Source organism: Porphyromonadaceae bacterium W3.11 (assembly GCA_030434245.1).
Taxonomy (GTDB): Bacteria; Bacteroidota; Bacteroidia; order Bacteroidales; family Porphyromonadaceae; genus Porphyromonas_A.
The window spans coordinates 140,001-255,343 of the sequence record JAUISX010000003.1 but is presented as its reverse complement, the minus strand read 5'-3'; the positions used below and the strand labels follow the sequence as shown (position 1 = coordinate 255,343).

Below are 115,343 nucleotides of genomic sequence, written 5' to 3'. Positions count from 1 at the left end.
TAGTTTCACGGATCAAGAACTCTAAGGCTCTTTTTTGTTCCTCTTTTGGTACGAATGAATAGGTAGGGGTATTTGGCATACTCCTATCAGTTAATTCAATATTTAATCCACCAATTAAACCAAGAGGATGGTAAATAAACGTATTCCATTGATTAATGAGCGTGTTAAGCATAACTCCAAGCTCATCATATCCTTGATAAGGATCTCCATTGGCCGTGATTTGCTCTAGCTTTGGTAATATCCTTTTAAGATTTTTAATTCCTAGCTCAGAGGCAAGTACAGGGTCATTTGTTAGATCTTCCGTTTGTGCCCTCGGGTCTATTACTGCTCTTGAGTCTTGTGCTTCGCTATATCTGTATAATTTACCAGTATGCTTATTTAGTAATGCTTGCAACTTTGAATTTTCCTGTTTTTTAGTCACATTATCTCCATACCATCTATACCCATACTCAATAGCAAGTAAGTCGTATGGTCCTATCTGAGGAGAGAAGTGCTTTACCCCATCACCTGGTTGAGCAACGTAGTTAAAGCGTGCATAATCCATTATACTTGCAGAGGTCCCATTCTTAGCCGTGAAAGCTGGGTCGCGTAAATCTTGGACATTGTATGCAGATGAAGCAATCATATTATGTCTAAGCCCTAGCGAGTGACCTACCTCATGGCATGCCACAAATCGCATAGCATCACCCAGAAGCTCCTCAGGTATATTCCATTGAGCAGCTCCATCTTGTGTGGCACCTGTCTGAAGTACAATCCAATTACGTAGCATAGTGAGTACATTATGCCACCAAATAATATCTGCTTGGATGATCTCTCCACTTCTAGGGTCGAAGACAGATGGTCCCATGGCATTCATTTTATCACTAGCGATGTAGTTGATACTTGAGATAGAGAGGTCATCATGGTTTATCTCTTCATCTACCTCTCTGGCTATGATGGCATTTTTAAAACCAGCTTTCTCAAATGCTACTTGCCAGTCTTCTATGCCTTCCTTCATGTATTTTCGCCACTTTTTAGGAGTACTACTATCTATATAAAAAATGATAGGGGTAATGGGCTCCACAAGCTCACCACGTAAATATGCTTCAGGATCTGAAGGCTCAAGTCTCCATCGAGTAATGTATTGTTCTTTTTTTACTGATACTTGGTTGTCTGAGTAAAAAGTTTGTGGCACGGTGAAAAAACCGATGCGTGGGCTTAATGCACGACCTCTCATAGGGTGTTCAGGAAGGAGAACAAAGGATGAACTTGTACGTACAGTTAGATATACATTCCCTCTACCCTCACTAACTTTTGTCCCAAAGTCAGATACAACGGTTAAGTTGTTTGGAAATGCTGACACTCTCACTATCGATGATAGCTCTTTCTCAGGATTTCCTCCAATACTAATCATATCAAAGAGGTGGTTAAGTAGAGATGAAGAACCATCAAAGAACTTTGTCATCTCCACTATTACTGATGTCGAATCAGATGAGAATGCATGTACTGGAAGTTTCGCCATTAGAGGGGATCGGAAATTCTCATCAATAGAGATACCTATTAAATCACCTTCAGGGAATTCTGGCTTAGGTTTCACGTTGGTTATTAATAGTTTTTTCTTGTCATGCGATAGAGAGAATGAAATTAAGGTATTCTCATAATTGATACCTTTATTAATTCCTGCTTCATTGAGCTCTGGCGGAACCTGTAGGATTCTATTGACCACAAGTAGATCTCTACCCAGATATGAAGTGGGAATGTCAAAATAATATTTGTCGCCACTTTGATATACGTTGAATAGCCCTTTTGCTACCTCTGTACTATCGGCTACAACTTTTTCATAATCGGATAAATTCACTTCTTTTGCGTTCTTGTTGCTTTTTGCATCAGACTTGAGCTTGATAACAGAGCAGCTATTGAGTGAAAATATCATTGTCAAACTTAAAAAAAACAGCCATGTGCTTTTTCCCTTTCTTGCTTTGCGTGTGATAGATTGCATAGAATACAATTAAATATGTTACTAAATAGAAATTTTTTTACTCAAAATTAGCGCAAATATACTGATTATACTTTGCTCTTTCAATGATTTGTATAGAAAGGATCAGCTGTCTCTTTTTTGTCACAATTTAAAGTATAAAGCACATCAGTTTTTAATTAATTTCTGTGCACTTTTTTCAGGAATAGCATAAACCTCTCAAAAAATTAGTTATATGAAAGAGAAACGCTTCTCATAGGGAAAAATATTTTTCCCTATGAGAAGAAGAAATGTTTCCTATAGGAAGAATTTTCGCCCTTCTTGAGCGTGTCTTCTTCTGAAAATCCTAAAAGTAAGTAATGTGTCCGCTAAAAGTGTTCGCTAGCGGACAGTAAACTGTTCGGAAATGAACACTTTACTTTTTACACCTGCTGATTATCAGGTAGTTATATGTTTTGGCACAGAGCTTGCCCTTTTAATGACGTAAGAAAAAGATTTACTATTAAGTATCGTTATCATAATGGATAGAAATATACCTAAAGAGGTGCTTCGCAAGGAGAAAAACAAGAAGCTAATTAAGTTTGGTGCCATAGCATTGGTAGGCATTGGTTTATTAGCGGTTATATTGATATTTCTTCGGCCTTCAATTTCGGCTATGAATTTGAAGATCTCGACCGTTATAAGGGGGACTATAGAGGTGTCGGTGAGTGCCTCGGGGCAGGTGAAGCCTAGTTTTGAGGAGATTGTGATTGCTCCTATCAATAGCCGTATAGAGGAGGTGCTAAAGCGTCCGGGTGATACAGTGGAGGTGGGGACTCCTATCCTTAAGCTGGACTTGCAGAGTATTCAGACGGATTATAATAAGAAGTTGGATGAGCTGCAGATGCGTCAATATAAGTTGGAGCAACTTAGGATCAAGAGTGAGAGCCAATTGAGCGACAGTAAGATGCAGCTAGAGGTCAATGAACTACAGCTGGATAAGATGAAGGTGGAGGTACGTAATGAGCGTTATCTGGATAGTATCGGTGCCGGGACTACGGATAAGGTACGTGAGACGGAGCTTAAGTACAATGTGGCTCAGCTAGAGCAGGAACAGGCGACGAAGAAGTATCACAACGACCGTGCTGTAGCGGATGCGGAGATTAAGGTACAGGAGCTAGACCTCGCAATCTTCCAAAAGACATTATCGGAGGTGAGACGTACGCTGGAGGATGCGGCTATTCGTGCTCCGCGAGCTGGTGTCCTGACCTTTGTCAGTAATGAGATTGGGTCACAGGCCGCACAGGGTTCACAAGTGGCGATAATATCCGATCTATCTCACTTCAGGGTAGAGGGGCAGATAGCGGATAGTTATGCAGATAGACTCTATCCGGGTGCTCGTACATTGGTGCGAATAGGTCGGGATGAACTGAAGGGGGTGGTCTCCAATATCACTCCATTATCTAAGGGTGGTGTCATTCAGTTTACGGTTCAGTTAGAGGAGGATGACCATGAGAAACTTCGTTCTGGATTAAAGACTGATGTCTATGTGATGACTGCTATTCAGGAGGATGTGATGATGATAGATAAGGGCTCGTACTATAGTGGGCCTGGGAAGTATGAGCTTTTTGTGAAAAATGGAGAGGAGTTGTTCAAGCGGGAGGTGCAGCTAGGGGACTCCAACCATAAGTATGTAGAGGTGGTATCAGGACTAAAAGAGGGTGATCTGGTCGTTGTCTCCGATATGAGTTCCTTTAAAAACCGTAGTAAACTGAAGATTAGCAAGTAATAGGAGAGGGGTACATGATGGTAACCTATGGCGTACCCTTGGGCATTCGAGTTAGGTTTCATACTAAAAGTGCTTTTTTCGCCTTCAGAGCGTTGTCTCTTACCCATGGTACAGCCTTTTAATAAAGAACAATAAATGTATATAATGGTCAAGAAAAAATTATGATTAAGAAGTATTTCAAGCAAGCGTGGTGGTTGCTGAAGGAGAATAAGCTCTATAGCACCATCTATATCATAGGTACAGCATTAGCTATCTGTATGGTGATGGCTATATCCGTATTTATCCACATAAAGTGTGGAAATATAGAACCAGAAGTCAATCGCTCTAGATCACTATATACACAGGGTGTAACTATTATTTCGAAAGACGGAGCTGATAAGGGGACTTCATCAGCATTCTCTTCACTTCAGACTGTTAGAGAGATTTTTTATCCATTGCAGTCAGCTGAGGTGGTTACGGCTTATCTTGTCCCTTTTGGAGAAGATTATACTGTTTCGAGGGTAGGCGATACAAAGAAAAGACCCTTGGTCATAAAGTTTACTGATGCAAACTATTGGAAGGCTTTTCGCTTTGATTTTATCGAAGGTGTCCCTTATGATGATGCCGTTTTTTCTGCTGGAGACAAGAAGATTGTAATTGATGAAATGACTAGTCGTAGGCTTTTCAATGGTGCTTCAGCTATTGGTGAGTCACTTATACTTAATGGTGAGCTATACAAGGTGACAGGGGTTGTTAGAAATAGATCCTACCTATTGAATGATACTTTTGCTAATGCATGGGTACCATATACGACGAATGGAAAATATGAGGATCCTTTTGACCGAGAGGGTATATTGGGTTTTTATAATGTCATTGTAGTAGCACCATCTGCTGCTCATTTTGCTGAAGTACGCAAGGAGGTGGAGGATAATCTTCGGAGGTATGAAGAAGGGCTGTCCTATAATATTGACTTAAAAGGTCAGCCAGATGACGCATTTACTACTGCTTTTCGTATAGGTAATTATGCTTTAAATATAAATAAGGTTAAATGGACATTTGCCATAATGCTGTTGATATTTGCATTAGTGCCACTATTAAATCTTTCTGGACTAAATAGTAGTCGTATGGAGAAGAGGGCATCTGAGTTTGGAGTACGTAAGGCCTTTGGCGGAACACGAGGACAGCTAACGGTGCAGTTGATTACTGAGAACTTACTATTGACAGTATTAGGAGGGTTACTCGGTTTTATAATATCATATTTTTTACTTCAGTATATCTCTACAACGTTGGTCTCTCCTCTCATTATGGTGAGTAGCTCAGATGTATATAGTACGTTTAGCGACAATGCAGGGATTACATCTGGAATGATGCTGAATCTTGAGGTGTTCTTAGTCGCATTGGTTGCGGTTTTCGTTATCAATATGCTCTCTACCTTAATCCCATCGTACAGATACGCTAAGAGAAATATAGTGGATTCACTTTCAGAACATAAACATTAATAAGTAGAAGATTATGATTAAGCAGGTGTTAAAGCAAATATGGAAACAGCGTGGCGAGAACGGCTGGATTTATTTAGAGCTACTTATTGTATTTATCCTCTTTTGGTATGTTGTTGACTATAGTTTTATGATGGTCCATAATCGTTTGTTGCCGAGAGGGTTCAATATTGAAAATACTTACAGAGTCTATCATGATGACATAAATAGTGAGGAGAAAAAAGACGAATTCGAAAAATTTGTGCGAAAGGTAAAGCAGTATCCTGGAGTTGAGAAGGTCACACTATCTAATAAATTTGAAGGAACGACTCCCTTTAGCTCCTCATATTCTTCCAGAGTACTAAAGAGAGATACAAATAGTGATGCTATTTCTATGAGCGCTGAAATAAAGAGAGTTACCTCCCCCGATTATTTTTCTATTTTTGAGATTCGATCGGTGACACATTCTGATAGGACCGGAGCTCTTGATTTCTCCAACTCATCATCAATTGTTTTAAGTGAGGACTTGGCTAAAGGTTTATTCGCCGATGAAGATCCCATAGGTAAAGCTGTCTATATGGGGCAGGATGATATTTACATAGTTACCGATGTGGTAGGGAATCAGAAGAAGTATGACTATGAAACATATACACCAACCTTTTTTATTTCAGCCAAAGAGGAGTCTGTAACGATGCCTGAGCTGTCATTACGAGTCAATGATCACTTCTCAATAGATAAATTTAGAGAAGATGTCTCCTATAGTATTCTTAGTTATCATAACGTTAAAAAGACGCTAGAGATGATAAATGGCACTACGATGGAGGTACAGTTAAGAATGATTATGATGCTATTCTTTGTCTTGAGTACCGCCCTTGGGGTGATAGGTACATTTTGGTTTAGAAATCAAGCGAGACGTAATGAGATAGGCGTGCGGATGTCAATGGGTAGTTCTCGGAAAGAGGTGCTACGTCAGTTTGTCACGGAGGCGATCCTACTGCTCACTCTTGCAGCTATCCCTGCGATGGTGGTTATAGCAGTTATTCTTCATCTGGATATTATTGAGGTAATAGGTCTTTCGAACATAGATAATGGACATTATATAATAGAAAAGGTATGGCTGAGGGGACTAATAACGGTAGTTATAACCTATATATTGATGGCTGTAATCGTGGGCGTGAGTGCTTGGATACCTGCGAGGAGAGCTGCAAGAGTTAATCCTGTAGAGGCACTAAGAGATGAGTAAACATATAAGATTATAAACAATATAAAAGTACATGATTATGAAAAAGATGATTGAACTACAGGAGGTGTATAAGATTTACCGTACTGAAGAGATTGAAACTGTAGCACTAGAAAACGTAAATCTAGAGGTCATGGAGGGTGAATTTATGTCTGTGATGGGACCTTCTGGTTGTGGAAAGTCCACCCTCCTAAATGTGATGGGGCTATTAGATCAGCCCACCAAGGGTCAAATACTCATTGATGGACTTGATACCAATGGGATGAAGGATAAGGAATTGGCTCGCTTTAGAAATGAAAATCTGGGCTTTGTCTTCCAGAGCTTCCACCTCATCAATTCACTTAACGTACTGGATAATGTAGAGCTTCCATTGCTGTACCGCAAGGTGGGTGAGAGCGAGCGTCGCAAACTGGCTAAGGAAGTACTAGAGCGCGTGGGGCTATCTCATCGTATGAAGCACTTCCCAGCTCAGCTATCAGGAGGACAGTGCCAGAGAGTAGCTATCGCTAGAGCAGTAATTGGTAATCCATCTATCATCCTTGCGGACGAGCCTACTGGTAATCTAGACTCAACGATGGGTGCTGAGATTATGCAATTGCTTCACCAGCTCAATCAAGAGGATGGACGGACCATCGTCATGGTTACACACGACGAAGACAAGGCTGCTGAAACACAGAGAACTGTACGCTTCTTAGACGGCCGACAGATATCTTAATCATAGAGCGATTGAAGTTATGATTAAGCAATATTTCAAACAAGCGTGGCGGATCCTGCGGGAGAATCCTGTGCTGAGTATCATCACGATACTCGGTACAGCCCTCTCCATCTGTATGATCATGATGCGCGTGATGGCGGATGAGGTCAAGTTTGGCAACCTCGCCCCCGAGACCAAACGTGATCGCATGCTCTCCGTAAGGAGTGTCAGGATGGGGGAGAAGAAGGGAGGTAATGCGAATTATAGCATGTTGGGACTAAAGCTCATCAATGAACTCATTTTACCACTTCAGACTCCCGAAAAGACTGCATTCTACTCCACAGGTAATTTCTCAGCAAGAAAACCAGGAGTGATCGAAGGGAAGGATTTATTCTGCAAAATGACCAATGAGGATTATTGGGATTGCTTTGAGCATGAATTTCTCTTTGGCTCTCCTTTTACAGAAGCGGATGTGAAAGCGGGAAGCAAGAAGGTGGTGATCAGAGATAAATGGGCCAAAGAAATCTTCGAAACTGCAGATGTTGTGGGTAAGAGTATCTTACTTGATGATGTAGAGTATATCATCTGTGGGGTCGTAAAGACCATGAGCTCTTTGGCTCATCACGCCAATAGTAATCTCTGGATTCCCTATACTGCACATTTGCAAGATGACGGGATGAGCTATCCAGGCGGATTCCGTTCAATACTTTTGGCAAAGAATCCTAAGGACTTTAAGAAAATCATTGAGGAATTTAATGAAAAGGTAGATGCCAGAAATGCCAATGACCCGACTTGGGATGTTACTTTCATGGGACAGCCAGATACCTTTTATGTCTCCTATTATAGATTCTCTGATAATACTGTACCAGATATGAAGGCGGTGCGAACCAGAAAACTCAAGGATTACGCCCTCTATCTGCTTATTCCTGCCATCAACTTGGCATTGATGACTTCTTCGAGGATGCTACAGCGACGCCATGAGTTGGGAGTGCGAAGAGCGTATGGAGCAAGAAACGCACAAGTTTTCCAACAAGTGATATGGGAGAGCCTGCTCTTTACGATTATCGGGGCTGTGCTGGGCTTTTTCCTCTCTTTAGGGGGAATGTTTGGTTTGTCTGAAATCTTATTTAATGGATTGAATGTTGCTTCACTAAATTTGTCCGTTTGGAATTATCTGCAACCAAGGGTCTTTCTTTACGCCATAGGCTTTTGCCTGCTACTCAATTTGGTATCGGCAATTATTCCAGCAGTTAAGTTTTCGAGAAGCAATATTGTAAATAATCTGAAGTAAGGAGGGTAAGAGTTATGATTAAGCATATTTTTAAGATTCTTTGGAACGAACGCAAGCACAATATCGTGATTCTTCTGGAGCTCACCGTGATCTCTCTCATCCTCTGGAGTGTAGTGGATCAGATGTATTGCCGCACAAGGAACTACCTGAGCCCTACAGGCTTTGATATTGAGAATACCTTTTTGGTGCAGTTGAAGGAGCTACCATTGATATCTCCTAACTATCAAGAGGATTTTGATGCGGATAAGAAGGTAGAGGCGGTTAAGGAAATATATGGGCGAATTCAGAATTTCCCAGGGGTTGAAGCAGCGTCTATCTCCTTAGCTTCCCGACCAGGCTCACCGGGTAATATCACTCCTTCAGCCCATTCCTATAGATTTGAAGAGACAGTTAATTATCTATTAAAGTACGTATCACCAAGTTTCGTGAACGTGTATAGGTATGAGCCTATTTCGATGACCAGAGATGAGATGGTGAAAGCTCTCGAGGAAGATAATATATTGGTGAGTACTGAATTTGAGGAGCTGGCAAAAAAGAATAATAACACCATACTGGGCGACACCTTATACTACGATAGTAAACGAGAATATCGCATAGGAGTAGTAAAGGGACTCATCAAACCCGTGCGATATTCTAAGTACCAAACAGCTTGGATGGGTGTGTTGGTTAAGAAAGTGCCAGACGGTGATTTAGGGGGTTATGTACAGAGTTGGTTAAGCGGGTTAGAATTCAGTATTCGGGTACGCCCCGAAGCAATGGAGGGCTTTGCGGAGCGATTTGAAAAAGAAATGGCTCCGATGATGGAGATTGGAAACTTCAGATTTCAGCATATTCTCTACAATCCCGACCAATTTGAGTGGGAAGAAAAGAATATGAAAAATCAATTTCTCTCCGAAGGGTTAATGCTCCTATTCCTAGTGGCAAATATCCTATTGGGGGTGGCTGGAGTATTCTGGTACCGAACCGTGTACCGTAGGAGCCAGATCGGATTGCGTATCTCATTTGGGTCCAGCCCAAGAGGAGCACAAGGGGTTTTCCTGCTTGAGGGAGTACTGATTCAGAGCATCGCCATGGTATTAGCTGCCCTCCTCATGATTGTAGCATTTGTGCAGGAGATACCATCTGTAAATATTATCCCTCTGGATATTCGTCGCTATTTTGGAGGCCTTATTATTACGGCCATCATCATGTACATTGCAGTGCTCTTGGCGGTGTGGATGCCTACCCGCAAGACCAAGCGAATACCACCTGCAGTAGCACTTAGAGAAGAATAAAAACAAGGATATGATAAAGCAATACTTTAAACAAGCGTGGCGGATCCTGCGGGAGAATCCTGTGCTGAGTATCATCACGATACTCGGTACAGCCCTCTCCATCTGCATGATCATGGTGCAGGTGATGACAGAAAATGTGAAGTATGGGCACCTACCACCCGAAACCAAAAGAGACCGTATGCTAATCATAAAAAGAGCATCGGTTAAGACCACGACACAAAGTACTTCGGAGCCTGATCAAGATGGGTCCACTAAGACTATAACCACAACTAATACAAACACTGGACCATTGGGATACCAATTGATTTCTAAAGTTTTTGTTCCAATGAAAACACCTGAAGCCATTGGATTCTTTCAATACGAATATAGTGAAGCTAAACTTACTGATTCGGACGAGGCACTCGATGTTTTAGCTTTTTTGTGTAATTCAGAATATTGGAAGTGCTTTGAATTTAGATTCTTAACAGGGTCTGCATTTACCAATAGTGATGTGGAGTCTATGGCAAAGAAAGCTGTGTTGTCTAAAGCATTTGCTTTGAAACTCTTTGGATCAGCAGATGTGTTGGGGCGTAGGTTTTACATTCATAAAGGAGAGGAATTTGAAGTCTGCGGAGTAGTAGAGACACCTTCAAGCCTAGCCACTTATGCACAAGCCTCGATGTGGATTCCACATACTTCAACTTCACTTATTTCACAAGAAGATCGAGATGAGATATCTGGAGGATTTAGTGTGATATTATTAGCAAAAAGTAAACGTAACTTCAAAGATATCCGTAATGAAGTCAAAGAAAAACTTGATGAATTTTTATCACATACTCCTAATACAGAAGTGAATATATATTCACAGCCTGATACATATCGGGAATCAAAATTAAGAAGGAGCGATCAAGAGCCAAAAACAAAAGCAATGTATCGCAGAATTTTTGCTCTACTTCTTTTGTTTTTGGTTGTTCCAGCTATAAATCTAAGCTTGATGACCAATTCGAGAATGAATCGGCGTGCCCATGAGATCGGGGTAAGGAGAGCTTATGGAGCTACCACCCATAATATTTTATGGCAAGTTATTTGGGAGAGTTTGCTCTTTACGATTATTGGCTCAATCTTTGGCTTCCTATTGTCTATATGGGGGGTATTCGGGCTTAGCAAGATATTATTCAAAGGATACAATTTTGGAGAGCTAAATATTTCCCTCTGGAATCTTTTGCAGCCAAGAGTTTTGATTTTAGCAATCCTCTTCTGCTTGCTTCTTAACTTAATTTCTGCCATTGTTCCTGCTATCAGGTATGCAAGGAGTAATATAATACAAAACCTTTATGATGAATAGTACCAGATGATTAAGCATATATTTAAGATAGTTTGGAAAGAGCGTAAGCAAAATGCAATTATCGTCATTGAGCTCTTTATTATTGCTACCGTATTGTGGTACATCGCTGATATGCTTTATTGTAGGGGCCGCCTCTATAGTAGCCCTAAAGGCTATGATATCACAAATACATACAATGTGGAGTTGGATGAGTTACAGCCTGATCATATAGAATTCATTGAAGGGGTAACTTCAGATCAGAGAGCTGATAACTTATTAGAAATTAAGAAAAGGATTGAGGAGTTTTCAGGTGTTGAGTACGTATCTCTTTCTATCGCTGCGAGACCCCACAGCAGATCAATGATGGGGATGAATATTTTTGCTCGAAACTTCATCAGTAAAGATTTCGCCCCATTCAAAAAGATTACCCCAGATTTTCTTCAGGTATATAGATACGAACCCGTAAGTGATTCTATTGAGAATTTGAAAAAGATTTTGGAAAATGGCCAATTGATTATCACGCAAGATTATCAAGAACGTGGCATTCAATTGGGAGATACGCTCTTTCAGGATGAAGAGTTTAAAACCCCTGATCAAATCATTCAAGGGGCTGTGAAGCCTATTCGACAATCAAAATTTCAATGCAGCGTGCCAGTATTCATCACTAATATCAAACCTCTGGACCTATCAATTAATAGTGTATTTGCTATAGAGGTAGGAATAAGAGTGAAGCCAGAATGTACTCCTCAATTCAAAGAACGATTCAAAAAAGAAATGGCTCCAAAACTGGTGCTGAATAACTTTAGGTTTAAGTCAATCGAATACAATCCTGATGCTGAACAGGTGGAGTGGGAGCAAGCAAGATTAGAGGCTTTTTCGGAGCTCTTTGTACTCCTATTCCTTCTGGCGAATATCCTATTGGGTGTTGCGGGGGTCTTTTGGTACCGTACAGTGAAGCGTAGGAGTCAGATTGGCCTTAGGATTTCCTATGGTTCTACTCCTAGTGGTACCCAGAGGCTCTTTATGCTTGAGGCGACGATGATGATGGTGATAGGGGTGTTTTTAGCCGCTATCGTGATGTGGCTTCTCTTCCATTACGAAATTCCATCCGTGGAGTTGATTCCATTGGACCTTAAGAGATACGTTGGAGGGTTAGTCATTACAATATTTACGATGCTTGGCACAGTGCTCTTGGCGGTATGGCTACCGACCCGTAAGACGAAGCGTATCCCACCTGCTGAAGCACTGCGGGAAGAATAAGTGAGCGTGGCACTTCGTGCCTGCGACACCATAATATAAAAAATGAAGATGAAGCGATTAATACTTTTTTCTATGATGCTCGTCGTAGTGAGTTCAACCTCTGCCTTTGGGCAGCAGGTGGTCTCACTAGACGAAGCCATCAGCAGAGCACATAGAAATTCGGTGGAGGCTCAAGTAGCATCCAATCAACTTAAAAAAGCCTATTGGACCCATAGGACCTACAAGGCTAACCTACTGCCAGAGGTCAGTTTTGCAGCCACTCTACCCGACTTCCGAAGGAGCTACAATCCTTATCAAGAGTCGGATGGCTCCTATAAGTTTGTCCGGACTAACTCCCTGCAGTTGTCAGGTGAGATGTCTGTCGAGCAGAATATATGGCTCACAGGTGGTAAAGTACGTCTTAGTTCGTCCTTACAGTATCTTGACCCCTTGACGAAGAGCCTAAATCGTCAGTTCCTCAGTGTCCCTGTTGGGATTACTCTAGAGCAACCACTTTTTGGGGTCAATCATATCAAGTGGGATCGGAAGATAGAACCCGTGAAGTACAAGGAAGCACAGGCTCAATATCTCAATGATGTAGAGAATGTGACACTACGTGCCATCCAGTTATACTTCTCGCTGCTTCTCTCGCAAGAGAACCTCAAGATAGCGGAGCAAAACCTCAAGAACGCACAGCGTATCCACGAGGTTGCTAAGGCACGCCGAGAGATGGGGCAGATCTCACAGAATGAGTTGCTCCAACTAGAGCTTTCGGCTCTTCAAGCGGAGAGCCGCTTTACCTCGGCTCAGTCTGAGCATAAGGCATCGATGTTTGCACTCACTAGCTTTTTAGGAATGAACGAGCAGGAGCAAGTGATGGTGGATGTCCCTTCCGATGTGGGCTATCCTAGTATCAGTTATGATGATGTTCTGAATAAAGCACACGCCAATAATCCGCTCCTACATAGCATCCGCCGAAGGCAGCTGGAGGCCGACTATCAGGTGGCACAAGCGAAAGGTAACCTTAGACAAATCTCGCTCTATGCTTCAGTTGGCTATACTGGACAAGACTTGCAGTTCCGTCCAGCATATCAAAATCTCATTGACTACCAAGTGGTACAGGTGGGGGTTAAGATACCCCTGCTAGATTGGGGAAAGAGAAAAGGGCAGGTAAGAGTGGCTGAGTCCAATAGAGAGGTGATGTCAGCTCAGTTAAAGAAAGAGCAAATCGACTTCAATCAAGACCTCTTCTTACTCGTAGAGAAGTACAATAACCAAGCGGAGCAATTAGCTATCGCTAAGACCTCTGACGAAATCGCCCAGAAGAGATACAGCACCTCCGTAGAGAGCTTCTTGATAGGGAAGATAAATACCCTAGACCTAGCCGATGCCCAACTCTCAAAGGATAATGCACGTGCGAAGTACATCAATGAGCTTTTCCTATACTGGTATTACTTCCATCAGATTCGTAGTCTGACCCTCTATGATTACCAAAATGATCGTGACCTAGAGAGGGACTTCAATCGTATGATTCATGAGTAAATCACATAAATATTTTCAAATGTAGTTCTTTGTTTATTTTGTAGTCCTAATTTGGAGCTCATACCACTTCAGTTAGGTCGATGGTATGCCAGGGTCATCAGATACTGGCATACCTTTTCTAATTTAGAGATCGTTTAGGTCGTAGTCCTCCACTAGTTCGCTTTGGTCAGAGTCTATTGTTGATACTAACTCGTCCTTTACTATACTCTCTAATTCTTTCCAATTCTCAAAGTATTGGAAAGAATTAGAGACTGGGAGTAAGTTTGTTTTTGATGATGTCGTCAAATTCTACGCTTTTTCGGTAGCCCTTTTTTACTTTATTGAAAGAAAATTCTGTCAGGAGCCCTAAGTCTAGTAACCCATTTATGTCTGACTTTGCTGTTGTCGGACTGATAGAAAATTTTATTTCTAAATCCTTGACCGTAAGCAAGAGTTTAGGATCATCTGCATACATCTTTAATAATTGAGCTTGACGTTCATTGATGTTGCCAATGGTTAAAAAATCGTAGGCTGCATTTTTCTCTTCAATTTTTCTCTCGATGTATTTTTTTAATTCTTCAAAAGCAGTCTCTATAATTGATAAATTGTAGGTAATAAAGTACCCAATATCCAAGTTGTCTGCTTCTGAGTACAGAAAAGTTTTTTCGTATTTCTTTTTACGCCTTGAAATAATTCTGGATATAGAGAGGTATTCCGTTAGCGAATACTCTTCTTTCAGCATATACCAATAAAACATGGCTCTCGCTGTTCGCCCATTACCATCAACAAAAGGATGCATATAGGCAATCATAAAATGAATAATAATTCCTTTAATGACTGGATGAATAAAAAAAGTAGGGTTCTTGTTATTAAAGAAATCACATAGATCTTCGATAAACTGAGGAATGTCTTTATATGATGGTGGCGTATGCACGACTTCATGTGTTATCCCATTTTCTACTACGACATTGTCATCCTCTCGAAATCGCCCGGTGTCACTTTCGTCCAATGTATTATCTGTTATTAAACGATGTATCTTGAGCAGCCTTTCACTAGTCAATGGTTCACTTTTATTATCAACGATATATTGTATTGTCTGATAATTGTTATGAATCATTTGTTGTGATTTATCTTTGGGAGTTCTTTTCTTCCTAAGCATCTCCTTTGCGACCTTTCTCGTGGTAGAGGCACCTTCCATCTGACTTGATGAGATAGCTTCCTCCATTAATGAGCTGATAAGATATCTTTCTTCTTTAGTTTCTTTGATTAAAGAATTAGAATCTAACGAAGGACCAAAATTCATATCAAACTGGTGACAAAACTCCTGCATCCTATTCGTTAGACTGAAGTGGATGCCATATTTTTTCCATACTTTCTGATCGTGCATCATTCTTGATGCTTTTATAGAAAACCATAAGTCCTTAGCAGTATATCCATTAGGAGTTTTTTTATACTTCACGGTGTCCCAATACTCATAGTTATTGTTTGCTGCAGTGATTAGGTCCTCTAACAAAGGTTCCTTCACCAGTGCACGTTTAATAATCTCTTCATCTGAAAACTTTGGTGCTTCCTCAATCATTTTTACCTTTTTCTCAAATTAATATATGTCTCAAAGGTATTCAATTCTTTCCAATTCTCAAAGGATTGGAAAGAATTGGAGTGTAGTAGATGTATTCTGATGGTAAAAATGTATGATGATTTAAGTCATTCTTGTGCCATTTAACTATATGACACACACGTTTTGTCCGCCCGATGAATGATTTTAGGCAGGCTTGTGTGGAACGTCTGTGATGAATGACAATAGTCGTAATCCCTTCTAGGGATAATATCTCCATCGTATAATGAATATCAGTTATTAATTAATACCTGTGAAATTTTTGAGGAATAGCATACCGGTAGAATAATTTGAAAGTAACGGTACAATATTTCAGCGGTATGGGTAGAAGAGATTAAAGAACTTTATGCTATTTATGAAGAAAAAGTCTACCCTTTGAATAATTTGGTAAAATGTATTTATCTTTACACTAAAATAAAACGACCAAACTACTAGAACTAATTTTTATGAAACGAATTTATTATTTGCCACTCTTTGTGGTGGCATTACTTGTTTTTGCATCCTGCAATACAGGTAAGTCAAAAGATGAAAAAGTTACTATTTTGAAACAATCAGATTTCCATGCGGCCCCTCTGGCAGAGGTTATTCCAGATACCATGACAGAGTTTGGGCATAATCGTATCGATAATTACTTTTGGATGAAAGATAAGAGTAATCCTAAGGTTATCGACTATATCAAAGCTGAGAATGCTTACACCCAAGAGGTTATGGCCTCAACAGAGGCACTTCAGCAGACCATTTATAATGAGATATTAGGGCGAATGAAGGAGGATGATGAAAGCTATCCATCATATCGAAATGGCTACTACTATTACAGTCGTTCAGAGAAGGGTAAGCAATATCGTACTTATCTACGTCGTAAGGGATCCATGGAGGCTCCTGAAGAGGTAGTGTTGGATATCAATCAACTAGCTGAGGGAAAACCCGCTTTTATCTTTAGTGGATATAATATAAGTCCTGATAATAGCAAGGTGGCATACTTCTATAACGAGACAGGCTCTTATGCTGAATTTACACTTAAGGTGGTCGATTTAGCATCTCGTGAGGAGGTGGGCTTTACTGTAGATGGAGCTACTTCCGTAGCTTGGGCTAATGATAGTAAGACTCTCTTCTATGCTACTATTGATCACACCTTAAGACCATCTAAGATATATCGACAGGCCCTAGACGAATCATCAGCTACGTTGGTTTATGAGGAGAAGGATCCCAAGTTTGTTACTGGTGTAGGCGGTGATAAGAATAATCAGTATATCTATATCTATAGCGGTAGCTCTACAACTTCGGATGAGCAGTTAATCTCTGCCGACCGTCCTAACGATACCTTTAAGGTCTTTATTCCCCGTGAGCAGGGCGTTGAGTACTCAGTTTATGCACATAAGGATAAGTTCTTCGTACGCTATAAGGACAAAGAGAACCTCAATGGGAAAATCTATGAGATGCCTCTCCAAGGATATGAGGATAGGAGCACTTGGAAGGAATTTGTGCCTCACGATAGCGAGGTACGCATAGAGGGGATAGATATTCTAAAGGATTATGTCGCTCTTGAGTACCGAAAGAATGGGCTTTCTGAGATTGAATTAAAGCCTATCAATGGTGGTGAGAGTAAGAAAATATCATTCCCAGAGCCTGTGTACACGGCTTCCCTAAGCGGTAACCCTGAGTATGATGTGACTACTATACGCTATTCATACACTTCACTCAATCGCCCTACCACCTTATATGAGTATGATATTACGAATGGAGAGAGTGTGGTGCTGAAGACGCAGGAGGTCCCATCTGGCTTTAATCCTGATGACTACGAGGTGGAGCGTCTGTGGGCAACTGCGAAGGATGGAGTTAAGATCCCTATGGCCGTGGTGTATAAGAAGGGATTGAAGAAGGATGGAACTCATCCAGCACTCATTTACTCATACGGAAGCTATGGTGTGAGCTCAGATGTGTACTTCAGCATCAGCAACTTTAGTTTGATTGATAGAGGGTTTGTCTATTGCTTAGCACAGATTCGCGGAGGTAGTGATATGGGTGAGCAGTGGTATGAGGATGGTAAGCTACTGAAGAAGAAGAATACCTTCACGGACTTTATCGCATGTAGCGAGCTGTTGATTAATGAGAAGTACACCTCCGCTAATAAATTGGCAGCAATGGGTGGTAGTGCTGGAGGATTACTGATGGGTGCAGTAGCCAATATGCGCCCCGATCTATATCAGACCATTGTGGCACAGGTGCCTTTTGTTGATGTGGTCAGCACAATGCTAGATGATACTCTACCACTGACTACTGGTGAATATGAGGAGTGGGGAAATCCTAATGAGGAGGAGTACTATGATTATATGCTTTCGTACTCCCCATATGATAATGTCAAGGCACAGGATTACCCCAACATGCTAATTACTGGTGGTATTAACGACTCGCAAGTCCTTTTCCATGAGCCAACAAAGTGGATTGCTAAGTTACGTTCATTGAAGACGGATGATAATATTGTCCTTCTTCACATGAATATGGATAGTGGTCACGGTGGAGCTACAGGACGGTATGACGGTATTAAGGATACCGCCTTTGAGTTCGCCTTTATCCTTAATCGTGTAGGTATCGATAAGTAAGAGAGGAGAGTCCTTTGGTCATTATGAAGTGATGGGCTGGTATCAGGAGGTATCAGCCCATCACTATTGTGTTGATATGGTGTGATCCGTGGTTATTTATAGAGTGACAGAATGAAAGGTGTTGACACAAAAAAACATCCAAGGAGGTGCGAAAATTCTTCCTATATGAAACCGTTCTCCTTCTCATAGGAAAAATTTTTCCTTCCTATAGGAAGCCTTTCTCTTTCATATAACTAAAATTTCACCTGCTACTTATGCCTAAAAAATGAACTCGAGGTTGCGATTTAATGTCGTGTATTCATTGCTGTTTATCAGCATGTTATGCCTCTTGCGATGATGACTAGATGAAGTTTTAATCTATCTTTTCTAACCTCCCCTACGAATTGACAGAAAGGTAACTTTAGGCAACGTGTGATTAAATAGTCCGATATGATGATTCAGATAGTCATCAGACGTTTTTTTAGTACTATGATTGCAGAAAAGATATAAGTATATTTGTAGCTATATGGAAAAGGGGTATAAAATATTGGTGGTAGATGACGATGCCACCGTGAGGACATCTCTTACGCTTTTGCTAAAGCGTAAGGGGTATGACGTGCAATGTGCCGAAGGGCCTGACCAAGCCTTGGCTCATGTCCAGAAGGAGCAACCTTCCGTGGTAATCATGGATATGAATTTTACTTTGACCACTACAGGTAGAGAGGGTCTGGAGTTATTACAGCGGATGAGTATATATGCCCCTGGTGTTCCTGTGATTCTGATGACGGCGTGGGGCAGTATCGAACTGGCGGTAAAAGGTATGAAGCTAGGTGCTTTCGACTTCATTACGAAGCCGTGGAATAACCTACAGCTACTTAAGACTATTGAGAATGCTATAGAAATAACCCGACAGAATAATGCCGATATTAAGTGTCATCCCGACTTCCCTAAGATCATAGGTCGCTCTAAGCCGATGCAGGAGTTACTAGCGACCGTAGCTCGAGTGGCGACGACGACTGCACCTATCCTCATCACGGGAGAGAGCGGCACAGGAAAAGAACTAATCGCGGAGGCTATCCACGAGCATAGCAAGCGGGTGGATGAGCCTTTCGTGAAAGTTAATTTGGGTGGCATCTCTCAAAGCCTATTTGAGAGTGAGATGTTTGGACATAAGAAGGGGGCTTTTACTGATGCGTATGCTGATCGAAAAGGACGCTTCACGATGGCAGATAAGGGGACTATTTTCCTAGATGAGATAGGGGAGTTAGACCTTTCTTGTCAAGTGAAACTGCTGAGGGTGCTCCAAGATCAAACCTTCGAAGTACTGGGGGATAGTAAACCTAAAAAGGTGGATGTACGTGTTATCTCCGCTACGAATGCTGATCTGAGAGCGATGGTACAGGATGGGACCTTTAGGGAAGATCTCTTCTATCGAATCAATTTAATTCACCTTCATATCCCAGCCCTAAGAGAGAGACCTGATGATATCCCATTGCTGGTAAGGCATTTTGCTGGGCTCTCCGAAAATTGTGAGCATGTCACATTCACTGATGAGGCGATGCAGTTCCTTATGAGTCACCCATTTCCGGGAAACATTCGTGAACTAAAGAACTTGGTAGAGCGGTCGATATTAGTATCTCCAACTGATGAGATTGGGGTGGAGCAGTTGAAGCAACACATCGAGACGGACGCCCAACTGACAAGCGGAGGTAAAGCGATGACCCTAGATGAGATAGAGAAGATGGAGATACAGAGACAGATTGCCCTCCATAATGGCAATCTAAGTCGGGTAGCAAAGTCGCTTGGACTTTCGAGAGCTGCCTTGTATCGTAGATTGGATAAGTACGGATTATGAATCTTGATTATATCCTCATAGGGCTAATATTGCTCTTGATTGTCTTGCTCTTCTTTTTTTATAGTAGGGCTATTAAGCCATTGAGGATTATCTCCAATGGGATGGGATTACTTAAGGGTCAAGACTTCAGCAGCCGACTGAAGAAAACCGGTCAGAAAGATGCTGATGAAGTGGTGGACCTCTTCAATAGCCTCATGGATCAGCTGAAGGAAGAGCGTCTCAGGCTTCGGGAGAAAAATGAGTTTTTGGACTTGTTGATTAACGCTTCACCTATGGGTGTTGTGGTCCTAGACTATGATAATTATATCACCGAAATAAACCCCTCTGGACGTAAAATCTTACTGCATAAGCATGATGATGACTACGAAGGTATTCCACTGAATGTTTTTGCCAAGAAAGCTACTCTGGACTTGACAGAGGTACCTACGAGGGGTACTTACACCTTCAATCGTGCTGATGGTAGTATCTATAAGTGTACTCACTCTTATTTTGTGGATCGCGGGTTTAAGCGCTCTTTCTTTCTTATTGAGCGTTTGACAGATGAAGTGAGGAGAGCCGAGAAGGAGACCTACGAGCAGGTGATTAGAATGCTGGCACACGAGGTTAATAACTCTACAGCTGGGATTACATCTATCTTAGATACAACCTCTTCAGAACTTAGTGAAGAAGGTTATCAGGAGCTGGCTGATGCTCTCTCCATCTGTATGTCTCGCTGTTATGCCATGAGTGACTTCGTGTCGCGTTTTGCAGCAGTAGTGAAGCTTCCTAAGGCCGTATTGAAGAGTAGTGATCTGAATGCTTTGATCCGAAATCAGATGCCTATCATAGAGAGCCTTACAAGTGCTAAGCCTATTCAGATAAAGTTGAACTTAGATGACGATCTTCCTAACTTGATGATGGATATTCCTTTGATGGAGCAGGTCTTTATCAATGTTGTGAAGAATGCCATTGAGAGTATTCCTATGTCAGGCGGGCAAATTAATATCCGTACATCGGCCTCCGAAGGGATGTTAGAGATTGAGGATAATGGTAGCGGGATTCCTCCGGAGGTTGAGGCTAAGCTCTTTAGCCCATTCTTTAGTACTAAGCCGCAGGGACAAGGGATTGGATTGCTTTTTACACAAGAAGTCCTCAAGCAGCATAACTTTCGCTACTCTCTACACACTGATAGAGATGCTAATCTGACCTATTTTAGGATTTATTTTCATTGAATAGGTGGTGGTAGGGTATTAACCCCTGAAAGTTGATATATTTAGTGGTATCTTTGTGGAAATGAATGATAACAGTTTGTTTTATACTAACTCATAATGACGAATAGTACAGCGGATATTTACTGTGTGATTATGGCGGGAGGAATCGGTTCACGCTTTTGGCCTCTGAGCCGTATTGATAGACCAAAACAATTCCTTGATATAACTGGGTCTGGACGTACGATGATTCAGGAGACATTTGACCGTTTCGAATCCCTATTGCCAGCCACCAATTTCTTAGTGATGACTGGCGAGAAGTTTGAGCCAGAGGTCTTACGTCAGTTGCCTGCCTTACAGCCCACACAGGTGTTGACAGAGCCTATTCGCCGAAATACAGCCCCTGCGATTGCTTATGCCGCCTATAAGATAGCGTGGGATAATCCTGATGCTTTGATGATCGTGACTCCGTCAGATCATAATATATTAGGGATTGCGTCCTTTCGTAAGAAAGTGCAGGAGGCTATCCGTTATGTCAAAAAGCATAATGTGCTGATGACTATTGGTGTCAAACCCACCTTTCCAGCTACAGGCTACGGTTATATAGAAATGACACCTGATACTAAGGCTAATGGGATTGGTCCAATAAAGCGATTCAAAGAAAAACCCAACGAAGAAGAGGCTAAGAAGCTATTAGAGTCTGGTGACTATCTGTGGAACTCCGGAATGTTTATTTGGAGGGTTCGGGATATTATCGATGCGATGGAGGAGTATCTTCCTGAGGTTGCGGTACATTTTGCTGAGATTGAGTCCTATGGTCAGTTGAGTGAACGGTCATCGGTAAATGAAGCTTTTATGGCGAGTCCATCAATCTCTATCGACTATGGCGTAATGGAGCGTGCAGATAATGTATGTACTGCAGTAGGAGACTTTGGTTGGGATGACTTGGGGACATGGAACAGTCTGCAAAAATATTCAGAATCACTACCTGAGGGATTACGCCCCATTAATACTAATATAATCTTAGAAGACAGTGCCGGTACGCTAGTGAGAGAGTCTGATCCAAAGAAGAGGGTTGTGGCTGTTGGCCTAGAGGATTATTTGATCGTCGATATGGATGACATGCTTTTTCTCGCTCCGAAGAAGGATGAAAAAATGCTTCACGAACTGCTGGATAAGTACTCCAAAATAATTTGTTGTGAGAAAGGGGATAACTGTCTGTAATAGGGGATGCGGTATTGTTACAGAATAGTTATATTTGCATAAAATAGAAAACAACCTTATTTATTATATAATAGATATAAACATGGCACTAAAGTTTATGACCGCTCAAGAAGCAGCGGATTTTGTGAGACATAATGATAATGTCGGGTTCAGTGGCTTTACGCCAGCTGGATGTCCTAAAGTAGTTCCTCATGCGATTGCTGAAAAGGCAAGAGTAGAGCATGAGGCTGGACGAGAATTCAAGATAGGCGTCTTCACTGGAGCATCTACAGGAGATAGATTGGATGGTGAATTAGCTAGAGCAAATGCTGTGAGATGGAGAGCCCCATATCAGTCTAATAAGGATCTACGTCAACTGATTAATTCAGGACAGACCTCTTACTGTGACCTTCACTTGAGTATGTTTGCACAGGAAATACGTTATGGCTTTTTTGGTAAAATAGATGTAGCAGTTGTTGAGGCATCTGATGTTACAGAGGATGGTGAAATAGTACCTACAACAGGGGTGGGGATCTTACCTACCATCTGCCGTCTAGCAGATAAAATTATCGTGGAGCTCAATGATCGTCATCCAAAGGCTATACGAGGAATGCACGACATTGTGGAGATGCAAGACCCTCCTCATCGTGATGAGATTAAGATCCGTAATGTGAATGATAGGATCGGATCTGATTGTGTCAAGGTGGATCCTAGCAAGATCGTGGCTGTTGTTAAGACTAGCGAGCCTAATGATGATTCAGGTTTTGCACCACTTGATGACGTTACTAAGAAAATTGGAGCGAATGTAGCCAACTTCTTTGTATCAGAGATGAGAGCAGGACGTATTCCTGAGAGTTTCCTCCCAATACAGAGTGGTGTGGGTAACGTGGCTAATGCGGTGCTTGGATCAATGGGAGACAATCCTGAAATTCCTGCTTTTGAGGTCTATACTGAAGTGATCCAAGACGCAGTCATTGAACTGATGCGTAAGGGGAAAGTGAAATTTGCGAGTGGATGTTCATTGTCTGTATCTAGGGAAACAATTCTGGAGGTTTATAAGGATCTTGATTTCTTTAAGGATAAGGTCTTGTTGAGACCTCTAGAGTACTCTAATAATCCAGAGGTAGTTCGTCGCTTGGGTATTATCTCTATTAATACTGCACTCGAAGCTGATATTTATGGTAATATAAACTCTACTCACGTACTGGGTACCAAAATGATGAATGGTATTGGTGGCTCAGGTGACTTTACTCGTGGGGCATATATCTCAATCTTCACCACCCCATCTACTGCTAAGGGTGGAGATATCAGCTGTTTTGTTCCGATGGTATCTCACCAAGATCACTCAGAGCACTCTGTTAATGTCATCATCAGTGAGTATGGAGTGGCTGACCTACGCGGTAAGTGTCCACGTGAAAGAGCAGAAGAGATCATTAATAATGTGGTCCACCCAGATTATCGTGATAACCTTCGCGAGTATCTGAAAATATCTCCTGAAGGACAGACTCGCCATAATCTAGAAGCTTGTTTTGAGTACCACAGACAGTTTAAGGAAAAGGGTACGATGAAAAATGTAGATTGGAGTAAATTTGCTAAGTAATTAACAAATGAATTTTGTATATATAATGAGGAAGAGTGGTAAGCATCTTTGTATGCTTACGGCTCTTCTTTTGCTTGTGGCATGTTCTGGAAAGAGAGGTGACTCGCATGAGCAGCTCGTGAAGCCAGAGTTTCCAGTTCCTCCTGAGATGATTACTGAGCCAGAAGCAAGGGCTAATTATATTGTAGATCAAGTATGGAAGGATATTGACCTCTTAGACAGTGCTAACTATCCTTCTGCTCAAGAGATGGAGCGTTTTCTAGTCGATTACTTTGCGATTGGAGATATAGCTAGTGATGAAAAATTTGAGGCCTCATTAAATACCCTCTTCACCATCGCAACACCAGCGATGGACTCGATAGTGTTAGCTTTTAATGATAGTTATCTTAGCCATCCTAACTCCCCTATCTATAATCTCGAGCAGTACTATCAAGTGCTGGCTGTGGCCGATCAAGAGAGCTTGCTAGATCCTGCTGCAAAGCTACGCTACGAAGAAGGCTATAAGCTCTTTCTCAAAAATAGAGTAGGGACGAGAGCAGAGGACTTTACGTATGTGACTCCTGATGGAAAGAGTCATACCCTCCATTCCACCGCTCATGAGGGAGATCTCTTAGTGGTCTTTTATAATCCAGATTGCCATACCTGTAAGGAGGTCTTAAAGTACTTATCCCAGAGTGAAAGGGTCTTGGAGGCAGTGAAGAGTAAAAAGCTTAGTGTGCTATGTATCTATCCTGATGGCGATGAGAGCTTATGGAGAGAAAATCTAGATGAAATCCCTGACTATGCAACTGCAGGGATGGACCAAAATAAGATGATCGTAGAGAAAAGTCTCTATGATCTCAAAGCATCTCCAACGCTTTATTTGCTAGATTCTGAGAAAAATGTGATCCTAAAAGATCTTTTCCCAGACCAATTAGAAGATTACCTAAATACAGAAACAGTGTAATTAAATGAAAGGAATTGTTCTTGCAGGTGGATCGGGTACACGATTGTATCCCTCAACGATTGCTTTTTCTAAGCAACTGCTACCAGTTTATGGTAAGCCGTTGGTGTATTATCCCATATCTGTCCTTATGCTTGCCGGTATTCGTGATATTTGTATTATTACGACACCTGACGATCAGCCACTTTTTAAGAAGTTGCTTAGTGATGGCTCTCGCTTTGGAGTGAGAATTTCATATATAGCCCAGCCTCGTCCAGAAGGTATCGCACAGGCTTTTATCTTAGCCGAAGACTTTATAGGTCATGATGATGTAGCATTAGTCCTAGGTGACAATATTTTCTATGGACAGTCGTTCACTCAGATTTTACAGCAAGCGATTAAAAAGGTGGAGATTCAAAAGAAAGCTGTGGTCTTTTCATATTATGTTAAAGATCCAGAACGATATGGAGTGGTAGAGTTTGACCATAACAAGAAGGCTCTATCTATAGAGGAGAAGCCTGCAAACCCGCGAAGTAATTACGCTGTAGTTGGGCTGTACTTCTACCCTAATGACGTTATAAATGTAGCTAAGGGGCTGACTCCATCGCCGAGAGGTGAGCTTGAGATCACGTCTGTCAATCAACATTATCTATCGGCTGATCGCTTAAGCGTAGAGCCTCTGGGTCGAGGATTTGCATGGTTGGATACAGGGACACATGAGTCACTGTATGAGGCAGGTGATTTTATTAGGACTATAGAGAAAAGACAGGGCTTGCAAGTGGCCTGTTTGGAGGAAATAGCGTATAAGCAAGGCTGGATCACTTTTGATGAAATCGAAGCCTTACTTCAGACATACAGAGGCAGTGAATATATGCAGATGTTACAAGAGTCCATAAAATACAAAGATAATTAGAGGTAAATGTTATCAATAATAGGACCTTTTAACCTTAAATCAGTTATTTTTTTTTAAAAAGCAGGGAGGTAAGTGATTTATTGCTATATTTGCCATGTGGTTTGATGAGGAGTACTAATTATGTTGTATTTCTCAAATTACCGGCGAAACAGAAAATTTGGATCGTGAAATATAGAATGTTGAATTAAAAAGATTTTAATTATGAAAGTAAAAGCATTAGCACTAGCACTAGCAGGTGCGCTAGCACTCTCAGCATCAGCACAAGAGGTTGTCAATAATAATGTTGATAACATGGCTGGTAAGAATGTTAGTTTTAAACCAAACAAGGCTTCAGATAACTGGTTCATCTCTCTTCAGGGTGGTGCAAGTATTATCGAAAGCTTTAGCAGCGCTTCAATTCAGAAGGATGTAGAATTTAAGGATCGTATTGGTTACACTGGTGCAATCGGTATTGGTAAGTGGCACAACCCTTACTTCGGTACTCGTTTGTCAATTGACTATAACTATTTCAAAGATGGTTATGCAGGTCTAGATGGTGATAAGCCACAATATGGTCACGCTATCAACCCACACTTTGACTTTATGTTCAATATGAACAACTACTTTGGTACTTACCGTCCAGGTCGTGTGTTCAGCTTTGTTCCTTTCGTAGGTGTTGGTTATATGCTTAACCAGATCATTTTGAACACTCCTGATGCTACTCAAAAGTACTGGGATGATAAGAACTTCAACCACTCTGTATCAGGTAACGCTGGTATCGAAATGCAGTTCCGTCTTGGTCGTCGTGTTAGCCTAGTACTTGCTCCACAAGTAACATTTGCTAACATGCTAAGAGTACCTGAAGCAATGAACCACAGAACAAATGACCTAGTTGGTCAAGTTCGTCTAGGTCTTACATTTGACGCTGGTCGTCCAGACTGGGAAGCTGTTGTTCCTATGGACGAAGCTCTTATCAACGACCTTCAGAGCCAAGTTAACAGACTTAAGGCTGAAAACATGGAACTTGCTAAGCGTCCAAAAGAGTGCCCAACATGTGACACAACTCCAGTTGTTAAGGAAGTTGCTGTTAAGGAAATGGAAAGACACGTATTCTTCCGTATCGATAGCTCTAACGTAGATAAGAACCAAATGGCTAACATCTTTACAGTTGCAGAATTTGCAAAGGCTAATAACCTTCCTGTAGTTGTTGTTGGTTATGCTGACGCTAAGACTGGTTCTGCTGACTATAACATGAATATCTCTGAGAGACGTGCACGTGAAGTAGCTCGTATTCTTACAGATGAGTACGGTGTTCCTTCTAACCTTGTATCTATCGAGTACAATGGTGATAGCGAGCAACCATTCGAAAATAACGCATGGAACCGTGTTGTTATCATGACAGCTAAGTAATCTTGATTAAGTAAGATTATTTAAAATAGTATTGAGTGCCTGTGGTTTTTCCACGGGCACTCTTTTTTTATACGTTTCCGAACGGTTGAGGTTAGTGTAATATTCTCAATGTTACACATTTATAAAATGCTGTCAGTATAACACTCCTCAAAATTGCCTATTATATTGGTAATTATTGGTGTTTGATAAAAACTTTTACCGGACACCAAAAAATATGTAGGTTGACTATTAAAAGACGTATTCTGGCGTACACACATGTCATGGGATACTACCCAAAATATGTACATTTGTCCATAGTTAGTTTGTTTTTTTAGCGAATTACAAAACTAAACATATAGGGCTGATTCCATTACTAGGATCAGCCCTTTTCTTCTTCGCATTTAACACTTTTATTGGACACCAATAATATTTAAGCTGGCATAATAAAAGAGCTGGCGTGTAAACAGAAACAGTTGTGCACACCAGCTCTTTTATTAATTAGATCGATTCGTTATGCTTATAGCGAAAACGTTAAACGAATGGCATCTACATTACTTTTCACTGATTTTCTTATTGATCTCTTCTTCAGAGAGCTTCTTAGTGCAGAGGTACCAGTCATGACAGTGTATATCGCTGTCCTTTGATTCCATTCTTTCCTTAGCACTGCCACATGATCCAGCAGGAGGCACGATAACGTCCTTACCTGGCTTCCAATCGGCAGGTAGGGCCACTTCAAACTCAGCAGCAACCTGAAGACCTTTCAATATACGTACAATCTCATCAAAGTTACGACCTAGTGAAGCTGGATAATAGAGGATTGTGCGGATAATATCATCTGGGTCAATAAAGAATACAGCACGTACAGCTGCAGTGCTATTTTCATTTGGATGAACCATTCCGTACTTATTAGCGACATCCATAGTAATGTCCTCAATAAGTGGGAACTTCACCTCTACGTCCTTCATGCCATTGAAGTCAAGATGCTGTATATTCCGCAGCCAAGCTATATGGCTGAAAAGCCCATCTATAGAAAGACCTACTAACTGGCAATTAAGGTCGTCAAACTCCTTTTGACGTGATGCAAAAGTCATGAACTCGGTAGTACACACTGGTGTAAAGTCTGCTGGGTGACTAAATAAGATTTTCCACTTTCCAGTATAATCTTCAGGGAAGTTAATCGTTCCTTGAGTCGTTTTTGCAGTAAATGATGGTGCCTTCTCACCAATTCTTGGCATTGGGTACTCTGTTCTGTCTTGTTCCATAAAAAATGTCCTTTAATCTGTTTTATAAATATTTATTCACTCTTTATTGTAGAACAAGCATGATGAATTATTGTTTCGTTAACTCACTTGAAGTATCTCATGATCAATTGTGTTTCAATTGATACATTATTGAGGATTAGAGGCAATGATAGCTAGAGCGATCATTGTGTGTTCAATAACTAGCTTGTATCCTTTTCTTTTCGGCATTGCTTCCTTGTCTATTGAAACAATAAAATCGATATGATGTTTTTTTATAAGCCCGTTTATGAGTTCGTTGGCAAGAGTTATGAGCACGTCATCACTTAGGATATTCCATCTGTTTTGATCACACAGGTGAGTGATGGCTGCGACGTAAGCCAAAATATATTCATCCGTATCTATTTTGTCAATTCGTCTCCTGATGCGTTCAATATCGTATTGTTGTTTAGAGATGTCGCAAAAGTGGTTTAGGATATTATCCTTTGTGATACCATATCGTTTGGACTGCCATTCAATAGACGCTTGGCGACGCGGATTCATCCCCGTTTGCTTATCCAGAGCCTTTGACACCGCCTCCTTTACGCTTTCGCCAATCATCTGTCCAAGTAGAACGTGCTTGCCTGAGCTGTAGAGGGGTGTGTTGGAGTCCTTATTAGCTACAATGACGATAGAGTCGGTGCCAGAGCCAGTAGCAATCCCTTCCGAGAACATACTATTGGCCATTAATTCTTGCAAAGCAGCAGATTTAGCTTCCGTCGCTGTGACGATTGCACGAGTTAGTACCCCAGCGTTAAGATTTGCATCAATGAAGAGGAGGATATTTATGGTTCCAGACTTAATGGGAAGCCCCTCTTTTGCGAACTCATCGTAAGTGGCTTTATCCCCAGCTCTACCACCATTGACATCAATCCCAGCTGTAGCAACCGCCATCACCTTCACCCCATGCACTTGACGGGTAGAAATCGCGAGATTTTCAATCTTTGCCGCGGTATCCATGCCCGTCGTAGAATCCACTGGTAGCCCAATATGAAGGGCTAGCTCCTCGAAGTATTCATCGAGCGTGCTTTCTTGTATTTCCGTCTCTTTCTTAGCTAAGACAAACGGATTTTTCGCACAGCTATGATTGTATATATACTTCACGTCCTCACGGTATCCACCATTGAGGTTGGAGCTGCTGACGATCCCTCTATGCCCCATGAGTCGGACAATGAGACTATCGTGTTCGACGTACATCTCATCCCCCATGGGGCTAATGTATTTAAGGTTCTCTTTTGCAAACATTGTCCGTATTCTGTCGAATTACATATCAATGACGAAATGGAAGTTGATGATACCGATTTTACTCCCTCCTTAATTCCATCCAGTAGGTTGTTTCATAATCTAGTAACAATTCTGGACGTGTGATCTTGATCAAGTCTTTTAGTAAGAGATCGGGACGATAAGGTCCACTTTCCCAGTAATCATTTCCACCAAATCCATTGACTCTCTTACGGTCAGAGATGACTTTCCCCTTTTTTACGGCATCAAAATTTCTATAACGTTCGTTTATTGTTGCAAAATCGGCTACCGTTTCGCAGTCTGCATAGAACGATGAGAACCAATATAAAGCGTGACGATTTTTTGCAAAAATCTCCTCTATGCTCCTAGGTTGGCTATCCGTCTCACCAGCAATGAAGTCAAAGCTCAGCTTTGCATCATTAAACATATTCGCAGGATAACTTAGTTCGCCAGGTACATACCATGTCCCCTTATAGTCCTGTCCATACATGATAGGGATCCACTCGTCATCCTCAGATAAAAGATTCTTTGCTGCCATATAGTTGGTTGCAACCTCTTGGAATGCATCATCCGCTTTTTCATTCTTTCCCAAGAGCAATCCAATCACCTTAAGCCATTCAGCACGGCCAAGCAAGCTTTGATCTTTCCACGAATTAAAAATCATCAATGCGAGTCCAGACGCTTTGTATTTTTCAGCTTCCTCTGGTGAGCCAACGTAATCAAGGAGAAGGACTTCCGGCTCTAGAGAGAGTATCAATTCAAAGTTATTGGACATCCCCATGCCGACCTCTTTTATCAATCCATCCTCTGCACGCTGGCGAATAGTCTCATTGCTAATGTACTGAAATGAAGTAGAGCCTATGATGCTCTCTTCGCCCTCGAGTATTGGAAAGGCTCCGATCTGTACACTAGAGGTGGTAATGATTTTAGACACTGGGATGGGGATATAGTTAGTGACCATGCCATCATATTCAGGACGCTCCTCGCCTTTTAAGTATAGGACGAAAGTATCTTCTGAGTCTTTTTGGTCTGCATTTTTTATATGCAAAACCTTGTAGGTTTCATGATTTTCAACAGTGAAGCCCTTTGCATACTTAACCTTCACAGGAAAGTCAAAGTCCTCAATTGCTTCTGGTGAAGCCTTGCCCTCTTTTTGTTGTTGGCTACTTTCACCACTACATCCGATTAAGAATGGTAGCAGAGTGGTGAGAAAAATGAAAAGTAATTTTTTTGACATGGTGGTTAATTCTTTATTTGTTATCAATAGATGATATATTAATTATTTAATGTGCTTTATTCAAATGATGTTGGCTTCTAATGGAGAATCATACTTTATACAAGTAACAAGACTCTCCTTTCGTATATCTAATGTTATACTATGATAGATATAAAAAACTATATCCTAAGGTCTATCGAGACCTTCTCTACAATATTAATAATTAGCTTGAATAATAGACAAATTTACCCAATATTTCGAACATCATTGAGCTGTCTTGCCTACAATAATGCTCTGTAAATCTTCGCTCTAATTATTAGGTCAATTTCGATGAAAGTTTTGATACCAAAGTTGCATTGATACATTTTATTACCCTTCATTTGGTATATTCTATAAAGATACTCATAGGATGTTTTTGAAGACACAAGTGCGAGATGTATTAACCCCCAAATAATCTAGGTTATCTAAGATCATTTGGGGGTGAAAATGTAGTGCCTTAGTGGTTACGAGTTTTTCTTTCTTCCTTTGAACTGGCGGCGAAGCACATTCCAAGCAAGTACAATTCCCGTAATACTCACAAGAGTACCACCTGATAGTAGTATCAGCATAAGAGCCATCCATAGGGCTGGATGGTGGTATGCCCATAGGAACTTAAAGGCATGAAGCTTTTGATATGCCCAAGAGTTGAGTACGGTTGCTTTGTTCGTTACTTGTACTCTGGGTTCTGTCGAAGCCATGTATAAGGTTGTACCGTCATCTGTTTTGACTTCGAATACAGGTAGTGGAGGCTTGTGACGCCCTTTTGGATGAGGGAGATAATTAGCCGTGTAGTCTGTCAACGTCCTACAGCTCTCAATTTTTACCTGTGGAAGTTCTGCAGTCAGATACGTTTTGGCCTGCTCCTCTGAAACCTTTAGCGGCTGGACAATTCCGTCTTCGATCTGTACATACTCTTTACTAGTCCCATCTTCTATCACGTAATAACCCTGGCCTAAATAACTACCGTATGTTATTCTCTTAGCATTTGGGTATATTTCTATCGCTTTATCGAAGTCTAGGTTAATGCCCGAAGTTATAGGCAAACTTCTAGATAGTGTATAATACTCTTTATCCGGTGTTGGTCCAGTCATCCAGCTCGGTAACTTATCAAGAGACATCCATCCACTGAACATCCAAGTGAGGACAAAAATACCAAAGATTAATCCTGTAATGTGGTGCCAGTAATACCACCGTTTCTTGTACGGACTCCACTTTTTGCCCTTCCCTTTTCGGGCTTGTGAGGTTCGGAATATCCCCATTACTAGCCCCGATATAATCATCAGACATCCTACAATACCTAGGACAATGAAAATATTTATCCACAAGTCTATGTTCTGTCTGATAGGCCAGAAATAAAGCCAATGGGGGATAGCTCCAAAGCATGCCAGTAAGCGATTGTTGCTATTTGTCTGTTGGAGCAATCTTCCGCTCTGTCCTGAGAAATACAGATGAGTATCGTGACCATCGTTTACAGCTACTTTGTATATTGGAAATTCAGCTCTCTGTGCTGAGAACGGGATCCATTGTTCAAGATTATTGAGCGTATCGATACGCATAGGGGATTGCTGAGTGATCCTATAGGTCATCTCCTCGATATCCTCAATGCTAGGCTTTATAACCTTTGCTACCTCTCCATTGGAGGCCTCAATCATTACGTTGCCCTCAGTACCAGATAGGTTTAGAAAGAGTCCTCTTGGACTCTTTTCTATACCTATTTCAGTCAGTTCCGCTCCACTCTTAGTCTTTTGGATATACCAGGACCTAAGTTGTGAGGCATGTGGTAAAGAGTCAGTAGAGGACAGCGTGTCCAGCAAGCTGAATCTACTGCTATTCTCTACTCTAGGAAATCCACTGAATATCATGAAGAACCCAGAGATGAACCACATGACCATCAGTGGAGCCATGATGACTCCTAGCCATTTATGGATGACTTTGAAAACCTTCATAGAGAATTACCAAATCTTATAATTGATCATCAACTTGAAGTTACGAGGCATCGCTGGTACTTCTTGGTTGCCCAGTGACTGAGCCACATAGTGCTTGTCTAAGACGTTATTTACCTGCAGACCTATAGACACACCTGAATTGGCAATCGTATAGCGAGCACCGAGATTAAGTAGCATGTATGGGTCGTAATAGATATTTCTACCAAAGTTTCGGTAAATCTTATCTGTATAAGTGACGCTATAGTTAAGGTCAAGCCCACTTAAGAGTCCTTTATTGAAGGTGTAGTTACCAAAGCTGAAGAATGTGTTTCTTGGGATATAATTTAGTCTATCTCCCTTGTCAACCCCCTTCAGGTCATATTCATTCTTTGCGATCTCTCCGTAGCGTGCATGAGTAAGCCCGTAACCGATGCTGAAGAATAAGTTCTCTAGCGGGCTATAATTGATTTCAGACTCTACCCCAGTAGATAATACTGTGCCAACTTGAGCTACTACTGATTTGTCTATAGGCTTTCCATCAATGACACCAGGGATGGTACCAATGGTACGTACGAGGTTTTCTTGCTTGATGTGGTAAACTGATAGACTACCATTAAGTTTAGATGAGATATTAAATGTAGTTCCAATCTCAGCTTGGTATCCAGTAGTTGGATCAAAAATAGCTTTGCTAAAATCTAATTTACTTTGGTCTATAGTGTTTCCCTTCTTATCCACTAAGATTTGTTTTTCACTAAAGGACCTTGCACGACGGTCAGGAACGAAGAAGTTAGAATAGCTAGTGTATATTGATAGATCTTCAATGGGTTGGTAAACCAGTCCAAATCTATAAGTGAGCGAATTATAAATCAAGTTGGCTGTTTGCTCACCACGCTCATATTTCGCTTTTCTATCAATAGCATCAGACTTTGTGAAGTGCTTGATACCATAGTTATTGTATCTCAGTGCCACAAAACCCTTAAGGTGTTTGGAAAAGTCCATCATGTCTTGGAAGAAAACACCGATAACCTGTGTTTCCGATGGAGATGCTTTACTAAATCTTTCAAACATCGGAGCTGAATTATCAGGGTTGTATGATGAAATGACAGAGTTTACACCTGGTCCCCATACATCGATGTCATCTGCAGGGTTGTGAGCGGACTGAGGTTCGCCAGCTACGCCATAACCAGAGAAGGATACCCGATCCATTATGGTGTATGAGCCGCCAAGCAGAATGCTATTTTTGATGGTTCCTATATTGAAATTTCCAGTGATGTCTAAATGGTCTTGAAAAGTCTTAGCCACGTGTTGGAATCGTAGAGGGAATGTCAGCTGTACATGATCGAGGTCTATATACTTCTTCTTGTCACCTCTCATATAAAAGTATGGATAGATAGGATCCGAACTTTCAGGATAGCTTAGAGACTCAGTAGAGAAGTAATCAATAACGTCGTAGCTATACATAGCTTTGTTAGATAACTTCCAATCCTCGTTCATGTAGAAGGTGTATCTCAATAGAGCATTAGCACTTTCATTGAACATGAAGTCGCTATTGTTATTATATCTCTGAGCTCTATTGAGTCCTCTAAGCCTATCGCCTTCTTTGTATATAACCTTGCCTGTTTTTTCCACTGTGATGTCTCCCGGCATTGTTGCTGGTAGTCCTGCCTCTGTACCATAGAAGTCTTTATTATAGCTAAGACGTAGGTCTAAGATATGCTTAGGAGCGAGTCTGAAGTTTGTATTGTTATACACCGAGAAGCGTCTGTTCCCAAGGTCTCTCCATTGGTCACCACCAGATCTATTGAAGTTAAATAAGGTGTTAATGCCATCAACGAGTTTTCCACCAATAGTACCGCTGACTTGGTAGGTGTTCCAAGAGCCATTCATCAGTAGAAGCTCTAGTTGTGGTACGTTCGTAGCAGATTTTCTAACAATATTGATCGATCCACCAACAGAGGAGTGTCCACTAAGGACTGAAGCTGGACCCTTGCTGACTTCGATACTCTCTACCATTGTAAGGTCAGGGAGAGGATATGAATTGAACGTCGTACGCTCATCACGTACACCATCAATTTCTACAGGAGAGTAGTCAAATCCCCTCACACTCACTTGCTGAAACGCTCCATATGTGGTCCTGGTATTAACAGATGGGGCAAAGCGTGTTGCTTCTTGGAAGTCAAATATACCTCTAAGTTTAAGAGGCTGTAGTGAGATGTTATTAACGGTTAGAGGTAGGTCTTTTAGCTCTACATCTAGCTTAGACATCTTCACCCTCCGTTTAGCTGAGACATCAACATTAGTTAGGTAGTAAGTTGTGTCAGGTTCATTAGTGGTGGGTTGGCTGATGTTATTAGACTTATCGTCTTTCGCACTTGCTGTAAGTGGCATAGCCATGACTAGTAACGGGATGATTGCCCAAAAAAGTTTTCGCCTCATTCTTAAATTTTTAAATGATAAGTGATAAAATAGTTTCTGCAGTTGAAGTTAGGACTGATCCCAACAACTCTTCAAGGCGATGACTTAGGAGAAAGAAACACTACATCATGATACAACGCGTCCCTAAATGGGGCATTTTGTGACAAGACTAAGTATTATGGGCTCTTTTTCCCGAAAGCCTAGGTAGAGTGAAGTTGGTAGTGATCAAGTTCACTTCAATACTATTTGCAAGGTAGGTCTTCCGGCTCATCCCCTCTCATTCTTACCTTCCCACTCCGTAATGGAGCAGTGGTATGGAGCTCTATGAGCTCCAGTAGATGGAGTTATGTTATAGGACTTACGGCTGCGGGTACAGCTTTGGCTTCAAAATATATTAGCCTATGGGCTCTTTTTTATACCAAATTCCAATGTGCCTTGCAAATCGCTGCAAAGGTAACTCTTTTTATTAAATAAAATATAAATTGGTCTTTGCTTTATGATTTTTCTAGTTAATGGGGCTATGTCTGATGTCGGTACAAAAAGGAAGCCTATATCTTTGAGAGTGCTTCACGGTCGAAATTTACTTCGTTCAGCTTTCGATATTCGCGTGTGTTCTCTTCTTGTAATTTACCTTCTATATAGACGGCGTCTTAGTATCTCATTTATCAAGGAAAGTCATACTGATTTGCTTACACTACTGCGAGAACCATCATTGTGAGTGAGACAATAGTTGGAGAATCCTTGACTTGACGATTTGTAAGAGCTTTCGGATATTACAGGACCTACAGCAACTAAGAGTAGCAGGAGATAGTGTCTAATATGCTGATTTATAATGAAAAATAGGAGGTGACAAAACGTAATACATAATTGCCACTTTGTGACCCCAACCCAGACGAAATTTTAGTTAACGTGAGTTCGGGATAAGAAACAGGAGTAAAAACACTAGGAAAAGTGGTGAATTATTTGTATCTTAGTAATTGATTACCAGCTAATTACAAGAAAATAAAACACCACTTTTATGACAACAAATATACTAGAATCATTTTGTATTATCGACGATTTCTCTATTCAGTTTGATCGTGTTGTTGCTGAGAATGCTATAGAACAAGGAGGTAAGAAGAGAAGAAATAGAAAATCACGTCTTTCTGACAGTGAGGTCATGACAATACTCATACTTTTTCATATGTCAAGATATAGAGACCTCAAGTCCTTCTATCTCAAATATGTTCAGGTTCATCTTAAAAGTGAATTTCCTCAAACAGTCTCCTATAATCGTTTTGTGGAACTTCAAACTAAAGTGGGGCTAAAGCTTGTTATGTTTCTCAATATGTGCTGCTTAGGAAAGTGTACAGGTGTTTCTTTTATTGACTCTACTCCTCTAAGATCTTGTCATATCAAACGGGAAAGAACCCATAAGACTATGAAAGGTTGGGCACAGAAAGGTCGCTCCACAATGGGTTGGTTCTATGGCTTTAAACTGCATCTTGTTATCAATGACAAAGGAGAGATTATCACCTATCAGATCACGCCTGGTAATACAGATGACAGAGCTCCACTAAAGGATGACTCTTTCTCTAAGAAACTCTTTGGTAAGCTCATTGCGGATAGAGGATATATCTCAAAGAGTCTATTTGACAAGCTCTTTATTGATGATATACACTTGATTACAAAACTTAAGAAGAATATGAAGAATGCTCTAATGCATATTCATGATAAAATTCTCCTTCGAAAAAGAGCCATCATAGAAACCGTCAATGATCTCTTAAAGAATGTATGCCAAATAGAACATACGAGACATCGCAGTGTCAATAATTTCGTAGTCAATCTGGTTTCAGGATTACTTGCGTACAACTTGATGCCTAAAAAGCCTTCCTTAAATCTTGAAATTATTGATAAAGAGGCTCTTGCTATAGTTTCTTAAATCGAACTCGCGTTAGTTATATGAAAGAAAAATGTTTCCTATAGGATGCATGATTTTTTCCTATAGGAAGAAGTTCTTCTTCCTATAGGACGATTTTACTGCCCCTACAGGGGCTATTTTTTAAAACGCCACTTTCATTTCGTTGCTTTTCGTTTTTCTATTATTCAAAAGCATATCCTCCACGGTCATGACATTAGAGAAGATACTTTAGTGTCGTGAGTAAGGGTTTTGGTAGACCTACTATTCTAGTCTAGGAGCAAGGTTAGAGCCTTTATTTTTAGTAACTTTGCCCTAGGATGTTATACAATATTGGTGAATTTACCAAAGACTAAATATAGATGGCTGAGTTAATAGAGTTTCATAGAGTAACCCTTGACGATAGGACTAGGGTGGAAGAATATAGAAAGTTGAATCCATATTGTAATTGCGATTACTCCTTCGGGAATCTGTACAATTGGGGCTTTTTTTATAAGACAGAGATTGCTTTTCATAAAGATATGATGGTGGTTCGTTTTCGATATGAAGATGATACACGGACTGCCTATTTGATGCCTATTGGGGATGGCGACTTTGCCGATGTCCTAATGGATATGGAATATACAATGGAACAGACAGAGGGAGGTCCTTTGGTCCTTATGTCTGTTATAGAGAAAGGGGTTGAGTTACTTCAAATGACACGCCCAGAGAACCTACACATCATAGAGAATCGTGATTATGCAGATTATATCTATCTAAGAGAGAAGCTCGCTACGCTCTCTGGTAAGAAATTACAGAGTAAGCGAAATCATGTGAATAAATTCAAGCGGATGTATCCTGACTACCAATATGAAGAGATTAACCAAGAAAATGCTAAGGAGTGCTTGGCTGTTGAGGATGCTTGGTATGCTGTCTCTGATCGTACCGAGGATATCCAAGAGGAGCGTAGAATGGTTCGTACTGCCTTGAGTGAGTTTGAGGAGATTGGGTTGAGTGGAGGTTGCATCCGAGTGGATGGTAAGATAATTGCTTTTACCTTAGGAATGCCTATTAGTAACTGTTGCTTTGGTGTTCATGTGGAGAAAGCTGACATCAATTATGAGGGCTCTTTTGCTATCATTAATCAAGAGTTTGCGAAGAGAATCCCTGAGGAGTTTGAATCGGTCAATCGAGAAGAGGACTTGGGGATAGAGGGACTTCGGAAGGCAAAGCTATCTTATAAGCCTAAATTAATCATGGAAAAATTCACCGTAGCTCTAAGATATCCTGAAGAGTGAAAATGAGTTTATTATAATGATGGAGAGAGTTCTTTTTTCTCGAAGTGATAAAGAGCAACATCGCTCAATTCTTCGCTTGCTCTGTGAGGCTTTTGGTCATCAGTATCTGCATTATTACGAACTACATCTTGAGGCCTTAGCCTCAGCTGATAGTACCATACTATTAGCGGATAAGGGAGAGATCGTAGCTCATATTCAGGTGGTCTCATACGATGCTAAGTTGTCGTCATCGCTAGGGCTTCGAAGGTGTGCATATCTCTATGCTATCTGTACTGCAGAGAGTCACCGAGGTACAGGGATTATGACTAAACTCATGCGGGATTTATTTAATGGAGAGCTAAGAGCGAAAGGGTATGACTTTGCTATTTTAGTCCCTGCGGATACTGATCTGATTGCCTATTACGAGCGATTGGATATGAGGTTGATGTCGGGCTCTATCTTTATGAAGGCACCTAAAGAGGCATATCCCGTCATTCGCCCGGGATTAGATGCTGAATGCTATATGGATAGTGCTGCAGAGCTGGATGCACAGTTTGAGGAACTTACGTATAGCAAGGGGAGCTCCTGTCGCTTCCCTCAGAAATGGGTGCCGTTTACGCCTAAGCAGGTGGGATGGATGAGTTATCCGCTTGCTGAGGATATTTTGCCTGAAGATACCATGCTGGTTAATCCATTGACCTAATACCCCATTAGGCCTCTACTCTATAGACTCAATCGGATGTGAAATGGTCCTATTTGGGGTATCTTATTTTTGAGTAACTTTGTGCGTAAAGCAATAAAATTGAGTAAGATGAAGATTTGTATAATAGGATATGGTAAGATGGGGCACGAGGTGGAGCGAATCGCTCTAAGTCGTGGTCATGAAGTGGTCGGAAAGTTGGATGCCCAGTGGGATACACTCCCTGAATGTGATGTGGCTATCGAATTTACGACGCCAGAAACAGCATTTGAGAATATAAGTAAGGCTATAAAGCAAGGGGTACCGATCGTATCAGGAACTACAGGTTGGCTTAAAAAGTATGATGATATCCTCACTGAGGTTGATCGTCATGAGGGGAGTTTCTTTTATGCCTCTAATTTTAGCATCGGAATTTACCTGTTCCGTCAGCTTAATAAGCATTTGGCGAAGATGATGAACTTCTTTCCTGAATATGATGCGTCTATGGAGGAGATCCACCATATTCATAAATTGGACTATCCTAGTGGGACGGCTTTGACTCTAGCTGATGAGGTCATTGAACAGCTCGCTGTAAAGACAGAGTCTAAGCCCTACCTAGCAACCGATGCAAAACCTGATGCTACACCAGAGCAATTATTGATACGTTCTGTTCGAGAGGGCGAGGTTCCCGGGACACATACGATTCGTTATGAGAGTGAAGAGGATGTGATAGAGATAAAGCATGAGGCGAAGGGACGTGCAGGTTTGGCTCGTGGGGCTGTCCTGGCTGCAGAGTTTATTCAAGGTAAAAAAGGTGTCTTTGGGATGGAAGACCTTGTAAATATCAAGTAAGGCGGTTTCATGAAAAAAATTAACTTTGACTATAAGAAGGTACCCCTTCACAGCTGGATTTGGGTCACAATCTATGCGATCCTGACCATAGGCATGGCGATATGGACTCGTAATGTATGGGTCTTTATTATCGTATTCCCATTTCTTTTCGACATCTGTATTACGCACATTATACCGTGGCGTTGGTGGGAAAAGTCCAATAGTAAGGCCTTAAAAAGCTTTATGAAGTTGATTGAAGACTTAGTCGTGGTGCTTATTGTGGTGCACATGCTGAATCTTTTTATTTTTCAGAACTTCAAGATCCCAAGTTCTTCACTCGAGAAGACTTACTTAGTCGGAGACTATCTATATGTTAGTAAGCTGTCATACGGACCGAGGGTACCTATGACTCCGCTGGCTTTCCCACTTTTTCATAATCAGTTCCCTTGGGGCGGCAAGACCTATTCTGAGAAGCCACAGTGGGAGTACAAGAGATTGAAAGGACTGCGAGAGATAAAGCTGTATGATATCGTCGTCTTTAATTTTCCTGCTGGTGATACGATTTGTACAAAAAAGTTGAATCCAGACTATTATACCACCGTACACATGGATGGTAGGGACAGGGTTTGGAACGATAAGCAGACCTATGGTGAGATACAGTATCGTCCAGTGGACATGAGGGACCATTATGTGAAGCGCCTGGCAGGTATGCCTGGAGATTCTCTTGCCGTTATTGACAATGACCTCTATCTGAATGGGGTTAAGCAAGAAAGACCCAAAGAGATGCAGCTTAATTATTACGTTCAGACCAATGGTGCCTTTTTCACTAACGAGGAGTTGCAGCAATTGGGCGTGAGTAATGATGATGTGTTGTTTTTCTCGGGTCAAGATCCACGATTCTCATATTTGTATCAGAGTTATCTGAAGTTAGATAGTGTGAATAATAGTGGATATGGTGCTGTATATCACATGCCTTTGACGGAGGAGATGAAGACAGAATTGAGCAAACATAGTGCCGTTAAGAAGATCGTCATAGAGCCGACTCCTGATGTTAAATCTTTCCCTACCTACCCATTGAACTTAGATACTGGGTGGACTCGTGATAATTATGGACCTATATGGATACCTAAGAAGGGCGCGACGATTACGCTTACTCCTGAAAATCTGGAGATCTATGACAGATGTATTCGTAACTTCGAAAGGCATAATTTAGAGATCAAGGATGGTAAAGTATTTATCGATGGGGTACAGAGTGATACCTATACCTTTGCCATGGACTATTATTTCATGCTAGGTGATAACCGTCATCGCTCAGCCGACTCTAGAGCTTGGGGATTTGTACCTGAGGATCATATTGTTGGGACACCTCTATTTGTATGGCTCTCATGGGATAAGGATAAGCAAGGCGTCCGATGGAATCGTTTCTTTAAGCTGCCAAAGTAATCCTAAGATGAGTCGGGAGAAAGGTAATAGCAAAGGAGTAATCCGCCTATTGGGTGGGGGTGCTCTTTTGCTATTATTTATCATCTTATTTAGGATGTTCGTCATCAATACTTACTATGTAGGTATGCATGGAGAACTTCCTGATGGGGTTCGTCATAAGAGCCTTCTCTTGGTGGCTTTACAGAACGAGCCGGCGGCGAGTAATGACTTACTAGTGGTAACACTCTATGATGATGAGGGGAACCGACAACTACTCCCAGCACGGCTCATTCAGAGTAGCTCGGTCCATCCAAGACAAGAGCTCTTAGTAGATATAGGCACTTCTGATATCTGGATTCTTAGAGAGCAAGTTCACGGAACGGTAGTAGGGCAGATTAAGCTGCCTTAGATGACAGAAAAATATGAGACTTTTACCGACAGCCTTTTTGCCTGACTATCATTATCTCTCTATGCTCATGCATGGCGAGTGTGCTATATATGTGGGGGAGATGTATCAAAAGCAGAGCTATCGAAATCGTACCGATTTCCTCTCATCTAATGGTGTGGTGAGTTTTTCTATACCGGTGCAGAAGATCGGCTACCCTTCACCACCGACATCACAGGTGATGATATCACCTCATGGTCATTGGCAACACCAATTAGGACATTTACTGATTAGCAACTACACGAATAGCCCATACTGGTTTCATTATGGGCCTATGGTGCTGGAGCTTGTCACAGATGAGAGGATTATCTCTCTTGTGGAATTCAATCAAAGGTGGCTAGAGCTACTCTGTAAGTCTTGGGAATTAGAAATGCCCAAAGTGGTAGATGAAATTAGCCCGAACGATACGTCTTACCCAGAAGTGATCACGCCACAATATAAAAAGAACCTGCCAATCCCTTCACGGTACTGGCAGGTCTTTGAACATAAATTTGGCTTCACTCCCTATCTGTCCTCATTGGATCTCTTGCTGAACCTAGGTCCAGAGGGACGTCTCTATCTCAGGAAGTTATAGCCTTAGGGTTTTTCCCACATCCTCACTCTTGAGGCGGGTACCACGAAGCATACATCTGGTAATTGTCGGAGATTCGTTTGTTAATCGTTTGCGATTGTTCGGGATCAACCATCTTAACAAACTTGGCTGGTACTCCAGCATATAGAGCTCCTGGCTCTATGATGGTGTTACTCAGCACCACAGCACCGCCAGCAATGATAGCTCCTTTGCCGACAACGGCATTGTCCATAACAATAGCACCCATGCCAACTAAAGCTCCTTCTTCGACTTTAGCTCCATGAATGATGGCATTGTGCCCGATGGATACATTATCCTCAAGGATGGTAACAGACTTCTGGTAAAGCGTATGAAGGACAGCTCCATCCTGTACATTCACATTCTTTCCGATGCGGATGCTATTAACATCACCACGGACTACAGCATTGAACCAGATGCTTGAGCCTTCTCCAATCTCTACATCTCCTACCACTACACAGTTAGCAGCGAGGAAGACATTATCTTCAATCTTTGGGGTAAAGCCCCTTACGCTTTGAATGATTGCCATAAATTCTTTTCTTTAATTAAATAGTAGAGACAAAGGCATGCCTCTGTCTCTACCCATTAATAATCTTACTTTATACTCATTACTTCTTAAGAGGAGCTGTCTTAGCTTTAAGCCAAGCAGCCTCTTCCTTACTGAGCAATGGAGATATTCTCTCATAAACGGTTGCTTGGTAGTCGTTGTACCACTTGATTTCGTTAGGCTCCATCAGATCTACATTGACTAAGCTATTATCCATATAGCAGACCGTTAAGGTCTCAAAGGCATAGAAAGCCCCATCTACTGACTTCTTAAATGGTATGGTGCGGATAAGGTTCTCGATACGGATACCATATTCGCCTGTGATGTAAATGCCAGGTTCGTTAGAGGTAACCATACCAGGTACTAGCTCTGTAGGATTCTCATTCATACGAATGTTTTGAGGACCTTCGTGGACATTTAGGAAATGACCTACACCATGACCTGTACCGTGACCATAGTTCTGACAGTTGTCCCAAAGAGCCTTACGAGCAAGGATATCTAATTGAGAGCCACGAGTTCCTTGAGGGAAGATAGCTGTCGCTAACTGAATATGCCCCTTTAGTACACGTGTGTAGTCATCTTTCTGCTTTTGGCTAGGTTTACCATCTAGTGAAATAGTACGAGTGATGTCGGTGGTACCATCATAGTACTGACCCCCTGAATCTAAAAGCAACATCCCCTTAGGCTCCAGCTTATAGGCACTTTCAGGGGTAGCACTATAGTGAACAATCGCACCGTGATCGTTATATCCAGCGATGGTCCCAAAGCTATCACTCACATACTTCTCATCCTGAGCACGGAAGCCAGAGAGTTTCTCTCCAATTTCATACTCAGTTGGGTTATTGCCCTCAGCTAGAGTCTTTTCTAACCACATGAAGAAACGAGTTAGAGCAGCTCCGTCACGATTCATTACGGTGTAATATCCCTTATATTCAGCTTCATTCTTCACGGCCTTATGGAATGTGATAGGACTAAGCTGCTGTATCTTAGTTACGTGGCTAGGTACAGCACGGTAGAAGGCGTAGTTGGTCCGGATGGGATCAAGGCAGAGTACATCGCTATCCTTTAGGTTAGCTACATCTGTATATACTTCGTTGTATTCTTTTATCGTAACGCCATTTTCCTTTAGATGCTCTTTGACTTCCGTAGGAAGCTTTTCGGGGAAAGTATAAAGGATAACCTCACGAGGCGTGATGAGTCCGTATGCGATGCCTACGGGATTGTAAGCTACGTCATTGCTACGGATATTGAAGAACCAAGCAATCTCGTCAAGCATGGTTATGATATAGGTATTTGCACCCATATCCTCTAGGGAGGATCTCACTTGCTTAATTTTATCAGCTGTAGATACACCAGCATACTGAATGGGTTGTACGAAGAACGGGTTGCGAGGAATTTCAGGCATGTCCTCACGAGCCATACCGATGAGGTCTTTGTCGGAGACAATTTCGATACCAGCGATGTCCATCGCTTTCTTATATCCCAGTGCTTCTGTAGTGCTGATGGCTTTATCCAAGAATCCGATTCTCTTAACACCAGGTTTCTTCCTAAGATAGTCTGCTATACTAGGTGTCTCTGGTAGTCCCTCCTTGCGAAGAGTGATCGTGGTTCCCTCTAGTTGCTCAGCACCTTGGAGGAAGTAGCGTGAATCTGTCCATAATCCCGCTTCGTCTAGTGCAACTACTGCAGTACCCGCAGATCCATTAAATCCACTTATCCACTCTCTATTCTTCCAGCACTCAGGGGTGTATTCGCTCAGGTGATGATCGGAGCTAGGTATGATATATGCATCAATATTTTCTTGCTTCATCACCTTACGAAGTGCCTGAAGTCTGTTCTTAATTACGTCTTTCATTTGTAAATGTTATTATTTGATTTAAAAATTTATTTTTGTTGTATGTATAGGTCTCAGAAGATCATTCACGATCTTCACGGGATTAAATGTAGTGGCCGGAACTTCTACAAAAGCTGTGTTCCAGTTACTCATGGCACCATTCCATAGTCCTGGTAGCTCAAGAGCCTTCAGCTCTACGCCCTTCTGACTCTTTTTGCTGATGAATCCTGTGGACTCATCAACGAAGGAGAGAAGGTCAAACTTATGTCCTCGATAGTCCTTAACCCCACAAACTAAATCCACAGGATTAAAGAATCGACTCTTTCGAAACTCTTCTAGGTCCTCTTCGTTCTCCTTATCTATCTGGCTACTTTCTAAGATCTGTAATCCTGTAGATCCATCTTCAGACCTTACGATATAGGGCCCACCTCCAGGTTCCCCCTCATTACGTACCATTCCGCAAACACGGGTAGGGCGATTGAGAAGCCTGCGAAGTTCGATGATTTGCTCTTCCAAGTTTGTATCTTCCAAGTAACTTGTGTCAATACAGAAAGACTCCTCAAGGAACTCTCGGATCTCAGAGATAAGTCCTGTATTGGCTTTCTTTTCTGAAGATAACTGTGACATATACTTGAATACCTTATCCTGAAGCTTGATGAGATAACCCCCAATTATCTTCTTGTGGATAATCGTGTCACATGATAGCAATTCAGGCACTACATTATCAATGTTTTTGATAAAGATGATGTCAGCGTCTATTTCATTTAGGTTCCAAATTAGAGCCCCATGTCCCCCAGGACGGAAGAGCAGGCTACCGTCTTCATTACGTATGGGGTTATTCTGCATATCTACAGCAATGGTATCTGTTTCGCCCTTTTGGATGCTGTGAGAGATATCATAGACGACAGAATATCTATCCTCAAGTTCAGCTTTACGCTTCTGCATTAGATTCTCAAAGGGCTCAATATGTTCAGGGGAAAGAGTGAAATGTATCTTTACCGTCCCGTCACTGTTTCGAGCATATTTAGCACCTTCCGTCAAGTGCTCCTCTGCAGCTGTTCGAGAGCCATCTGAGTATCTGTGGAATAGTAAAAGTGCTTTGGGGAGCTTTCCATAATTGAGCCCCTTAGGTTCTAAGAGGTACTCTATGACTGTTTTCTCAGCTCCCATTTGAATCAATTTTTCACAGCCTTTACCACCCTCTCCAAGCATACACGCTCTATTCAGGGCATCGAAGAATGCAAAATCCTTAATGTGTGCCAGTACTTCCTTGACGGACTCATTCATTTTCCCCTCATTGAGGAAAGAGTAGAGATCCTTAAACATCCTAGAGGCTGCTCCAGAGGCAGGGACGAACTTCACAACTTCACTTGAGGGAGATAGAAGTTTGTCTTCCCATAGCTTCAGTACTTCCTCTATTTCCTCCTCTGTCATGGAGATAATGCCATGTTCTTCATCCGCAGATCGGACGATAGATAGGTAAGGATATCCCTTCTCAAATCGTCTTATTTGCGACTCTAATTCTTGCTTGGAAATGCCTTTCTGTTCCAGTTGCTCTAGGTCAGCATCCGTCAAATGTAGTTCTGCCATAAATGTACTTTTTTATCGTGGTTCTTTTTTAAAGTGTTTTGTCATTATCATCTAAAGGGAGTTGAAGACTTCTATATAGCCCCAAATCAGTGGCCTCTACAGTTGATGACTTAGAAGAAATCATGTCAAGCAAATCCCAAAAGTAAAGGTCTCACAGCATTATGCTTTATTTCGCGGAGGCCATAAAGCAGATGAATCTCCTTTGATTGGGATTTTTTTTATCTTATCAACCCTTACAAATGTAATATTTTATTTGCACTTAGCCCTTACTTTTTTGTTAACTAATCTTACTTGTTGTAAGTGAGAAGTGGGTGTGTAAGTTACTTCCTTACACCTTGAAATTAAGCATAAAAATTATAGTGCTAATGATATTAAGATAACCTGATGCAATGAAAAAGCCTTTAGGAATTCTTGATGTAGGCATTGTGTAATGTGCTTATTGAGAATAGGACCTTTTTCGTGCTTAATTTTTTAGGGTGACCTGTTCTTCGTGGGTTAGTGTTTATATGCAAATGACAGCCTGCTGTTGTTTGCGATTTGAAAATAGATTAACTTTGAGGGTGGGTAGAGGGATAAGTGTCATTATATCAATTTACAATGAAAGACTTTATCGCTATTGACTTTGAGACGGCTAATTACTGCCGCAGTAGTGTGTGCAGTGTGGGTATTGTAACTGTACAAGAGGGGGAAATTACTGATCAATTGTATGAACTCATACATCCGTCCCCCAATTACTATTTACCGGCATGTACTTCTATACACGGACTGACTGCTATGGATACCGATGAGGCACCATATTTTCCTGAGGTTTGGGAGAAAATCACTGCTCGCCTGCCTATAGGACTTCCATTTGTCGCTCATAATTCGGCTTTTGATCAGAGCTGTCTCAAAGCAGTCTTTCACAAGTATAAGATGAACTATCCGCTAGAGTATCGCTTTTTCTGTACCTATCAAGCTGCTCGACGCTATTTTGGGAAACAGCTTCCTAATCATCAACTTCATACGGTATCAGCTCAATGTGGATACGATCTTAGAGATCATCACCATGCGTTGGCAGATGCTATAGCCTGTGCACACATAGCACTTAATATCCTCTGAGGTAGCTCTAACCTCTTTCGAATCATGGTGGTGTGACTAAATTGTTTTCATTTGGAGCACAAAGAGAAATATCCCTATAATATGTTAGTGGAGAAATGCTGAAATTGAGGTACTTTTGTTGGTAAATGAAAAAACTATGTCGTAGTAATGATGAGTAATCCTATATATATTAATCAGGAAACATTGTACAAGTCTTTTTTAGAGCATCCCTCAGTTTGTACAGATAGCAGAAAGCTAAAGCGAGGAGATCTGTTTGTTGCTCTAAAGGGCCCTTCATTTGATGGAAATGACTTTGCCCTAAAGTCATTAGAGCTCGGTGCTGCCTATGCAGTGGTCTCTCGTCCCGATTTAGCAGAGGCAGATCCCAGATGTCTATTAGTAAAAGATACTCTTGAGGCACTACAAGACCTCGCACGCTCGCACAGAGCATCATTGAATATACCGGTAATTTGTATTACAGGAACCAATGGGAAAACAACGACTAAGGAACTAACATGTGCAGTTCTTAGTCGAAAATATAGAGTCCTAGCGACAGAGGGTAATCTCAATAATCACATAGGGGTGCCTTTGACCATCCTAAAGATAACTTCTGAACATGAGGTAGCCATTATTGAGATGGGAGCCAGTGCAGAGGGAGAGATAAGACTACTTTCGGATATCGCTCAGCCTACTATAGGGGTTATTACTAATATAGGAAAAGCTCATCTACAAGGCTTTGGCTCTCAAAAAGGCATTTTGCGTGCTAAGAGCGAACTATTTGAATATTTAGAGCATTCGAATGGAGTTTATCTCCTGAATGGTGATGACCCATTGCTTCGTGAGCACTGGTATCACTCTGAAGCATTGACTTATGGGGTCGGATTAATAGAGGGCCACGATCACTTTGTAAGAGGGATTCACTTAGAGGAGGATCCTTATTTGTCGCTTGAAGTGATAGCCAAAGGTGAACATCAAAAAATTGGTACCAATTTGATAGGAAAGTATAACGCTAGCAACGTATTAGCTGCTGTGGCCGTAGGAATTAAACTTGGTATCACGATGGGGGATATTGCTTTAGCGATGAAAGATTATGTTCCATCAAATAATAGGTCTCAATTGGTGAAAATGAACCGTGGCATTGACATCATATTGGACTGTTACAATGCTAATCCGTCTAGTATGATGGCTGCACTCCAAAATATCGAAGGGACTAGGAAAATTCATAAAATGGTTGTGCTTGGGGATATGCTGGAGTTGGGCGAAGATAGTGAGAAAGAGCATGCACAGGTCATTAATTGGTTAAGACAGCATCCCGAAATAGTTCCTATTCTCGTGGGTCATGAATTTGGAAAAGCTCTGAACTATGATCCAGCGGTTGAAGGTGAGCGAAATACGACTCTTTATTTTGATCAAAGTGACTTGTTACAAGAGTTTCTAAAGAATTTAGAAATACCAGATGAATCCATTATTCTAATAAAAGGTTCACGAGGAATGGCTCTCGAGAGATGCGAGCCCTTGATAGAGGCATCAGCATGTAGAAGTGGAAAGGGTGGGGCTTCATTTTGGTATAATCAATCTAAATAGAAAAATAGGATAACGTAATGTCAGAGAATGTACTATTTGCTTTAGTGATAACGCTTTTTGCAGGGCTCTCTACTGGTATCGGTAGTGCGATTGCATTTTTCACAAAGAAAACTAATACAAAGTTTCTTTCGGTAGCTCTTGGTTTGTCTGCTGGAGTGATGATTTACATCTCATTTGTGGAGCTATTAAGTGGTTCTATTGATATGATGTCAGAGATGTATGGTGAGAAAAATGGTCAGTTATATTCTATACTGTCATTCTTTGGTGGTGTCTTTCTGATCATGATGATTGATTTCTTAATTCCAGAGGATCTCAATCCACATGAAATTATGGAGATGAAGGACATTAAGGGGGAGATGACGGAAGAACTTAGGAATGAGATTGATCAGAAGAAAAAGACCTCTGCACTGATGCGAGCTGGTCTAGTCTCGGCGTTAGTTATGGCTATTCATAACTTTCCAGAAGGTATGGTGACCTTTCTCTCGGCTCTCGAAAATCCTACCTTGGCTCTGCCTATTGCCATTGCCATCGCGATTCACAATATACCCGAGGGAATTTCTGTCTCTGTTCCTATTTATTATGCAACAGGGAATAGGAAGAAAGCCTTTTGGATATCTTTTTCGAGCGGCTTAGCTGAGCCAGTGGGTGCACTTATAGGGTATTTAATTTTGGCCCCGTTCCTAAATGATACTTTGTTTGGAGTGATTAATGCGGCCATAGCAGGCGTCATGGTTTATATCTCATTAGATGAGTTGTTACCAACAGCTCAAAAGTATGGGCATCACCACCATTCCATTGTGGGACTTATTATTGGAATGATCATAATGGCTGTATCACTTGTCTATATTTAAGTGGTACTGAGTTTTGGATGGACTACCTTTATTTTCGAATGGGGGAATTTAGGTAAATGGTCATTTATCTTTTTCCTCACGTTTTTTCTAATTAGCAAGTCGTTGTGCGTAAATTGAATAAGAGTGGACGATATTATTCATTGAATCTCTGTTGGGTATAGGTAGGAGATCAATCCTTGTGTTAATAAAAATTATTCACGATTATTTGACTCAATAAGATTAATATATGCAAAATAATAGGTAAGTTTGTCCGCAAGTATCATAAAATAAATATTTCTTAATTGAAAGATTATGGCTAATGTTATTAAAACAAAGAAAGGACTGGATATCAATCTTGTAGGTGAAGCTCCTAAAGTGGAGGTCCTTGCTAGTCCAGTACGTTCTTATGGAGTGGTTCCTGATCATTTTTCAGGGATCATACCGCGTCTTTCCGTAAAGGAGGGTGACCATGTGCAGGCTGGGGATGCGGTAATTTATCATAAAAATGAGCCAATGCTAAAGCTGACCGCTCCGGTTAGTGGGGAGATCGTAGAGGTGAAACGTGGTGCTAAGCGAAAGATTCTTTATGTGCAAATTAAGCCAGAGTCAACTATTGATTATAAGGAGTTCGATGTCGCTAATGCTAAAATGAAAAGCAGAGAAGATATACTGAACCTTCTAGGGGAGAGTGGTTTATTAGCTCTTTTCCGTAATCGTCCTTATGATATGATCGTGGATCCTAAAGTGACTCCTCGTGATATTTATGTGACTGGTTACTTGAGTGCTCCTCTGATGCCAGACGTGATCTCCCTAGTGAAAGATGATCTTAAGTATCTTCAAAATGCTATTGATGTTATTGGTAAGCTCACGAAGGGGGATGTCTATATGGGCGTTAAGAAGGGAACTCCACTAGAGGTTAAGAACTGCAAGGTATACGAAATTGATGGTCCCCATCCAGCTGGTAATGCTAGTGTCTTCATTAATCACACAAAACCGTTAAATAGAGGCGAAAATGTGTGGGCTATAGGCTTGACAGAGTTGGCTCTTATAGGTCGCTTCTTAGCTACAGGCCGTGTGGATATGAGTCGCAAAGTCGTGTTTGCTGGTAGTTGCTTCGAGAGTGCAGGATATGCTACCGTAAGGAGTGGCTCAGAAGTCAATGACCTGACAGCTGGGAAAATTGAGGATGGAAAGAGGTCAGTCCGGATTATTGATGGTGATGTCCTTACCGGGACTAAATTAACGGAGGATTATAGGTATATGAGCCCATTCTCTAACATCATTTCTGCTATTCCTGAGGGTGATGATGTGAATGAGTTATTTGGGTGGGCTGCCTTAGGTATGAAAAAATACAGTGTGAACCGATCATACCCAACATTCTTATTCGGAAAGAGTAGAAAATATGATATTGATGCTCGACTGAAAGGTGGAACTCGTGCTATTATCGTTAGTAACGAGTATGATAAGGTGTTCCCTCTTGATATTTATCCTGAGCAACTGGTGAAAGCCACTATTGCATTCAATATAGATAAGATGGAAGAGCTTGGGATCTATGAGGTAGCACCTGAGGACTTTGCTCTCTGTGAGTTTGTGGACACTTCCAAACTAGAGCTTCAGTATATTATTCGTAAAGGGCTTGATGAGCTCTATAAAGAGATGAATTAATTATTGATTCATCAAAAGGATTGATTATTTACAGATATAATAGATACTTACTACTTTGAAATCTTTAAGAAAACATATAGACAAGATCAAACCGAATTTCATGCCGGGAGGTAAGTTCTCCAAGCTACAATCGGTTTTTGAAGGTTTTGAAACCTTCCTCTTTGTCCCAAATGAGACTAGTAAGCGTGGGGTGCATATTCATGATGCCATGGATTCTAAACGCACCATGACTGTGGTTATTTTTGCCCTACTTCCAGCACTTCTATTCGGTATGTATAATATCGGATACCAACACTATCTAGTGAATGGAGTAGATGCAGGCTTTTGGGCGACATTCTTCTACGGATTTTTAGCAATGCTCCCAAAGATCATTGTGAGTTATTTGATTGGTTTGGGAATCGAGTTTGCCGTGGCACAAGCAAAAGGTGAGGAAATCGCAGAGGGATACTTGGTATCTGGTTTGCTGATTCCTATGATATTACCTATTGAGACTCCTTTATGGCAAGTCATTGTGGCGGTCGCATTTGCTGTGATCTTCGCAAAAGAGGTCTTTGGTGGTACAGGGTATAATATTTTCAACGTCGCTCTTGTGACTCGTGCTTTCCTATTCTTCTCTTACCCAGGTCAGATGTCTGGAGACGCTGTCTTTATTCGTACCGGTAAGCACTGGGGATTAGGTGCTGAGAGCTTGGTCGATACATACACTGGAGCAACCCCTCTAGGTCAGGTGGGTTTGGTTGACTCAAGTGTTCCTACTATCACTGACGCTGTAGGCAATCCACTTAATACCATGGACTTCTTTCTGGGTTTGATCCCTGGATCCATTGGGGAGACCTCTACATTGGCTATACTGATAGGTGCCTTAATCCTTATTGTTACAGGAATTGGTAGCTGGAAAATAATGCTTTCCGTCTTTACTGGAGGTTTCTTAACAGCAGCCCTTTTTAATGCGATAGGTACTACAGGAGCGATGATGCTTCCAGCAATTGATCATATATTACTAGGAGGTTTTGCTTTCGGTGCTGTGTTTATGGCAACAGACCCTGTCACTGCTTCTCGTACAGAGAAAGGTAAGTGGATTTACGGATTTTTGATAGGTTTCTTTGCTATCGCCATCCGTACACTCAACCCTGGTTATCCAGAGGGTATGATGTTGGCGATTTTATTGATGAATGCCTTTGCTCCGCTAATTGACTTCTACGTCTTGGATGCTAACATCCAGAAACGTGTGAAGCGTGCGAAAGCTATAGTAGCAAATAATAAATGAGAGAGGAAAGCTTAATATTGGACAATAAAGAGACAGTATAAAGATGAATAAGAATAGTAATACTTATGTGATCCTCTACTCTGTAGTGATGGTAGTAATTGTGGCTATAGGGCTTGCATTTACTTCGGAGCTGCTGAAGGATCGTCAGAAATCTAATGCCAACATTGATACAATGAGGCAGATATTAAGTTCGCTACATATTACGACCGATGAGAGTAATACTGAGAGCGTATATGCAAATACTATCCAAGAAGCATTTGTAGTGGATGCTGAAGGTAATGTGATTCCAGGATCAGAGGGGGTGACCGTAAATGATCAAGCATTTACGACTCGTCTTCAAGACCTCTATTCTGCACCTAAATATCCTGTGTTTGTTGCAGAGATAGATGGTGAGAAGAAGTACGTCCTAGGAATGTATGGTGCAGGTCTATGGGGACCAATTTGGGGCTACCTTGCTATGGACGCTGATGCAGATACAGTGTATGGGACTACTATGAGCCATGAAGGTGAGACTCCAGGACTGGGAGCTGAAATCACTTCGGATAAATTCTTGAAGCAGTTCCCTGGCAAACATATCTTTGTCGAGGGAGAGTTTAAGAGTATTGCAGTCGTTAAACCGGGAAAAAGCGTTAGTGGGAAAGATTATGTTGATGGCATTTCTGGAGGTACTCTTACTTCTCAAGGTGTTGATCAAATGCTTTACAACTCACTGAAGCTTTATGAACCTTATTTAAATAAACTGAAGAAGTAATAGAGATGGCACTATTTGATAAGAAAAATAAAGAGACCTTTTTAGATCCGATTAGTAAGAATAACCCTGTAGTGGTACAGGTGCTAGGTATCTGTTCAGCTCTTGCGGTTACTTCTAAGTTGGAACCTTCTATTGTGATGGCACTTTCAGTGACCGTTGTGATCGCATTTGCCAACGTTATTATTTCACTTTTGAGGAAAACCATTCCTAATAATATTCGTGTTATTGTGCAGTTGGTTGTTACCGCTACCCTAGTGACTCTTGTGAGCGAGTTTCTGGAAGCTTTTGCTTTTGATTTGAATAAGCAGTTGAGCGTCTTCGTTGGACTGATCATTACTAACTGTATTGTGATGGGACGTCTTGAAGCATTCGCGATGACTAACAAGCCTTGGCCTTCTTTTCTTGATGGTCTTGGTAATGGATTGGGTTACGGGTTGATCCTTGTAATTGTTGGCTTCTTTCGTGAACTCTTTGGCTCTGGAACATTATTGGGTTATCAGGTAATTCCAGATAGTCTATATGAGGCGGGATATGTTAATAATGGATTGTTTATCCTTCCTCCTATGGCTTTGATTATTGTAGCTGTGATTATATGGGTACATCGTTCTTGGAAGCCAGAGCTACAAGAAGAGGCCTGATGTAGGTGAATGATTATTAGACAAGAAAAGAAATTTAAAGACAATAAAATATTATGCAAGAATATCTAAGTCTATTCGTCAAGTCCATCTTTGTGGACAATATGGTCTTCGCTTACTTCTTGGGAATGTGTTCATTCCTAGCTATTTCGAAGAACGTAAAGACTTCATTAGGATTAGGAATTGCTGTAGTAGTGGTCCTAACCTTAACTCTACCTCTCAACTACCTACTCGAGAATTATGTATTATCGGAAGGTGCTTTAGCATGGATTCATCCCAGTTTTGCTTCGATCGACTTGAGTTTCCTAAGCTTACTAATCTTTATCTCTGTTATTGCTGCATTTGTGCAAATTCTAGAGATGGTAATTGAGCGCTTTAGTCCATCTTTATATAACTCATTGGGTATATTTCTACCTTTGATTGCTGTGAACTGTTCAATCCTTGGTGGTTCTCTATTTATGCAGCAGAAAGCATTTGAAAATATTGGCCTTGCAGCCACTTATGCTTTTGGGTCTGGTATTGGTTGGTTATTAGCGATTATAGGTTTGGCTGCTATTCGTGAGCGTTTGATGTATCACGATATTCCAAAACCACTTCGTGGTCTAGGGATGGCTTTTATATTAACTGCTCTTATGGGACTAGCATTTCAATGCTTCTCTGGACTTAATATTTAATGCCGAGAGTGATCATATAGATTAAGAGACTTTATAGAATAAAGATAAGATGTTTATTAACGCAATATCAATGACAACCATTTGGGGAAGTACAGTGGTCTTTTCGCTGATTATTTTGCTACTTGTGATCGTACTACTTTTGGCAAAGAAGAAGCTTGTCCCATCTGGAAATGTGAATATTAATCTTAACGATGAAAAAGATTTAGAGGTAGGTCAAGGAGACTCACTTTTAACAACACTACAAAACTCAGGTGTATTCCTAAGTAGTGCATGCGGTGGACAAGGAACTTGTGGACAGTGTAGATGTAGGGTCGTTGACGGAGGAGGTGAGATTCTTTCTACAGAGAAACCTCATTTTTCACGCAAAGAAGTTAACGCTAATTATCGACTTTCCTGTCAAGTGAAAGTAAAAGAAGATCTGAAGGTTATTGTTCCTGAGGATGTCTTTGGTGTAAAGGAATGGGAGTGTACCGTAGTATCTAATAAAAACGTGGCATCCTTCATTAAGGAGTTTGTAGTAAGACTACCTGAGGGTGAAAACCTAGATTTCAAGGCAGGATCTTATGCTCAGATTAAGATCCCTAAGTATGAAATTAAGTATAAGGATATGGAAGTGCAAGCTCCTTTTGATAAGGAGTGGGATAAGTTCAAGCTTTGGGGTCTCGTCGGTAAGAATACAGAGGAGACTGTAAGAGCATACTCTATGGCGAACTATCCAGCTGAAGGTAATATCATCACACTGAATGTTCGTATTGCTACTCCTCCATTTGATCCAAAGACTGGAACATGGAAGGCTGGTGTCAATCCTGGTATAGCATCTACTTATATCTTCAATCTCAAACCTGGAGATAAAGTAACTATGAGTGGACCTTATGGAGACTTCCATATTCAGGATACCGATGCAGAGATGCTATATATTGGTGGTGGTGCGGGTATGGCACCTCTTCGTGCACAGATTTTGCACCTATTTAATACGCTTAAGACTGGCAGAAAGGTATCTTACTGGTATGGAGCTAGGTCTAGGGTAGAGATTTTCTATGAGGAAGATTTCCGAAAGTTAGAGAGGGAGTTCCCTAACTTCCAATTTAATATTGCTCTATCAGCTGCTCTTCCAGAAGATAATTGGACAGGGTACACTGGATTTATCCACCAAGTTATATTTGATCATTATCTTAAGGATCATCCAGCTCCGGAAGATATAGAGTACTATATGTGTGGTCCTGGCCCTATGGCTTCAGCTGTATTGAGTATGCTAGATAACTTGGGTGTAAGTAAGGATAATATATTCTTCGATGACTTCGGTTGATATGGAGAGTATTTTATGAGTTCAGAAGGCTCGATCATAAGGTGTCGAGCCTTCTTCATATTCTATGTAACGGTGTCTTTTGTAATTATGATGATGACACATACGTTCTTGAAATGTAATTCATTTATTCTAAAAAATAAAATCTAGAGTTATGAGAAATCTTTTGCTGAAAAGCCCCCTCTGGGGATTAATGCTATTAGCTGCAATGCTAATGTATTCTTCTTGTGATAAATCGAGTGAAAACGATATGAGACAATCGGAGCAGTTAGAAGTGTCAAATATTTCTGATACTGTACAAAAGGAGACTGTAAGTGAGATTCAGAGTGAAGCGTACAGTGCGGAACAGGTGGATTTATTGCAAAGAGGAGTTGCTCAGGTAGCTAACTTATGGAGAGAAAGTGACGGAGATGTCGAAGCCTTCAAGAGCTTTTGCAAGACACATTATGAATCAGATCCTATTGCTCGCCGTCAATTGTTTAATAAGTTGGAACGTGCTTTTGAGGTGCTATTAGGTCATTATAATAAGATGGATCTAAAGCTAAAAGAACCATTGCATTTACGAGGGGATGCCTTAACGGACGTGGATCAGATGATAGGAGGATATGATGTGTCTGCTCACTTTTCAGATGATATGTATTCGAGTAAGTTAGCATTTGTAACCGCCTTAAACTTTCCACCATATACATTGTCTGAAAAAACTACTAAGGGAGAATCTTGGAGTCGTGAAGAGTGGGCTTATGCTCGTATGGGAGATATGTTTGTTGCGAGAGTCCCAGCGGCATTAAATCTAGAAGTCTCTAAGATTTTGACCAAAGCTGATTCTTACATCGCTGAATATAATATCTGTATGGATCAGTTGCGTAACGAGGCTGGCGAACAGCTTTTCCCTGACGGCATGCGTCTGATTAGTCACTGGGGTTTACGCGATGAAATAAAGTCTAATTATGGAGATCCTGAGCGTGGACTTGAAAAGCAACGTACGGTTTATGAGGTGATTAAGCATATTGTAAAGCAGGATATACCCGCAGAGGTGATTAATAACGATCAAGTAACTTGGAATCCATATTCTAATGTTCTGTATAAAGATGGTCAAGTGGTCGAGAACGCACCACGTGAAGAGGATGTAAGATATACCATTTTATCATCATTGTACAAAACATATAGTAAGCTTGACCCTTATTATCCACAGATGCCAACGCAGTTGGACAGGACTTTTGAAGGGACCATGGAAATACCTCAGGAGGATGTAGTTAAATTATTTGACGAGTTACTTTCATCTCCACAGTTAAAGGAGGTGGCCTCTATTATTTCCCAACGATTGGGTCGTTCTCTTGAACCGTTTGATATATGGTATAATGGCTTTTCCGCTGGAGAGTCTATTCCAGAATCACAACTTGATAAGATGACCATGACTAAGTATCCTAATCCTGAAGCCGTCTGGGAAGATCTTCCAAACATTCTAGTGAAGTTGGGATGGTCGCGTGAGAAAGCCGATGAAATTTGCTCTCTTGTAGCAGTTGATCCAGCTCGTGGTGCAGGTCATGCTTGGGGAGCCTCTATGAGAGGAGAGAAAGCACACCTTCGTACCCGCATCAAACCAGAAGGAATGGATTATAAAGGATATAATATCGCCGTTCATGAATTTGGTCATAATGTTGAGCAAACTATATCTATGAATGATGTGGACTATTATATATTGAATGGTGTTCCTAATACTTCTTTTACTGAGGGAGCTGCCTTTCTATTCCAAAATAGAGACCTAGAGCTATTGGGGGTATCGAAGGAGTCCGATGAGGACGTTCATTGGGAAGCCCTTTCAATGTTCTGGAATACATGCGAGATTATGGGAGTTTCCCTCGTAGATATTGCTGTATGGGAGTGGATGTATGACCATCCAAATGCCACTTCAGCTGATTTGAGAGAAGCAGTTCTTGAAATAGCAAAAGAGGTCTGGAATAAATACTTTGCGGAGGTGTTAGGCGGTAAGGATGAACCCTTATTGGCTGTCTATTCTCACATGGTCAATTATCCACTGTATCTCCCTAATTATCCATTTGGACATCTTATTAGCTTCCAGATAGAGGAGGCGGTTCGTGGTAACAATCTGGCAGATGAATTTACTCGAATGTACACATATGGTAAGATTATTCCTCAGCTATGGATGAAGCATGCTGTAGGAAGTTCTATATCAATACAACCTCTTCTCCATAAGACATCTGAGGCAATTGAGTGGGTAAGCAGTAAGTGAACCTTTGTGTTTCAGGGAAAAATGGGTAACTTTGCATCGCTTTTTCAATGAAAAGCCTATCCGTCGTGTGATGGGGAATTAGTGAAGAGGCTAATTTTGAGTAACACAATTAAGACATTAAAAAATGAAAACATTCAAACTTAACGCTGAAGTTCGTACAGTGTCAGGCAAAAAGGCCGTGAAGGGACTTCGTAAAGAAGGCTTGGTACCTGGAGTAATTTATGGTGGTGAAAAGAATATTTCTATCACCGTTATAGACAAAGACCTTAGGGATCTTATCTATACCCCAGATATTTTCCTTGTAGAGATGAATCTAGGAGGCGAAGAGAAACGTTGTATCGTACAGGAGATGCAGTTTCACCCTGTAACAGACAAGCTTCTACATATTGATTTCTTGGAAGTATTCCCAGACAAACCAATGGTTATTGAAGTACCTGTTCAGCTTGACGGATTCCCTGTAGGTGTTCGTGCTGGTGGTAAGCTTACCATGGATATGCGTAAGATTCGCGTGAAGGGTCTTTATAAAGATATTCCTGAGCGCCTGAAGATAGATGTGAATAAGCTACAACTTGGTAAGACTATCCAAATTGGAGCCCTATCTTTTGAAAACCTTGAGATCCTTAACGCTAAGAACGCTGTTGTTGCAGCTGTTAGAGCTACTCGTGCTGCAATCGGTGCAGTTGGTAGTGTTGATGAGGAAGAGGAAACTGAAGGCGAAGAAGAGAAGACTGAAGAGTAATCGACTTGTCACATTCGCAGATAAAGCGATTGAGAATTTGACTTACATCAGTGGGCAGTCGCTAAGGCGTCTTGCCCACTGTTTTTATATTATAGAGAATAGATGATAATAATAGATGACGTAATCGTTAGTACTGATGTACTAGAGACTTACTTTGAGTGTGACCTCGAGGCTTGCAAAGGTGCTTGTTGTGTTGAGGGAGAGTCAGGGGCTCCTATACTAGAGGTGGAGGAGCAGCTTATTTGCAAAGCTTATCCTAGTATTGAATCCTATCTTTCCCAGAAGAATAAATCCTATATAGAAGATAGAGGCTTGATGTACACTGACCTTGATGGAGATATGGTTACCAATATCATTGAGGGCAAAGAGTGCGTCTTTACTACTTTCGAGAAAGATGGAAGTGCTAGATGTGCTTTTGAAAAAGCTTGTAGTGAAGGACGGAATGATACGCTATATAAGCCTATATCCTGTCATCTATTTCCTGTTAGAGTACAGCAGTTGCATACAGGTCAGGCACTTAATTATGTCCGTTGGCGGCCCATTTGCGAGCCTGCTAGAGAGAACGGGAAACGCAACGGCATCCGATTGTATCGTTTTTTAGAAGCTCCATTAATCAGAGCGTATGGAGAGGAATGGTATGGCAAACTTTTGGAAGAGGCTGAAGAGTACTTTAGGAATAAGGAAAAAGGAGATGAACGAAAATAAATTTTTGATTGTCGGCTTAGGTAATATAGGTCCAGAGTACGAGGGTACCAGACATAATGCTGGCTTTATGGTGGTTGATGAATTAGTGGGCGATCGTGCAATGTTCGAGCCAAAGAGATACGCTTCCGTAGCCCGTATTCGTCTTAAAAATAAAGAGCTCGTAGTGGTCAAACCCTCTACCTTTATGAACCTTAGTGGTAATGCCGTGCGTTATTGGATGAAGGAAGAGAATATACCTCTCGAGAATCTCCTTGTGATTGTGGACGAGCTGGCTTTGCCTTTTGGCCAATTACGTCTGAAAGGCAAAGGAAGTGATGGCGGGCATAATGGGCTGAAACATATTCAAACCACTCTAGGTACACAAGCATATGCACGACTTCGAGTTGGGATCGGTAATGATTTTCCTAAGGGAGCTCAGGTAGCTTATGTCTTAGAGCCGTTCGATCAGGAGGAGATGGAAGCATTACCTGAATTGTGCAAGACAGGTGCAAAGATTATCGAAACTTTTTGTCTGGCTGGCATCAATATCGCTATGAACCAATTTAATAAGACTGCACCGAAGAAAAAGACAAAACCTATCGAGATTAAAAGAGAAGATGGCGAATCAACAAAGGATTGATAAGTGGCTCTGGGCTACTAGAGTATTTAAGACTCGCTCTATTGCAGCTGATGCTTGTAAGAAAGGACGGGTTATGAAAGGTGATCGTACGCTCAAACCCTCCTCAATGGTGGAGGTTGGAGACGTGATACGAGTGCGTAAACCACCAATTACTTTTTCTTTTGAGATTATTGATTTGGTTAATAATAGAGTAGGGGCTAAGCTGGTGGAGAAATATCTCAAGAATGTTACTCCTGCTAGTGAATATGAGATCCTTGAACTCCAAAAATTATCTGGCTATCAAGGTCGTCCTAAAGGGTTAGGGAGACCTACCAAAAAAGATCGTCGTGACTTAGAGCAGTTCATCCATTCCAAACAATCTGCGGATTGGTGGGAGGAGAGTTATTTGGATGAGCCTGAGGATGAGGATAGCTGGGATTTCGATGACTTCTGGGACGAATGAATGGATGAACGCTTAGCTAGTTTCTGGCTAAGGACCAGTAACACCACCGCATTAATCACCAGAAAAATCCCTATAATACTAGTTTTTGTCAGCGGTTCTCCAAATGCAATAACACCTACGACCACTGCTGTAAGTGGTTCTAATGCGCCCATGATAGAGGTAGGTGTAGAGCCTATGATAGGGATGGCTTTGACTAGAAAAAGGTTGGATAAGACCGTTGGAATAGCTGCGAGAAGTATCGCATTAGTCCATTCATAAGCGTTGTAAGGCAGTCTAAAACCTCCGGAGGCTGAAGCATATCCGACATAGCAAAGTGCTGCAACGGTGAGAACATAAAAGTTCAAGACCAATGGCGGTACCTCTCCAACGCTACTCTTATTGACTACCACTATATATACTGCATAGCCTAAGGCACTCAGAAGGACGATGAGGACTCCATTAAAGGAGTTCACGCTGGCATTGTTAAGTCCTGACATCAAGCCTACACCTAAAATGGCCATTATGATAGCTATCTGTCCTAGGTAGCCTAGTCTCTGTTTGAAGAAGATAAACATTAAGAGAGCCGTGAATATGGGGTACATGAAGTGTAATACGGTAGCGGCTCCTGTGGTCATATACTTATAGCCTATTTGTAATAGGAAAGCAGTGCAGAAGTACTGTATTCCAAGAACCATTACCCATTTAATGTTCTTGCGAGCTATTTTAAAGCTCTGCCCACGCATTTTAAGAACTATAGCCACCAATATCGATGCTAGACCAAATCGGTATAACAGCACGGTAGGCGTTGTCATCCCTCCTATTAGAAGAGGAACGGTAAATAGCGGTATTAAGCCAAACGAACTAGAAGAAAGAAGCCCATAGAGGTATCCTTTCGCCTTGTTATTCATAATAGTAAATAAAAAAACGTGGGGCTGTCCCCACCTATGATTTATAACTCTACAAAGTTAAATCATTTATCTTAATTCTCCTCGCTTTCCTCTCAGTTTTCGTCTTGCTGCTCCTCTCTTTTGAATACAATACATACAACCTGTTATTTATACTCATTAAATTCATGATTACTCCATTCATTTGATTCTGTTGATGCTGTGAATCCAGAAGAAAGTGAAGAGTAGGTTAAAAAGATATCGCGTATTTCTTACTGAGAGGTCATAAATCTATTGAAAATTCTTTTGAATGTTAAAAAAATAAAAAGCAAGAGGCTTTTTTTTTGTTAATATTTATATTTTGTATATATTTCATAGCGTAATTTGATACGAAATGCACTTTTTATGAGGTTAAAAGCTAATCTATGAAAATATGTGTGAATACAAAAATAGCAGAGAAAAAGAGCTGTGTTTCGGTAGGGTTCTGATAGATAAAAAACTCCTATCCATATCTTTTTTTGCTCTAGACTGTATCTTGAAGGCTTGTTTCGTACAATTAGCCTTGTTATGCTGTGTTTTTAATACTGCTTTAGCACAAAGTAATGAGTCTCATACAATTTCTGGACGTATTGTGTCAGCATCTGGAGAAGGTATTTCTGATGTAAATGTTTTTGCATCACATACAAATAATAAGTATAAAGTAATCTCACATAGTCTTTCGGATTTAGATGGCTCTTTTGTGCTGACATTTGCTGTTGAATCCGATAGTATTCTTATTAATCTTACCGGTATTGGCATTACACCCAAGTCTATCGTTTTTCCTAATCGTTCAATGAATCAAGATATTGTTGTTGAAGAGAAAGCACAGGAGTTACCAGAGGTAGTCATTAGGGCTGATAAGATATACTCTCGTGGTGATACAATTAATTACAGTGTACCTGCATTTCAGAATAAAACCGACATCTCTATTGGACAAGTGTTAGGCCGTATTCCTGGGATCTCTGTTTCTGAGTTAGGGCAAATTTTTTATAAGGGATTACCTATTAAGAATTTCTATATTGAGGGATTGGATTTGATGAAAGGGAGATATGGGATAGCTACTAATAGCATAGATCCTAATAGTATTGCTTCTATTCAATTGCTTGAAAATCATCAAGATGTCGAGGCCTTAAAAGACCTACTTCCAGAGGAACGGGCTTCTATTAATTTAAAATTGAAAAGTGGAGTGAAAGGGGTTTTTAATCTAATAGGAACCTTAGGAGTAGGATATGATAAAAAAGCGTTATGGGAGAATGAGTTAATTGCGACTTCCTTTAATCGTAATAGTCAATTACTCGCCACGTATAAGGGAAATAACTCTGGAGTTGATTTGATGCAAGAACTTCGATCATTTGATGGTTATGATTTATCAAAAACACCAATACTTACACAGATCGAAATGCCTGGTCCTCCAAATATTAAGAAGAAATATCATTATATGAATAGGTCACATTCAGGGACATATAATAATATTTTTAGGGTTGGACAGAAGGGTGAACTGGGATTCAACTTAGCATATCTAAATAATTTCTATAATAGAGAGCGTCATTCAAAAGTCCTCAATCAGCTCCCAGATAAGAGTGTCGTACAATTAGAAGAGCTTTTTAGTGGAGAGAGCCGAAGTAATATGCTTTATGGCATTGCTACATATCTCTTAAATGAAAAGACAACTTATATTAAAGAGCAGCTAAGGTTTGATTACAATAAGGAGGAAGCTAAGAGCAGTATTTTCGCAGGTCAGAATATTCATCAACAAAGTAACAACGAGAATTATCGATTAAGTAACTATTTTCATCTTGTTAAGCGTACAACGTCTGATAAAGGTATAGACTTTATATCAAAAGCCAACTTTGAAAAGCGACCTCATCAATTGACCGTGAGACCCAATTTATTTCCTAATGCACTTTCAGGACAAACAATACTTCAGGAGGTGTGGCGAAATAATATTTCCCTTGAAAATCGACTCAATTTTCTCGCTGCAATTGTCTGGGGACGGCTTCAAATTCATCCTGCTATTTATGCGAATTACAACAAAAATAGTCTTCAAACGTTGTTAGAAACTTATCAGAATGATTTAACTCTTAGTGAATTCAATGGAGGAGTGGACTTAAATTTTAGTGCTAGTATCAGAAGATTTTACGCTCGATTATCTCTTTCTTGTGATTATAGATATTTCTCTTTGGATAATATAAGGGAAAAAACCGAGGTGAAGCACAGGGTTATATTGGAGCCTACATTGTTTCTTAAGTATGACATTGGAGGAACTGACGAATTGAGATTTAATGGCTATTGGGGATATTCTAAGCCAGCTATGGAGAACTTGTACAGCGAGTCTGTACTGACCTCTTATCGCCAACTTACAGCCTATGATCATATTACATTGAATCAATCTCGATTAGAAAGCTATTCTCTTTCTTATGATCACAAAAATATTGCCTCTATGTTATTTCTAGGAGGAGATATTAAGTGGACTCGAGAGTATCCAGAGGTACTTTATGGGAGTGTTTTTGATGGAATTCTAGAGCGTATAAATAGTCAGGAGACTGATGAACGACTGGATATTTTTTCAGTCTCATTGCGTGCGAGTCAAAGTTATTATTGGAAGCGTTTAAAACTTGAAGTGCTCGCGAGATATAGCTATATCAGTAATCCGATATTGAGGCAGGAGGAGGTAATGAGATATTTTGGAAAGTCTCTTCTGTTGGATTGGGATATTAGCTTAGCTCCAGTTCCTTGGCTCTTTGTGAGCTATGATGGTAGTTATTTCCAATCTTCAGGGAAAGTGAACAACGGTATCTCCATGCCTGCTCTACATACTATGAAAAACTCCTTAGCTATTGACCTCTCGTTGCCACTTGATATTTCATTAGGAGTATCATTTTCTCACTTTTATAATAGCTTCAACACCGCTAATCGAAATTTTTTATTAGGTGAGGTTTATGCCAAATATAATTATGAGAAGTGGATGTTTACTTTATCTCTTGATAATCTTTTTAATCAGAAAAGTTATCTATATGGAGCAAGCACGGCATTGACAGAAAGTAGATATGACTATCGAATACGCCCACGAAGCCTTATGGTAAAGGTAAGGTATAGAATCATTTAAGTGTAATTATTATTTGTTTTATAAGAGAACAATATTATGATGGAAAATATTTTTTATTGTTTGAAGAGAGGAATGGGCATATGTCTCTTATTCTTCGTTTTTAGTATTACTTCCACTGCTCAATTAGCATCGGGCTTTTCCCCAGCTCCTCAGAGTCTGTTGGATAAAGAGAAATTGGATACTTCAACGTATAAGGCTACTTATACATTTAAGTATAAGAGACATTATAAGCAACAGGAGTATCAAGAGGATATTCGAGTAGTACAGATAGGTAGAAAGGTGGTTAAAGATTTCAGTGAGTCTATTTACCACTATGATTCAATTGCCACCGTTAACTATGAAAAAGGATTAGCAACATCTAGTAATACAGAAACTCCTTATCCATTTGAGATTTTCAATAACTATGTAACTAAAAAGTGTGATATACAGTATAGGCTTTTTCTTAATGCAGGCACGCTTTGCTATTCATCTGATATACCTCGTTTAAAGTGGGAGTTTTCGACAGATGACGAAGAGAATATGTATGGTTATATGTGTAATAAAGCGACGACAAGGTTTGGAGGACGAGAATATACTGCTTGGTATACGCTAGATATTCCTCTTCAATATGGACCATATAAGTTTAGCGGAGGACTCCCTGGCTTAATTCTCAAGATTGAGGATGCCGATAAAATGTTTATTTGGGAGTTAGCAAGCTTTACTGCGTCTAAGTCGGGCATTTATAGGTATAAATATGATAAAGAGCAAAAGTGTACTCCTAAAGAAGCCGACAAAGTAATTAAAAGGATGATGACCACTCCCTATTCTTTTTTACATTCAGCAGGTACTAGAGTGAACGTGCGTGGTGCTGATGGTGTTTTTAGACCAAGGTCTAATGACGATCAAGTATATGAATTCGACCCGATAGAAATATTATAGCCCTTCTTACTTATAATGAATGGTGTGTGAATTTAGTAATATGTATATCTAATATAAGGAAAGCAGAAATTTATGCTCTCTTATTAGAATTTTATAATAGAGGAGTAGTGATGAGTAATATTGTCAAGAATGCGAATTGTTTTAGTAATAAGATGTTGAGATTATGAGCAAAAATACTTTTTTTAGATTTCTTTTGATACCAATATTGGGGTCTATATTGGGGTTAAGCTGTTGTCAGAAATCAGATCCCCAGCATGTAGTGCTTATACCGCTCAGTGTAGATTCTATCCCTAATATAGGATTCTTAGATGCTTTCCATATCAATTCGGGGAAACTTTATATGTCTTATAGCTACTCAGGTAGTGTTGGCACTAAGGAATTTCGTAGATATGGTATAGATACAAGTACTCATCAATTAACATATGAAAAGAGCTACTTTATAAAGGATGATAATTACCGTTATTTGTATGACCCAATAGCCTTTTGGGATGATGAGGATAATATGTTCGCATACGAACGGAGCAATCCATATATATACAGAATTGTTGAGGATTCGCTTATTAAAACAAATGATGCCTTGATCTCTTTAAGTGCAAAAGTTCCCCGTGAGATGGTTCAAGAAGCAAAGCAAGCATTTTATAAATCTCCACGACAGTATTATTTTATAGGTCGAGGACCCAAAGACAGCTATCAAGGTATATACTTATCAAATAACGAAGGGGACTCTACTGTAATAACAGAGGTACAGAGGATTATTTACGATAGTAAATATCCATTTTGGGCAATAAACCATGGTCGTTTGGTCTATAATCCTGAACGAAACAAAGCGGCATTTGGATTTCAGTTATTCCCTACAATACACATATATGATCTTGAAAAACAAGAATGTAAGGCCGTGACTATAACTAAATCTAATATTGACACTACTACATTTGAAGAAGCAGATATATGGAGTTTGAATCCAACCCAATTCCAGTTTTTCACTTCTAACAAAGACTACATTTACGCTTTGCATTGGGGAATTAAATATAATGAAATGGTGGCGGCTGTAAATGATCAGAGAGCAAAGTGCCGAATATATAAGTTAGACTGGAAGGGAAATGTGGTTTGCTCATATGACTTAGAAAAAGGGCTAGATGCTATTGCTGTTTCTTATGATGATCAATATATTATAGGGCATGAAAAGGGTGGTGAATTCTTTCTTTTAAGGTTTGGAGATGAATAAAAAATCATCCCTCTTCTATACGCAATAAGTGGATATGATTTTTTCAAACTTTTTGTATCCATACCCCAAAAAGTGTGTAAGTCCCACGAGTGTTATCTTCGATAGTCAAACAAACGAAAGATAGACAAACGTGAGACTTACATAAATGTATGTTGAAAAAATCTTACAAACGCGGTGACAGACGTGATGGAGAGCTGAGTGAAAATAGAGGTCTTATTGGCTATTTATAGCATTGCTTTTAAATAAATAGCCAATAAGACCTATCAGAAAACGGAGGTCCTTACTGTGTGGTGCTGCTTACATGTTCTCGTTCATCCACTTCAGCATGTCATTCATGACCTCATCACGATTGACCTCGTTTAGTATTTCATGACGTACCCCCTCATAAAGTTTGAATGTGACATTTTTCAGCCCCACTTCTTTGAACTTATTATATAGAGCTATCACCTGGTCACCATCTTTACCTCCTACAGGGTCTTTTTGCCCAGAAGCAATTAGTATAGGTAAGTCCTTAGGTATCTTATTGATAGTATTATTGTCACTAGCAATAAGTAGCCCTTTCCCCATCTCATGTGCATAACCTAGCGATATACCTGCACCTGACAGCTCATCATCCATGTATTTTTGAACTTCCTCCTTATCTGTAGATATGAAGTCAACAGGCGTTTGGGGGGTTTCCACAGACTTAGTAAGATTGCCATATACTTGATTATGAATAAACTTACTCTTATAGGTTTGTTTGTGGAATATATTCATAAATTCTGTCAGCTTTACGAGCATTTTAGTGGTACCTATAGCCCCAAGAGTTGTGCCACTTAATATCAACCCGTTAAAGTCTGAAGAGTAGTTAGAAATATAATCCCTAACCACAAAGGACCCCATACTATGACCGAATAAAAACCTGGGTTTGTCTGGATAGTCACTCTTAACTTTATCATGAACTGTTCCTACGTCTTGTAGTATTTGTTCCCATCCAGTCTTGTAGGCTATATGAGCAAATTCGGGACTATTTACATCTGTTGTTTTACCATGTCCACGTAAATCAAATGCATATACGCCAATTCCATTTTTAGTTAAAAACTTAGCAAATCGCTCATATCTCTTAGCATGTTCTACGGAACCATGTACTATCAAGAGCATGGCCCTAAGATCAGTTTCATTATCAGGCATCCATATATAGGTGTGTAATGGTAAGCCATCATTGGCATGAATATTAATAGTTGTATTTTTCATCTTCTTGTTGTGTTTCTTAATGTGCATGTTTATTACAATCAAATATAGTGAAAACAATTCATATTTGAAGTGAATATGTCTCTTTTTATTCCCATTCAATAAATGCTTTTTGTGACCATATACATATAATAACGTGAGTTTGACGTATGAACTAGAGGAAAATGTATTATGGAAAGGGGTGAATTATTTATGTCTTATAGATGATTTCTCTATTTGATTTGATCGTGTTTTTTTTTGCAGATAATGTTATGGAATAAGGAGATTATAAGAGGAGAAATAAAAAAATCACGTCTTTTGACAGTGAAATCATGACGATACTTATACTTTTTCACATGTCATATAGAACACACGAGACATCGCAGTCTCAATAACTTCGTAGTCAATCTAATCTTTGGGTTACGTGCGTACAACTTGATGCTTAAAAAGCCTATCTTTACCCTTGAAATTATAGATAAAGAGGCTCTTGCTACAGTTGCTTAAATGGAGTTCACGTTAATATATGAAATGTATAATGAGATGATAGTATAGGGGCTAGGCTGTTTTTTTTGAATATCCGAACATGAAGTTCAGTTGCTTTAAGTTTTATGAGGTGAAAGGTTCGTGACACTTTAAAAATACCATATTTTGGGTATGTTCTCATTCTTTTATTTCTTATATCTTTGAGGCTGAAAACTTAAGTCTAAAAACATATTTTATGAAATCCTTCGATAAGTTAAGAACAAATCTATTATGTGCTATTTTTGCGTTTTTAAGTTCGTCTGCTTTCGCTCAAAAAACAACTGAACTAAAAGGTGTAATTACTTCCAATGATGGTGATACTATCTCTCATGCCTATGTACGAGTAAAAGATTCTTCTATAGGTACGGTGTCAGGGGATGATGGCTGCTACGTATTGTCATTGGTGCCCAGGCAGAAGTATAATGTTTGCTATAGTTTTATTGGATATAAGACGGTTAGTAAGAGTGTACAGCTTTCTGATGGTGAAACTAAGATACTGAATATTAGGTTAGAACCTAGTGAGGAGATGCTTGATGAACTCACAGTGGTTGGTAAGAGCGAGGAACGACAGCTTAAGGAGAGTGCGATGCCTATCTCAGTATTATCTAGTCATCAGTTACAGGGAACGGCATCAAGTATTGATCAGGTAATAGAGCGTACTGCGGGGATTACGGTGCGAAAAACGGGTGGATTAGGAAGCCCTTCAAGGTATTCCGTTCGGGGACTAGAGGGCAAACGTGTATCTCTATACATAGATGAGACTCCTATGGGGGGAAGTACTGATTTTTTCAACTTAGATGATGTACCAGTGGATATGATAGAGCGAGTGGAAATATACAAGGGTATTGTTCCACAGAAGCTAGGAGGAAATGCTCTAGGAGGGGCTATAAATATCGTCACTAAGGAGTATCCACCAAAATATTTTGATGTCTCGATTGAGGGTGGCTCCTTTGGTACTACGCAGAGTAGTATTGTGTATAAGTATACAGATAAAGAGAGTGGCTTACAATTTGGGCTAGGAGGGGGGCATACATATTCCAAGAATGATTACCTAATGCAACTGCCGAGTTATAGGGAGAAGATGTTGGTACGCAGAAATCACGATCGCTTTGGGAAAGTAATGTTGGGGGGAAGTATAGAAGCTCTGAAGTGGTGGTTTGACTCTATTAAGGTAGAGTTATTTTGGAATAATATTGATAAGCAGATCCAAGGATTAGATGTAGATGTGCGTGAGGCGAGGAATTATAATAAGGGCTATGCTGGGGGAATTAGATTTAAGAAGCAAGAATTCTTTGTTGAGGGCTTGGACTTTGATTATACTTTAGCATTAATGTTTTCCCACTATGGTATGGAGGACAAGGCCAAGCATAGGTATGGCTGGGATGGAGCAATTCTACCTCCTACTTCTCCAATGGGAGGTGAGACTGGACTATTTCCCGCTGATGGTGATAATCGTTCGCTGAATCTTGATAATAAGTTGAACCTAAACTACGTGATAGACCGCCATCAGAGTGTTAATCTTAATGTCTATTCTAGCTATAATGACTTTAACCCGAAGGATGAATTGATGGATAAGGCGATTGGGCGTAAGGCCTCCTTCCCTGGAGAAATGCATAGCCTGACGTTAGGGCTAGCGTATGACCTGACGCTTCTTGATGAAAAACTACAAGCCTCGGTCGTGGGTAAGTACTTTCATTATTCGGCTGATACAAAAGCACTACCTAATGCGTGGATTAATGAACCCATTGAGCAATCTGTCCGCAAGAATTATTGGGGTGGAAGTGTGGCATTACGCTATAGTTTCACACCAGAATTTTTAGTGAAAATGGCACTAGCGAATGAGGTCAGGATGCCTAATAAGGAGGAGCTACTTGGTAACGGTTACTCAGTTGTTGCTTCTCCATTCCTCAATCCTGAGCATAGTAAGAATGCTAATCTCGGCTTTTTATATAGGCTGGAGAAAGGCAATGGGAATGTTTTAGAGATCGAACTGAGTACTTATATGGCTCAGATTAATGATATGATACGCTTTCAGCCTGGTATGCTTCCTACTCAAGCCATTTACATGAACTTTGGTAAAATGAGAACAATAGGTGTGGAGGCTGAGGTAAAGTGGGATATATTGCCAGAGCTGTACACGTACCTTAATGTCACATGGCAGGACTTACGTGATAGAAGGAAGAAAGAATTTAACTCGGATAATCCTAACCCTACCTTCGGAAGCCGTATGCCTAATGTCCCATACTTAATGGGTAATGGTGGGGTGGAATTTCATAAGGAGAACCTGTTTGGTGGAGAAGGACAAAATACTAGAGTGATACTGGATTTATCATATATTCATCAGTACTACTATGACTTCTATGTAAGTAAATACCAAGATAGAGTGATACCCACCTCATTTACACAAGATTTAGCCTTTGAACATAGTTTCCAGCATGATAAGTGGACTCTATCACTTAAGATTAATAATCTATCCAACAGAAGGTTGATATCCGAGCTGAATAATCCTCTTCCTGGGCGTGCATACTACGTAAAGCTAAGATATGTATTAAAATAAAAAGATATTGTATTTGTTATGAAAATGGAACGAATTAAATTGAATGTAATGTTAAGCATAGTCCTATTATTATTGACTGCTACTAGCTGCGATAACAAAGGAAAAGAAGCTCCTACTCCTAATGATAAGCTAGAGCATGCTTTGCTGGTAGGGGTAACTGTAGTTAATGAGCAAGGGAATAATGGTCGTGCTTATGCTCAGATGATAGACCCTGAGCAGACGAAAAGCATAGATAATAAAAATGGGGTGCCGTATGGATTTGGGACAGTTCCTACCATGTTTGGTAGGGAAGTATATGTGATGCCTGACTTCAATAGTACTGGTGTAAGTGAGGTGAATAGATACACTATTAAGGATGATGGAAGCCTTCAGCACTTTGCTAGCAGATTGCCTTTCCCCACTGGATCAAATGGTGCCAGTATGGTTATCGCGTCTAAAGACAAAGGATATATTTCCCTTATGGGTCATGGGAAGGTGTTGATATTTAATCCTACCACGCTTCAGAAGATTGGCGAAATAGATCTTAACACCTATGCACATTCTGATAATGTAAAAGTGTCACCTGGGGCTATGGTCATAAGAGATGGCAAGTTATACATAGGCTTAGGTCAGTATAATGCTCAATTTATGCCTACTAAGCATTCTGTGGAATTAGCTGTAATTGATATTAAAAGTGACAAAGTGCTTAAGAAAATTGTTTCAGAAGATACAAAGCTTAGTGCAGCTACACGTCCAATCGAACCGAATAGTATCTTTGTAGATGAAAAAGGTGATATATATGTGGTGTGCATGGGATCGTTTGGCTTTATTCCAGACTATCCTTCTGGTATTCTACGTATCAAGAAGGGTGCTGATACCTTTGATCCAAACTGGAGTATTTCTTTGGCTGACACAGATATTAAGGGTGTACCAGCAAAGGGTAATTATTTTGCAAGCTCAGTATATTATGGACACGGCAAGCTCTATTCGTACATTTCCGTAGCTGCTCTTGCACCTAATGGGGAAAATCCATATTTGGATAGGACCCTTATAGCTACGGAAATAGATTTGTCAGCAAAGACAATAACAAGGATAAATGGAATACTTCCTACTAACCCCCACGCTATAGCGATATGTACCTATCAAAATAAAATTGCATGGGGTAGTAATAATAAGAAGGAGAGTGGTGTCTATCTATATGATCCAGTGACCAAGAAGGTGGACGGTCCGATTCTAACCGTTCAGGGGTCTGTGACTGCTCTAAAAGAGATATGGTAAGTGATTTTGATACTTACTAGCTGTAGTAAAGGCTATGATGACTATTTTAAGTTAGAAGTGTTTTTAAAGAACCAGTTGTGTGAGAATATTGCACGAGGGATGAGATACAAGGTGCTAGGGCTGATGCCGAAGGGAGAATTCAATGTATATAGACCTAGTCAGAACGTCGAAATCAACGTAGTAGATGACCATTCTGTAGCACTTTAATATAGGCAGGGGGTCGTAAACAAATAAATGGTTCAAGACCCTATGTCTTTTAATATACTTACCAGAATATTTGTGTTATGGTAACGTGAGTCCGATGTGAGAAATCAAGGGAAAGATATTAGGAAAAGTGGTGAGTTATTTGTGTCTTAGTAATTGACTATCTATTAATTACAAGCAAATAAAACACCACTTTTATGATGAAAATATACTAGAATTATTTTATATTATCTATGATTTCTCTATTCAGTTTGATCGTGTCGTTGCTAAGAATGCTATAGAACAGGTAGTATTCCAAATAGTGTGTACGCGAGAATGCGTGTTTTAATTACAAACCTACCTATTTTTTACTTTGTTTTCCATAGACTTTAATGATCGAACAATATGGAATTTAGTTAGGACTATCGTAGTGGTTTTAAGACATATTGATAATTATGAATGATTAGTAGCAAGTGTTGGGTACAAAAACAGCTCTAACTTCGATTGAAAGTTAGAGCTGTCCTTATATTGGAGATAGGAGCGTGCTATTACTCCCACTCAATAGTTGCTGGTGGTTTTGAGGAGATGTCGTACACGACACGATTCACCCCAGGGACTTTGTTGATGATGTCGTTGGAGACCTTGGCCAGGAAGTCGTGAGGAAGTCTGCTCCAGTCTGCTGTCATCGCATCAATAGAGGTTACCGCACGCAATGCCACCACGTTCTCATAGGTACGTTCATCACCCATAACACCCACTGAACGTATCGGGAGTAGGATAGCCCCAGCTTGCCATACCTTGTCGTACAAGCCCCACTCACGAAGCATTGAGGTGTAGATGTGGTCAGCATCCTGTAGAATACGTACTTTCTCTGGAGTGATGTCGCCAAGGATGCGGATGCCTAACCCTGGTCCTGGGAATGGATGGCGGAATATCATCTCCTTAGCCATCCCTAGCTCTAGGCCTACCTTACGAACTTCATCCTTGAAGAGTAGGCGAAGAGGTTCTACAAGTTTGAGGTTCATTTTCTCAGGTAGTCCACCCACGTTATGGTGACTCTTAATGACCTGTCCTGTAATAGAGATAGACTCGATTACATCGGGGTAGATGGTCCCCTGGCCAAGCCATTTTACATCTGTTACCTTAGCCGCCTCTTCATCAAAGACATCTATAAAACCAGAACCGATTATCTTACGTTTCTTCTCAGGGTCATCTACGCCAGCAAGCTTCTCATAGAAATATGCACTCGCATCGACCCCCTTGACATTCAAGCCCAATCCCTCGTACATTCTCAGGACATCCTCAAACTCATTCTTGCGTAACAAGCCATGGTTGACGAAGATACAGTATAGGTTCTTGCCAATCGCTTTATTCAATAGCACGGCAGCAACACTAGAGTCCACCCCACCACTAAGAGCGAGTAACACTTTATCATCCCCTAATTGTTCTTTCAGACTATTTACTGTGCTGGAGACGAAAGAGGCTGGAGACCAATCTTTCTTAGCCTTGCAGATATCTAGGAAGTTTTCTAAAAGCTTGGTGCCCTCCTCAGTGTGAGCCACCTCTGGGTGAAACTGCACCCCCCATATCTCCCTATCAATGATGCGATAAGCCGCATTCGTGATGTTCTCAGTTGAGGCCAAGAGCTTACCACCCATGGGAAGCTCAGAAATAGTATCACTATGTGACATCCAGATAGTGCTGGATTTGGAAAATCCTTTGAACAAAGGGTCATCACTTACCACATTCAGTTCCGCTCTACCATATTCGCGAGTCGCAGATGGACTTACTTTACCTCCGAATACAGTGGCAGTAAATTGTGCTCCGTAGCAAATACCAAGTACAGGGACATCTGGTAATTTGGAATAGTCAATCTTAAAGGCTTCGGGCTGAGAGACGGAGTAGGGACTTCCCGAGAGGATAATACCCTTTAGAGAAGGCTCTGCTTCGGGTAGTGTATGGTAAGGGTGAACCTCACAATAGACACCGAGGTCTCTTATACGACGAGCTATTAACTGGGTCGTCTGTGATCCGAAGTCGAGGATTATTATTTTATCTAGCATGGTTAATATCTATAATGATTTATCAATTGTCTTTATTCTTAAGTAGATCTGGGCGTAGCTGCTTGGTGCGTTCTAAGGCTTGGTCCATCTTCCATGCTTCAATTTTAGCTTGGTGTCCCGATAGAAGAATATCTGGTACCTTCCAGCCTTTATAGTCCGAGGGGCGTGTGTATATGGGTGGAGCCAAAAGATTGTCCTGGAATGAATCGGATAGGGCACTCTGCTCATCACCGAGCACACCAGGGATGAGGCGGACTATAGCATCCGTGATTACTGCAGCTGGTAGCTCTCCACCGGTCAGCACATAATCACCTATTGAGATTTCCCGTGTGATTAAGTGTTCACGGATACGCTGATCAATGCCCTTATAGTGTCCGCAGAGGATGATAATATTATTGTATAGCGACATCCCATTAGCCACTGATTGAGAAAGCAATTCTCCGTCGGGCGATGTATATATGACTTCGTCATAATCCCGTTCAGCCTTTAGAGCAGAGATTGCATTATCCACAGGCTCTATCTGCATCACCATACCAGCATCACCCCCAAAGGGGTAATCATCTACACGTCTCCATTTGTCCTTAGTATAATCTCTGAGATTATGCACATGAATCTCAGCAAGCCCCTTATCTTGAGCCCGTTTGAGGATAGAGGTTTGGACAAAAGAGTCCAGCATCTCAGGTATGACACTTAGTATATCAATTCTCATCGTTCTGCAAATTTACCCAAAAAGCAGATAATGCTAGCCATCCTTTGACACTTGTTTGATAAGTTCAGATGATAACGATGAATGAAAAGGGGGTCTCTAATGGACTTGGTACGAAAAGCAACGTTTAAATATGGGCCAGATTATTCTAGATTTTCTTAATGATTGCCCTTTACTTCTTAAGAAGCATTGTTCATAACTGCTCTGCCATAGATATGAGATTTTCCAGAGCATTTACCTTTATTGCGTAGGTGGTATTCACTTATGGGATAGGAATAATTTGTTTTTCTAAAGATATTTTTTCCTGCGATATAGCCTTGCTTTAGAGGCTGACTTTATGACTCGTTAGAGCATCTATGAAGTACTCCTGAATGTCTGTTGTGTATTCAATAATTTAGACCACTATCTTTGTGGCAGCTATTACATAAAATAGTCTGTGACAAATTTCTGACAGTAGTTTTTAATCAGCTCTCTCACGTGACGAAATTGAGCCATCATTTCTTCTTCAGTGCCAGTAGCTTTTGCAGGGTCAGGAAAATTGTGGTGCAAAAGCTTGGCTTTAGTTGGGAAGTATGGGCAATGCTCTCTAGCATGGTCACAGACAGTTATGACGTAATCAAAGTTAAGGGCTGTATATTCATCTATATGATTAGAGGTGTGTGACGAGAGGTCAATGCCATCCTCCCTCATAATCTTAACGGCACGAGGATTGACCCCATGTATCTCAATTCCAGCACTATATACTTCGGCTTTATCGCCGACCATCTCCCGAAGGTATCCCTCAGCCATTTGGCTACGACAGCTATTCCCAGTACACAGTATCAATATCTTTTTCTCCATACGACACTCATAAATCTGTTACTACACGAAGGTAAGAAAAAAGCCATAATCACACAAATCAGCAACTACGAACGCATTTTAGGATTGAGTAAGAATATTTTGAGAGTGCCGTATGCTATTCCTGAAAAAAGTGCACAGAAATTAATTAAAAACTGATGTGCTTTACACTGTAGATATTTTATCTCTAGGTGGGTATACAAATAAATTTATATATCATGGGTAACCCACATAAGCATGCACTCGTTCTTAGAGCTAGTTGATCTGGGCTGGGAACTTCCTACCAATCGTAAGTCATTCTTCAAAGTAATATTAGAATCTTTTTCTGAAAAATATATGAGAGGTCGTAATGTATTGAATTAAAAGGGGGTATCGTACAGGTAAAAGTTTTATTGTTAGTGCTTTTTGTTAATTAAGGAGAGACGAAATTTTAGTTATATAAAATAGAAATCTTTTATATATCAAAAAAATATTTTTCTTATGATAAGAAAATATGTTTCCTGTATCAAGGATTTATGGGAGTAATGTGTACGAAACATATTTGACAGCATACGCATAAAAAGCGAGGGGACGGCTCCTACACCATCCCCTCTAAGGGTTACTTACCTACATTTACGTAAAAACGAAAACATGTCCCGTTCTTTGGATAAATCCTTTTACCGTTCTTTGTTATGTATCTACAGTAAACAAGTTTTTTGCCCTTCGAATTTTTGAAATCGCTATCCTGCATAATAACCTCCTTTCTCCTACTATTAGAGGCTATCTCCTCTGGTTCTATTTTGCTTACGGCGTTTCCGTATGCAAAAGCCCCCACCTGTAGGAGGGCGGGGGTTTTACTTTCTACATTCTTTCTGTTTTTCGAACCAGAGGAACGCAGGATTGCGATTTCATTGCAAATGTAAGTAAATAAATCATTCTCGCAAACAAACACGCACGCACAATGTATATGCTAAATTAGATCAAAACACAATATATTCGATTGATAGTCAATATATAATGTAAGATATTCCACGATTTTAAGCCTGCTATTTTAACCATTAGTGGTGCTTGTATAACATGCTTTAACAATTAAAGAGCCTATTTTTGACACATTATGATATATTTTACGACATTATTTACCCTGTCTTTCACTTCTTGAGCAATCTCACATTATATATAACACAATGAAATGTTAAAAGGCGATAGAAATCATGTCTCTATTGATGAATTATAACCTCCTTTGATAAGACGAAAGAAAGCGAATTTACAAGCACGCTTTAAGTTCAATTAACATGGACTTCATTATAGAAGTAGCTGAAAGATGACAAGAGATCAGATCATAGAAAAGATTAAGCGGTAAATGGATGATAAGGGTATTACTGTGTACCGCTTAGCTAAGACAACAAACCTACTTTTCGGTGATTTAGTGTACTTTATGTTGTCACAACGATTGTGAATTGCTTTCAAACCACTGAAGCGGAGACGCTTATTATTTACGTGTAGATCTTCTTTCTTTAGAAGAGTACATGTTTTTGTCGGAAGGGAGGTGCATGGCACCTTCCTTCTTTTTTTTGCCATTTGCCGTGCGTGCAGGCCAATCAAGAGAGCCATTTCGTTTTTTTACTCCACCCATTCAATCAATAAAGAAAAAAGCTATTTCGTTTCCACTTCGGGAGCCGTTTTGTTTCGGGGGTTATACCTATCATTTTGTTATCTGTTATCTTATAGGCCAAAAAATTATCTGTTGAGTGAAAGCCAGAGAGATTTATTGGATACATTTTGTCAGAAACATGTGTTGAAGACTGATAGTAGTGCTTTCGTTGTTAGGAGATGGCTAACAATATTGACTTATTACCTGCATTTTCATTCTTTTCGACTTTCAACTTACTGTTTTTTTTAATCCGATCCAGATTTTCAAGAGGATTGTAAGAATAAAGCTTTGTAAGTCCTATCTGTAATATGTGTATCATTTGTTGGGTACTTATGGCGATTATAATTATCTTTGGGTTGATGAAAAGACTGAAACGATACTTATATATTGCTGCCTTATTTGTGATGGGGCTTATGGCTTCTTATGGTGATGCCTTTGCTCAGAGCAAAGAGCAACTTGAGGAGCTGGAATGGCTTGCTCTATACGGAGCTAAGCAAGACCTTATTGATTCATTGGATATGGCCTACAGCTCTGGTGCTGATAGTACTCATCTGGTGAGGATAGAGGCTTTATTGGCTGTGAGAGATGGTCGTCATAATGTTGCAGATGAATGGTTTAGTGAGTTGTCATCACGGGATCAGAGACGATTCGAAAATCTCCTATGGGGGACATTGATTTCGATTAGTGAATATCAGTTGGATGAGGCGGATAAACGTCTAAAGCAATTGTCTAGGATTCGTTTGAAGGATGAGAGGAGTCAAGACAGTAGAGAAGCGGTGGGGAACCTATATGCTCAGGTCGAACGACTACTGAAGAATGTCCGAGCAATTGAGGTCCTTGATACAGTCAGTGGGTCTCTGGATATGATAATGGACAAGGTCCAATCTACTACTGCTCATTTGGGGAGTGTGAGAGAGAAGGAGTATGTGACTCCTGATGGTTTGACTAAGTGGATGGTCTCATCAACAGATGATGGGGTACCTGCTTTTTCAGTTGTACACCAATTGGGTGATGGTACTTGGGATTATGATCATGCTGATATGGTGGAAGTTCGAGGACTTCACGAGGATTCGAAGATTTATTATCCACGCTTAATGTCTGATGGTAATACTCTTTATTTTGCTGTAGAAGAGCAGGGATTTATCGCTGAGGATGGATTGGGCGGTAAGGATATCTATGTGAGTAGGTATGATAGAGATGCGGGGGTATTATTGGTCCCGCAATTACTGCCTATGCCTTTTAATAGCATGTCCGATGACTTGATCTATCTTACAGATGAAGCTAGTGATATAGGTTGGCTGGTTACTTCAAGAGGGCTGAAAGGGAATAGAGCTTGGCTTTATACGTTTAAGTTGAGTAGCGTGAAGCGATATGAAGGAGACGAGATAGGGGATATAGCTTTATTAAAAAATCCAGAGGTTAGCTCTAGTGGTATGAATCTCAAAGGTATGGCTAATCAAGCGGTTACGCCAGCTGATGACAAGGTCTATTTTTGGATTCAAAACCGCCCTATTCGTGGGAAAGATGATCTAAAGAATCCGAATGCTAAGAATATATTTTCCCAATATCTTCAAAGTGCAGAATCACTGCTACAACTGAAGGATAAGCTGGGAGTTCTTAGACGTCAAATGTCCGAAAATCCAAAGATTATGAACCAATGGAGGAGTGAGGTCAAAGCTCTTGAGGAGCGAGTTGAAGTGCTTAGAGCACAGTCCAAAGCTCTATGTAATGAGGTGATTAAGTTAGAGGGGCAGACTAGATAAGGTATTATAAAAAACAATAAGTAATATGGAAACACTTGAAATAATTTTAATGATCTTGGGGGCAATTGTGATTGTAGGGCTTTTGCTTGGCGAGATTTTTTTTATCCCCGGTATTGGCCTCTTAGGGATTGTTGGTGTACTGGGTTTTCTAGGTGTAGGGGCTTACCTTATTTCTTTAGGCGAGTACACTATTGCAATTATATTCGGAGCGGTCTGTGTACTTCTGTTCGTATTGGGTTTCGTACTGCTTAGTCGTAACAAATTCATCAAAAAAGTAGCACTCACTGACTCTGTCAATGAAGTAGCGGTTAAGCTACCTGAAGAGTGGCGTGAAGGAGCGAGGGGGGTGACCGTTAGTCGTCTAACGCTTTCGGGAGAAGTTCAGATTGATGGAAAGAGGTATGAGGCAGAGTCCGAGAGTGGATTTATTAATGAGGGGGAACCAGTGTATATTTCACGGATTCGTAAGGATAGAATTTTTGTGAAGCGAGTAGAAGAATGAATGAGAATAATTAAAGATAAATAACATGTATGATTTTATGATTTGGTGGGGCGTGCTCGCTGTAGTAGCGATAATCTTAATCGCCCTCTTTTTACTTTATTTTCCTATCCTATTATGGATTTCGGTAAGAGCATCTGGAGTGAAGATTTCACTCATACAGCTCTTCCTGATGCGTATCCGTAATGTACCCCCTAATGTTATAGCGAAGGCTATGGTAGAGGCACAGAAAGCTGACCTCGCTTTGACTAGAGATGAATTGGAGGCTCACTACTTGGCTGGTGGACATGTGGAGCAGGTGGTGCATGCTCTTGTATCTGCAAATAAAGCCAATATAGATCTTACCTTCAAGATGGCTGCCGCTATAGACCTTGCTGGTCGTGATGTGTTCCAAGCTGTTCAGATGTCTGTCAATCCGAGGGTGATTGATACTCCTCCTGTTACGGCCGTGGCTAAGGATGGTATTCAGTTGATTGCAAAGGCTCGTGTGACTGTACGTGCTAATATACAGAGATTGGTAGGGGGTGCTGGTGAAGAGACTATCTTAGCTCGTGTTGGCGAAGGGATTGTGAGTTCTATCGGTTCTTCTGAAAGGCACTCTGTGGTTTTGGAGAATCCTGACTCTATCTCTAAGTTGGTCTTAAAGAAAGGCTTGGATGCAGGGACTGCATTTGAGATCCTTTCGATTGATATTGCAGATATTGACATAGGTCGTAACATCGGTGCTGTTCTTCAGATGGATCAAGCTCAAGCAGATAAGAATATCGCTCAGGCTAAGGCTGAGGAACGCCGTGCAATGGCAGTGGCTCAAGAACAAGAGATGCGTGCTCTTGCTCAGCAAGCTCGTGCTAAGGTTATTGAGGCTGAGGCTGAGGTACCATTGGCTATGGCAGAGGCATTCCGTAGTGGCAACTTAGGTGTGATGGATTATTTTCAGATGAAGAATATCCAAGCTGACACTGCTATGAGAGACTCTATCTCCAAGCCGGTGCGTGATGACTCTTTAAACTCAAATAAAGATTCGAGAGATAAACATTCTAAGAAATAATATATATAATTGATTTTGTAATATGAGTAAATTTATTATCCCATCATCCGAATTGATCATTAATGAGGATGGTTCTATTTTTCACTTACATATAAAACCTGAAGATATAGCTGATAAGATCATTGTGTGTGGTGACCCTTCACGCGTTGATATGATTGCTTCACATTTTGATACCCAAGAGGTCAATGTCACCAGTCGAGAGTTTCATACCATCACTGGTCAGTATAAGGGTGAGCGTATTACTGCACTCTCTCATGGTATCGGTAGTGATAATATTGATATTGTGATGAATGAGCTGGATGCTTTGGCTAATATTGACTTCGAGACTCGTACAGCTAAGGATGAGCATCGTGAGCTAACCATTATACGGGTGGGGACTTCAGGAGGCTTGCAGGAGCATACTCCTATAGGATCGTACGTTGCTGCAAATTATGCTATTGGCTTTGATGGTGTGCTATACTTCTATGATGATCATAAAAAAGTTTGTGACCATGAGTTTGAAGCCGAGTTGATGAAACAGTTGGACTGGAAGATAGATGGACTTAAGCCGTATGTGGTCAAAGCTCCTGATGACCTTGTGAACCGTATCATGGAGGGTGGTCATGTCATTAAGGGTGCTACGATTGCTTGTAATGGATTTTATGGAGTACAAGGGCGTCGCTTGCGTGGTAAGTTGGCAGACCCTGAGTTAAATGCAAAGATTCAGAAGTTTGAGTACAAGGGTGAGACCTTGACTAACTTCGAGATGGAGAGCTCGGCTTTGGCTGGGTTGGGTGCTATCTTGGGTCATAAGACACTGACCGTCTGCATGATTATAGCCGGTCGCAAGAGTGAGACTATGAATACAGATTATAAGGGTAGTATAGATGGACTTATCAAGCTAGTGCTTGATCGCATTTGATCCTTATCTATAGGTAGTGACGAGCAGGAGTCCAGTAGGTGTACTTCTGCTCGTCTTTTATACAGAAGTCATCTAGAGATATTGAGTAGGACTCATGAGTAGATGAAGTGATATTATAGAGTGTTGCGATTCGACTAAGAGTTTGAACAATTTGGTTTGATTAATAATGATGAGAATGAGTGTTATGGAAGAGGGTAAAAGAACGATTGACAATTATTTGGATAATCATTATATTCACAGAAGTAATTGGCTGCGAGCTGCAGTACTGGGTGCTAATGATGGAATCTTATCTACAGCAAGTATAGCTATTGGAGTGGCTGCCGCAAGTAATACTAAGGAGCCTATTATATTAGCTACTTTGGCGGGGTTAGTGGCAGGAGCACTCTCTATGGCAGCAGGTGAATATGTCTCGGTGAGTTCTCAGACCGATGTGGAGAAGGCGGACATCGAAAGGGAGAGGATAGAGTTAGAAACAATGCCTGAAAATGAGCTAGAACTTTTGAGTGAAATTTATGTACGAAAGGGGCTCAAAAAGGAAACTGCTATGATTGTAGCTAAGGAGCTGACCGAGAATGACGCATTAGCAGCTCATGTTAGAGACGAATTAGGTATTAATGAGATCAATAAGGCTAATCCTATCCAGGCCGCTTTAGCGTCGTGTGCTGCATTTATGGTCGGAGGGTTATTACCTTTTGTCGTCATTTTATTGACCCCTGTACCTATGATGGAATATTCACTGTATGGTTGCTCTATGTGTTTCTTAATTCTTCTAGGAGCATTAGCGGCTAAAGCAGGTGGGTCTAATGTAACTAAGGCCATCCTGAGGATCACTTTTTGGGGAACCATTGCTATGGGCATTACGGCACTCGTTGGATATCTTTTTAATACACACATCGCTTGATGTGAGGAAGGTGTGGTACTAAGAGAGTAACGGCTCTTTGATTCAACAAAGCCCCTTAGATTTACTTTAATCTAGGGGGCTTTATTATGAGGGATTGTCCACTTATTTACTCTCGTTAAGAATGATGCGAGCAATATCTGGATTACGCCAGAACTCCCCTTCTGGAGCTGTGATGGACTCATATCCAATCTCTTTTAGGGCCTTATAGGTGGTCTTTCCGTAGGTAAGCAGGGTGGCTCCGTCAAGCATCTCATGTAGCTGGTGCTTCTCTAGTAACTTTCCGAATTGTTCTATAGACCTAGTACTACTGAATACGATATGAGTGAATTGTATTGCTTTTAGGAAAGAAATATCATCCTCTGAATAATGCTTCTGCAGCTCATGGTATAGGACCATCTTCTCAGGTTTCCACCCTTTATTACTCAATGACTGACTCCATGAATTGGCTGAATCAAGATCAGCACAGAGGAGGAGGACTTCGTGCTCTTCACTTTCTATTGGAGCTTGCAAATGGCTAAGGGAAAGTACTTTGTCAGAAAGTAATCCATAACTCATTAGTTTCTTAGTGGTCGTATGTCCACCTGATAGGATGCTACCCTTGATGGCACGTGTATCCAGTCCCTTTTTATTCAATATTTGGATGGTGGCATCTACTGCTGAAGGGGTGATGAATAATAGATTCTGAGCATTAATAATCTTCTCGACGTTAATCGTATCATGATCATCTAAGGGCTGACGGTCAACCATGTTCATGGTATGCACATACGCAACCTTCCCTTCTAATAAATCTGTGAGGTTGGAGCGTTCTCTATCTGTGGTAACACATAATACTCTGCGTTGGCTCACCTCTGAGGTGAAGAAGAAATCAAACTCATCGTGGAAACGAACAACCTCCCCCACTATATAAAGCCCCGGAGACCAACTGGCATAGTCTGTATAGCCTGGTTGGAAGGTGGATAATGTCGCAATCATCTTGCGTTGATGTGGGAGCGTTCCATTGGAGATAATTGCTGCAGGGGTATCGGGTGACATACCAGCTTTGATAAGGTTTTTAGAGATTTCTGGAATCAGTCGGCAACCCATATAAAACGCAATAGAGCCATTAAGGTTAGCCAATGCCTCCCATGGTAAGTGGTAGTCACTAGAGGCTTTACTGGATGCAGTTATTAAAGTTACACTCCGAGATACACCTCTGTGCGTCATTGGAATACCAGCATAAGTGGGGACGGTAATCCCTGCAGATAGTCCTGGAATGACCTCAAAGGGGATGTTATGTTCATTGAGAGCTTGGATCTCCTCGCCCCCTCTGCCAAAGATGAATGGGTCGCCTCCCTTTAGTCTTACGATGTGTCCTCCCTTAAGGGCTCTTTGGACTAATAAGTCATTGATGGAATCCTGTTCATGAGAGTGCCGTCCTGCTCGCTTTCCTACTGGGATACGCTCGATCCCTTCACGACAGTAACTAAGGATAATAGGATTGACTAGAGCATCATAAAAGATGGCATCGGCTTTTTTAAGACACTCTTTCGCCTTTATGGTAAGTAGTTGTGGGTCGCCTGGTCCCGCTCCAACGATGGAGACTAACGTGTTCCCCTTCTCTTCTTGCGCTTTCATATTTCTGTTTTTAATCTTTCGTATTTCTCTTTTAGTTCCTCGTAATCAATGCTCCCCAATCTTCTAGCGGTCACCATCTGACGTCTAGCTTCTGCTAATTGTATTAGCTTTTCCTCATCAAGAGGGTGGATAACATTATTAAGTGTTCGTTTACGAAGTATTTGTGCTAAGTGTGGAATCTTATATTGTGTGTGGATAGAGACCTCAATCCCTTTATCTACACCAGTAGCACCAAATTGGAAGGTGCTTAAGGCTGGGTCTGTGATACAATTATAATGTACTCTGTAGCGTTCGCACTCGTCCATCATCACCTGCTCTTGCTCCAGGTCTCCAGTAGCGAGGATGGCTATGGTGTATGATTTCAGGTCTCCACATTCATAAGTTTTGATTAAGTGTGTGTGACGGTTATCCTTCTGGATGAGTGCTTCTAAATCAGGATTGATGTCAGGTGATATTATATCAAATGAGACGCCAAGCTTTTGGAGCAAGACAGCTTTGCGATATGCACCCAATCCTCCACCTACGATTACACCGCGTATCTTTTTTGCCGGCAGGAATAAAGGTAAGAAATTCTGACTATCAGCAGTCCCCTTCTGTGTTAGATTATTGAGCGGTATAGAGATGTGAGCCTTGGATAAAATATCCGTGTGATCAAAGAATGCGTTCGGTGTATCATCAATCATGATCTTTTTCTCATCTAGCAAAAGAATCCTGCTACACCACTGTCTTGCGAAGTCGCTATTGTGTATGCTTATGAGTAAGGTTTTACCTTGTGCACTCCAGCAGTCTAAAAGTTGTTTGAGACGCTCTATGTAATATCCATCTAGTCCTGTAAAGGGTTCGTCTAGTAGTATCACCAATGGAGACATCGCATCGACGGCAGCAAGGGTCACCCATCTTTTTTGTCCACCACTCAAGTGATGAGGTGGAAACTCAGCCACATCCTTTAGTCCAAAGTCCTCAAGAGTTTGTTCGACCTTTGTATTCAGTTCATCCCCCGTATATCCTAAATTTCTAAGTCCAAAAGCAATCTCTTCCCACACCGTAGGGCAAAATAGCTGTAGATCTGCATTTTGGAAAAGGATGCCGATACTTTGTCTTAGTTGCTTCATCCCTTTTTTCGAAAAATCGACTTGATTCCCAGAGAGATGAAGTGTCCCACTTTGTGGCTTTGCTAGCCCCGATAAAATCCTCATCAAGGTCGATTTACCTGAACCATTAGCTCCCATTAAGGCTATCCTTTCGCCTTTATTTATCTCAAGATTCAGGTTCTGAAGGATAAGCCGGCAGTTTTCCTCGTATTTGAAATTAAGATTATCTACTTTAAGTAGAGGCACTCCCTCTCCTTCAACCACGATGGGTCTAGATATTATTCTCTCCTCTTCAGGCTCACCCTCTTCAAGACCCTTTGCGAGCATACTATCGTATAGAGTATCGCTATCTTGAGCAGCCAACACGAGGGTCCGAGAGAGAAGCATTCCGCTATGAGCTAGTCTTTGATTGTATTTGAGGTATCCCAATCTGCTTTTTTGAGCTGTAAGGACCTGCTCTGCTTTTTCAATCAGAATGTAAACAAATCGGTAGATCATCTCTATTAGCTCAGTAATCACCATTGGGAGCCTTGACTCTCTAAGCTCAATTACCAATTTATAGAGCGGAGTGAGGCTAGTGAATAGCAGAATGGAGAGATATCCATTAAGACATCGTAAGAAAATTAATAGGAATAAGCGAAGCGAATCTGATGTGATCGCCCATGAGTGGCTAATCTGGAGAATAATTCGGCTCTCCCCTTCAATTTGAGAGATTAAAAGTGGAAATGTCCCTAGTGCAATAAAGCCTAGGATACTGAAGAAAGCTATACGTCGCTTCCTGGTAAAGTACTTTTTCCTATTGGTCCACAATAATATGGTAACAAGGAGTACAAATAGGACTCCTTGCTGCCAGATTGACGTGATGACTAGGCCAAGAATTAGTAATAATAATGGATAGTATCGTGCTCGCATAGTCTAGTTTATGCGTTCTTCTCCTCAAGTTTGTTTAGAGCTATGTAAGCGATAACGAATATCCCAATTCCTATCGCTATTTGGAGTACGAACAGCCACGGCTCAGTAGCTTCTGATGGTTCGTATCCTATTTGCGGAACGTCAAGCACCTGTTCCTGTCCAGTAATAGACTGTACTACACCCGATGCAGCATCGTCAGTACCACCACCGAAGTCAAAGAATATCCCAATGACGGGAACAGCTATGCAGAGCATAAGGATAATCGCAAGAATGATATTTTTAGTACGTTTTTTCATGCTTTTATGTCTTGAATAGGTTTTTTTGTGATTAGATGGAAGGCTTTATATCCTGATAAGAGTCTGATGACCAAAACGGTCAGTACTCCTTCTATGATAGATAGAGGTACCTGAGTGATGGCGAATATGGATAGAAACTTAGTCACGGAAGCGAAGAAGCCACCTACTGGGTCAGGGAAAGCGATAGCCAGCTGTATGCTCGTACAGACATAGGTGCTTAATGATCCTAAAAAAGTAGCGGTGAAGATACTCACGGTATCTGATGCCTTCATCTTCTTTAATAACATAAAGATCCAATAAGCAATCCATGGCCCTACAATCGCCATTGAGAAAATATTGGCTCCGAGCGTGGTGATACCTCCATGAGCCAATAAGAGGGCTTGGAATAGTAAAACGATCGCTCCTAGTAGGGGGATGGAACGGGGACCAAAGGTTAAGGCTCCAAACGAAGTCCCTGTCAGGTGTGAGCTACTTCCTGTAACGGATGGGAGCTTTAGAGCTGATAAAATAAATATATAGGCTGCGGAGAAGGCAAGTTTGATCCTACTCTTTGGGTCCTTTTTGATGCTTTTCGAGATAAATCGAAAGCTCATGAATACGAATGGCAAGGCAGCTAGATACCAGATAACGCACCATTGAGCAGGCAAAAAGCCTTCCATGATGTGCATAGCACTTGCCGGCATTGCTACGAACGGTAGTAATAACGATAAGGAAACTAGTAGTCGTCTCATAATGATGATAGAAATGGATTCTAATAAAATAATTCGTTTAAAGTTTTTCTCCTGTTGAACGATAAATCTTTTTCTTCTCTTGAATGTCCCAAGCTTTATAGTTCATACTGAAGTCAATTTTATTGAGATATAATTCACGCACAGCTGGCCTTTCACCTAGACCTAAGGTTTCTACGGTGACCTTATATCCCTCTTCTGTTAGTGCTTCATACCAATCTTCAGAAATATCCTCTCTGGCATGGATGCCAGCTACAAACATGAGAGGGCGTAGGAGGACATCCTTGCTCTCTTTCTGTGCAAGTCTATCTTTCAAGTCATCAAGGTCGGGGTAGCCCTCTATAGTACTAATAATTACATTATCTTGCCCCTGCTTATCCATGATGTGTTGTAGCATACAGTACTGAGCTGTAGAGGAATCATAAGTGCCATGTCCCACGTACACTATGGTTCCATCAAAGTCATTAGGTAGTTTATCGCTGAGGGCATAGAAGTCAATCGGATGGTATAGGAGTGGGGTGCTGATCCTAATCTCCTTAAAGAGAGGTCTGATTTCATGAATATCCCTCATGATGGATTCTATTTCAACACCATCTATGACCATACTCGGCTGTACCAATACAGCTTGGTATCCTTCGTTCGCTAGGTCGTGAAGGACCTCTGGTAGCGATTTCTTAGGCATACCTCTATCTCTTAGGCGTTTCATAATGATTCGTGAGGTATAGGCTTCTCGCACCTCAAGCTTTGGATACCTTGTTCTTACAGCATCATTTAGAGGTTCTATGGCACATTCACGAGCTCTTTTTTCAGTTGAGCCGAAGTGAGCTATCACTATAGCACACTTATCCTCTGGTGTATCCTCTTTGATGAGTGGCTCATAGTGAAAATTATGGAGGTGTTCTAGTAGCTCCTTATGGTTGTATAGTAGTTCCATGATGATAAAATGTTATTTCTGAACTTTAGTATTTGCAAATATACTTAATGTTTCTAAAGGAATCTGCCTAATCTCGGCAGCTACTTCAGAAAATGATGAACCTGGGGTCGTTAATATCAGTCTTGTATATGATAAAGCTAATAGTTCGCCCATGTTTTGAATGGCCCCTTTAACACTGTATATGTCAGTAGTACTATAGGGAACGAAAATGCGACTGCGAAATATGGTAGAGAGTCTTTCCTTCTCATCTTTTGATGTCGTTGCAATAAAGAATTGTACCGAATCATCCTCCTCAATCATTTTTTGCATACGTTTTATGAAGAGCTCTGTCGGACTCTCATGGAAGGAAGCTCCACTATCTTTCCGATTGATGTGAATCCCCACTACATTCTGACCCCATCCTGACATTCTAGAGCGACGAACGTTATTTACCTCTACAGTCGCTTCGAGTGAAATATACATGTTGGGGTAAGAGTTGATACGTTCTGATGTGCGTATAAGTATTCTTTCTCTATCCCTATTTAGTAGGTCCTTCAGCTCTGCCTGTTGGCCCTCAAGCATAGAGTGAAACTTCTTAATTCCAATGATTCGATCATAGCGACTGAGGACGAAAGGGAGGGATACAAATAAGTTATCTCGGGATGGTGGCATATTAAGGATGTAGTCCTTCCACGTTCCCTGCCGTATGCTGATGCCCTCTTGTGATAATTGTGGCACTAAAGTGAATAGACGATCCGAAGCACATGGGATGCTATTGCTCGTGAACCATATGATTTCTAATGGGCGGTGATATCTGAGTGCGACCTGAATCATAGAGGCTATTACTCGTATCCTTTTTCCTAAACTTCCCGAAGGGATGATGGTGATCAGTCCCTCTCTCTTGTCTTTTTTCTCCGAATCCATATTGCCTATTTATTTACGAATTATCATTTTTATTTCATTTAAGATAGATTGAAAGCTATCAAGCCGATAGAGCAAAGCTACCGATAGCACACCACATATTAGGCTCCTATATATTGCATCCAATACCAAGTTATGGAGTGATGGTAAGAAGTTATTAAGAGCTAAGGCTACCGCGAGCGTCAGAATGATCCATAACATCTCCCTATTCAGCACTCTGATTTTTAGCTTTGCTCCAATAACAATTTGTTGGAAGGCATAACTAACTACAAAGGTGATCAACGTGGCAATTGCGGCTCCTGTGATGCCAAGACGTTTGATGAGATAGTAATTAAGGACGATTGTAAGAGCCATGACGATGATGGTGTAGGCTAACGTCCATGGGTAGTATCGCGAGTATCTTAGGATTGCATTTCCAAAGTTAAATGAAAGATCAACTAACTTAGCTAATCCTAAAAAAAAGACGACCCACTTGCCTGTGGCATACGTCTCACTATTAGGGATGATGGAAAAGATAAAGTCAATATTAAGCCAAATCAACATGAAGAGAAGCGAGCCAATCAATAGCTGCTGGCTTGATACTTTTCTGAAAAGCTCTTCAGTCTTATTCAGATCTCCTTGATACAAGGCATCAGAGACGAGTGGGGAGGTCATCGCTAATATGGATCGGGAGGGCATCTCTATCACAGCTACGATAAAGAAAGCAATCGTGTAAATACCGCTGAAGTTAAGTCCCATTTGGGAAGAAACCATAAAGATGTCAAACCGACTAATGATGGATCCCCCTAAGGCACTCAGCACCGTGAAGAGGGTGTAGTTAGTGAAGTCCTTTTTCAGTTCTGGCTCTATAGGCTGAATTTTGGACTTTAGAGTATTTGGTGATAGATATATAGCATAAGCATAGGATAAAAATGCTACAATACCATAAGCTGCTACAAACAGCCCCATAAAAGTAGTAAAGGACAGGTGTCTTAGTCCGTAAAGCAAGTAGCAAAGGATTAGTAGCAGCCGTAATAGGACCTCCCTAATGGCTTTGGGTATAAAAACCCTCTGCTTAAGAGTACAATAGACCTCCATCAGGGTTTGGTACATGATGAAGAGCATCAATGGGATCACTAAGTAATAATACTTAATGAAGAGGCTTTCCTTTCCATCGCTTGCAGCAAAATAATTGCTGATCGGTTCTTTAAAGATCAAGTAAATGCATGCAAATAGAAAAAAACCAACTAATGGAATGGTCACCAATAGCTTAAAGAATCCTCCGTCCTTACCATCATCTGTCCGGAAGGCTGGATAATAACGGACGCTTGATGACTGAGTCGCTAGGAGTGCAAAACCCCCAATCATAGTCGCCGCTTCTACTAGGACTCTTGTGAGACCTATCTCTTCTGGACTAAGAAGTTTGGTGATGATGAAGAAGGTGCTGACAAAGCCTATTAGTGCTCCAATCAATGTGATGATGGTTCCCTTTGCACTTTGTCTGAAGACTACTCCCATAAGACTCTTTTTTTTACTTAGATGTTGGCTCAATGATGATACCTACTTCTATAATCCCCTTGAGGATAGAGTCGGTAGATAAATGTCTGATACTATAGGAGTAAATCCCATCCTCATCGTAGCGTATAGAGGTTGACAGGGGGTAGGTCTTCTCAATAAAGTTATAGCCCCCTGTATGAACCTTGTCCATGGTCGTCGAAATCTTTACAATCTGGGTGTTAATCGATCTATCAGGAGCTTCAATAACTAGTCCTATAGGTATCTCTTGATATCTAATAGAGCGATCCAGCCTTAGAGCGACAGATACGGTGTAATCTGTCTTTGTTGATAGTGTGGGAACTGAAAAAAAGAGTTCGTCGCTCTGTTTCCACCCATCCTTATCAATCTCTTCGTAATACGCATAGTAATCATGATGAGGCATACAGGACAAAAAGCCAAAAAGCATTACGGTACATGCTACTACCATACGTATGTAGTATGCAGTCCCATTATGCCATTTAATGGAGATACACCTCAGCATAGCGTTTTGTATTATTGTTCTTTTTCAGGTTTATTCTCTTTCCCTCTTCTATTTCCTGATATTTTAGCTCGTCCATGCTTTGGCCTAGTCCGCTTCCGTGTAGAATCACTGTTAGGCGTCTCCGACTTCTGTTCTGCCGTAGAGCTATTATTCCTTACTTCGTTTCGATGACCTCTCCTTCTTTTATTTCCAACTTTTGCAGCACGTTGAGCCTTTTCTACCTTGTCTTTGTCTTGCTCTTGAGGCTTCCCTTGTCGTCTATTTCGGTCGTTTCTACGTCTGTGAGATCTAGGCTTGTCATTGTCAAAGCGTGTAACACTCTCATTAGCAAGAATGTCCAAGTTGCGATTATTCTGAGTCTCTCTAATCTTTATCTCCTCTCCAGGCAATAGAGATTCGGGGTATTCACCTCGCTTATTCAGCTCAATGATTTCAAATGCTCTTTGATTACTAATCGTGATTGGTTCTACTTGTGACCTTCTATCACCAGTCTTCAGAAGGTAACTTACAGTTCCTCCTAATATATCATTTTTGAAAAAGCTATAGTTTCCATCCTTGGTCTTAAGCTCTATCGATCTTGATGGAACCTTGTGCTGAGCCTCAAAGTAAGTATCTACCTCATAATTAAGGCAACACTTAAGCTTACCGCACTGTCCCGCTAGTTTGTAAGGATTTAGAGACAAATCCTGAAGTCGAGCCGCATTCGTCCCAACGGATACAAAGTTGGTCATCCAGCCTGAGCAGCAGAGCTGTCGACCACACGGTCCTATGCCGCCAATCCTACCAGCTTCCTGACGAACCCCTATTTGCTTCATCTCCACTCGGATCCGAAAGGCTTCTGCAAGCTTTTTTATGAGTTGTCTGAAGTCCACACGCCCTTCTGCGATGTAGTAAAAAATAGCTTTCTGACCATCCCCTTGATATTCAACATCCCCAATCTTCATCTCTAGCCCCAAGCTCTCAGCAATTTTTCGGCTTCGGATCATGGTGTCATCTTCAAGAGCCTTAACCTCTCTGTACTTCTCGAGGTCAGAAGCCTTAGCCAATCGATATACCCTCCTAGGCTCATTGTTCGGATGGCGATACTTGCTCTTTTTCATTTGTCTCTCTACCAGCTTGCCAGTTAGAGTTACCTGACCGATATCATGGCCAGGAGAAGACTCCACCGCCACCATATCCCCTTTGTGGAGGTCTAGGTTAAGACTATTGAGGTAGTATCCTTTGCGGGTATTTTTAAATTGCACCTCCACGAAAGCCTCAGTATTACATCCTTTGGGCAAATCGCTTAGGTAATCAAATGTATTTAATTTTCTTGTATGACAGCCACAGCAACCCTCTGCTTTTATTGTGGTCGAATCAGGCTGACATCCATTTATTTTTCTATCCATTTATATCCTTTATTCAAAGTGTATTCTACTACAAAAGTAACTCTTTTTCACCTATTTTCCTATTCCCCATCGAATAGGTGCATTTCTTCTATTATCATTAAGGACTACCAAGCATACATGTATGAGATTATTGTCTCAGGAATAATAAAGAGAAGGCTTAGGATGAGCTCGTGTTGATACTTCTGATCTGTATTTATTCATCTAAAACTAGCCCCATTACGAAAAGAAAATTTATATTTGTGCAGAAGGTAGTCACCGACAATGAAAATGAGCTGATATTAATGGGTGCCGAGCATAATCTGTATCATCATAGATTATTGAATGGTATCGTAATAATAGAAGTATATCATTGTGGTGATTCATCGTGTGAATTGATGATCAAGGGTGAATTCCTTTGTTGCAGTTTATCGTCCGTGAGCTACTCGCTTATGGAGGGAGGTTTTTTTGACCTCTAATGTATGTAAATGAAAAAGTGATAAATAAACTATATATAATAACAATTTAGAATACTTATGAATAAAAAATTTCTTATGTTTCTTGCAGTCACATCAATGACTCTAGGAGCTGTGAGTTGTGATAAAAAGTCAAAGGACCAAGGCTCTACAGCCGAAGAGGTTCCAGCTATTGACACACTTGCTCTAGACCAATCTGTATCTCCACGGGAGGACTTTTATCAATTTGCAAATGGTGGTTGGATGGCTGCCAATCCTCTCCCAGCTGAATATTCACGCTATGGTAGCTTTGACGTCCTCCGTGAAAAAGCTGAGGCATCGGCTCACGAGATCATTTTAGATCTGAAAGATAATTACGCAGCAGGTAGCGATGAAGAGAAAGCTTACAAGTTGTATGAAATGAGCATCGATGCTGAAAAACTTGATGCTGATGGTGCTACTCCTATCCTGCCTTATCTTGCTGAAGTTGATAAGATTTCAAGCAAAGAAGAGCTGGTGGACTACATTGCGAAGGAGGGAAACTATGGAGATTCTCATTTCTTTAGCTTCTATGTGGCACCAGATGAAAAGAATAGCTCAGAGAATATCCTACAGTTATCTCAGGCTAGCTTGATCATGGGCGGACCAGATTATTATGGTGATGACGATAGCTTTGCTAAGCAACAAGCAGACTACCATACCTATATGACTAAGCTATTCTCTCTTGTAGGGGCTAGTGAAGAAGATGCTAAAGCTATTGCGGAGCAGGTGTATGGCACTGAAAAGAGTCTTTCGAAGATCCTTTACACTATGTTAGAGATGCGTGATAGTGAACGCAACTATAATAAGATGTCCATGACTGATTTCTACACTACGTTTAGCTTCCCATGGGAGCGTTATATGTCAGGCCGTAATGGGTTGAAGGATGCTAAGGAGGTTAACGTGGCTCAAAAGGACTACTTTCATCGTTTTGATAAATGGTTTACAGAGACTTCTTTGGACAACCTGAAGAATCTTATTAAGGCACAAATTCTTGATGACGGTGCTGGCTACCTAAGTAGTGATTTCCGTCAAGCAAGCTTTGACTTCCACAGTGCATCTATGGCTGGTATTACTGAGCAAAAACCTCTATGGAAGAAAGCTATTGCTCGTATCAATGGCAGCATGGGTGATGTGCTCGGTCAGAAATATGTGGAGAAGTACTTCCCTGCTGAAGCTAAAGAGCGTATGATAGACCTAATTGGGAACCTCTCAGATGCACTTGGGGATCGTATTAATAATCTTTCATGGATGGGTGATGATACTAAGGCTAAGGCTCATGAGAAACTTGATACGTTCATCGTCAAAGTTGGTTATCCTGATAAATGGTGGACATATGAAGATCTCGAACTTGTAGAGAGCTCTCTATATGAGTACGCACGTGCTATTTCGCTCTTCCAGGTTAATCGTAATCTTAAGGATCTAGGCGAGCCTGTTGATCCTTCAAGATGGTTGATGAATGCTCACGAAGTCAATGCGTACTACAACCCTACTACCAATGAAATTTGCTTCCCTGCAGGTATTCTACAGCCTCCATTCTTCAATCTTAATGCTGATGATGCTGTAAACTATGGTGGTATTGGTGTCGTGATTGGACACGAAATGACACACGGGTTTGATGACCAAGGTAGCAACTATAATGCTCAAGGTAATATGGAGAATTGGTGGACCGAGTCTGACCGTGAGATCTTTGCTAAATCTGTCGCTAAGCTAGCTGAGCAATTTAGCAAAGTAGAGATACGCACTGGGTTAAAGGCTGATGGTAAGCTAACTCTAGGAGAGAATATTGCCGACCAAGGAGGTGTACTTGTTTCATACGACGCATTGCAAAAGGCTACTGCAGGTAAGGACTATCCAGAGATTGATGGCTTTACTAAAGATCAGCGCTTCTTTATTGGCTATGCACGTCTATGGGGACAAAACATTAGCCCAGAAGAGGAAGTATTGCGTACCAAGACAGATGTACACAGCTTAGGTAAGCTACGTGTTAACCAAACCCTCAAGAATGTTCAGGCTTTCTATGATGCTTTCGGCGTGAAGGAAGGTGATGCTATGTATATGGCTCCAGAGGATCGCGTTATTGTTTGGTAATAGTTTACAAAGCTATTAATTACAATATTCTTAGTGTCCGACAGAAGTGTTCGCATGAATGACTTTTGTCGGACACTTTTTATTTGTGAGTAGTAGGTTCTTTGTTGGTGATAGGTACTCTCAACTAGTTGTGGAACGGTTATTGTTCTGAGAACCGATTGAAAAAGGATATGCCTACATGAAAGAATAGTCTTGATACTGTCCCCAAAAAGTGTGTAAGTCCCAAGAATGTTATCTTTGAAAAGTTAAAAACAAAAGATAAACAAGAAGATGAGACTTACACAAATGCAATTTAAGGAAATTCTATCAAACGTGATGACAGAGCCAAATGGAGTTGGTCGTTTAATGGAGTTAATCATCGAAATAGCGATGCAAGGGGAGAGGGAACTGTATAAAGAAGATAGTGGCGATGTGAGCAATGGATACCGCCCCCGTCGCATCTTTGCGAGTGGTAATATGCTAGAATTACGAGTACCCCGAACTCGGCAGCAGGGCTTCATGCCCTTGATTTTAGGCGTTCTCAAAGATCAAGAGAAAGAGATGGGAGAACTAGCAGGTTATCTATATAGCTGCGGTAATACGATGGAGGATATCTCTGGAGTATTCGAGCGTTTGTATGGTAAACGTTATAGTACGAGTCAAATCAATCGTCTCTCCTTATCAACCCAAGAAGCAGTAGAAGAGTGGCGTCAAAGACGTCTACCGAGGACTTTAGAGGCACTTGTTATCGATGCTACATATCTTCCTGTACGGAGAGGAGAAAGTGTGAGCAAGGAGGCATTTTTTGTAGTGATGAGTTTAGATAGCGAAGGACGTCGAGACATCGTGGGTGTCTATAATAATCCAACAGAGGGAAGCGGCATCTGGGGCGAGTTTTTTGAGGATCTAAAAAGCCGAGGACTCGAAGAGGTAGGACTAATCATTTCAGACGGGTTGAATAACATTGAAGAGGTTGCACGTGAGCACTTTACAGAAGTGGAAGTCCAGCTCTGCACGGTGCATCTACAGCGAGAAATAACTCGAAAGATACGCCCTCGAGATAAGTCAGCCATCGCAAGTGATCTACAGGAGGTCTTTAGTAAAGACGGCTCAAGAAGCTCACCTTTAGATGGCCTAGAGAGCTTTAAAAACTTTGCGTTCAGATGGCGTAAGAGCTATCCTTTTCTCACAAAAATAGCTAACGGTCAGAGGATAGAGTATTACTTCACATACCTAAAATACGACGTCAGTGTTCGCAAGTACATTCATAGTACTAACTGGATAGAACGCTTCAATAGACAGGTAAAGAAAGGGGCTCGATATAAATGTGCATTACCTAGCGTAGAATCCGCTCTACACTTGATAGGTAGTATTGCAATCAATGCAACCTATCTGAAGAAAAGAATAGGAGATCTAACTCTTGGACTTAGGAAGAACAATGAAAAGTAAATAACAACAATGTGCTTTATTTTCCAACACAAAGATATCAACCTAAAAGAATACGGCAAGGCGGTGTCTCCGCGGTGCTACGACAGCCTTGCCTTAATTCTTTATTGGTCTATCTTTAATGTTTATGGAAAACAAAGCGAAAAAATATGTAGGTTTGCTTTTCAGAGACGCATTCTGGCGTACACACTTTTGGGGACACTACCATAGTCTTACATCATTTTGTCTCATTATAGGACTCTGTTACTCGTTTAGAGTGAAAAGCACTTCAAATGAAGTCTATCTATGTTATGTCTGGAAAGCTATATTGCGATATTCGACTATTCGTAAAAATTTTTTTAATTACCTTTGCATAGCAAATCAAGAAATACTAATTTTATCAGTTTGATTATTTATGGATAAGACTTCAGTGAATGGGTTGAAGGGAGTTGTCTTTCTTTTGCTTATGCATTGTTTATTTTCTGGGTGTATCAGAAAAGAGGCCCCAAATGCAGAGGCAGACATTCTAAGCGTTACGGTGGATGATTTGGAGTTACTTCGAGAGCCACAGATAACCAATACGACGGTGGTATTACCCGTTAATGGGTGGACTAACATTACCGCGATTACTCCTACTTTTGTTTTGACCGACGGGGCTAAGATTTCTCCTGAAAGTGGTGTTGCCCAAGACTTTACTCATCCTGTGAAGTACACCGTTACTTCAGAAGATGGTAAATGGAAAAAAGAGTACACTGTATCTGTCGTTCCCGATAGAGGAGTGCCTGAAGGATATTCATTTGAGTATGTCAGAGAGCAAGGAAGTGGAAGTCATTATCATGTCTTTTTGAATGGTCCAGGTGAGGATGCAACCCAGGAGTGGGAAAGCTCAAATCTTGGGTATGCCTTTATGGCAGGTAAAGACCCTGCAGAGAAATACCCTGTACATCAGTTCGCCGATGGTTACCAGGGTAAGTGTGTTCGATTGACCACACTGAGTACTGGATTCTTTGGTACTGTTTTGAAAAAACCGATTGCAGCTGGTAGCCTTTTTTTAGGCAAGCTTGATGGTGGTAGTGTTTTGACTGATGCTCTAAAGGCAACTCGCTTTGGAATACCTGTAGATAAAAAACCATTAGCAATGACAGGTTATTATAAGTACAAGGCTGGAGATAAGTTTATTAATAAAGATAACAAGGAGATAAAAGATCGGAGAGATATCTTCGACTTCTACGCTGTTTTCTACGAGGTTACAGATGAAGTGCCAGTGCTAGATGGGACCAATATTAAGGATCATCCAAATATTGTATCTGTTGCTAAAATAGAGGATCCTGTGGAGACCGATGAATGGACCCGCTTTGAGGTGGAGTTTGAGATGAAAGATGGTAAAACGGTAGATGCTGAGAAGCTCGCTAGAAAGGGGTATAACTTTACCATTCTTATGGCTTCAAGTAAAGGAGGAGATCAATTTGAAGGTGCTGTAGGAAGTGCTTTATTGGTTGATGAGGTGAAAGTTTATTTTGAGTAAGGTAAGAACCAGATAATGAAAGCTATGATAAAGAGAGCAATATTGGCAATTGTGGCTGTATCCCTATGTACTGTCGTTTTTGCACAAAGCAAGCAGTTAGAACGTGCAAGAGCTAATGGGTGGACTTTTGAGCTTAGAGCAGGAGCAAATGTAGGTGGACCAGTGCCGGTTCCGATGCCTGTGGAGATGAGGTCTATTGAGAATTATAAACCCAAAATGAATGGACTCATCGAAGCTGTTGTGACTAAGTGGCTGGAGCCTAATGGGCCCTGGGGAATAATGTCTGGCTTGAGGTTTGAGCAGAAGGGGATGGATGCTACTGCTAGAGTGAAGAATTATAGTACTAAGATCGAGAACTCTGGTAGTGTAATAGAGGGCGTATGGACTGGTACTGTTTTTACATCATTTACTAGTACTTATTTGGCTATGCCTATTCAGGTGGCTTACAAGATCAATAATTCCGGCAAGGTGAACGGAGGCTTATATATGGCTTATAGAATGGATGGGGACTTCTCTGGACATGTGACAGATGGTCACTTTCGAGTAGGCTCACCGCTTGGTGAAAAGCTTATCTTTGGTGCAGATAATAAGGCTTCATTTGATTTTAAAAATGAATTAAGAAGGTTTGAGACTGGTATGCAGGTTGGTGGCAGTTGGAAGGCCTATAGCCATTTTCTGGTCTTTGCTGACCTAAAGTATAGCTTCAATAATATCTTTAAGTCTAAAAGCTATATGGCATATAACAATATGCACCCATTATACGTAAGTTTGGGCTTTAGTTACTTGTTCTAAAGGAAAATCAAGTGTGATCGCAAAAAAAAATCTGAAATTTACCCCCAAAAAACTTGGAGATATTAATTTTTTAGGTATCTTTGCAATCACAAATGGCGAGGTAGCTCAGCTGGTTAGAGCGCAGGATTCATAATCCTGAGGTCGCGAGTTCAAGTCTCGCTCTCGCTACTCTTGATATTCAAAGAGCGGTTAAGTGGTTTACTACTTATCCGCTTTTTTCTATTATGTAGGTTTAAGGACTGGCATTCTTACCACTTACCTGATGTGGAGAGTTGTGAAGTGGTGTACTTATCATTAATGACGTCTAGCACCAGTAATGAGGGCTTGGATCAGAATTGAGAGAGTGTTGATGTCTGTGAAAGGCATGCTTAATAGTCCTTCCTAATTATTTCGTTAATGATTTGTTGTGCCTGTACAAAGCGGCTATTTTTTTGACATAGGAAAGAGAAATGCTTCCTATAAGGAAAATAAATCCTTTATATAGGAAACGGAAATGTTTCCTATGAGAAGAATTATTGCTTGCTGTACAGCTGTATTTCAAATCAATTTGTGTAGATATTTGGATAATTCAAAATGTTGGATTACATTTGTCTCAGGTATTTGATTGCTAAGCAATTAATAAGAACCTTAATAAATAAGATTAAGTTAAAGTTAGAGAGTTGTAGCAACCTTTTATTTACATCATTGTGGTTAATCGGTAGCGATTCCAAGTACGGTATGAGCAAGATCGGCTTACCGTATTCGGGATTGTTTCTTTTTTACCCGATTGTCCTGATAATAGGTTGTGTGGTTCGAAACATAATGATATAAGAGATTATTATGGAATATATTTATATGACAGAGGAGGGCTATGAAAAGCTCTTAGATGAAATCAAGAAGTTGGAGGAGGTGGAGAGACCAGAGGTCATCCAGGCGATCTCTGAGGCTCGTGATAAAGGTGACCTATCTGAAAATGCTGAGTACTCTGCAGCCAAAGAAAAGCAAGCCCTGCTAGAGGATAGGATTGGTCAGCTTAGGATGCAGTTGGCTAATGTTCGTATAATTGATACGAGCAAGATGAGTACGGATACTGTTCAGATGTTGAACACTGTGACAATCCGTAATATGAGCAATAATCAGCTCAAAACTTATCAAATAGTGAGTGATACTGAGAGTGATATCAAGAAAGGTAAAATGGCTATCTCTACTCCGATTGCACAGGGTATAATCGGTAAGAAAGTGGGTGATGTCGTGGATATAGAAGTGCCTATCGGTACTGTGACCTTTAAGATAGAAGAGATTTCGATTTAAATTATTAGAGCTGAAGTGAAATGTCAACCATTTTTTCGAAAATAATAGAAGGTGAAATTCCTTGTTATAAAATAGCAGAGACAGAGGACCTATTTGCTTTTCTGGATATAAACCCAGTGCAGAAGGGGCATACCTTAGTGGTGCCAAAGCGTGAGGTAAATGATTTCTTTGATTTATCTGATGAGGAATTGGCTAGCATGATGTCCTTTAGTAAGAAGATCGCAGCGGCGATTAAGAAAGTGAGTGGGTGTGTGAAAGTCTCTGTGTCAGTAATAGGCTTAGAGGTCCCTCATGCTCATATGCATCTTATTCCAATCTGGAATGAGAAGGATCTAGACTTTACTTCTGAAAGAGAGGAGCTAACAGAAGAAGAGCAAAAAGAGATTCAGGAAGCCATTATCTCATATCTTGATTGATAATATTTGCTTTTTTTTGCTGTAACTTATTGTTTTTCACGAAGTTTTTTATACCTTTGCAGAAGTCTTTTCCACGGAGTCCGTATTCTGTATGAGTAGGGGCACGTGGGGAGATGTTTTTTATATCCTGATGTCATATCGTTATTGTGATGGGCTCAGGATTTGAGAGTTAACTAATTTATTTTATTCACCAATTTTTTTAAATGAAGAATTACTACGAAGAAGTGAAACCTCTAGAAGGTTTCGATTGGGACAGCTTCGAACGTGCGACCACAGAGTCTCCTGCAGAGGTTGAGAACCTTGCAAAACAGTACGAAGCAACGCTAGGAGATGTCGAAGAAGGCGAAATCGTTGAAGGAAAGATTAAGTCTATTGGAAAGCGCGAGGTAATTGTCGATGTAGGTTTCAAATCCTACGGAAGTGTACCATTTGCAGAATTCCGCTACAATCCTGATTTATCAGTGGGCGATACTGTAGAGGTGCTAGTAGAAACACAAGAGAACAAGCTGGGTCAGCTAGTTCTTTCACACAAGAAGGCTTGCCAGGTACGTTCATGGGAGCGTGTTACCGAGGCTATGGAAAGCCAAGAAGTGGTTAAGGGCTTTATTAAGAGTCGTACCCGTGGCGGTATGATTGTAGAGATCTTTGGTATTGAGGCATTCTTACCAGGCTCTCAGATTGATGTTAAGCCTATTCGTGACTTTGATGAGTTTGTAGAGAAAACAATGGAATTCCGTATCATCAAGGTTAATCAAGAGTATAAGAATGTAGTAGTATCACACAAGGCTCTTATTGAAGAGGAACTCGAAGCACAACGTGCAGAGATTATCTCTACTCTCGAAAAGGGTCAGGTGCTTGAGGGTACTGTTAAGAATATCGTGCCTTATGGTGCGTTTATCGACCTTGGAGGCGTGGATGGTCTTATCCACATCACAGATCTATCATGGGGACGTGTTCGCACTCCAGAAGAGGTTGTTGAATTAGATCAGAAGATCAATGTCGTAATCCTTGACTTCGATGAGGATCGTAAGCGTATCGCTTTAGGTCTTAAGCAACTTACACCACATCCATGGGATAGCTTAGATCCTGATTTGAAGGTAGGTGATAAGGTGACTGGTAAGGTTGTTGTCATCACTGATTACGGTGCATTTGTAGAGGTTATTCCAGGCGTTGAAGGATTGGTACACGTGAGCGAAATGAGCTGGGTACAGCACGTTCGCACTCCACACGATATCCTAAAGGTTGGAGAGGAAATAGAAGTGCAAATCTTGACTCTAGATCGCGAAGAGCGTAAGATGAGTCTTGGTATGAAGCAGTTGATGCCAGATCCATGGAGTGATATTGATGTTCGCTTCCCTGTGGGCTCTCGTCACATGGCTAAGGTCCGTAACTTTACTAACTTTGGTATCTTCGTTGAGTTTACTGAGGGTGTAGATGGTCTTATCCACATTAGTGATCTTTCATGGACTAAGAAGATTAAGCATCCAAGTGAGTTCACAAAGATTGGTGCTGATATCGAAGTAGTTGTACTAGAGATAGATAAAGAAAATCGTCGCCTAAGCTTAGGTCACAAGCAGACAGAGGAAGATCCATGGAATACCCTTGGTACTACCTATGCTGTTGGCACTATTCATCAAGGTAAGATCGTTGAATTGATGGACAGAGGTGCTGTCGTAGAGCTATCTGACGGTGTTGAAGGTTTTGCTACTCCTAAGCACTTGGTAAAAGAAGATGGTACACAAGCACAGCTTGGTGAGGTATTAGACTTCAAGGTGATTGAGTTTAATCGTGATTCTAGAAGGATCATCGTAAGCCATAGCCGTATCTTCGAAGATGACCAAAAGGCAAAACGTCAGGAGGCTAATAACGAAAGGCAAGCTGTACGTGAAACAATCCGTCAGGAGTCTGCATCGGTAGAAAAATCTACTTTGGGAGATATTGATGCACTTGCTGAACTACGTGAAAAACTTGAAGATCAGAGTGAAGAGTAATCTACATAATACAGTAGAAATGCTATAAAGAGAAGAGCGGTGTGTCAGTGATATGATATGCCGCTCTTTTTGATTATAGTCTTATGCGTGAGATGTTTTCTTTATGATTGTTTATTTCCTCAGTATAGATTTAAAGTGATGAGAACAAAGAAGATTATATATTTTGCTATTCTTGCTATCCTATTGATAGGGCTCGTGTTACCCTCAATCTCTGATAATGCCCCTTTCGGATCGTGGGTCACCCCACCTATTGCACTTTTATTTGGACTTATTTATGCCTTGACACTAGGGAATAATTTTCCGAAGCTTAATAAAGCGATGTCAAAGTATCTTCTTCAATATTCAGTTGTAGGCCTAGGATTCGGAATGAATCTATATGCATCCTTAGCTTCAGGAAAGGATGGGATGCTCTTTACCATTATATCTGTCGTTGGTACTATGATTATGGGTTGGCTGTTAGCTAAGTATGTCTTTAAGATGAATCGTAATACCGCTTATTTGATTAGTTCGGGTACCGCTATTTGTGGTGGAAGTGCTATTGCGGCAGTCGGCCCTATAGTTAAAGCCCAGGAGGGGGAGATGTCGGTCGCTCTTGGTACAATATTTACACTTAATGCGGTAGCTCTTTTCTTATTTCCTTATATTGGAAGAGCATTGGACATGAGTCAGGCGGACTTCGGATTTTGGGCCGCTATAGCTATTCATGATACAAGTTCTGTGGTAGGGGCAGGTCAAGCATATGGATCAGAGGCACTAGAGATTGCGACCACGATTAAGCTAACAAGAGCTCTGTGGATAGTTCCATTAGCGTTAGTTACATCCTTTATCTTTAAGAGTAAGGAACAGAAGGTAGGGGTCCCTCTATTTATTGTTTTCTTTATTCTTGCTATGCTTATCAATACTTATCTACTAGGAGATTATCCTAGAGTTGGAGAAGTGATTAGTGCGATAGCGAAGAAATCACTCACCCTCTCACTATTTTTTATTGGCGCTGGACTCTCTCGTGATGTCTTAAGGTCGGTGGGAGCAAAGTCATTAATGCTAGGGGTGACTCTTTGGGTTCTTATAAGTGTCAGTACTCTTATGTACATTCAGTTTGTATAACCTCATCAGCAGCTTTCATTTTACTACACCTATTTATAATCCGTAGTTAAATCAATTGATGCAAGGTGGGAGTGGAATTTTTTTGTTATTCAAAACTAACTTTTTCTCGTTATTGTTGTTATATAACAATGACATTTTTGAAAAGACCTGTACAGATAATCATTAAATTTGACGCCTAACGGAGTGAATAAATGATTCTTGTCAGAAGGCTTTTCTTCTAATTAATATAAAATTCAAATGCAATCAAAAGGATAATGAAAGAAAAGAATAATACTATAACGCAACTGAATGATGTTGTGGTTCGTTTTGCAGGAGATTCTGGAGATGGGATGCAATTAACCGGATCTCTTTTTTCAGATGTGTCGGCTATATTGGGTAATGACATATCTACATTCCCTGATTATCCAGCTGAGATCCGTGCACCTCAGGGGAGTTTGGGAGGAGTCTCAGGATTTCAAGCACGTATCGGTACATCTGGTGTCTATACTCCTGGTGATTATGCTGATGTTTTAGTCGCAATGAATCCCTCAGCACTGAAGGTTAATGTGAAGAATATAAAGAGTAATGCTATCGTCATCATAGATAGCAGTGCCTTTGACGAATCAGCTCTGAAAAAAGGAGAGTTCAAGACGAACAACCCGTTTCATGAACTAGGGTTAGATCGAGTGGATGTCTTTGAGGTCGCGATTACCGAAATGGTTCGTGAGAGCCTTAAGGATTCTCAGATGAGCATAAAGGATATTGATCGCTGTAAGAATATGTTTGCCTTAGGTTTTATCCTATGGCTCTATAATAAGGATATAAAGCCTGCTGAGTTAGAACTCAAAGCGAAGTTTCGAAAAAAAGAGAAGGTGCTGCAGGCTAATCTGAAAGTTTTGACAGATGGTTATAACTATGGACAGAATACACATGCTTCATCTGTGACTTATAGAATAGATGGTCGCGACCATTTACCTGGAAATTATACAGATATTAGTGGAAATAAAGCAACAACGCTTGGTTTTGTTGCTGCTGCAGAAAAGGCTGGTGTCCAATTATTCCTTGGTAGTTATCCTATAACTCCAGCTACAGATATCTTACATGAGCTTGCAAAGCTGAAACATCTGGGTCTTAAGACCATGCAGGCCGAAGATGAAATCGCAGGTATCACTACTGCCATTGGGGCATCGTATGCAGGAGCACTGGCCATCACTTCCACATCAGGACCAGGCTTAGCACTTAAGAGTGAGGGACTAGGGTATGCTGTTATGACAGAGTTACCACTTGTGGTAGTGGATGTGATGAGAGGAGGTCCATCTACTGGATTGCCCACTAAGAGTGAGCAAGCGGATCTCCTGCAAGCTCTATACGGAAGGAATGGCGAGAGCCCTGTAGTTGTGATTGCAGCGAAGACTCCAGCAGACTGTTTTGATTCGGCTTTTGAGGCTGCCAAGATAGCACTGGAGCATATGACCCCAGTGGTCTTATTGACAGACGCTTATATTGCCAATGGGGCTTCCGCGTGGAGAATCCCCGTGTTAATTGAATATCCCTCTATTAATCCTCCTTATGTTCAGGAGCACTTTACAGAAGATCGTCCATGGACACCTTATCTGAGAGATAAGGATAGCTATGTTAGATATTGGGCAGTGCCAGGGACACCAGGCTATGAGCATAGAGTAGGGGGCCTTGAAAAGGATAGTGAGACTGGTGAAATCAGTACTAATCCTCGTAACCATCACCGGATGATAGGGCTTCGTGCAGAGAAGGTTCAGCGAATAGCATCTTCGTTACCTGAGCTTGAAGTCTTAGGAGATAAGGATGCTGAGGTCCTAATGGTAGGCTGGGGTAGTACCTATGGTCATATCCTTACGGCCTTGAATGAAATTTCTGCAGCTGGAAGATCTGTGGCGATGGTGCATTTCAAGTACATTAACCCACTGCCAAAGAATACTGAAGAAGTATTGCGTAAGTATAAGGAAATCATTGTGATTGAACAGAATAGTGGACAGTTTGCTAAGCATCTAAGCGGTGCTATCAGTGGCCTCAATCTTCATCGTTACAATGTGATAGAGGGACAACCACTTAAGGTAAAAGGAATAGCAGACGAAGTTCTGAATCTAATGGATACAAAAGAGGAGAGCAAGATATGAAGATAAATAAAGTAGTAGGTCCAGTACCATCTGGTCTCAAATATGAGGGAAGCGATTTTAAGAGCAAGGGTTTGGTTAAATGGTGTCCTGGATGTGGTGATTATGCAGTTCTTGCTTCACTTCATAAGGCTATGGCCGAAATCGGTGTGGCCCCAGAAAATACCGTGGTGGTATCAGGTATAGGCTGTTCTTCCCGACTTCCTTATTATATGGGGACTTATGGAATGCATACGATCCATGGCCGTGGTGCTGCTGTTGCCACTGGAGTAAAGGTAGCTAATCCAGATCTTAATGTATGGTTGATGAGTGGTGATGGTGATAGCATGGCCATAGGTGGTAATCACTTCATTCATATGATCCGTAGAAATGTGGGTATCAATATGGTGCTCTTCAATAATAAGATATACGGTTTGACTAAAGGTCAGTATTCACCTACGAGTGATAGAGGATTCGTCTCTAAGTCATCCCCATTTGGTACAGTGGAAGACCCTTTTATCCCAGGTGAATTAGTCTTTGGAGCAAGAGGAACTTTCTTTGCTCGTACCCTAGACGTAGAGATGGGGCTTACATCTAAATGTATGGTGGCTGCACATCATCATCCTGGTACTTCTGTGATAGAAGCCTTGGTGAATTGTATGATCTTTAATAACGGCACCCACAAGGAGTTTTCTGATCGTGCTGTTAGAGCAGATAAGACCATAATTCTAGAACATGGCAAGCCAATGATTTATGGCAAGGATAGAAATAAAGGATTAGTCTTAGATGGTCTTACCCTGAAGAGTGTTACAATAGGTGAGAATGGTATCGAAGAGAGTGATATCTTATTGCATGATGCACATTCAGTCAATCCTATCTTACACCAAATGCTTGCAACGATGCACGAAACAGATGGAATGCCTGTAGCATTAGGTGTCATTCGTGATGTGAAAGCACCCGTGTACGAGGAGGAATTGGTTTCTCAGATAGCGGATGTTCAAGAAAAGTCAACCATTGAGACTGTTCAGCAACATCTTGATGCCCTCACTCGATGGACCGTCGAATAAAGAATAACTAATATTAGCTCAAAAGCTTTTATTAAATCTTTAATTTTAGTAACTTTGGTAAAACGGATTTAACGTATTGATAATCTAATAATTACATTTTATGTCACACATTGATTTAAAGAAGTATGGTATAAGTGATGTACAAGAAATCATTTATAATCCCTCTTATGATCTTCTTTATGAAGAGGAATTAAAACCCGGATTAGAAGGCTTTGAGAAAGGTCAGCTATCAGAGTTGGGTGCTGTTAATGTTATGACTGGCGTTTATACTGGACGTTCGCCAAAGGACAAGTTTTTTGTGATGGATGATACCACTCGTGACACCATCTGGTGGACCAGTGATGAGTATCCAAATGACAATAAGCCTGTCACTCAAGAAACTTGGAAAGAAGTTAAGAAGATAGCTGTCAATCAGCTTACTGGTAAACGCCTGTACGTTGTGGATGCTTTTTGTGGAGCTAATCCAAACTCTCGTCTGAAGTTACGCTTCATTATGGAAGTGGCATGGCAAGCTCACTTTGTTCGGAATATGTTCATTCGACCCACGGAGGAGGAACTTAAGGACTTCGGTGAGCCTGACTTTGTGATTTTAAATGCTTCTAAAGCTAAGGTAGATAACTATAAGGAACTAGGTCTTAATTCCGAAACCGCAGTGGTCTTCAACCTTACTGAGAAGGTTCAGGTGATTATCAATACCTGGTATGGTGGTGAGATGAAGAAGGGAATGTTTTCATACATGAATTATCTACTCCCTCTTAATGGTATGGCTGCTATGCACTGTTCGGCTAATACCAATATGGATGAAAGTGAAACGGCGATCTTCTTTGGTCTATCTGGTACTGGTAAGACTACTCTTTCAACTGATCCAAAGCGAAAACTTATTGGGGATGATGAGCACGGATGGGATAAAGATGGTATCTTCAATTTCGAAGGTGGTTGCTATGCAAAGGTAATTAATCTAAGCAAAGAGCAGGAACCTGATATTTATAACGCGATTAAGCGTGATGCTCTTCTAGAGAATGTAACACTTGATGAAAATGGCAAAATTGACTTTTCTGACAAGTCTGTTACAGAGAATACTCGCGTTTCATATCCGATATACCACATCGATAATATTGTAAAGCCGATTTCTAAGGCTGGACATGCTAATAAAGTCATTTTCCTTTCCGCAGATGCTTTCGGGGTATTACCTCCAGTATCTATCCTAACTCCAGAGCAAACTAAGTATTATTTCCTTAGTGGTTTTACCGCTAAGCTAGCAGGTACAGAGCGTGGCGTAACTGAGCCCACTCCTACCTTTTCAGCTTGCTTTGGTGCGGCATTCCTCTCTTTACATCCAACAAAGTATGGTGAGGAGCTTGTGAAAAAGATGGAAGAGCATGGCTCTACAGCTTATCTTGTGAATACTGGTTGGAATGGTACAGGAAAACGTATTTCAATCAAAGATACCCGTGGTATCATTGATGCTATTCTTGATGGTTCTATAGACAAAGCGGAGACCCGTAATATTCCTTACTTTGACTTCAAAGTCCCACTAGCATTGCCTAATGTGGATCCTAACATACTTGATCCTCGAGACACTTATGATGATCCTAAGGTTTGGGATGGGAAAGCTAGAGATCTAGCAGAGCAATTTATTGATAACTTTGCTAAGTTTACAAGTAACGAAGCTGGTAAAGCTTTAGTTGATGCAGGTCCAAAGATTTAATTTGATTTGATATTAGATAAGGAAGCGAAGGGGGTAAAAACATAGGTTTTTTGCCCCTTCTTTGTTTTCAATCATTTTAAAGTCTAGAGATTACTACTCATAATGAGATAGTTGTACGAAACCCCATACTTATAGATCTGAAGGACCTAGTTGAGACTCGTTGAGATGGATAAGATACAAGGCTCTAAGGATTAAGTTACAGGGAGCGTAATATCGTAAGTGACATAATAGAATGTCGAAAACGTAACGGACATTATCCTCATCGATCAATGCTCTATTAATCATTTTGAAAAATAACGTCTGCCAAAAATATTATTGAGGACTAGTTCTCAGATGATATATAGTTTTGTCTTTCCCCTTTTATAAGTTAAAGCCTCTAAGGGTAATGGTGACTCAACTAAAATAATATGATTATCTTTGCGAAACAATATAAGAGATATGTACACTTTCATTTAATAATATATGAGTATGAATTTTATTGAGGAACTAAAGTGGAGGGGAATGGTGCATGACATGATGCCAGGAACAGAAGAAATGCTGATGAAAGGGCAGACCTCTGGCTATCTTGGGATCGATCCTACTGCCGATTCACTTCACATCGGACACTTGGTGGGAGTGATGATGCTCCGACACTTTCAACGTGCAGGACATCGCCCTATTGCTGTTATCGGTGGTGCTACTGGTATGATTGGCGATCCCTCAATGAAATCGGCTGAGAGAAATCTCCTAGATGAGGCTACGCTTAGGCATAATCAAGAGTCTATCAAGAAACAACTTGCAAAGTTCTTGGACTTTGAAAGTGATGCACCAAATGCAGCCAAGTTAGTGAATAACTACGATTGGATGAAGGATTATAGCTTCCTTGCTTTTATTCGTGATGTCGGGAAGCACATGACCGTCAATTATATGATGGCGAAAGATTCAGTGAAGAAAAGAATAGCTGGCGAAGGAGGTGCAGGACTTTCCTTTACTGAGTTTTCATACCAATTACTACAAGCATACGACTTTAAGTACCTCTATGAGCATGAAGGCTGTCGATTGCAAATGGGTGGCTCCGATCAATGGGGTAATATCACAAGTGGAGTAGAGCTCATTCGCCGTACTCTACAAGGAGATACCTATGCTGTTACGTGCCCATTAATTACCAAAGCAGATGGAGGGAAGTTCGGTAAGACAGAGAGTGGTAATGTCTGGTTGGATCCAAGATACACTTCACCATATAAGTTTTATCAATTTTGGATGAATGTATCTGATGAGGATGCCTCAAAGTTCATCCGAATCTTCACTAGCCTAGGACGTGATGAGATAGAGGCATTAGAAAAAGAGCACGCTGAAGCTCCCCATCGTAGGGTCCTCCAAGAAAAACTGGCTGAGGAAATCACCGTGATGGTGCATAGTAGAGAGGATTATGAGTTGGCTGTTCAAGCATCTCAGATACTTTTCGGTAAAAGCTCTTTAGAGACCCTTAAAAAATTAGATGAGACGACATTCTTAAATGTGTTTGAGGGTGTCCCTATGGCAGAGGTTAGTATGAGTAAGCTTGATGGCCAATTAGGGATCCTCGACCTCTTAGTTACCGAGTGTCAGTTCTTTGCCAGTAAAGGTGAGTTGAGAAAGCTCATTAAGAGTGGTGGCGTGAGTATAAATAACGAAAAGTTGCAGGACGAGCAGATGATTCCTACCACTGACGATTTACTTAATGGTAAGTACATGTTAGTGCAGAGGGGTAAGAAGAATTATTTCCTCATCAAGATGGTCTGATAAAAACATTCATCGGATGCTTCTGAATTACATCTGGATCGGTTTCTTTCTTTTAGCTGTCTTAGCTGCTATAGTGCAGACTTTTGTGACAGGCGATGCTGGTGTGTTCAGTGAGATGGCTTCTGCTTTATTTGATTCTGCAAATACAGGATTTGAAATCTCTTTGGGCCTTGCCGGGGTATTAACCCTATGGCAAGGGCTCCTAAGAGTGGGGGAGAATAGTGGACTGGTGCGGCGAATAGCGAAGGGTACGGCTCCATTTTTTCATGTCCTTTTCCCTTCTCTTCCTAAGGGACATCCAGTTACCGGCACTATGGTGATGAACTTTAGTGCTAATCTTTTGGGGCTTGATAATGCTGCGACACCTCTTGGACTGCAGGCGATGCAGGAGTTGCAAGGGTTGAATAAGAAAAAAGATGAAGCTAGTGATGCTATGATAATGTTCCTCTGCATCAATGCTAGTGGATTGACACTAATTCCGATCACGATTATAATGTATAGAATGCAGCTTGGAAGTACATCTCCAGCTGATATTTTTATGCCTATCTTATTGGCCACTGGAGGAAGTACTCTCACTTCTATTTTGGCAGTGTCCTATAAGCAAAAGCTTGATTTACTGAAAACTGCTTTTCTGCTTCCCGTAGCCATTTTTTTATTATTAGTAACCGCCATTATTTGGTGGGCAAGTACCGTAGATCAGTCAACCCTCTCAAATTACTCCACCTTGGTAAGTCATTTAATCCTTGTCGGAATGGTTGCATTATTCGTTTTAAGTGGGCTATTAGCAAAACGTAATGTTTATGAGGATTTTATTGACGGTGCTAAAGGCGGGTTCACTACAGCTATTACGATTATTCCCTATATAGTTGCAATATTAGTAGCGGTAGGTGTTTTCAGAGCGAGTGGTGCCATGGATTGGCTGATGCAGGGGATTGCCTACCTTGTTAGTATGGTCGGATTGGATACTGCATGGGTGGATGCTTTGCCTACAATGCTTATGAAGCCCCTTAGTGGTAGCGGAGCTAGGGGGTTGATGATTGATGCCATGACTACGTATGGACCCGATTCCTTTGTTGGCAGGTTAGTCTGTCTCGTTCAGGGTGCTAGCGATACAACATTTTATATACTTGCACTTTATTATGGTAGTGTAGCGATTAAGCGGACACGATATACTCTGGGAGTTTCTCTAATGTCAGATGTTGTGGGGATGATTCTTGCACTCTTTTTCTGTTATCTTTTTTATTAAACGCTTTTATTAAGGCAATAATTACTAGCCATTAAGAAAGTATCTGTTTAAGTGAGTTAATTGTATCTCTTATATTCGTGGAGATAAAGTTATTTCATTATATTTATCACGTATGTTTAATATTAAAATGAGATAGATATATTATGAATGTAAATTTTCAGTTAAAAGAGGGTTATAGCTCAGTTGTATCAAACAATCGTGGTCATGAAGTGACACTAGATTTGCCAAAGGAAGCAAATGGAACTGACAAAGGTGCAAAGGCATTTGAGTTATTGGCGATGTCACTAGCAGGATGTATTGGCACAATTTTTAAAATGGTCGCTGTTAAGATGCGACTTGATGTCCAAGATATTAGAGTAGAGCTTGAAACAGAGGAAGCAGATACCATTACTAATGTTTCTTACCGCTTTTATATTAAGAGTGACTCACCAGTCGAGAAAATAAAGAAGTGTCTTGAGCACACTGAAGCAAACTGTCCCGTAGGAATTCTTTTTGCAAAAGCTGGAGTCAAGTTTCAGCACGAATTAATCATGCTTTAATATGCTTAGCGTGGGATCGATAAAATAAACTTACTTTATTAGAGGAATAATTATAGGAACCAATATCCAGACATGCGATATTGGTTCCTACTTTTTTATGCCCCTTTTGTTGATAAGTTTAATGAATATATAGTTCGTCTATAAATAATACATACCTATTCGAAGTTAAATTGATCCGATGCGATGAAAAATATTCTCTATATGATGGCGAAATTCTTCTTATATAAAGCAGAAAAGTTTCTTATGAGAAACATTTCTGTTTCATATAACCAAAAGTCAGCTACTTTTTGCCTTAGTATGAGTTACATTCTAACACTATACCTACTGCTATATCGTAAGATAGTATGAAAAAATTGCCTTTATCAAAAAAATAATTATTAAGCTCGAAAAATATATAGATCATATACCAATAAAGGCATCTCGATGTGTTTGAGCTGGCTAATTCTTTCCTAAAGGGGGATAAATAAGACCTTTTTTCAAATAAAACCTCCTAAAAGGCTTGGTGGATTAAAAAAATCTATATACCTTTGCACTCGCAAATGAGAAATCAGATGCACGAGACGCTCTCAGAGGAGAGATTTTTAGTCTCAGGTAAAGAAGAAAAAAAGACTTCGAAAAAAACTTTCTAAAAGTTTTGGTAGAATGAAAATCTTTAGTATCTTTGCACTCGCAAATGAGAAATCAGCTGCACGAGACGCTTTCAGCGGAAAGCAATCAAGTCTCAAGCGAAGAGAAAAAAGAACTTCAAAAAAACTTTCTAAAAGTTTTGGTAGAATGAAAATATTTAGTATCTTTGCAACCGCAAATAAGAAACGAAGATGAGACGTTCCAAGCGAGGAACTGAGTCCTTCAATTGATGAGAAAATATTTTTCAAATTGTTTGTTGGGATGAAAATCTTTAGTATCTTTGCAATCACAACCCGCTAAGCGAGGTTGATTAAAAATAAGAGATCATAGACATATTGAGACAAGGATATTGAGGAGAGATTCTCAATATTATACAAACAAGTAGTACAAGGAACATTAGTGTTTATAATACAATGTGCCACTGTCAATGACAGAAGAGACTTTTTGGGTGTATAGATTTACGAATAAGTTTTAAACGCAAATTTTGATGTTAGGAAGACAGAATCTATAGCAAAAGATATAATAAAAATTTTTTTGACAATGGAGAGTTTGATCCTGGCTCAGGATGAACGCTAGCGATAGGCTTAACACATGCAAGTCGAGGGGTAACGAGTGAGAAGCTTGCTTCTTACGTCGACGACCGGCGGATGGGTGAGTAACGCGTATGCAACTTGCCTCTGAGTGGGGAATAACCCGGAGAAATCCGGACTAATACCGCATACTCTCATATTATTGCATGATGATATGAGGAAAGAATTTTGCTCAGAGATAGGCATGCGTTCCATTAGTTAGTTGGTGAGGTAACGGCTCACCAAGACATCGATGGATAGGGGCGCTGAGAGGCGTAACCCCCACACTGGGACTGAGACACGGCCCAGACTCCTACGGGAGGCAGCAGTGAGGAATAATGGTCAATGGAGGCAACTCTGAACCTGCCAAGTCGCGTGAAGGAAGACTGCCCTATGGGCTGTAAACTTCTTTAGTAGGTGAGTAGAAATAGGTACGTGTACCTATAGGCAAGTAACCTAAGAATAAGTATCGGCTAACTCCGTGCCAGCAGCCGCGGTAATACGGGGGATACGAGCGTTATCCGGATTTATTGGGTTTAAAGGGTGCGTAGGTGGCTGTTTAAGTTGATGGTGAAAAGCTGTGGCTCAACCATGGTCTTGCCGTCAAAACTGGATAGCTTGAGTGTAGATGATGTAGGCGGAACGCGTAGTGTAGCGGTGATATGCATAGATATTACGCAGAACTCCAATTGCGAAGGCAGCTTACAAAGTTACAACTGACACTGAGGCACGAAAGCGTGGGTATCAAACAGGATTAGATACCCTGGTAGTCCACGCCGTAAACTATGATTACTCAGAGTATGCGATATACAGTATGCTCTCAAGCGAAAGCGTTAAGTAATCCACCTGGGGAGTACGTCGGCAACGATGAAACTCAAAGGAATTGACGGGGGCCCGCACAAGCGGAGGAACATGTGGTTTAATTCGATGATACGCGAGGAACCTTACCTGGGATTGAAATGTATATGCGTATTCCTTGAAAGAGGAATAGTTCACTTCGGTGACATATATGTAGGTGCTGCATGGTTGTCGTCAGCTCGTGCCGTGAGGTGTCGGCTTAAGTGCCATAACGAGCGCAACCCTTATCGTTAGTTACTAGCAGGTAAAGCTGAGGACTCTAGCGAGACTGCCGTCGTAAGGCGAGAGGAAGGTGGGGATGACGTCAAATCAGCACGGCCCTTATATCCAGGGCGACACACGTGTTACAATGGTGAGGACAAAGGGTAGCTACCTGGTGACAGGATGCCAATCTCCAAACCTCATCTCAGTTCGGATCGGAGTCTGCAACTCGACTCCGTGAAGCTGGATTCGCTAGTAATCGCGCATCAGCCATGGCGCGGTGAATACGTTCCCGGGCCTTGTACACACCGCCCGTCAAGCCATGGAAGTCGGGAGTACCTGAAGTGCGTTGCCGCAAGGAGCGCCCGAGGGTAAAACTGGTAACTGGGGCTAAGTCGTAACAAGGTAGCCGTACCGGAAGGTGCGGCTGGAACACCTCCTTTCTGGAGCGTAGTTTCGAGATCTTGAAGACGTCAAGGTGCAAAAGAGTTTAAAACGAAAGAGATTTATGAGCTACTTGTAAAGAGTAGCGACTTAAAGAGTCTTAGACGTTATAGACATTAGGTGGTACAAAAATGTAGAAACATTAGTAGAGACTCGTATCTACTTGTTTGGTCCTTGTTCTTAATATATAATATACGGCAACCCTATTATTTATACTGCCGCGTAGCGTAGAGTGAGAAGGGTGGGGTCTTTGTCCGCAAAAGAGTCCCATAGCTCAGTTGGTTAGAGCGCTACACTGA

87 protein-coding genes, 2 tRNA genes, 1 rRNA gene, 1 pseudogene and 1 riboswitch (2 of these 92 cut by a window edge) are annotated in these 115,343 nt (G+C 40.8%); of the genes and pseudogenes, 67 read left to right on the top strand and 24 right to left on the bottom strand.

Going from position 1 to position 115,343, the window contains the following annotated elements:
* Positions 1-1,912, bottom strand: the 5' portion of a protein-coding gene (locus QYZ87_06040; GenBank protein ID MDN4754087.1) for a zinc-dependent metalloprotease. Its footprint begins 587 nt before the window's first position; 1,912 of the gene's 2,499 nt are visible here — the first part of the coding sequence; its start codon is at positions 1,910-1,912; its stop codon lies off the left edge, out of view.
* A gap of 562 nt (positions 1,913-2,474) precedes the next feature.
* On the opposite strand from QYZ87_06040, the gene QYZ87_06035 reads away from it, so the two are divergent.
* From QYZ87_06035 to QYZ87_05995, 9 genes are all read left to right on the top strand, one after another.
* Entirely contained in the window at positions 2,475-3,722 is a 1,248-nt protein-coding gene (locus QYZ87_06035) for an HlyD family efflux transporter periplasmic adaptor subunit (GenBank protein MDN4754086.1), read from the top strand.
* Between the two features lie 161 nt (positions 3,723-3,883).
* Positions 3,884-5,200, top strand: coding sequence for an ABC transporter permease (locus QYZ87_06030; protein ID MDN4754085.1), 1,317 nt, complete (start codon positions 3,884-3,886; stop codon positions 5,198-5,200).
* Between the two features lie 13 nt (positions 5,201-5,213).
* Entirely contained in the window at positions 5,214-6,419 is a 1,206-nt protein-coding gene (locus QYZ87_06025; protein ID MDN4754084.1) for an FtsX-like permease family protein, read from the top strand.
* Between the two features lie 46 nt (positions 6,420-6,465).
* A complete protein-coding gene (locus QYZ87_06020; GenBank protein ID MDN4754083.1) occupies positions 6,466-7,131 on the top strand; it encodes an ABC transporter ATP-binding protein in 666 nt (221 codons plus the stop codon).
* Positions 7,132-7,150: 19 nt separating this feature from the next.
* A complete protein-coding gene (locus QYZ87_06015; GenBank protein MDN4754082.1) occupies positions 7,151-8,401 on the top strand; it encodes an FtsX-like permease family protein in 1,251 nt (416 codons plus the stop codon).
* Between the two features lie 14 nt (positions 8,402-8,415).
* Positions 8,416-9,675: a hypothetical protein gene (locus QYZ87_06010; GenBank protein ID MDN4754081.1), complete on the top strand. Its 1,260-nt coding sequence runs from the start codon at positions 8,416-8,418 to the stop codon at positions 9,673-9,675.
* A gap of 10 nt (positions 9,676-9,685) precedes the next feature.
* Positions 9,686-10,999, top strand: a complete 1,314-nt coding sequence (locus QYZ87_06005; GenBank protein ID MDN4754080.1) for an ABC transporter permease — start codon at positions 9,686-9,688, stop codon at positions 10,997-10,999.
* 6 nt (positions 11,000-11,005) lie between these two features.
* Positions 11,006-12,238, top strand: a complete 1,233-nt coding sequence (locus QYZ87_06000; GenBank protein MDN4754079.1) for a hypothetical protein — start codon at positions 11,006-11,008, stop codon at positions 12,236-12,238.
* Positions 12,239-12,280: 42 nt separating this feature from the next.
* Positions 12,281-13,759 carry a TolC family protein gene (locus tag QYZ87_05995; protein ID MDN4754078.1) on the top strand — a complete coding sequence of 493 codons (1,479 nt, stop codon included), beginning with the start codon at positions 12,281-12,283 and terminating at the stop codon, positions 13,757-13,759.
* Between the two features lie 244 nt (positions 13,760-14,003).
* Here QYZ87_05995 and QYZ87_05990 read toward each other — a convergent pair whose 3' ends face one another.
* On the bottom strand, positions 14,004-15,317 hold the full coding sequence (locus QYZ87_05990; GenBank protein ID MDN4754077.1) for a Fic family protein: 1,314 nt from the start codon (positions 15,315-15,317) through the stop codon (positions 14,004-14,006).
* Positions 15,318-15,799: 482 nt separating this feature from the next.
* On the opposite strand from QYZ87_05990, the gene QYZ87_05985 reads away from it, so the two are divergent.
* From QYZ87_05985 to QYZ87_05950, 8 genes are all read left to right on the top strand, one after another.
* Positions 15,800-17,953: a S9 family peptidase gene (locus tag QYZ87_05985; GenBank protein MDN4754076.1), complete on the top strand. Its 2,154-nt coding sequence runs from the start codon at positions 15,800-15,802 to the stop codon at positions 17,951-17,953.
* A 505-nt stretch (positions 17,954-18,458) separates the two neighbouring features.
* Complete coding sequence (locus QYZ87_05980) at positions 18,459-19,787, top strand: sigma-54 dependent transcriptional regulator (protein ID MDN4754075.1); 1,329 nt, start codon at positions 18,459-18,461, stop codon at positions 19,785-19,787.
* Positions 19,784-20,998 carry an ATP-binding protein gene (locus tag QYZ87_05975; protein MDN4754074.1) on the top strand — a complete coding sequence of 405 codons (1,215 nt, stop codon included), beginning with the start codon at positions 19,784-19,786 and terminating at the stop codon, positions 20,996-20,998. The genes QYZ87_05980 and QYZ87_05975 overlap by 4 nt, the downstream gene beginning before the upstream one ends.
* A gap of 96 nt (positions 20,999-21,094) precedes the next feature.
* Entirely contained in the window at positions 21,095-22,198 is a 1,104-nt protein-coding gene (locus QYZ87_05970; GenBank protein MDN4754073.1) for a mannose-1-phosphate guanylyltransferase, read from the top strand.
* Positions 22,199-22,280: 82 nt separating this feature from the next.
* On the top strand, positions 22,281-23,777 hold the full coding sequence (locus QYZ87_05965; GenBank protein MDN4754072.1) for an acetyl-CoA hydrolase/transferase family protein: 1,497 nt from the start codon (positions 22,281-22,283) through the stop codon (positions 23,775-23,777).
* Between the two features lie 7 nt (positions 23,778-23,784).
* Complete coding sequence (locus QYZ87_05960; GenBank protein MDN4754071.1) at positions 23,785-24,723, top strand: DUF5106 domain-containing protein; 939 nt, start codon at positions 23,785-23,787, stop codon at positions 24,721-24,723.
* 4 nt (positions 24,724-24,727) lie between these two features.
* Complete coding sequence (gene rfbA, locus QYZ87_05955; GenBank protein ID MDN4754070.1) at positions 24,728-25,612, top strand: glucose-1-phosphate thymidylyltransferase RfbA; 885 nt, start codon at positions 24,728-24,730, stop codon at positions 25,610-25,612.
* A 201-nt stretch (positions 25,613-25,813) separates the two neighbouring features.
* Entirely contained in the window at positions 25,814-27,001 is a 1,188-nt protein-coding gene (locus QYZ87_05950) for an OmpA family protein (GenBank protein ID MDN4754069.1), read from the top strand.
* Between the two features lie 530 nt (positions 27,002-27,531).
* Here QYZ87_05950 and QYZ87_05945 read toward each other — a convergent pair.
* The 5 genes from QYZ87_05945 to QYZ87_05925 form a co-directional block, all read right to left on the bottom strand.
* Positions 27,532-28,242: a peroxiredoxin gene (locus QYZ87_05945; protein ID MDN4754068.1), complete on the bottom strand. Its 711-nt coding sequence runs from the start codon at positions 28,240-28,242 to the stop codon at positions 27,532-27,534.
* A gap of 126 nt (positions 28,243-28,368) precedes the next feature.
* Positions 28,369-29,502 (bottom strand): adenosylcobinamide amidohydrolase, encoded by a 1,134-nt coding sequence (locus tag QYZ87_05940; GenBank protein ID MDN4754067.1) that lies wholly within the window; start codon positions 29,500-29,502, stop codon positions 28,369-28,371.
* Positions 29,503-29,560: 58 nt separating this feature from the next.
* Positions 29,561-30,736 (bottom strand): ABC transporter substrate-binding protein, encoded by a 1,176-nt coding sequence (locus QYZ87_05935; protein MDN4754066.1) that lies wholly within the window; start codon positions 30,734-30,736, stop codon positions 29,561-29,563.
* A gap of 482 nt (positions 30,737-31,218) precedes the next feature.
* On the bottom strand, positions 31,219-32,700 hold the full coding sequence (locus tag QYZ87_05930; protein MDN4754065.1) for a PepSY domain-containing protein: 1,482 nt from the start codon (positions 32,698-32,700) through the stop codon (positions 31,219-31,221).
* Positions 32,701-32,706: 6 nt separating this feature from the next.
* Positions 32,707-35,115, bottom strand: coding sequence for a TonB-dependent receptor (locus QYZ87_05925; GenBank protein MDN4754064.1), 2,409 nt, complete (start codon positions 35,113-35,115; stop codon positions 32,707-32,709).
* Between the two features lie 213 nt (positions 35,116-35,328).
* Positions 35,329-35,570, bottom strand: a riboswitch (cobalamin riboswitch).
* A 542-nt stretch (positions 35,571-36,112) separates the two neighbouring features.
* Between QYZ87_05925 and QYZ87_05920 the strand changes: the two genes are divergently transcribed.
* The 7 genes from QYZ87_05920 to QYZ87_05890 all read left to right on the top strand — a co-directional run bounded on the left by QYZ87_05920 (position 36,113) and on the right by QYZ87_05890 (position 42,198).
* Complete coding sequence (locus QYZ87_05920) at positions 36,113-37,015, top strand: IS982 family transposase (protein MDN4754063.1); 903 nt, start codon at positions 36,113-36,115, stop codon at positions 37,013-37,015.
* A 338-nt stretch (positions 37,016-37,353) separates the two neighbouring features.
* The gene (locus QYZ87_05915; protein MDN4754062.1) at positions 37,354-38,268 is read left to right on the top strand and encodes a phosphatidylglycerol lysyltransferase domain-containing protein; all 915 of its coding nucleotides are present in this window, start codon (positions 37,354-37,356) and stop codon (positions 38,266-38,268) included.
* A 16-nt stretch (positions 38,269-38,284) separates the two neighbouring features.
* Complete coding sequence (locus QYZ87_05910) at positions 38,285-38,950, top strand: GNAT family N-acetyltransferase (GenBank protein ID MDN4754061.1); 666 nt, start codon at positions 38,285-38,287, stop codon at positions 38,948-38,950.
* A gap of 108 nt (positions 38,951-39,058) precedes the next feature.
* Complete coding sequence (gene dapB, locus QYZ87_05905; protein MDN4754060.1) at positions 39,059-39,778, top strand: 4-hydroxy-tetrahydrodipicolinate reductase; 720 nt, start codon at positions 39,059-39,061, stop codon at positions 39,776-39,778.
* A 9-nt stretch (positions 39,779-39,787) separates the two neighbouring features.
* The gene (lepB, locus tag QYZ87_05900) at positions 39,788-41,200 is read left to right on the top strand and encodes a signal peptidase I (protein ID MDN4754059.1); all 1,413 of its coding nucleotides are present in this window, start codon (positions 39,788-39,790) and stop codon (positions 41,198-41,200) included.
* A 7-nt stretch (positions 41,201-41,207) separates the two neighbouring features.
* Positions 41,208-41,588, top strand: a complete 381-nt coding sequence (locus QYZ87_05895; protein ID MDN4754058.1) for a hypothetical protein — start codon at positions 41,208-41,210, stop codon at positions 41,586-41,588.
* Positions 41,589-41,601: 13 nt separating this feature from the next.
* Entirely contained in the window at positions 41,602-42,198 is a 597-nt protein-coding gene (locus tag QYZ87_05890; protein ID MDN4754057.1) for a WbqC family protein, read from the top strand.
* Positions 42,199-42,220: 22 nt separating this feature from the next.
* On the opposite strand, the gene QYZ87_05885 is transcribed toward QYZ87_05890, so the two are convergent.
* The 3 genes from QYZ87_05885 to QYZ87_05875 form a co-directional block, all read right to left on the bottom strand.
* On the bottom strand, positions 42,221-42,742 hold the full coding sequence (locus QYZ87_05885) for a gamma carbonic anhydrase family protein (GenBank protein MDN4754056.1): 522 nt from the start codon (positions 42,740-42,742) through the stop codon (positions 42,221-42,223).
* 79 nt (positions 42,743-42,821) lie between these two features.
* Positions 42,822-44,615, bottom strand: a complete 1,794-nt coding sequence (locus tag QYZ87_05880) for an aminopeptidase P family protein (protein MDN4754055.1) — start codon at positions 44,613-44,615, stop codon at positions 42,822-42,824.
* A gap of 21 nt (positions 44,616-44,636) precedes the next feature.
* On the bottom strand, positions 44,637-46,184 hold the full coding sequence (locus tag QYZ87_05875) for a DUF4301 family protein (protein MDN4754054.1): 1,548 nt from the start codon (positions 46,182-46,184) through the stop codon (positions 44,637-44,639).
* A 597-nt stretch (positions 46,185-46,781) separates the two neighbouring features.
* Here QYZ87_05875 and QYZ87_05870 point away from each other — a divergent pair.
* From QYZ87_05870 to QYZ87_05805, 14 genes are all read left to right on the top strand, one after another.
* Entirely contained in the window at positions 46,782-47,282 is a 501-nt protein-coding gene (locus tag QYZ87_05870; protein ID MDN4754053.1) for a 3'-5' exonuclease, read from the top strand.
* 147 nt (positions 47,283-47,429) lie between these two features.
* Positions 47,430-48,845, top strand: a complete 1,416-nt coding sequence (gene murF / locus QYZ87_05865) for a UDP-N-acetylmuramoyl-tripeptide--D-alanyl-D-alanine ligase (protein MDN4754052.1) — start codon at positions 47,430-47,432, stop codon at positions 48,843-48,845.
* 17 nt (positions 48,846-48,862) lie between these two features.
* Positions 48,863-49,696 carry a zinc transporter ZupT gene (zupT, locus tag QYZ87_05860; GenBank protein MDN4754051.1) on the top strand — a complete coding sequence of 278 codons (834 nt, stop codon included), beginning with the start codon at positions 48,863-48,865 and terminating at the stop codon, positions 49,694-49,696.
* 291 nt (positions 49,697-49,987) lie between these two features.
* Positions 49,988-51,340 (top strand): Na(+)-translocating NADH-quinone reductase subunit A, encoded by a 1,353-nt coding sequence (locus QYZ87_05855; GenBank protein ID MDN4754050.1) that lies wholly within the window; start codon positions 49,988-49,990, stop codon positions 51,338-51,340.
* A gap of 55 nt (positions 51,341-51,395) precedes the next feature.
* Positions 51,396-52,607 (top strand): NADH:ubiquinone reductase (Na(+)-transporting) subunit B, encoded by a 1,212-nt coding sequence (locus QYZ87_05850; protein MDN4754049.1) that lies wholly within the window; start codon positions 51,396-51,398, stop codon positions 52,605-52,607.
* Positions 52,608-52,650: 43 nt separating this feature from the next.
* Entirely contained in the window at positions 52,651-53,358 is a 708-nt protein-coding gene (nqrC, locus tag QYZ87_05845; GenBank protein ID MDN4754048.1) for an NADH:ubiquinone reductase (Na(+)-transporting) subunit C, read from the top strand.
* A gap of 5 nt (positions 53,359-53,363) precedes the next feature.
* Positions 53,364-53,996 carry an NADH:ubiquinone reductase (Na(+)-transporting) subunit D gene (locus QYZ87_05840; protein ID MDN4754047.1) on the top strand — a complete coding sequence of 211 codons (633 nt, stop codon included), beginning with the start codon at positions 53,364-53,366 and terminating at the stop codon, positions 53,994-53,996.
* Positions 53,997-54,049: 53 nt separating this feature from the next.
* Positions 54,050-54,667: an NADH:ubiquinone reductase (Na(+)-transporting) subunit E gene (gene nqrE / locus QYZ87_05835; GenBank protein MDN4754046.1), complete on the top strand. Its 618-nt coding sequence runs from the start codon at positions 54,050-54,052 to the stop codon at positions 54,665-54,667.
* Between the two features lie 70 nt (positions 54,668-54,737).
* On the top strand, positions 54,738-55,973 hold the full coding sequence (gene nqrF, locus QYZ87_05830) for an NADH:ubiquinone reductase (Na(+)-transporting) subunit F (GenBank protein MDN4754045.1): 1,236 nt from the start codon (positions 54,738-54,740) through the stop codon (positions 55,971-55,973).
* A gap of 247 nt (positions 55,974-56,220) precedes the next feature.
* Positions 56,221-58,221, top strand: a complete 2,001-nt coding sequence (locus QYZ87_05825; GenBank protein ID MDN4754044.1) for a hypothetical protein — start codon at positions 56,221-56,223, stop codon at positions 58,219-58,221.
* Between the two features lie 124 nt (positions 58,222-58,345).
* A complete protein-coding gene (locus tag QYZ87_05820; GenBank protein ID MDN4754043.1) occupies positions 58,346-58,960 on the top strand; it encodes a 50S ribosomal protein L25/general stress protein Ctc in 615 nt (204 codons plus the stop codon).
* Positions 58,961-59,062: 102 nt separating this feature from the next.
* Complete coding sequence (locus QYZ87_05815) at positions 59,063-59,665, top strand: DUF3109 family protein (protein MDN4754042.1); 603 nt, start codon at positions 59,063-59,065, stop codon at positions 59,663-59,665.
* Positions 59,652-60,284: an aminoacyl-tRNA hydrolase gene (pth, locus tag QYZ87_05810; GenBank protein MDN4754041.1), complete on the top strand. Its 633-nt coding sequence runs from the start codon at positions 59,652-59,654 to the stop codon at positions 60,282-60,284. Before QYZ87_05815 ends, pth begins: the two co-directional genes overlap by 14 nt.
* Positions 60,262-60,726, top strand: coding sequence for a S4 domain-containing protein (locus tag QYZ87_05805; protein MDN4754040.1), 465 nt, complete (start codon positions 60,262-60,264; stop codon positions 60,724-60,726). Before pth ends, QYZ87_05805 begins: the two co-directional genes overlap by 23 nt.
* Here the strand turns inward: QYZ87_05805 and QYZ87_05800 are convergent.
* Positions 60,666-61,613, bottom strand: coding sequence for a DMT family transporter (locus tag QYZ87_05800; protein ID MDN4754039.1), 948 nt, complete (start codon positions 61,611-61,613; stop codon positions 60,666-60,668). The two genes, QYZ87_05805 and QYZ87_05800, sit on opposite strands and share 61 nt — an antisense overlap.
* A 409-nt stretch (positions 61,614-62,022) precedes the next feature.
* Between QYZ87_05800 and QYZ87_05795 the strand changes: the two genes are divergently transcribed.
* The 3 genes from QYZ87_05795 to QYZ87_05785 all read left to right on the top strand — a co-directional run bounded on the left by QYZ87_05795 (position 62,023) and on the right by QYZ87_05785 (position 66,877).
* Positions 62,023-64,734, top strand: coding sequence for a carboxypeptidase-like regulatory domain-containing protein (locus tag QYZ87_05795; GenBank protein MDN4754038.1), 2,712 nt, complete (start codon positions 62,023-62,025; stop codon positions 64,732-64,734).
* Positions 64,735-64,770: 36 nt separating this feature from the next.
* Positions 64,771-65,652, top strand: a complete 882-nt coding sequence (locus tag QYZ87_05790) for a GLPGLI family protein (protein ID MDN4754037.1) — start codon at positions 64,771-64,773, stop codon at positions 65,650-65,652.
* 163 nt (positions 65,653-65,815) lie between these two features.
* Positions 65,816-66,877, top strand: coding sequence for a hypothetical protein (locus QYZ87_05785; protein ID MDN4754036.1), 1,062 nt, complete (start codon positions 65,816-65,818; stop codon positions 66,875-66,877).
* A gap of 297 nt (positions 66,878-67,174) precedes the next feature.
* Here QYZ87_05785 and QYZ87_05780 read toward each other — a convergent pair whose 3' ends face one another.
* On the bottom strand, positions 67,175-68,110 hold the full coding sequence (locus tag QYZ87_05780; protein ID MDN4754035.1) for an alpha/beta hydrolase: 936 nt from the start codon (positions 68,108-68,110) through the stop codon (positions 67,175-67,177).
* A gap of 339 nt (positions 68,111-68,449) precedes the next feature.
* On the opposite strand from QYZ87_05780, the pseudogene QYZ87_05775 reads away from it, so the two are divergent.
* The 3 genes and pseudogenes from QYZ87_05775 to QYZ87_05765 all read left to right on the top strand — a co-directional run bounded on the left by QYZ87_05775 (position 68,450) and on the right by QYZ87_05765 (position 72,422).
* Positions 68,450-68,590 (top strand): annotated as a pseudogene (locus QYZ87_05775) (IS982 family transposase).
* A 214-nt stretch (positions 68,591-68,804) separates the two neighbouring features.
* A complete protein-coding gene (locus QYZ87_05770) occupies positions 68,805-71,165 on the top strand; it encodes a TonB-dependent receptor (GenBank protein ID MDN4754034.1) in 2,361 nt (786 codons plus the stop codon).
* Positions 71,166-71,189: 24 nt separating this feature from the next.
* Entirely contained in the window at positions 71,190-72,422 is a 1,233-nt protein-coding gene (locus tag QYZ87_05765; GenBank protein MDN4754033.1) for a hypothetical protein, read from the top strand.
* A 731-nt stretch (positions 72,423-73,153) separates the two neighbouring features.
* On the opposite strand, the gene guaA is transcribed toward QYZ87_05765, so the two are convergent.
* The 3 genes from guaA to QYZ87_05750 all read right to left on the bottom strand — a co-directional run bounded on the left by guaA (position 73,154) and on the right by QYZ87_05750 (position 76,214).
* On the bottom strand, positions 73,154-74,668 hold the full coding sequence (gene guaA, locus QYZ87_05760; protein ID MDN4754032.1) for a glutamine-hydrolyzing GMP synthase: 1,515 nt from the start codon (positions 74,666-74,668) through the stop codon (positions 73,154-73,156).
* A gap of 22 nt (positions 74,669-74,690) precedes the next feature.
* Positions 74,691-75,377 carry a tRNA (guanosine(37)-N1)-methyltransferase TrmD gene (gene trmD / locus QYZ87_05755; protein ID MDN4754031.1) on the bottom strand — a complete coding sequence of 229 codons (687 nt, stop codon included), beginning with the start codon at positions 75,375-75,377 and terminating at the stop codon, positions 74,691-74,693.
* A gap of 417 nt (positions 75,378-75,794) precedes the next feature.
* The gene (locus QYZ87_05750; protein ID MDN4754030.1) at positions 75,795-76,214 is read right to left on the bottom strand and encodes an arsenate reductase ArsC; all 420 of its coding nucleotides are present in this window, start codon (positions 76,212-76,214) and stop codon (positions 75,795-75,797) included.
* 1,959 nt (positions 76,215-78,173) lie between these two features.
* Between QYZ87_05750 and QYZ87_05745 the strand changes: the two genes are divergently transcribed.
* The 5 genes from QYZ87_05745 to QYZ87_05725 all read left to right on the top strand — a co-directional run bounded on the left by QYZ87_05745 (position 78,174) and on the right by QYZ87_05725 (position 82,953).
* Positions 78,174-79,604 carry a hypothetical protein gene (locus QYZ87_05745; protein MDN4754029.1) on the top strand — a complete coding sequence of 477 codons (1,431 nt, stop codon included), beginning with the start codon at positions 78,174-78,176 and terminating at the stop codon, positions 79,602-79,604.
* Positions 79,605-79,629: 25 nt separating this feature from the next.
* On the top strand, positions 79,630-80,106 hold the full coding sequence (locus tag QYZ87_05740) for an NfeD family protein (protein MDN4754028.1): 477 nt from the start codon (positions 79,630-79,632) through the stop codon (positions 80,104-80,106).
* 37 nt (positions 80,107-80,143) lie between these two features.
* Positions 80,144-81,151 (top strand): flotillin-like protein FloA, encoded by a 1,008-nt coding sequence (gene floA / locus QYZ87_05735; GenBank protein ID MDN4754027.1) that lies wholly within the window; start codon positions 80,144-80,146, stop codon positions 81,149-81,151.
* Between the two features lie 22 nt (positions 81,152-81,173).
* On the top strand, positions 81,174-82,052 hold the full coding sequence (locus tag QYZ87_05730; protein MDN4754026.1) for a nucleoside phosphorylase: 879 nt from the start codon (positions 81,174-81,176) through the stop codon (positions 82,050-82,052).
* A 175-nt stretch (positions 82,053-82,227) separates the two neighbouring features.
* Positions 82,228-82,953, top strand: a complete 726-nt coding sequence (locus tag QYZ87_05725) for a VIT family protein (GenBank protein ID MDN4754025.1) — start codon at positions 82,228-82,230, stop codon at positions 82,951-82,953.
* 102 nt (positions 82,954-83,055) lie between these two features.
* Here QYZ87_05725 and cobA read toward each other — a convergent pair whose 3' ends face one another.
* From cobA to ricT, 9 genes are read right to left on the bottom strand one after another with little or no spacing between them, the layout of a single operon-like run.
* Positions 83,056-84,567 (bottom strand): uroporphyrinogen-III C-methyltransferase, encoded by a 1,512-nt coding sequence (gene cobA / locus QYZ87_05720; GenBank protein ID MDN4754024.1) that lies wholly within the window; start codon positions 84,565-84,567, stop codon positions 83,056-83,058.
* The gene (locus QYZ87_05715) at positions 84,564-86,570 is read right to left on the bottom strand and encodes an ATP-binding cassette domain-containing protein (GenBank protein MDN4754023.1); all 2,007 of its coding nucleotides are present in this window, start codon (positions 86,568-86,570) and stop codon (positions 84,564-84,566) included. The genes cobA and QYZ87_05715 overlap by 4 nt, the downstream gene beginning before the upstream one ends.
* 8 nt (positions 86,571-86,578) lie before the next feature.
* Entirely contained in the window at positions 86,579-86,866 is a 288-nt protein-coding gene (locus QYZ87_05710) for a hypothetical protein (protein MDN4754022.1), read from the bottom strand.
* Complete coding sequence (locus QYZ87_05705; protein MDN4754021.1) at positions 86,863-87,597, bottom strand: energy-coupling factor ABC transporter permease; 735 nt, start codon at positions 87,595-87,597, stop codon at positions 86,863-86,865. The genes QYZ87_05710 and QYZ87_05705 overlap by 4 nt, the downstream gene beginning before the upstream one ends.
* A 37-nt stretch (positions 87,598-87,634) precedes the next feature.
* Positions 87,635-88,528 (bottom strand): sirohydrochlorin cobaltochelatase, encoded by an 894-nt coding sequence (locus tag QYZ87_05700; GenBank protein ID MDN4754020.1) that lies wholly within the window; start codon positions 88,526-88,528, stop codon positions 87,635-87,637.
* 12 nt (positions 88,529-88,540) lie between these two features.
* A complete protein-coding gene (locus QYZ87_05695) occupies positions 88,541-89,431 on the bottom strand; it encodes a hypothetical protein (protein MDN4754019.1) in 891 nt (296 codons plus the stop codon).
* A gap of 9 nt (positions 89,432-89,440) precedes the next feature.
* Positions 89,441-90,925 carry a polysaccharide biosynthesis C-terminal domain-containing protein gene (locus QYZ87_05690; protein MDN4754018.1) on the bottom strand — a complete coding sequence of 495 codons (1,485 nt, stop codon included), beginning with the start codon at positions 90,923-90,925 and terminating at the stop codon, positions 89,441-89,443.
* 13 nt (positions 90,926-90,938) lie between these two features.
* Positions 90,939-91,445 (bottom strand): hypothetical protein, encoded by a 507-nt coding sequence (locus tag QYZ87_05685; protein ID MDN4754017.1) that lies wholly within the window; start codon positions 91,443-91,445, stop codon positions 90,939-90,941.
* 11 nt (positions 91,446-91,456) lie between these two features.
* On the bottom strand, positions 91,457-92,833 hold the full coding sequence (gene ricT, locus QYZ87_05680) for a regulatory iron-sulfur-containing complex subunit RicT (protein MDN4754016.1): 1,377 nt from the start codon (positions 92,831-92,833) through the stop codon (positions 91,457-91,459).
* Between the two features lie 239 nt (positions 92,834-93,072).
* Here ricT and QYZ87_05675 point away from each other — a divergent pair, with 239 nt between their 5' ends.
* The 18 genes from QYZ87_05675 to QYZ87_05590 all read left to right on the top strand — a co-directional run.
* On the top strand, positions 93,073-93,288 hold the full coding sequence (locus tag QYZ87_05675; protein MDN4754015.1) for a hypothetical protein: 216 nt from the start codon (positions 93,073-93,075) through the stop codon (positions 93,286-93,288).
* A gap of 57 nt (positions 93,289-93,345) precedes the next feature.
* Complete coding sequence (locus tag QYZ87_05670; GenBank protein MDN4754014.1) at positions 93,346-95,394, top strand: M13 family metallopeptidase; 2,049 nt, start codon at positions 93,346-93,348, stop codon at positions 95,392-95,394.
* 285 nt (positions 95,395-95,679) lie between these two features.
* Positions 95,680-96,822, top strand: coding sequence for an IS256 family transposase (locus tag QYZ87_05665; GenBank protein MDN4754013.1), 1,143 nt, complete (start codon positions 95,680-95,682; stop codon positions 96,820-96,822).
* Between the two features lie 391 nt (positions 96,823-97,213).
* Entirely contained in the window at positions 97,214-98,323 is a 1,110-nt protein-coding gene (locus QYZ87_05660; GenBank protein ID MDN4754012.1) for a PCMD domain-containing protein, read from the top strand.
* Between the two features lie 24 nt (positions 98,324-98,347).
* A complete protein-coding gene (locus tag QYZ87_05655; protein ID MDN4754011.1) occupies positions 98,348-99,115 on the top strand; it encodes a porin family protein in 768 nt (255 codons plus the stop codon).
* Positions 99,116-99,209: 94 nt separating this feature from the next.
* Positions 99,210-99,283, top strand: a tRNA-Met gene (locus QYZ87_05650).
* A gap of 651 nt (positions 99,284-99,934) precedes the next feature.
* The gene (greA, locus tag QYZ87_05645; protein ID MDN4754010.1) at positions 99,935-100,405 is read left to right on the top strand and encodes a transcription elongation factor GreA; all 471 of its coding nucleotides are present in this window, start codon (positions 99,935-99,937) and stop codon (positions 100,403-100,405) included.
* A gap of 20 nt (positions 100,406-100,425) precedes the next feature.
* Positions 100,426-100,821: an HIT family protein gene (locus QYZ87_05640; GenBank protein MDN4754009.1), complete on the top strand. Its 396-nt coding sequence runs from the start codon at positions 100,426-100,428 to the stop codon at positions 100,819-100,821.
* A 203-nt stretch (positions 100,822-101,024) separates the two neighbouring features.
* Positions 101,025-102,812: a 30S ribosomal protein S1 gene (gene rpsA / locus QYZ87_05635; GenBank protein ID MDN4754008.1), complete on the top strand. Its 1,788-nt coding sequence runs from the start codon at positions 101,025-101,027 to the stop codon at positions 102,810-102,812.
* Between the two features lie 138 nt (positions 102,813-102,950).
* Positions 102,951-103,916, top strand: coding sequence for a putative sulfate exporter family transporter (locus QYZ87_05630; GenBank protein ID MDN4754007.1), 966 nt, complete (start codon positions 102,951-102,953; stop codon positions 103,914-103,916).
* Positions 103,917-104,170: 254 nt separating this feature from the next.
* Complete coding sequence (locus tag QYZ87_05625; GenBank protein MDN4754006.1) at positions 104,171-106,048, top strand: 2-oxoacid:acceptor oxidoreductase subunit alpha; 1,878 nt, start codon at positions 104,171-104,173, stop codon at positions 106,046-106,048.
* Positions 106,045-107,091 (top strand): 2-oxoacid:ferredoxin oxidoreductase subunit beta, encoded by a 1,047-nt coding sequence (locus tag QYZ87_05620; GenBank protein MDN4754005.1) that lies wholly within the window; start codon positions 106,045-106,047, stop codon positions 107,089-107,091. The genes QYZ87_05625 and QYZ87_05620 overlap by 4 nt, the downstream gene beginning before the upstream one ends.
* Positions 107,092-107,191: 100 nt before the next feature.
* On the top strand, positions 107,192-108,799 hold the full coding sequence (gene pckA / locus QYZ87_05615) for a phosphoenolpyruvate carboxykinase (ATP) (GenBank protein ID MDN4754004.1): 1,608 nt from the start codon (positions 107,192-107,194) through the stop codon (positions 108,797-108,799).
* A 468-nt stretch (positions 108,800-109,267) separates the two neighbouring features.
* The gene (gene tyrS / locus QYZ87_05610; GenBank protein MDN4754003.1) at positions 109,268-110,560 is read left to right on the top strand and encodes a tyrosine--tRNA ligase; all 1,293 of its coding nucleotides are present in this window, start codon (positions 109,268-109,270) and stop codon (positions 110,558-110,560) included.
* 16 nt (positions 110,561-110,576) lie between these two features.
* Positions 110,577-111,806: a nucleoside recognition domain-containing protein gene (locus tag QYZ87_05605; protein MDN4754002.1), complete on the top strand. Its 1,230-nt coding sequence runs from the start codon at positions 110,577-110,579 to the stop codon at positions 111,804-111,806.
* Between the two features lie 143 nt (positions 111,807-111,949).
* Positions 111,950-112,345: an OsmC family protein gene (locus QYZ87_05600; GenBank protein ID MDN4754001.1), complete on the top strand. Its 396-nt coding sequence runs from the start codon at positions 111,950-111,952 to the stop codon at positions 112,343-112,345.
* Positions 112,346-113,509: 1,164 nt separating this feature from the next.
* Positions 113,510-115,043 (top strand): 16S ribosomal RNA (locus QYZ87_05595).
* 264 nt (positions 115,044-115,307) lie between these two features.
* A tRNA-Ile gene (locus QYZ87_05590) sits at positions 115,308-115,343 on the top strand (it continues 38 nt past the right edge of the window).

What these genes read in the sequence shown, in the direction of transcription:
- QYZ87_06035 (MDN4754086.1), top strand. Translation starts at nt 2,475, where the DNA reads ATGGATAGAAATATACCTAAAGAGGTGCTTCGCAAGGAGAAAAACAAG.
- QYZ87_06030 (MDN4754085.1), top strand. Translation starts at nt 3,884, where the DNA reads ATGATTAAGAAGTATTTCAAGCAAGCGTGGTGGTTGCTGAAGGAGAAT.
- QYZ87_06025 (MDN4754084.1), top strand. Translation starts at nt 5,214, where the DNA reads ATGATTAAGCAGGTGTTAAAGCAAATATGGAAACAGCGTGGCGAGAAC.
- QYZ87_06020 (MDN4754083.1), top strand. Translation starts at nt 6,466, where the DNA reads ATGATTGAACTACAGGAGGTGTATAAGATTTACCGTACTGAAGAGATT.
- QYZ87_06015 (MDN4754082.1), top strand. Translation starts at nt 7,151, where the DNA reads ATGATTAAGCAATATTTCAAACAAGCGTGGCGGATCCTGCGGGAGAAT.
- QYZ87_06010 (MDN4754081.1), top strand. Translation starts at nt 8,416, where the DNA reads ATGATTAAGCATATTTTTAAGATTCTTTGGAACGAACGCAAGCACAAT.
- QYZ87_06005 (MDN4754080.1), top strand. Translation starts at nt 9,686, where the DNA reads ATGATAAAGCAATACTTTAAACAAGCGTGGCGGATCCTGCGGGAGAAT.
- QYZ87_06000 (MDN4754079.1), top strand. Translation starts at nt 11,006, where the DNA reads ATGATTAAGCATATATTTAAGATAGTTTGGAAAGAGCGTAAGCAAAAT.
- QYZ87_05995 (MDN4754078.1), top strand. Translation starts at nt 12,281, where the DNA reads ATGAAGATGAAGCGATTAATACTTTTTTCTATGATGCTCGTCGTAGTG.
- QYZ87_05990 (MDN4754077.1), bottom strand. Translation starts at nt 15,317, where the DNA reads ATGATTGAGGAAGCACCAAAGTTTTCAGATGAAGAGATTATTAAACGT.
- QYZ87_05985 (MDN4754076.1), top strand. Translation starts at nt 15,800, where the DNA reads ATGAAACGAATTTATTATTTGCCACTCTTTGTGGTGGCATTACTTGTT.
- QYZ87_05980 (MDN4754075.1), top strand. Translation starts at nt 18,459, where the DNA reads ATGGAAAAGGGGTATAAAATATTGGTGGTAGATGACGATGCCACCGTG.
- QYZ87_05975 (MDN4754074.1), top strand. Translation starts at nt 19,784, where the DNA reads ATGAATCTTGATTATATCCTCATAGGGCTAATATTGCTCTTGATTGTC.
- QYZ87_05970 (MDN4754073.1), top strand. Translation starts at nt 21,095, where the DNA reads ATGACGAATAGTACAGCGGATATTTACTGTGTGATTATGGCGGGAGGA.
- QYZ87_05965 (MDN4754072.1), top strand. Translation starts at nt 22,281, where the DNA reads ATGGCACTAAAGTTTATGACCGCTCAAGAAGCAGCGGATTTTGTGAGA.
- QYZ87_05960 (MDN4754071.1), top strand. Translation starts at nt 23,785, where the DNA reads ATGAATTTTGTATATATAATGAGGAAGAGTGGTAAGCATCTTTGTATG.
- rfbA (MDN4754070.1), top strand. Translation starts at nt 24,728, where the DNA reads ATGAAAGGAATTGTTCTTGCAGGTGGATCGGGTACACGATTGTATCCC.
- QYZ87_05950 (MDN4754069.1), top strand. Translation starts at nt 25,814, where the DNA reads ATGAAAGTAAAAGCATTAGCACTAGCACTAGCAGGTGCGCTAGCACTC.
- QYZ87_05945 (MDN4754068.1), bottom strand. Translation starts at nt 28,242, where the DNA reads ATGGAACAAGACAGAACAGAGTACCCAATGCCAAGAATTGGTGAGAAG.
- QYZ87_05940 (MDN4754067.1), bottom strand. Translation starts at nt 29,502, where the DNA reads ATGTTTGCAAAAGAGAACCTTAAATACATTAGCCCCATGGGGGATGAG.
- QYZ87_05935 (MDN4754066.1), bottom strand. Translation starts at nt 30,736, where the DNA reads ATGTCAAAAAAATTACTTTTCATTTTTCTCACCACTCTGCTACCATTC.
- QYZ87_05930 (MDN4754065.1), bottom strand. Translation starts at nt 32,700, where the DNA reads ATGAAGGTTTTCAAAGTCATCCATAAATGGCTAGGAGTCATCATGGCT.
- QYZ87_05925 (MDN4754064.1), bottom strand. Translation starts at nt 35,115, where the DNA reads ATGAGGCGAAAACTTTTTTGGGCAATCATCCCGTTACTAGTCATGGCT.
- QYZ87_05920 (MDN4754063.1), top strand. Translation starts at nt 36,113, where the DNA reads ATGACAACAAATATACTAGAATCATTTTGTATTATCGACGATTTCTCT.
- QYZ87_05915 (MDN4754062.1), top strand. Translation starts at nt 37,354, where the DNA reads ATGGCTGAGTTAATAGAGTTTCATAGAGTAACCCTTGACGATAGGACT.
- QYZ87_05910 (MDN4754061.1), top strand. Translation starts at nt 38,285, where the DNA reads ATGATGGAGAGAGTTCTTTTTTCTCGAAGTGATAAAGAGCAACATCGC.
- dapB (MDN4754060.1), top strand. Translation starts at nt 39,059, where the DNA reads ATGAAGATTTGTATAATAGGATATGGTAAGATGGGGCACGAGGTGGAG.
- lepB (MDN4754059.1), top strand. Translation starts at nt 39,788, where the DNA reads ATGAAAAAAATTAACTTTGACTATAAGAAGGTACCCCTTCACAGCTGG.
- QYZ87_05895 (MDN4754058.1), top strand. Translation starts at nt 41,208, where the DNA reads ATGAGTCGGGAGAAAGGTAATAGCAAAGGAGTAATCCGCCTATTGGGT.
- QYZ87_05890 (MDN4754057.1), top strand. Translation starts at nt 41,602, where the DNA reads ATGAGACTTTTACCGACAGCCTTTTTGCCTGACTATCATTATCTCTCT.
- QYZ87_05885 (MDN4754056.1), bottom strand. Translation starts at nt 42,742, where the DNA reads ATGGCAATCATTCAAAGCGTAAGGGGCTTTACCCCAAAGATTGAAGAT.
- QYZ87_05880 (MDN4754055.1), bottom strand. Translation starts at nt 44,615, where the DNA reads ATGAAAGACGTAATTAAGAACAGACTTCAGGCACTTCGTAAGGTGATG.
- QYZ87_05875 (MDN4754054.1), bottom strand. Translation starts at nt 46,184, where the DNA reads ATGGCAGAACTACATTTGACGGATGCTGACCTAGAGCAACTGGAACAG.
- QYZ87_05870 (MDN4754053.1), top strand. Translation starts at nt 46,782, where the DNA reads ATGAAAGACTTTATCGCTATTGACTTTGAGACGGCTAATTACTGCCGC.
- murF (MDN4754052.1), top strand. Translation starts at nt 47,430, where the DNA reads ATGATGAGTAATCCTATATATATTAATCAGGAAACATTGTACAAGTCT.
- zupT (MDN4754051.1), top strand. Translation starts at nt 48,863, where the DNA reads ATGTCAGAGAATGTACTATTTGCTTTAGTGATAACGCTTTTTGCAGGG.
- QYZ87_05855 (MDN4754050.1), top strand. Translation starts at nt 49,988, where the DNA reads ATGGCTAATGTTATTAAAACAAAGAAAGGACTGGATATCAATCTTGTA.
- nqrC (MDN4754048.1), top strand. Translation starts at nt 52,651, where the DNA reads ATGAATAAGAATAGTAATACTTATGTGATCCTCTACTCTGTAGTGATG.
- QYZ87_05840 (MDN4754047.1), top strand. Translation starts at nt 53,364, where the DNA reads ATGGCACTATTTGATAAGAAAAATAAAGAGACCTTTTTAGATCCGATT.
- nqrE (MDN4754046.1), top strand. Translation starts at nt 54,050, where the DNA reads ATGCAAGAATATCTAAGTCTATTCGTCAAGTCCATCTTTGTGGACAAT.
- nqrF (MDN4754045.1), top strand. Translation starts at nt 54,738, where the DNA reads ATGACAACCATTTGGGGAAGTACAGTGGTCTTTTCGCTGATTATTTTG.
- QYZ87_05825 (MDN4754044.1), top strand. Translation starts at nt 56,221, where the DNA reads ATGAGACAATCGGAGCAGTTAGAAGTGTCAAATATTTCTGATACTGTA.
- QYZ87_05820 (MDN4754043.1), top strand. Translation starts at nt 58,346, where the DNA reads ATGAAAACATTCAAACTTAACGCTGAAGTTCGTACAGTGTCAGGCAAA.
- QYZ87_05815 (MDN4754042.1), top strand. Translation starts at nt 59,063, where the DNA reads ATGATAATAATAGATGACGTAATCGTTAGTACTGATGTACTAGAGACT.
- pth (MDN4754041.1), top strand. Translation starts at nt 59,652, where the DNA reads ATGAACGAAAATAAATTTTTGATTGTCGGCTTAGGTAATATAGGTCCA.
- QYZ87_05805 (MDN4754040.1), top strand. Translation starts at nt 60,262, where the DNA reads ATGGCGAATCAACAAAGGATTGATAAGTGGCTCTGGGCTACTAGAGTA.
- QYZ87_05800 (MDN4754039.1), bottom strand. Translation starts at nt 61,613, where the DNA reads ATGAATAACAAGGCGAAAGGATACCTCTATGGGCTTCTTTCTTCTAGT.
- QYZ87_05795 (MDN4754038.1), top strand. Translation starts at nt 62,023, where the DNA reads ATGTGTGAATACAAAAATAGCAGAGAAAAAGAGCTGTGTTTCGGTAGG.
- QYZ87_05790 (MDN4754037.1), top strand. Translation starts at nt 64,771, where the DNA reads ATGATGGAAAATATTTTTTATTGTTTGAAGAGAGGAATGGGCATATGT.
- QYZ87_05785 (MDN4754036.1), top strand. Translation starts at nt 65,816, where the DNA reads ATGAGCAAAAATACTTTTTTTAGATTTCTTTTGATACCAATATTGGGG.
- QYZ87_05780 (MDN4754035.1), bottom strand. Translation starts at nt 68,110, where the DNA reads ATGAAAAATACAACTATTAATATTCATGCCAATGATGGCTTACCATTA.
- QYZ87_05770 (MDN4754034.1), top strand. Translation starts at nt 68,805, where the DNA reads ATGAAATCCTTCGATAAGTTAAGAACAAATCTATTATGTGCTATTTTT.
- QYZ87_05765 (MDN4754033.1), top strand. Translation starts at nt 71,190, where the DNA reads ATGGAACGAATTAAATTGAATGTAATGTTAAGCATAGTCCTATTATTA.
- guaA (MDN4754032.1), bottom strand. Translation starts at nt 74,668, where the DNA reads ATGCTAGATAAAATAATAATCCTCGACTTCGGATCACAGACGACCCAG.
- trmD (MDN4754031.1), bottom strand. Translation starts at nt 75,377, where the DNA reads ATGAGAATTGATATACTAAGTGTCATACCTGAGATGCTGGACTCTTTT.
- QYZ87_05750 (MDN4754030.1), bottom strand. Translation starts at nt 76,214, where the DNA reads ATGGAGAAAAAGATATTGATACTGTGTACTGGGAATAGCTGTCGTAGC.
- QYZ87_05745 (MDN4754029.1), top strand. Translation starts at nt 78,174, where the DNA reads ATGGCGATTATAATTATCTTTGGGTTGATGAAAAGACTGAAACGATAC.
- QYZ87_05740 (MDN4754028.1), top strand. Translation starts at nt 79,630, where the DNA reads ATGGAAACACTTGAAATAATTTTAATGATCTTGGGGGCAATTGTGATT.
- floA (MDN4754027.1), top strand. Translation starts at nt 80,144, where the DNA reads ATGATTTGGTGGGGCGTGCTCGCTGTAGTAGCGATAATCTTAATCGCC.
- QYZ87_05730 (MDN4754026.1), top strand. Translation starts at nt 81,174, where the DNA reads ATGAGTAAATTTATTATCCCATCATCCGAATTGATCATTAATGAGGAT.
- QYZ87_05725 (MDN4754025.1), top strand. Translation starts at nt 82,228, where the DNA reads ATGAGTGTTATGGAAGAGGGTAAAAGAACGATTGACAATTATTTGGAT.
- cobA (MDN4754024.1), bottom strand. Translation starts at nt 84,567, where the DNA reads ATGAAAGCGCAAGAAGAGAAGGGGAACACGTTAGTCTCCATCGTTGGA.
- QYZ87_05715 (MDN4754023.1), bottom strand. Translation starts at nt 86,570, where the DNA reads ATGCGAGCACGATACTATCCATTATTATTACTAATTCTTGGCCTAGTC.
- QYZ87_05710 (MDN4754022.1), bottom strand. Translation starts at nt 86,866, where the DNA reads ATGAAAAAACGTACTAAAAATATCATTCTTGCGATTATCCTTATGCTC.
- QYZ87_05705 (MDN4754021.1), bottom strand. Translation starts at nt 87,597, where the DNA reads ATGAGACGACTACTAGTTTCCTTATCGTTATTACTACCGTTCGTAGCA.
- QYZ87_05700 (MDN4754020.1), bottom strand. Translation starts at nt 88,528, where the DNA reads ATGGAACTACTATACAACCATAAGGAGCTACTAGAACACCTCCATAAT.
- QYZ87_05695 (MDN4754019.1), bottom strand. Translation starts at nt 89,431, where the DNA reads ATGGATTCGGAGAAAAAAGACAAGAGAGAGGGACTGATCACCATCATC.
- QYZ87_05690 (MDN4754018.1), bottom strand. Translation starts at nt 90,925, where the DNA reads ATGGGAGTAGTCTTCAGACAAAGTGCAAAGGGAACCATCATCACATTG.
- QYZ87_05685 (MDN4754017.1), bottom strand. Translation starts at nt 91,445, where the DNA reads ATGCTGAGGTGTATCTCCATTAAATGGCATAATGGGACTGCATACTAC.
- ricT (MDN4754016.1), bottom strand. Translation starts at nt 92,833, where the DNA reads ATGGATAGAAAAATAAATGGATGTCAGCCTGATTCGACCACAATAAAA.
- QYZ87_05670 (MDN4754014.1), top strand. Translation starts at nt 93,346, where the DNA reads ATGAATAAAAAATTTCTTATGTTTCTTGCAGTCACATCAATGACTCTA.
- QYZ87_05665 (MDN4754013.1), top strand. Translation starts at nt 95,680, where the DNA reads ATGCAATTTAAGGAAATTCTATCAAACGTGATGACAGAGCCAAATGGA.
- QYZ87_05660 (MDN4754012.1), top strand. Translation starts at nt 97,214, where the DNA reads ATGGATAAGACTTCAGTGAATGGGTTGAAGGGAGTTGTCTTTCTTTTG.
- QYZ87_05655 (MDN4754011.1), top strand. Translation starts at nt 98,348, where the DNA reads ATGATAAAGAGAGCAATATTGGCAATTGTGGCTGTATCCCTATGTACT.
- greA (MDN4754010.1), top strand. Translation starts at nt 99,935, where the DNA reads ATGGAATATATTTATATGACAGAGGAGGGCTATGAAAAGCTCTTAGAT.
- QYZ87_05640 (MDN4754009.1), top strand. Translation starts at nt 100,426, where the DNA reads ATGTCAACCATTTTTTCGAAAATAATAGAAGGTGAAATTCCTTGTTAT.
- rpsA (MDN4754008.1), top strand. Translation starts at nt 101,025, where the DNA reads ATGAAGAATTACTACGAAGAAGTGAAACCTCTAGAAGGTTTCGATTGG.
- QYZ87_05630 (MDN4754007.1), top strand. Translation starts at nt 102,951, where the DNA reads ATGAGAACAAAGAAGATTATATATTTTGCTATTCTTGCTATCCTATTG.
- QYZ87_05625 (MDN4754006.1), top strand. Translation starts at nt 104,171, where the DNA reads ATGAAAGAAAAGAATAATACTATAACGCAACTGAATGATGTTGTGGTT.
- QYZ87_05620 (MDN4754005.1), top strand. Translation starts at nt 106,045, where the DNA reads ATGAAGATAAATAAAGTAGTAGGTCCAGTACCATCTGGTCTCAAATAT.
- pckA (MDN4754004.1), top strand. Translation starts at nt 107,192, where the DNA reads ATGTCACACATTGATTTAAAGAAGTATGGTATAAGTGATGTACAAGAA.
- tyrS (MDN4754003.1), top strand. Translation starts at nt 109,268, where the DNA reads ATGAATTTTATTGAGGAACTAAAGTGGAGGGGAATGGTGCATGACATG.
- QYZ87_05605 (MDN4754002.1), top strand. Translation starts at nt 110,577, where the DNA reads ATGCTTCTGAATTACATCTGGATCGGTTTCTTTCTTTTAGCTGTCTTA.
- QYZ87_05600 (MDN4754001.1), top strand. Translation starts at nt 111,950, where the DNA reads ATGAATGTAAATTTTCAGTTAAAAGAGGGTTATAGCTCAGTTGTATCA.